General features: G+C 67.3%; 107 protein-coding genes and 4 pseudogenes (2 of these 111 running past the window's edge). 63 read left to right on the top strand and 48 right to left on the bottom strand.

The window, feature by feature from the left end:
- The 7 genes from G6N46_RS26335 to G6N46_RS26365 form a co-directional block, all read right to left on the bottom strand.
- Positions 1–749, bottom strand: partial view of an MMPL/RND family transporter gene (locus G6N46_RS26335; protein WP_138250149.1) — the 5' portion only. 2206 nt of this gene lie to the left of the window's left edge; the window shows 749 of its 2955 coding nt (coding positions 1–749); the start codon lies at positions 747–749; its stop codon lies beyond the left edge, outside the window.
- Positions 746–1174 (bottom strand): MmpS family transport accessory protein, encoded by a 429-nt coding sequence (locus G6N46_RS26340; RefSeq protein ID WP_138250199.1) that lies wholly within the window; start codon positions 1172–1174, stop codon positions 746–748. The genes G6N46_RS26335 and G6N46_RS26340 overlap by 4 nt, the downstream gene beginning before the upstream one ends.
- A 214-nt stretch (positions 1175–1388) precedes the next feature.
- Positions 1389–2228, bottom strand: coding sequence for an alpha/beta fold hydrolase (locus G6N46_RS26345; protein WP_138250148.1), 840 nt, complete (start codon positions 2226–2228; stop codon positions 1389–1391).
- A gap of 45 nt (positions 2229–2273) precedes the next feature.
- The gene (satS, locus tag G6N46_RS26350) at positions 2274–3557 is read right to left on the bottom strand and encodes a protein export chaperone SatS (RefSeq protein ID WP_061001965.1); all 1284 of its coding nucleotides are present in this window, start codon (positions 3555–3557) and stop codon (positions 2274–2276) included.
- A gap of 10 nt (positions 3558–3567) precedes the next feature.
- Positions 3568–3777, bottom strand: coding sequence for a hypothetical protein (locus G6N46_RS26355; RefSeq protein ID WP_138250147.1), 210 nt, complete (start codon positions 3775–3777; stop codon positions 3568–3570).
- Positions 3774–4883: a C40 family peptidase gene (locus tag G6N46_RS26360; RefSeq protein ID WP_138250146.1), complete on the bottom strand. Its 1110-nt coding sequence runs from the start codon at positions 4881–4883 to the stop codon at positions 3774–3776. The genes G6N46_RS26355 and G6N46_RS26360 overlap by 4 nt, the downstream gene beginning before the upstream one ends.
- Positions 4877–5182, bottom strand: a complete 306-nt coding sequence (locus G6N46_RS26365; protein WP_138250145.1) for a type VII secretion target — start codon at positions 5180–5182, stop codon at positions 4877–4879. The genes G6N46_RS26360 and G6N46_RS26365 overlap by 7 nt, the downstream gene beginning before the upstream one ends.
- A 50-nt stretch (positions 5183–5232) precedes the next feature.
- Here G6N46_RS26365 and upp point away from each other — a divergent pair, with 50 nt between their 5' ends.
- Positions 5233–5856 carry a uracil phosphoribosyltransferase gene (upp, locus tag G6N46_RS26370; RefSeq protein ID WP_061002031.1) on the top strand — a complete coding sequence of 208 codons (624 nt, stop codon included), beginning with the start codon at positions 5233–5235 and terminating at the stop codon, positions 5854–5856.
- Between the two features lie 170 nt (positions 5857–6026).
- Here upp and G6N46_RS26375 read toward each other — a convergent pair.
- Both G6N46_RS26375 and G6N46_RS26380 read right to left on the bottom strand, forming a co-directional pair.
- A pseudogene (locus G6N46_RS26375) lies at positions 6027–7523 on the bottom strand (phospho-sugar mutase); the annotation flags it as partial.
- A gap of 8 nt (positions 7524–7531) precedes the next feature.
- Positions 7532–8392 (bottom strand): purine-nucleoside phosphorylase, encoded by an 861-nt coding sequence (locus G6N46_RS26380; RefSeq protein WP_407665153.1) that lies wholly within the window; start codon positions 8390–8392, stop codon positions 7532–7534.
- A gap of 1 nt (position 8393) precedes the next feature.
- Between G6N46_RS26380 and G6N46_RS26385 the strand changes: the two genes are divergently transcribed.
- From G6N46_RS26385 to G6N46_RS26395, 3 genes and pseudogenes are all read left to right on the top strand, one after another.
- Positions 8394–9605, top strand: a complete 1212-nt coding sequence (locus G6N46_RS26385; RefSeq protein WP_138250198.1) for a M20 family metallopeptidase — start codon at positions 8394–8396, stop codon at positions 9603–9605.
- Entirely contained in the window at positions 9602–10771 is a 1170-nt protein-coding gene (locus G6N46_RS26390; RefSeq protein ID WP_138250142.1) for a M20 family metallopeptidase, read from the top strand. The genes G6N46_RS26385 and G6N46_RS26390 overlap by 4 nt, the downstream gene beginning before the upstream one ends.
- A gap of 187 nt (positions 10772–10958) precedes the next feature.
- A pseudogene (locus tag G6N46_RS26395) lies at positions 10959–11816 on the top strand (hypothetical protein); the annotation flags it as partial.
- Positions 11817–11953: 137 nt separating this feature from the next.
- Here the strand turns inward: G6N46_RS26395 and G6N46_RS26400 are convergent.
- A pseudogene (locus G6N46_RS26400) lies at positions 11954–13308 on the bottom strand (IS1380 family transposase).
- 265 nt (positions 13309–13573) lie between these two features.
- Positions 13574–14041: a gamma-glutamylcyclotransferase family protein gene (locus tag G6N46_RS26405; protein WP_138250121.1), complete on the bottom strand. Its 468-nt coding sequence runs from the start codon at positions 14039–14041 to the stop codon at positions 13574–13576.
- 60 nt (positions 14042–14101) lie between these two features.
- Between G6N46_RS26405 and G6N46_RS26410 the strand changes: the two genes are divergently transcribed.
- The 4 genes from G6N46_RS26410 to G6N46_RS26425 all read left to right on the top strand — a co-directional run bounded on the left by G6N46_RS26410 (position 14102) and on the right by G6N46_RS26425 (position 19162).
- Complete coding sequence (locus tag G6N46_RS26410; protein ID WP_138250120.1) at positions 14102–15517, top strand: NAD(P)H-quinone dehydrogenase; 1416 nt, start codon at positions 14102–14104, stop codon at positions 15515–15517.
- A gap of 73 nt (positions 15518–15590) precedes the next feature.
- Positions 15591–17336, top strand: coding sequence for a glycerol-3-phosphate dehydrogenase/oxidase (locus G6N46_RS26415; protein ID WP_138250119.1), 1746 nt, complete (start codon positions 15591–15593; stop codon positions 17334–17336).
- Complete coding sequence (locus tag G6N46_RS26420; RefSeq protein WP_138250118.1) at positions 17333–18187, top strand: pseudouridine synthase; 855 nt, start codon at positions 17333–17335, stop codon at positions 18185–18187. The genes G6N46_RS26415 and G6N46_RS26420 overlap by 4 nt, the downstream gene beginning before the upstream one ends.
- A gap of 204 nt (positions 18188–18391) precedes the next feature.
- A complete protein-coding gene (locus tag G6N46_RS26425; RefSeq protein ID WP_138250117.1) occupies positions 18392–19162 on the top strand; it encodes an SDR family NAD(P)-dependent oxidoreductase in 771 nt (256 codons plus the stop codon).
- Positions 19163–19168: 6 nt separating this feature from the next.
- Here the strand turns inward: G6N46_RS26425 and G6N46_RS26430 are convergent, their stop codons facing one another.
- The gene (locus tag G6N46_RS26430; RefSeq protein WP_138250116.1) at positions 19169–20350 is read right to left on the bottom strand and encodes a geranylgeranyl reductase family protein; all 1182 of its coding nucleotides are present in this window, start codon (positions 20348–20350) and stop codon (positions 19169–19171) included.
- 511 nt (positions 20351–20861) lie between these two features.
- On the opposite strand from G6N46_RS26430, the gene G6N46_RS26435 reads away from it, so the two are divergent.
- From G6N46_RS26435 to G6N46_RS26475, 8 genes and pseudogenes are all read left to right on the top strand, one after another.
- Positions 20862–23585, top strand: a complete 2724-nt coding sequence (locus G6N46_RS26435; RefSeq protein ID WP_174814094.1) for a type I restriction endonuclease subunit R — start codon at positions 20862–20864, stop codon at positions 23583–23585.
- On the top strand, positions 23582–24805 hold the full coding sequence (locus tag G6N46_RS26445; RefSeq protein WP_133427782.1) for a restriction endonuclease subunit S: 1224 nt from the start codon (positions 23582–23584) through the stop codon (positions 24803–24805). Before G6N46_RS26435 ends, G6N46_RS26445 begins: the two co-directional genes overlap by 4 nt.
- Before the next feature lie 16 nt (positions 24806–24821).
- Positions 24822–25721 (top strand): GIY-YIG nuclease family protein, encoded by a 900-nt coding sequence (locus tag G6N46_RS26450; RefSeq protein WP_133427783.1) that lies wholly within the window; start codon positions 24822–24824, stop codon positions 25719–25721.
- 890 nt (positions 25722–26611) lie between these two features.
- Positions 26612–26701: pseudogene (locus G6N46_RS29150) on the top strand (hypothetical protein); the annotation flags it as partial.
- Positions 26702–26721: 20 nt separating this feature from the next.
- The gene (locus G6N46_RS26460; RefSeq protein ID WP_234880727.1) at positions 26722–27120 is read left to right on the top strand and encodes a PIN domain-containing protein; all 399 of its coding nucleotides are present in this window, start codon (positions 26722–26724) and stop codon (positions 27118–27120) included.
- Between the two features lie 14 nt (positions 27121–27134).
- Positions 27135–28622 carry a class I SAM-dependent DNA methyltransferase gene (locus G6N46_RS26465; protein ID WP_133427786.1) on the top strand — a complete coding sequence of 496 codons (1488 nt, stop codon included), beginning with the start codon at positions 27135–27137 and terminating at the stop codon, positions 28620–28622.
- A 452-nt stretch (positions 28623–29074) separates the two neighbouring features.
- Positions 29075–29341 carry a UBP-type zinc finger domain-containing protein gene (locus tag G6N46_RS26470; protein ID WP_061007099.1) on the top strand — a complete coding sequence of 89 codons (267 nt, stop codon included), beginning with the start codon at positions 29075–29077 and terminating at the stop codon, positions 29339–29341.
- 107 nt (positions 29342–29448) lie between these two features.
- On the top strand, positions 29449–30087 hold the full coding sequence (locus G6N46_RS26475) for an HD domain-containing protein (protein ID WP_138250114.1): 639 nt from the start codon (positions 29449–29451) through the stop codon (positions 30085–30087).
- 76 nt (positions 30088–30163) lie between these two features.
- Here the strand turns inward: G6N46_RS26475 and G6N46_RS26480 are convergent, their stop codons facing one another.
- Positions 30164–30709, bottom strand: coding sequence for a YceI family protein (locus tag G6N46_RS26480; protein ID WP_138250113.1), 546 nt, complete (start codon positions 30707–30709; stop codon positions 30164–30166).
- 128 nt (positions 30710–30837) lie between these two features.
- On the opposite strand from G6N46_RS26480, the gene G6N46_RS26485 reads away from it, so the two are divergent.
- The 3 genes from G6N46_RS26485 (at position 30838) to G6N46_RS26495 (ending at position 34682) form a co-directional block, all read left to right on the top strand.
- Positions 30838–31983: a GTP-binding protein gene (locus G6N46_RS26485; protein WP_138250112.1), complete on the top strand. Its 1146-nt coding sequence runs from the start codon at positions 30838–30840 to the stop codon at positions 31981–31983.
- A gap of 208 nt (positions 31984–32191) precedes the next feature.
- On the top strand, positions 32192–32476 hold the full coding sequence (locus G6N46_RS26490; protein WP_061007103.1) for a DUF1490 family protein: 285 nt from the start codon (positions 32192–32194) through the stop codon (positions 32474–32476).
- Entirely contained in the window at positions 32466–34682 is a 2217-nt protein-coding gene (locus tag G6N46_RS26495) for a heavy metal translocating P-type ATPase (RefSeq protein ID WP_138250111.1), read from the top strand. The genes G6N46_RS26490 and G6N46_RS26495 overlap by 11 nt, the downstream gene beginning before the upstream one ends.
- On the opposite strand, the gene G6N46_RS26500 is transcribed toward G6N46_RS26495, so the two are convergent.
- Complete coding sequence (locus G6N46_RS26500) at positions 34652–35257, bottom strand: TetR/AcrR family transcriptional regulator (RefSeq protein ID WP_064858511.1); 606 nt, start codon at positions 35255–35257, stop codon at positions 34652–34654. The genes G6N46_RS26495 and G6N46_RS26500 overlap by 31 nt on opposite strands.
- Before the next feature lie 134 nt (positions 35258–35391).
- On the opposite strand from G6N46_RS26500, the gene G6N46_RS26505 reads away from it, so the two are divergent.
- Genes G6N46_RS26505 through G6N46_RS26515 form a run of 3 tightly spaced genes read left to right on the top strand, consistent with a single transcriptional unit; the run spans position 35392 to position 39187 of the window.
- Entirely contained in the window at positions 35392–35838 is a 447-nt protein-coding gene (locus G6N46_RS26505) for an MmpS family transport accessory protein (RefSeq protein WP_138250110.1), read from the top strand.
- On the top strand, positions 35835–38744 hold the full coding sequence (locus tag G6N46_RS26510) for an MMPL/RND family transporter (RefSeq protein WP_138250109.1): 2910 nt from the start codon (positions 35835–35837) through the stop codon (positions 38742–38744). Before G6N46_RS26505 ends, G6N46_RS26510 begins: the two co-directional genes overlap by 4 nt.
- Positions 38741–39187: a hypothetical protein gene (locus G6N46_RS26515; RefSeq protein WP_138250108.1), complete on the top strand. Its 447-nt coding sequence runs from the start codon at positions 38741–38743 to the stop codon at positions 39185–39187. The genes G6N46_RS26510 and G6N46_RS26515 overlap by 4 nt, the downstream gene beginning before the upstream one ends.
- Positions 39188–39191: 4 nt before the next feature.
- On the opposite strand, the gene G6N46_RS26520 is transcribed toward G6N46_RS26515, so the two are convergent.
- Together G6N46_RS26520 and G6N46_RS26525 are read right to left on the bottom strand one after the other, a co-directional pair.
- Positions 39192–39965 carry an enoyl-CoA hydratase/isomerase family protein gene (locus G6N46_RS26520; RefSeq protein ID WP_138250107.1) on the bottom strand — a complete coding sequence of 258 codons (774 nt, stop codon included), beginning with the start codon at positions 39963–39965 and terminating at the stop codon, positions 39192–39194.
- A gap of 10 nt (positions 39966–39975) precedes the next feature.
- A complete protein-coding gene (locus G6N46_RS26525) occupies positions 39976–40656 on the bottom strand; it encodes a TetR family transcriptional regulator (RefSeq protein ID WP_020102835.1) in 681 nt (226 codons plus the stop codon).
- 145 nt (positions 40657–40801) lie between these two features.
- Here G6N46_RS26525 and G6N46_RS26530 point away from each other — a divergent pair, with 145 nt between their 5' ends.
- Positions 40802–41854 carry a ferredoxin reductase gene (locus G6N46_RS26530; RefSeq protein ID WP_061007111.1) on the top strand — a complete coding sequence of 351 codons (1053 nt, stop codon included), beginning with the start codon at positions 40802–40804 and terminating at the stop codon, positions 41852–41854.
- A 38-nt stretch (positions 41855–41892) separates the two neighbouring features.
- Positions 41893–43038: a fatty acid desaturase family protein gene (locus G6N46_RS26535; protein WP_138250106.1), complete on the top strand. Its 1146-nt coding sequence runs from the start codon at positions 41893–41895 to the stop codon at positions 43036–43038.
- Here G6N46_RS26535 and nei2 read toward each other — a convergent pair.
- Positions 42940–43740, bottom strand: coding sequence for an endonuclease VIII Nei2 (nei2, locus tag G6N46_RS26540; RefSeq protein ID WP_138250105.1), 801 nt, complete (start codon positions 43738–43740; stop codon positions 42940–42942). The genes G6N46_RS26535 and nei2 overlap by 99 nt on opposite strands.
- On the bottom strand, positions 43740–44711 hold the full coding sequence (locus tag G6N46_RS26545; RefSeq protein ID WP_138250104.1) for an NAD(P)H-dependent flavin oxidoreductase: 972 nt from the start codon (positions 44709–44711) through the stop codon (positions 43740–43742). The genes nei2 and G6N46_RS26545 overlap by 1 nt, the downstream gene beginning before the upstream one ends.
- A 221-nt stretch (positions 44712–44932) precedes the next feature.
- Here G6N46_RS26545 and G6N46_RS26550 point away from each other — a divergent pair, with 221 nt between their 5' ends.
- The 3 genes from G6N46_RS26550 (at position 44933) to G6N46_RS26560 (ending at position 48505) form a co-directional block, all read left to right on the top strand.
- Positions 44933–45877: a MerR family transcriptional regulator gene (locus G6N46_RS26550; protein ID WP_138250103.1), complete on the top strand. Its 945-nt coding sequence runs from the start codon at positions 44933–44935 to the stop codon at positions 45875–45877.
- 74 nt (positions 45878–45951) lie between these two features.
- Complete coding sequence (locus G6N46_RS26555) at positions 45952–47190, top strand: thiolase family protein (protein ID WP_061010189.1); 1239 nt, start codon at positions 45952–45954, stop codon at positions 47188–47190.
- 58 nt (positions 47191–47248) lie between these two features.
- Entirely contained in the window at positions 47249–48505 is a 1257-nt protein-coding gene (locus G6N46_RS26560; protein ID WP_138250102.1) for an HNH endonuclease signature motif containing protein, read from the top strand.
- Here the strand turns inward: G6N46_RS26560 and G6N46_RS26565 are convergent.
- From G6N46_RS26565 to hglS, 7 genes are all read right to left on the bottom strand, one after another.
- Positions 48502–49014, bottom strand: coding sequence for a hypothetical protein (locus G6N46_RS26565; RefSeq protein WP_064858520.1), 513 nt, complete (start codon positions 49012–49014; stop codon positions 48502–48504). The genes G6N46_RS26560 and G6N46_RS26565 overlap by 4 nt on opposite strands.
- A 61-nt stretch (positions 49015–49075) precedes the next feature.
- Entirely contained in the window at positions 49076–50050 is a 975-nt protein-coding gene (locus G6N46_RS26570; RefSeq protein WP_138250141.1) for an NAD(P)H-dependent flavin oxidoreductase, read from the bottom strand.
- Between the two features lie 2 nt (positions 50051–50052).
- Positions 50053–50445 (bottom strand): tautomerase family protein, encoded by a 393-nt coding sequence (locus G6N46_RS26575; protein ID WP_138250101.1) that lies wholly within the window; start codon positions 50443–50445, stop codon positions 50053–50055.
- Between the two features lie 150 nt (positions 50446–50595).
- Positions 50596–55080, bottom strand: coding sequence for an ATP-dependent helicase (locus G6N46_RS26580; protein ID WP_138250140.1), 4485 nt, complete (start codon positions 55078–55080; stop codon positions 50596–50598).
- Between the two features lie 102 nt (positions 55081–55182).
- A complete protein-coding gene (locus G6N46_RS26585) occupies positions 55183–55977 on the bottom strand; it encodes an SDR family oxidoreductase (protein WP_135355372.1) in 795 nt (264 codons plus the stop codon).
- Between the two features lie 15 nt (positions 55978–55992).
- Positions 55993–57534, bottom strand: a complete 1542-nt coding sequence (amaB, locus tag G6N46_RS26590; RefSeq protein ID WP_138250100.1) for an L-piperidine-6-carboxylate dehydrogenase — start codon at positions 57532–57534, stop codon at positions 55993–55995.
- Positions 57531–58730: a 2-oxoadipate dioxygenase/decarboxylase gene (gene hglS, locus G6N46_RS26595; RefSeq protein ID WP_138250099.1), complete on the bottom strand. Its 1200-nt coding sequence runs from the start codon at positions 58728–58730 to the stop codon at positions 57531–57533. Before hglS ends, amaB begins: the two co-directional genes overlap by 4 nt.
- 27 nt (positions 58731–58757) lie before the next feature.
- On the opposite strand from hglS, the gene G6N46_RS26600 reads away from it, so the two are divergent.
- Together G6N46_RS26600 and lat are read left to right on the top strand one after the other, a co-directional pair.
- Positions 58758–59219: an Lrp/AsnC family transcriptional regulator gene (locus G6N46_RS26600; protein WP_133426946.1), complete on the top strand. Its 462-nt coding sequence runs from the start codon at positions 58758–58760 to the stop codon at positions 59217–59219.
- Between the two features lie 49 nt (positions 59220–59268).
- Positions 59269–60600: an L-lysine 6-transaminase gene (gene lat, locus G6N46_RS26605; RefSeq protein ID WP_138250098.1), complete on the top strand. Its 1332-nt coding sequence runs from the start codon at positions 59269–59271 to the stop codon at positions 60598–60600.
- Here the strand turns inward: lat and G6N46_RS26610 are convergent.
- Positions 60586–61116 carry a restriction endonuclease gene (locus G6N46_RS26610; RefSeq protein WP_138250139.1) on the bottom strand — a complete coding sequence of 177 codons (531 nt, stop codon included), beginning with the start codon at positions 61114–61116 and terminating at the stop codon, positions 60586–60588. The two genes, lat and G6N46_RS26610, sit on opposite strands and share 15 nt — an antisense overlap.
- 88 nt (positions 61117–61204) lie before the next feature.
- Between G6N46_RS26610 and G6N46_RS26615 the strand changes: the two genes are divergently transcribed.
- The 4 genes from G6N46_RS26615 to G6N46_RS26630 all read left to right on the top strand — a co-directional run bounded on the left by G6N46_RS26615 (position 61205) and on the right by G6N46_RS26630 (position 62846).
- The gene (locus G6N46_RS26615) at positions 61205–61636 is read left to right on the top strand and encodes a hypothetical protein (RefSeq protein WP_234880726.1); all 432 of its coding nucleotides are present in this window, start codon (positions 61205–61207) and stop codon (positions 61634–61636) included.
- Between the two features lie 66 nt (positions 61637–61702).
- On the top strand, positions 61703–62134 hold the full coding sequence (locus G6N46_RS26620) for an SRPBCC family protein (RefSeq protein ID WP_138250097.1): 432 nt from the start codon (positions 61703–61705) through the stop codon (positions 62132–62134).
- A gap of 11 nt (positions 62135–62145) precedes the next feature.
- Positions 62146–62457, top strand: a complete 312-nt coding sequence (locus G6N46_RS26625) for an ArsR/SmtB family transcription factor (RefSeq protein ID WP_138250137.1) — start codon at positions 62146–62148, stop codon at positions 62455–62457.
- A 38-nt stretch (positions 62458–62495) separates the two neighbouring features.
- Positions 62496–62846: a hypothetical protein gene (locus G6N46_RS26630; RefSeq protein WP_133426942.1), complete on the top strand. Its 351-nt coding sequence runs from the start codon at positions 62496–62498 to the stop codon at positions 62844–62846.
- A gap of 76 nt (positions 62847–62922) precedes the next feature.
- Here the strand turns inward: G6N46_RS26630 and G6N46_RS26635 are convergent, their stop codons facing one another.
- Together G6N46_RS26635 and G6N46_RS26640 are read right to left on the bottom strand one after the other, a co-directional pair.
- The gene (locus G6N46_RS26635) at positions 62923–63240 is read right to left on the bottom strand and encodes a hypothetical protein (RefSeq protein ID WP_138250096.1); all 318 of its coding nucleotides are present in this window, start codon (positions 63238–63240) and stop codon (positions 62923–62925) included.
- A gap of 81 nt (positions 63241–63321) precedes the next feature.
- Complete coding sequence (locus G6N46_RS26640; RefSeq protein ID WP_138250095.1) at positions 63322–65121, bottom strand: acetyl/propionyl/methylcrotonyl-CoA carboxylase subunit alpha; 1800 nt, start codon at positions 65119–65121, stop codon at positions 63322–63324.
- A gap of 180 nt (positions 65122–65301) precedes the next feature.
- On the opposite strand from G6N46_RS26640, the gene G6N46_RS26645 reads away from it, so the two are divergent.
- On the top strand, positions 65302–66033 hold the full coding sequence (locus G6N46_RS26645) for an acyltransferase (RefSeq protein ID WP_226519215.1): 732 nt from the start codon (positions 65302–65304) through the stop codon (positions 66031–66033).
- Between the two features lie 12 nt (positions 66034–66045).
- Here the strand turns inward: G6N46_RS26645 and G6N46_RS26650 are convergent, their stop codons facing one another.
- Positions 66046–66456, bottom strand: a complete 411-nt coding sequence (locus G6N46_RS26650) for a SufE family protein (RefSeq protein WP_138250094.1) — start codon at positions 66454–66456, stop codon at positions 66046–66048.
- Positions 66457–66470: 14 nt separating this feature from the next.
- A complete protein-coding gene (locus tag G6N46_RS26655) occupies positions 66471–67367 on the bottom strand; it encodes a sulfurtransferase (RefSeq protein WP_138250093.1) in 897 nt (298 codons plus the stop codon).
- A gap of 123 nt (positions 67368–67490) precedes the next feature.
- Between G6N46_RS26655 and G6N46_RS26660 the strand changes: the two genes are divergently transcribed.
- From G6N46_RS26660 to G6N46_RS26680, 5 genes are all read left to right on the top strand, one after another.
- Positions 67491–68834 carry a nucleotide sugar dehydrogenase gene (locus tag G6N46_RS26660; RefSeq protein ID WP_061004685.1) on the top strand — a complete coding sequence of 448 codons (1344 nt, stop codon included), beginning with the start codon at positions 67491–67493 and terminating at the stop codon, positions 68832–68834.
- The gene (locus tag G6N46_RS26665; protein WP_167526439.1) at positions 68827–69807 is read left to right on the top strand and encodes an NAD-dependent epimerase/dehydratase family protein; all 981 of its coding nucleotides are present in this window, start codon (positions 68827–68829) and stop codon (positions 69805–69807) included. Before G6N46_RS26660 ends, G6N46_RS26665 begins: the two co-directional genes overlap by 8 nt.
- An 18-nt stretch (positions 69808–69825) precedes the next feature.
- The gene (locus tag G6N46_RS26670) at positions 69826–70584 is read left to right on the top strand and encodes a DUF4333 domain-containing protein (protein WP_138250092.1); all 759 of its coding nucleotides are present in this window, start codon (positions 69826–69828) and stop codon (positions 70582–70584) included.
- A 64-nt stretch (positions 70585–70648) separates the two neighbouring features.
- A complete protein-coding gene (locus G6N46_RS26675) occupies positions 70649–72007 on the top strand; it encodes a TIGR01777 family oxidoreductase (protein WP_138250091.1) in 1359 nt (452 codons plus the stop codon).
- On the top strand, positions 72004–72435 hold the full coding sequence (locus G6N46_RS26680) for an SRPBCC family protein (protein ID WP_138250090.1): 432 nt from the start codon (positions 72004–72006) through the stop codon (positions 72433–72435). The genes G6N46_RS26675 and G6N46_RS26680 overlap by 4 nt, the downstream gene beginning before the upstream one ends.
- A 15-nt stretch (positions 72436–72450) precedes the next feature.
- Here G6N46_RS26680 and G6N46_RS26685 read toward each other — a convergent pair whose 3' ends face one another.
- The 10 genes from G6N46_RS26685 to G6N46_RS26730 all read right to left on the bottom strand — a co-directional run bounded on the left by G6N46_RS26685 (position 72451) and on the right by G6N46_RS26730 (position 81467).
- Complete coding sequence (locus tag G6N46_RS26685; protein ID WP_138250089.1) at positions 72451–73395, bottom strand: SDR family NAD(P)-dependent oxidoreductase; 945 nt, start codon at positions 73393–73395, stop codon at positions 72451–72453.
- A 2-nt stretch (positions 73396–73397) separates the two neighbouring features.
- On the bottom strand, positions 73398–74144 hold the full coding sequence (locus tag G6N46_RS26690; protein WP_138250088.1) for an anti-sigma factor: 747 nt from the start codon (positions 74142–74144) through the stop codon (positions 73398–73400).
- On the bottom strand, positions 74137–74775 hold the full coding sequence (gene sigK / locus G6N46_RS26695) for an ECF RNA polymerase sigma factor SigK (RefSeq protein ID WP_138250087.1): 639 nt from the start codon (positions 74773–74775) through the stop codon (positions 74137–74139). Before sigK ends, G6N46_RS26690 begins: the two co-directional genes overlap by 8 nt.
- Positions 74772–76061, bottom strand: coding sequence for an SAM-dependent methyltransferase (locus tag G6N46_RS26700; RefSeq protein WP_138250086.1), 1290 nt, complete (start codon positions 76059–76061; stop codon positions 74772–74774). Before G6N46_RS26700 ends, sigK begins: the two co-directional genes overlap by 4 nt.
- A complete protein-coding gene (locus G6N46_RS26705; protein WP_061005198.1) occupies positions 76058–76780 on the bottom strand; it encodes a DUF1365 domain-containing protein in 723 nt (240 codons plus the stop codon). Before G6N46_RS26705 ends, G6N46_RS26700 begins: the two co-directional genes overlap by 4 nt.
- The gene (locus G6N46_RS26710) at positions 76777–78090 is read right to left on the bottom strand and encodes an NAD(P)/FAD-dependent oxidoreductase (RefSeq protein WP_456093947.1); all 1314 of its coding nucleotides are present in this window, start codon (positions 78088–78090) and stop codon (positions 76777–76779) included. The genes G6N46_RS26705 and G6N46_RS26710 overlap by 4 nt, the downstream gene beginning before the upstream one ends.
- Positions 78091–78164: 74 nt before the next feature.
- Positions 78165–78800, bottom strand: a complete 636-nt coding sequence (locus G6N46_RS26715; RefSeq protein WP_064858483.1) for a Maf family protein — start codon at positions 78798–78800, stop codon at positions 78165–78167.
- Positions 78797–79054, bottom strand: a complete 258-nt coding sequence (locus G6N46_RS26720; RefSeq protein ID WP_133426930.1) for an acyl-CoA carboxylase subunit epsilon — start codon at positions 79052–79054, stop codon at positions 78797–78799. The genes G6N46_RS26715 and G6N46_RS26720 overlap by 4 nt, the downstream gene beginning before the upstream one ends.
- On the bottom strand, positions 79051–80679 hold the full coding sequence (locus G6N46_RS26725) for an acyl-CoA carboxylase subunit beta (RefSeq protein ID WP_061005204.1): 1629 nt from the start codon (positions 80677–80679) through the stop codon (positions 79051–79053). The genes G6N46_RS26720 and G6N46_RS26725 overlap by 4 nt, the downstream gene beginning before the upstream one ends.
- A gap of 59 nt (positions 80680–80738) precedes the next feature.
- A complete protein-coding gene (locus tag G6N46_RS26730) occupies positions 80739–81467 on the bottom strand; it encodes a class I SAM-dependent methyltransferase (protein ID WP_234880725.1) in 729 nt (242 codons plus the stop codon).
- 443 nt (positions 81468–81910) lie between these two features.
- Here G6N46_RS26730 and G6N46_RS26735 point away from each other — a divergent pair, with 443 nt between their 5' ends.
- Genes G6N46_RS26735 through G6N46_RS26760 form a run of 6 tightly spaced genes read left to right on the top strand, consistent with a single transcriptional unit; the run spans position 81911 to position 88370 of the window.
- Positions 81911–83059 carry a glycosyltransferase gene (locus tag G6N46_RS26735; RefSeq protein WP_234880724.1) on the top strand — a complete coding sequence of 383 codons (1149 nt, stop codon included), beginning with the start codon at positions 81911–81913 and terminating at the stop codon, positions 83057–83059.
- Between the two features lie 5 nt (positions 83060–83064).
- Positions 83065–84204, top strand: a complete 1140-nt coding sequence (locus G6N46_RS26740; RefSeq protein ID WP_138250084.1) for a glycosyltransferase — start codon at positions 83065–83067, stop codon at positions 84202–84204.
- Between the two features lie 54 nt (positions 84205–84258).
- Positions 84259–84936: an acyltransferase gene (locus tag G6N46_RS26745; protein ID WP_226519205.1), complete on the top strand. Its 678-nt coding sequence runs from the start codon at positions 84259–84261 to the stop codon at positions 84934–84936.
- The gene (locus G6N46_RS26750; protein WP_138250083.1) at positions 84936–86063 is read left to right on the top strand and encodes a glycosyltransferase family 4 protein; all 1128 of its coding nucleotides are present in this window, start codon (positions 84936–84938) and stop codon (positions 86061–86063) included. The genes G6N46_RS26745 and G6N46_RS26750 overlap by 1 nt, the downstream gene beginning before the upstream one ends.
- Positions 86064–86094: 31 nt before the next feature.
- Complete coding sequence (locus G6N46_RS26755; RefSeq protein ID WP_138250082.1) at positions 86095–87231, top strand: polysaccharide biosynthesis protein; 1137 nt, start codon at positions 86095–86097, stop codon at positions 87229–87231.
- Entirely contained in the window at positions 87228–88370 is a 1143-nt protein-coding gene (locus G6N46_RS26760; RefSeq protein WP_138250081.1) for a glycosyltransferase, read from the top strand. Before G6N46_RS26755 ends, G6N46_RS26760 begins: the two co-directional genes overlap by 4 nt.
- On the opposite strand, the gene G6N46_RS26765 is transcribed toward G6N46_RS26760, so the two are convergent.
- Together G6N46_RS26765 and G6N46_RS26770 are read right to left on the bottom strand one after the other, a co-directional pair.
- Complete coding sequence (locus G6N46_RS26765) at positions 88361–89569, bottom strand: LGFP repeat-containing protein (protein WP_234785334.1); 1209 nt, start codon at positions 89567–89569, stop codon at positions 88361–88363. The two genes, G6N46_RS26760 and G6N46_RS26765, sit on opposite strands and share 10 nt — an antisense overlap.
- A 385-nt stretch (positions 89570–89954) precedes the next feature.
- A complete protein-coding gene (locus tag G6N46_RS26770) occupies positions 89955–91373 on the bottom strand; it encodes an O-antigen ligase family protein (RefSeq protein WP_061000789.1) in 1419 nt (472 codons plus the stop codon).
- 132 nt (positions 91374–91505) lie between these two features.
- Between G6N46_RS26770 and G6N46_RS26775 the strand changes: the two genes are divergently transcribed.
- The 12 genes from G6N46_RS26775 (at position 91506) to G6N46_RS26830 (ending at position 104328) form a co-directional block, all read left to right on the top strand.
- Positions 91506–92981: a tyrosine-protein kinase domain-containing protein gene (locus G6N46_RS26775; protein ID WP_061000788.1), complete on the top strand. Its 1476-nt coding sequence runs from the start codon at positions 91506–91508 to the stop codon at positions 92979–92981.
- On the top strand, positions 92981–94264 hold the full coding sequence (locus G6N46_RS26780; RefSeq protein WP_131808698.1) for a lipase family protein: 1284 nt from the start codon (positions 92981–92983) through the stop codon (positions 94262–94264). Before G6N46_RS26775 ends, G6N46_RS26780 begins: the two co-directional genes overlap by 1 nt.
- Positions 94261–94929 carry a YveK family protein gene (locus G6N46_RS26785; RefSeq protein ID WP_061000786.1) on the top strand — a complete coding sequence of 223 codons (669 nt, stop codon included), beginning with the start codon at positions 94261–94263 and terminating at the stop codon, positions 94927–94929. The genes G6N46_RS26780 and G6N46_RS26785 overlap by 4 nt, the downstream gene beginning before the upstream one ends.
- Positions 94926–96179, top strand: coding sequence for an alpha/beta fold hydrolase (locus G6N46_RS26790; protein ID WP_061009598.1), 1254 nt, complete (start codon positions 94926–94928; stop codon positions 96177–96179). The genes G6N46_RS26785 and G6N46_RS26790 overlap by 4 nt, the downstream gene beginning before the upstream one ends.
- The gene (locus tag G6N46_RS26795) at positions 96176–97405 is read left to right on the top strand and encodes an acyltransferase family protein (protein ID WP_061000781.1); all 1230 of its coding nucleotides are present in this window, start codon (positions 96176–96178) and stop codon (positions 97403–97405) included. The genes G6N46_RS26790 and G6N46_RS26795 overlap by 4 nt, the downstream gene beginning before the upstream one ends.
- Positions 97406–98662: a lipase family protein gene (locus G6N46_RS26800; protein ID WP_061000779.1), complete on the top strand. Its 1257-nt coding sequence runs from the start codon at positions 97406–97408 to the stop codon at positions 98660–98662.
- Positions 98634–99530, top strand: coding sequence for a sialate O-acetylesterase (locus tag G6N46_RS26805; protein WP_061000776.1), 897 nt, complete (start codon positions 98634–98636; stop codon positions 99528–99530). The genes G6N46_RS26800 and G6N46_RS26805 overlap by 29 nt, the downstream gene beginning before the upstream one ends.
- On the top strand, positions 99517–100092 hold the full coding sequence (locus G6N46_RS26810) for a YdcF family protein (protein WP_061000774.1): 576 nt from the start codon (positions 99517–99519) through the stop codon (positions 100090–100092). Before G6N46_RS26805 ends, G6N46_RS26810 begins: the two co-directional genes overlap by 14 nt.
- A gap of 242 nt (positions 100093–100334) precedes the next feature.
- Positions 100335–101729: a sugar transferase gene (locus G6N46_RS26815; protein ID WP_110783718.1), complete on the top strand. Its 1395-nt coding sequence runs from the start codon at positions 100335–100337 to the stop codon at positions 101727–101729.
- A gap of 37 nt (positions 101730–101766) precedes the next feature.
- On the top strand, positions 101767–102996 hold the full coding sequence (locus tag G6N46_RS26820; protein ID WP_061000770.1) for a lipase family protein: 1230 nt from the start codon (positions 101767–101769) through the stop codon (positions 102994–102996).
- Positions 102986–103789, top strand: a complete 804-nt coding sequence (locus G6N46_RS26825) for a biotin--[acetyl-CoA-carboxylase] ligase (protein ID WP_061000768.1) — start codon at positions 102986–102988, stop codon at positions 103787–103789. The genes G6N46_RS26820 and G6N46_RS26825 overlap by 11 nt, the downstream gene beginning before the upstream one ends.
- Positions 103790–103809: 20 nt before the next feature.
- Positions 103810–104328 carry a PH domain-containing protein gene (locus tag G6N46_RS26830; RefSeq protein ID WP_061000766.1) on the top strand — a complete coding sequence of 173 codons (519 nt, stop codon included), beginning with the start codon at positions 103810–103812 and terminating at the stop codon, positions 104326–104328.
- On the opposite strand, the gene G6N46_RS26835 is transcribed toward G6N46_RS26830, so the two are convergent.
- Positions 104283–104897, bottom strand: coding sequence for a GtrA family protein (locus G6N46_RS26835; RefSeq protein ID WP_061000763.1), 615 nt, complete (start codon positions 104895–104897; stop codon positions 104283–104285). The two genes, G6N46_RS26830 and G6N46_RS26835, sit on opposite strands and share 46 nt — an antisense overlap.
- Positions 104898–104980: 83 nt before the next feature.
- Between G6N46_RS26835 and G6N46_RS26840 the strand changes: the two genes are divergently transcribed.
- From G6N46_RS26840 to G6N46_RS26855, 4 genes are read left to right on the top strand one after another with little or no spacing between them, the layout of a single operon-like run.
- Positions 104981–106198: a 5-(carboxyamino)imidazole ribonucleotide synthase gene (locus G6N46_RS26840; protein ID WP_268815738.1), complete on the top strand. Its 1218-nt coding sequence runs from the start codon at positions 104981–104983 to the stop codon at positions 106196–106198.
- Positions 106191–106703 carry a 5-(carboxyamino)imidazole ribonucleotide mutase gene (gene purE / locus G6N46_RS26845; protein WP_138250080.1) on the top strand — a complete coding sequence of 171 codons (513 nt, stop codon included), beginning with the start codon at positions 106191–106193 and terminating at the stop codon, positions 106701–106703. The genes G6N46_RS26840 and purE overlap by 8 nt, the downstream gene beginning before the upstream one ends.
- Positions 106704–106714: 11 nt before the next feature.
- Positions 106715–107539, top strand: coding sequence for a class I SAM-dependent methyltransferase (locus G6N46_RS26850; protein WP_061000759.1), 825 nt, complete (start codon positions 106715–106717; stop codon positions 107537–107539).
- Positions 107540–107595: 56 nt separating this feature from the next.
- Positions 107596–108756 carry an acyl-CoA dehydrogenase gene (locus G6N46_RS26855; protein WP_073696554.1) on the top strand — a complete coding sequence of 387 codons (1161 nt, stop codon included), beginning with the start codon at positions 107596–107598 and terminating at the stop codon, positions 108754–108756.
- Positions 108757–108765: 9 nt separating this feature from the next.
- On the opposite strand, the gene G6N46_RS26860 is transcribed toward G6N46_RS26855, so the two are convergent.
- Together G6N46_RS26860 and G6N46_RS26865 are read right to left on the bottom strand one after the other, a co-directional pair.
- Complete coding sequence (locus tag G6N46_RS26860; protein ID WP_135355358.1) at positions 108766–109494, bottom strand: TIGR03089 family protein; 729 nt, start codon at positions 109492–109494, stop codon at positions 108766–108768.
- Positions 109495–109496: 2 nt separating this feature from the next.
- Positions 109497–110933, bottom strand: a complete 1437-nt coding sequence (locus G6N46_RS26865) for an LCP family protein (RefSeq protein WP_135355468.1) — start codon at positions 110931–110933, stop codon at positions 109497–109499.
- A 135-nt stretch (positions 110934–111068) separates the two neighbouring features.
- Here G6N46_RS26865 and G6N46_RS26870 point away from each other — a divergent pair, with 135 nt between their 5' ends.
- Both G6N46_RS26870 and manB read left to right on the top strand, forming a co-directional pair.
- On the top strand, positions 111069–111986 hold the full coding sequence (locus tag G6N46_RS26870; protein ID WP_133426913.1) for a glycosyltransferase family 2 protein: 918 nt from the start codon (positions 111069–111071) through the stop codon (positions 111984–111986).
- Between the two features lie 50 nt (positions 111987–112036).
- Positions 112037–113113, top strand: coding sequence for a mannose-1-phosphate guanylyltransferase ManB (manB, locus tag G6N46_RS26875; RefSeq protein WP_020102906.1), 1077 nt, complete (start codon positions 112037–112039; stop codon positions 113111–113113).
- Here the strand turns inward: manB and G6N46_RS26880 are convergent.
- The 3 genes in view from G6N46_RS26880 to cofD are tightly spaced (each overlapping or abutting the next) and all read right to left on the bottom strand, a layout consistent with a single transcriptional unit that may run on beyond the window.
- A complete protein-coding gene (locus tag G6N46_RS26880) occupies positions 113095–113640 on the bottom strand; it encodes an NUDIX hydrolase (protein WP_073696550.1) in 546 nt (181 codons plus the stop codon). The two genes, manB and G6N46_RS26880, sit on opposite strands and share 19 nt — an antisense overlap.
- Positions 113637–114986, bottom strand: coding sequence for a coenzyme F420-0:L-glutamate ligase (locus G6N46_RS26885; protein ID WP_061000744.1), 1350 nt, complete (start codon positions 114984–114986; stop codon positions 113637–113639). The genes G6N46_RS26880 and G6N46_RS26885 overlap by 4 nt, the downstream gene beginning before the upstream one ends.
- A protein-coding gene (gene cofD / locus G6N46_RS26890) for a 2-phospho-L-lactate transferase (protein WP_061009600.1) crosses the window boundary here: on the bottom strand, positions 114983–115035 show its 3' end. Its footprint extends 940 nt past the window's final position; only the last 53 of its 993 coding nucleotides appear in the window; its start codon lies beyond the right edge, outside the window; it ends in the stop codon at positions 114983–114985. Before cofD ends, G6N46_RS26885 begins: the two co-directional genes overlap by 4 nt.

Raw genomic sequence — 115035 nt, forward strand, 5'->3', positions numbered from 1 at the left:
AAGACGTCATGGGTGGCGAGCACCGACACCACGCCGCGGGCGGTCAGCAGCGCCAGGAAGGTCAGGAACAACTGGACCAGGGTGGTCCTGATCGAGCGGTAGACCACCAGCAACATGCCGGCGATGGCGACCAGGGTGATCAGCGTGATCATGGCCAGGCTCGCGTTGCCGATGACGTGCAGGTCGTCGGTCAGGGCGGCGGGGCCCGCGACATAGGCCTGCACGCCCGGCGGTGCCGTCGTCTCCTCGATGGCCTTGCGGACGGCCTCCACGCCTTCGTTGGCGAGCGTCATGCCCTGCTCGCCGGCGAGGTTGATCATCACGTACGACGCCTTGCCGTCGGCGCTCTGTGCGCCGGCCGCGGTCAGCGTGTCGCCCCAGAAGTCCTGGATGTGCTGGATGTGCTCGGGATCGCGCTGCAGCTTGCGGATGATCTCGTCGTAGTACTTGTGGGCGTCCGGGCCGAGCGCTTCCTTGCCTTCGACGACGACCATGATCGTGCTGTTGGAGTTGAACTCCTTGAAGTTGGCGCCCATCAACTTCATGGCCTTCATCGAAGGCGCGTCCTCGGGGGCCATCGGTGCGGCGTGCAGCTCGCCGACGACCTCGAGCTGCGGTGCCGCGACGTTCACCAGGACCGCGATTGCGACCCAGAACAGGATGATCGGCACCGACAGGATGCGCAGCGCATGGGCGAACTTCGGCCGCTTGTCTGCCGTCTTGTGTTGTGTCTCAAGTGTTTCGGTCATGCGGACTTCACCAGGCAGTAGGTCTGGGCGTTGACGCCATTGGCGGATTGCTCCTCGCGGACGGTGCCGTTCACCGTGACACGGCAGCCGATGTGGTCGCTGCTCTGCTCACTGTCGCTGCGCGCCATCAGGTTCGCGCTGACGGTCGGCAACGTGGTGGACAGGGTGATGGACCAGGGGAGCGCGGCGCTCACCGAGTGCACGTTGGCATCAGGGTCGAAATAACTGATCTCGGCCGAGCTTCCGGGCGGGCCGTAGACCTCGTACACGAGGACCTTGGGATTGAACTGGACGATCTCGATGCCCGCGCCGGCATGGGCGTTGAGGTTCTCCGACCCGAACTTTTCGTGCAGGCGGGACACCACGAGGCCCGACACCGCCAGCACGGCCACCAGGACAAGCGGTATCCAGACCTTTTTCAGCAGGCCTTTCGACTCCGACCGCACCCGACCACCTTCCGCTCAACGCGCGCTGATCGAATCCCCGACGATCAAGCTGCTGCCTCGCCTGCCCGGGGCAGGCGGCTCCGCTCACTCAGCGGATTCTTGGGAAATTCTTACGCCTTGCTAACTAATTTTGCAACGCGGCGTAGTTGTGTGTCGGCTGTGAGCGCGGGCGGTGGCCGGGTGACGTGGGGGTTCAGTCGGACAGAACGGTCCGCAGCGCGTCGGCGAATTCGCCGGGCGCGCTCATGAACCCGCCGTGATCACCGGGGAAGATGACGGGCTCGACGCCCAGTAGGCGGCACAGTGCCATCGAGGTGCCATGGGTGATGAGGGGATCGGACTCGGCGCCGATGCCCACGATCACCCGGCTTGCCCGCAGCGCGTCGAGGTCGGGCACATACGTTGTGGTGCAGAGCAATTCATGATTGAAGAACCGGGACAGGTCGGCGAGTTGCTTACGCATCTCGTCCGATGAGGGCGCCGGTCCCGGCGGCACCGGCGCCCCGTTCTCGGAGTCATCGAAGCCCGCGGTGGCCATGAACTTCGCCATCGTCGCGCCGGGGCCGTCGCTGTGGAAGGTCGCGATGATGTCCTGTGTCGCGGCGCGCTGCTTGGCGGCCTCCGATGCGGGCAGCAACTCCAGCAGCGGCGGCTCGTGCGCGACCAGCGTCCGGACCCAGCCGGGGTACCTGGCGGCCAGCGCCAGGCCGGTGACGGCGCCGCCACTCGAACCGAACACGTGGGCCGGGCCGGCGCCCAGGTCGTCGAGGATCGCGGCGACGTCGTCGGCCCGCAGTTCGGGGGTGGAGTCCTGCGCGGGATCGTCGATGGGACTGGCGCCGAGCCCGCGCGGGTCGTACGTCACGACGGTGTGGTCGACGGCCAGGGCGTCGGCCACCGCGGCGAACTCGGACGCCGTCATGGGGGAACCGATGACGGCCAGCACCGGCCCGTCGCCACGCACCTCGTACTGCAGCGTGGCGCCGGGGACGGCGAGGTTTCGGACGATGGGCTGGGCGCTGGTCTGGGTCATGTCAGTGCAGACCCGACCGGCGGCCCTAACTCATCGCGGCGCGCGTCATTCCTGACGCAGGCGCGACTCGACGAAGCGCTCCAGCGTCTCCCACTGGGCGACAGCTTCGGCATACGGCTTCGACGGGGCGCCCACGGTCTCGGGCTCCAGCACGTGACCGACGAACTTGCCCAGCGGCTGGCTGGTCGTCAGGTACTTGTCGGCGGTGCCGTCCTCGGCGTAGTCGCAGACATCGCGGACGAACTCCACTGCCAGGTCCAGCTGCTCGCGGTCGACGGCCTCGGGGCCGTCGGCGATGTCGTCGGACAGACCGCTCAGCACGTAGACGTTGTCCTCGGTGACGCGGATCTGCAGCGAGCCGTCGGTGGCCGCGGTGCGGATGTCGCTGTACGCCTCGAAGCTGGACAGGTCGCTCTCGTGCTCGTCGGCCAGGTAGCGGGCCAGGGTGCGCTCCGAGCCGAACACACTGATGCGGCCGTTGCGGCCGAGGAACCGCGGCTGGTCGTTGTAGTAGCAGCGCAGCGTGTAGAGGGTGCCGCCCTTGGTCATGATGCGGATCGGGTCGATGCCGACGCGCTCCCAGAAGTCCTCGTCGCTGCCGAGCAGCTGCCGCTCGGCCTGCGCGGTGAGCGCTGCCTCTTCGGAGTCGGTGTCGACCTCGTCCTCGATGACGACATCGTCGACGTCGGTCTCCTCGACCTCGTCGAGTTCGTCTTCCTCCGGCTCGGGTGCGGGCGCGTCGAGCTCGGCCTGGGCCTTCTCGGCAGCCTTGGCGTCGACGTCGGGGGTGGTCACCAGGGCGTCGATGGCGTCGAGCACGTGGTCCCAGCTGCGGCCGACGGCGGCCTCGATGTCGGCCCAGCGCTTGCGGCCGGCCCGGCCCGAGTAGGCCTCGGCGCCGCCGCCGAGCGTCGACAACACGGGGTTGCCGTTGAAGAACTTCGCGACGGCGATCAGGTCGCAGACCGAGCCGAGGGCGCCGACCACCTGGAGCGTGCGTCGCAGCGCGGTGACGGACTCCTCGGTGGGCTTCTCGGCGACCAGCTCGGGCACGCCGACGAGGTCGTGCAGGTGGCTCTCGTCAGGGTTCAGGCGGTGGGCGTTGGCTTCGCCGAGCGCCTTCCACTTCGGGTGGTCGGCGAGGTCGTTGTCGGTGTTGGTCCGCACGAAAGCGGCCAGGTCCGCGACGGATTCGAAGGCGTAGAGGTCGTCCTCGTGGCCGAGGAACGCCTCCCACTCGTCGTCGGAGTCGCGCCACAGCGGCGCCCACAGGGTGTACAGATCGCCATTGGTCAACCCGAGCCGAACCGGCACGATGTCAGCAGCCATGCGGCACAGCCTATCGACGTGTGGGTTGGGGCACGCTGGGGGCATCTTGTCGTCGGGTGGCGGGCGGGCCGTGTTGAAGGAGATCGTCGCGCAGGTTGTGCAGGGCGGCGGTGACGTCGGCGGCGGCGTCGGCTCTCGACAGTTCGGCAGCCGTACGCCTGAACACCGCGAGTGCCGCACGCGCCCGGGCCATCGCGTCGTCGTATTCGGCGGTGATCATGCCGTCGGGCGGAAGAAGCCGTGGAAACCCTGATTCAGGTTGGTCGTTCGGATCGGGGACAGCTGAACGGGATCGCCCGCCTCCACCATGAGGCCATTCCCCACGATCATCGCGACGTGGCCATCCCAAACCGCCAGATCGCCAGGACGCAGCGAGCCACGGTCGACGGCGGCGCCGACGTCCTGCTCCTGCGCCAGCCGCGGCAGGTCGAGCCCGGCTTCGCGATAGGCCCACTGCGTCAGCCCGCTGCAGTCCAGTCCGACGCCGGGCGTCGTGCCACCCCACACGTACGGCACGCCGAGTTGAGTGAGCGCGTGCCGAACCGCATCGGCCGCAACTTTGTTCGGCGCCGTGGCGGTGCTGCCGTCGGGCAGTGTCACCGCCTCGCCGGCCCCGAATTTCTCTGGATCGGGCGGCCGGCGGTGGTTTCGTGCGCCGAGGGCGGCCTGGGCGGCATGCGCCGCCGGTGCGGCGAGTGCGCCGAGACCGCCGAATCCGCCGGCCCAGTTCGCACCCTGACCCCCGGACGTGTCGAGGCTGGGGCTCATGCCCGCGCCTGATCCTGATCCGTCTGTCTCCCAAGGTGATCCGTGGCTCTGGGGCGCAGGGGCACGCACGGTTGCGGTGATCTGCTCGGCCTGTGCCGCGAGTTCGGTGTGCAGCTCGTCGACGACGGTGATGGCCTCATCGAGAGCGTGGCTGGCTTCGTCGATGAGTGCTGCGGCGTCAGTGGGGGATTCGAGAGTGGCTTCGAGCTCGGCGGCTCGGGTCTCGAAATTTCGCAGAATGGCGTCGAGTCGTTCGCGTGCCCGTGCCACGGCGGCAGCGGCTTGCTCGGTGTGCGTGCTCAGCTGACCGGCGGTCATCGCCATTGCCACGATCGCGGTGACGGCGGCGTTCGCGAACTGACCGGCGCCGCCCGCCGCGGCGCCGGTCCACTCGCCCTGGGCCCGCTGCCACGCGCCGTCGGCAGCGGCGGCGACACCGTCGAGCCCGGACTGCACCGCACGCAGGGCTTCGGCTGGATCGGGGCCGGTCGGACCGACCAGCGCACGCACCTCCCGGATCGGTGCGGCCAGCGCTGCGGTCAGTGCACCCGTCACCACCAGGCTCCGATCCGGCCGCCGGCGTTGTGGTCGGTGTCGATGAAGGTGTCCGCGGTGGCGACGGCGGTGGTGGCGCCGGCATCGAGATGCGCGCTGAGGTGGTGGGCCAGCTGGGCCTGGTGGCAGGTCGCCGCTGTCAGTGCGGCCGCGAAGGCGGCGCCGACTGGTCCGAACACGCCGACCTGGCCGCCGATTGCGGCCAGATCCGCGGCGTGCGCGGCGAGTTCGGTGCTGTGGCCGCGGTAGTCCGCGGCCAGGGTGTGCAGGGCCGACGGGGCCACGGTCAGGTTTCGCGTCATGTGGATAAGACGGCCGTCGGGCTCGTTCGGTTCCACTAATGTTTGCGCGCATGGACGTCCGGATCGTCGATCATCCGCTTGCCGCCGCGCGGCTCACCACCCTGCGCGACGAGCGCACCGACAATGCCGGGTTCCGGGCTGCGCTACGCGACCTGACGCTGATGCTGGTCTACGAGGCCACTCGCTCGTTGGCCTGCGAGGAACTGCCGGTGCAGACGCCGGTGGCCTCGACGACCGGGTCGTGCCTGGCGAACCCACCGCTGTTGGTCCCGGTGCTGCGGGCCGGTCTGGGCATGGTCGATCAGGCGCACGCGCTGATTCCGGAGGCGCAGGTCGGCTTCGTCGGCATGGCGCGTGACGAGTCGACGCACCAACCGACGCCGTACCTGGAGTCGCTGCCGGCGAACCTCAGTGGCCGGCCGGTGATGGTGCTCGACCCCATGCTGGCCACCGGCGGGTCGATGGCGTACACCCTGCAACTCCTGGTCGACCGCGGGGCCGACGACATCACCGCGGTGTGCGTGGTGTGTGCGCCCGAGGGAATTGCGTTGGTGGAGAAGGCAGTTCCGTCGCTGAAGTTGTTCACCGCCACCATCGACGCCGAGCTGAACGACGATGCCTACATCGTGCCGGGCCTGGGCGATGCGGGGGATCGGCAGTTCGGTCCGCGCTAGTGGACGACCGGGCCGGTCGGGGTCGATTCCGCCGATCATGACTGTCGCCGCGCTACCGCAGCGTCGAACGAGTGCGTTGTCCAACATGCCGACACCTCTTTCCTCCGATGAGTCGAGGCTAGGTCGCAGCGGAGCCCGCGGGATATAAGGGATTTCCCTATGGTTCGTTGTCAGACTGGGGCCAGCAGGCCGGTGACGGCGGCCTCGATGTCGCGTAGTTCGGACTCGGCGATAGTGCCGCTCGCTGCGCCATCGGCGGTCGGCGGCTTGCTGACCTCGATGTAGCACTTGACCTTTGGCTCGGTGCCCGACGGGCGCACGGCGACGCGTAAGCCCTCGCCGGTGAAGATCAGGGCGTCGGTGCGACGTTGACCGCGAAGCTGGTCCAGGTCTTCGACACTGACGGAGATACCGGCAATCTGAGCCGGCGGTTCGGCACGAAGCCGGGCCATCACCGCGTCGGCGTCGGTGTGGACCGAGACCGCGCCGGTGAGGTGGACGCCGTACTTCGCAGCCAGGGCGTCCAACCTGTCCTGCACCGTCTGGCCTTGATTCCGCAGTGCCACAACCAGATCACAGAACACCACAGCCGCGCTGATGCCGTCCTTGTCGCGCACGGCATCGGGGTCGACGCAGTGCCCGATGGCCTCTTCGTAGGCATACCGCAACGTGGCACCGGGGATGTCCTGGTCGGCGCGCGCCAGCCATTTGAAACCGGTCAGGGTTTCGACGTGGTGGGCGCCGTGGTCGGCGGCGATCGCGGCGAGCAACTGCGACGAGACGAGTGAGCTGGCGACGACGGTCTGCCGGGCTTCTTCGGGGGTCAGGTTCGACAGCAGGTATTCGCCCAGAAGCCAACCGGTTTCGTTGCCCGACAGCAGGCGCCAGCCTTGTGCCGTCGGGATGCCCACGGCGCAGCGGTCGGCGTCTGGGTCCAGGGCGATGGCGACTTCGGCGCCGGTCTCGGCCGCGAGGGCGAGCAGGAGGTCGGTGGCGCCGGGTTCCTCGGGGTTGGGGAACGCCACGGTGGGAAAGTCTGGGTCTGGGTTGAATTGTGTTGCGACCGTGTGGATGTCTGCGATGCCGGCACGATTCAGGGCGTCGACCGCCAGTGCGCCCCCGACGCCGTGCATGGGCGTCAGCGCCACCCGGACATCGCCTCGGGTCCGGCGTAGCGAGCCGGCCTGCCGGGCGTACTGCTCGATGAGCGTCTCGTCGGTAGGGGTGACGGGCTGCCGGGCGATGTCGGTCGGCGCCTGCCGCATGGCTGTCTCGATATCCCGGTCGGTGGGCGGGACGATCTGGATGCCGCCGTCGAAATACACCTTGTACCCATTGTCGGCCGGTGGATTGTGCGACGCGGTGATCTGCACGCCGGCGACGGCGTTGAGCCGGCGTACCGCATACGCCACGACCGGGGTCGGTGCCGGGTACGGGAGGAGGATGACGGAAAAGCCTTCGGCGGCAAAGATTTCGGCTGTCGCCGTGGCGAATTCGTCGGAGTGGTGCCGCGCGTCGCGGCCGACCACGACCGTCGAGCCGCCCAGGCAACGATCCTTGAGCACCTTCGCCACCGCCCAGGTCGCACGACTGACGGTGGTGACATTCATGGCGTCGAGGCCCGCACGCATGGGGCCGCGCAGGCCGGCGGTACCAAAGGTCAGGGGTGTGCCGGTCACAACCGCGCCAACACCTCGGCCAGCAGCGTCCCCATCCGCGTCGCGGACTGGCGTCCGGCTTCCAGCACCTCGGCGTGGCTGAGCGGCTCGCCCGTCATACCGGCGGCCAGGTTGGTCACCATCGAGATGCCCAGCACTTCCGCGCCGCCGGCGCGGGCCGCGATGGTCTCGTGCACCGTCGACATCCCGACCAGATCGGCGCCCAGGGTGCGCAGCATCCGGATTTCGGCGGGCGTCTCGTAGTGCGGACCCGGCAGACCGGCATACACGCCTTCGGTCAGCGTCGGGTCGACCGCGCGGGACAGTGCCCGCAGCCGCGGCGAATAGGCGTCGACGAGGTCGACGAACTGTGCCCCCACCAGGGGTGAGCGCGCCGTCAGGTTCAGGTGATCACTGATCAGCACCGGCTGGCCCACCGAATACTCCTCGCGCAGGCCGCCGGCGGCGTTGGTCAGCACCACGGTGCTCACGCCGACGGCGATGGCGGTGCGCACGGGGTGGACGACGTGCCGCAGGTCATGGCCCTCATAGGCGTGGATACGGCCCAGCAGGACCAGCACATTGCGGCCGCCGATCTGCAACGCCAGCGCCTGCCCGCCATGTCCCGACGCCGTCGGGGGAGTGAATCCGGGCAGGTCACCCATGGCGATGGTGGCTGTGGGCTCGCCGAGTACAGCCGCGGCCGGCGCCCAGCCGGAACCGAGCACGACAGCGACATCGAAGCCGGCGATTCCGGTGCGGTCACGGATGGCGGCGGCGGCCGCAGCGGCGGCGAAGTCAGGGGTGGCCTGCGGATCGGTCACGGCGTCCACCTTAGTTGCCGACCGCCGCCGAACGGGCCGGTGCGATACTTCCATGATGCCCACGGGAGACGCCCTGCAGACGGTCACCGATGCCGTCGCGCGTCACCGTGCCGATTTGATCTCGCTATCGCACTCGATCCACGCCGAGCCGGAACTGGCTTTCGCGGAGCACCGCAGCTGCGCCAAGACCCAGGCGCTCGTGGCCGAACGCGGCTTCCACGTCACCCCGGCCGCCGGAGGTCTGGACACCGCGTTCCGTGCCGACTACGGCAGCGGCGAGCTGGTGATCGGCATCTGTGCCGAGTACGACGCGTTGCCCGGCATTGGACATGCGTGCGGGCACAACATCATTGCCGCGTCGGCGGTCGGCACGGCGCTGGCGCTGGCCGAGGTCGCCGACGAGATCGGCATCACCGTGGCACTCATCGGCACGCCCGCCGAGGAGGCCGGGGGCGGAAAAGCGTTGCTGCTGAACGCCGGCGTGTTCGACGACGTCGCGGCATCGGTGATGCTGCACCCCGGTCCGGTGGACATCGCGGGAGCGCGGTCCCTGGCGCTGTCCGAGGTGTCGGTGGCCTACCGCGGGCGCGAGTCACACGCCGCCGTCGCTCCCTACCTGGGCATCAACGCCGCTGATGCGGTGACGGTCGCGCAGGTGGCGATCGGGTTGTTGCGTCAGCAGTTGACGCCCGGTCAGATGATGCACGGCATCGTCACCGACGGCGGTCAGGCGCCGAATGTCATTCCGGCGCATGCGGAATTGCTCTACACGATGCGGGCCACGGACTCGGCGTCGCTGGACGAGCTGGAAGATCGGATGTTCTCGTGCTTCGCGGCCGGCGCGCTGGCGGCCGGCTGCACGCACGAGGTGACCGAGGTGTCGCCGCGGTACGACGCGCTGACGCCCGATCCGTGGTTGACGACGGTGTTCCGCGCCGAGATGGAGCGGCTCGGCCGTGCGCCGCTGCCGATGGACCTGGAAGTGTCTGTGCCCCTTGGCAGTACCGACATGGGTAACGTCACGCGGGTGATGCCGGGGATTCACCCGGTGGTCGGGATCGAGGCCAACGGGGCATCGATCCACCAACCCGAGTTCACCGCGGCCGCAGCCGGACCGAGTGCGGACAAGGCCGTCGCCGAAGGTTCGATCATGTTGGCGCGCACCGTGGTTGCGCTGGCGCTGGCGCCTGACGAGCGGGCCCGGGTTTTGCAGAAGATGGCGGACCGGGCAGCGGTTCAGCAACAAGTGAAGGCAGGGCGCGGATGACCCTCTCGGACCACGCCGAGCACTGGCTGGCCACGAACTACGGTGACCTGGTCGGGTGGCGGCGGCATCTGCACGCCAACCCCGAGTTGGGCCGGCAGGAGTTCGAGACCACCAAGTTCGTCGCGACGCGACTGGCCGAAGCCGGGTTGAACCCGAAGATTCTGCCCGGCGGTACCGGCCTGACGTGTGATTTCGGCCCCGAGGACCGACCGCGGATCGCCCTGCGCGCCGACATGGACGCGTTGCCGATGGACGAGCGCACCGGCCTGCCGTTCGCCTCGACAGTCCCCAACGTGGCACACGCCTGTGGGCACGACGCCCACACCGCGGTGCTGCTCGGCACCGGGCTGGCGCTCGCGTCGGCGCCGACGCTGCCGGTCGGCGTGCGCCTGGTGTTCCAGGCGGCCGAAGAGCTGATGCCCGGCGGCGCGCTGGACGCGATATCTGCGGGCGCACTGGCCGGTGTGTCGAGAATCTTTGCGCTGCACTGTGATCCGCGACTCGAGGTCGGCAAGGTCGCCACCATTCCGGGGCCCATCACCTCGGCGGCCGATCAGATGGAGATCACCCTGCACTCACCGGGTGGGCATACGTCCCGCCCGCATCTGACGGGTGATCTTGTCTACGCGCTCGGTGCGCTGATCACGGGGGTGCCCGGCATCCTGTCGCGTCGCGTCGACCCGCGGCACAGCACCGTGATGGTGTGGGGCGCGGTCAACGCCGGTTTCGCCTCGAACGCCATTCCACAGACCGGAACCCTGGCCGGCACCATCCGCACCGCCAGTCGGGACGCCTGGGTGGAGATGGAATCGATTGTGCGCGAGATCGTTTCGTCGCTGCTCGCGCCGCTCAACGTCGATCACACGGTGCTGTACCGCCGTGGCGTTCCGCCGGTGGTCAACGAAGAATTGTCGACGCGGATCATGACGCACGCCATCGAGGCGCTGGGCCCGGACGCCCTGGCCGACACCAAGCAATCCGGTGGCGGCGAAGACTTCTCGTGGTACCTGGAAGAGGTGCCGGGAGCCATGGCGCGCCTGGGCGTGTGGCCCGGCGTCGGCCCGCAGCTGGACCTTCATCAGCCGACCTTCGACCTCGACGAACGTGCCCTCGGCGTCGGCGTCCGGGTCCTGGTCAACATCATCGAGCAGGCCGCTGCTTTTTAACCGCGAGCGGCCGTGTTTGTACCGCGACACGCCGCATTTCGCGTGCATTTCGGGGTCGCTCGCGGCCGACGAGCGCGACGAAAGTGCGCGTTGATCCGTCGGTCATGAAATTCCACAGTTCGTGATTGATCCACAGATCGCCTGAAGCGCCTTTCGGCCCGGCCCATTGACGCCGACCATCGGTGTCGTGAACGTCGACCTCGAAGCACTGCTCGACCGCCAGGAGGGCGTCGCAACCAGCGCGCAGATTCTGCAGACGCTGTCGCGCCGGGCCTTTGACGCGCACCTGAGAACAGGTGCGCTGGAACGTATTTGGCAAGGCATCTACTCGCGGGGTGCGCCCGACGATTGGACTCGTCTGCGTGGACTCGATCTCACAGCGGGCAAACCGGTGCCCGTGTGTCTCGGTACGGCGGCGGCGCTCTACGGATTCGACACCGAGGAGCCGAAGGACCTGCATGTGCTGAACCCGGTGGGTTCACATCTACGGCATGCAGACGGACTGGTGATCCACCGGCGCGACGGTGCCCCGATGGCAATCGCTCAGGGGCGGCCGGCTACTGCGCCGGCGTGGACAGCGATCGAAGTCGCGCGCTCGCTGCGCAGGCCACGTGTGCTGGCGACACTGGACGCCGCGTTACGTTCGGGAACCTGCGATCGGGTCGAGTTGTCGCGGACGGTGATCAAGCAGTCAGGGCGGCGCGGCATCGTCGTGGTCAGGGAGCTACTGCCTCTCGCTGATCCGGGCGCGGAGTCCCCGATGGAGAGTGAGGCACGTTTGGTGATGATCGACGGTGGCCTGCCGATGCCCGAACTGCAGTACGAAGTCGTCGACGGCCGGGGAAAACTGCGCCGGCTGGATTTCGCGTGGCCGCAGTACAAAGTCGCTGCCGAGTACGACGGTTTGGATTGGCACAGCGGAGCAGACGCGATGTTGGCCGACCGCGAGCGGACCTCGGCACTGATGGATGTCGGCTGGACCGCGATCTCGATGGTGTTCGAGGACGTCCGTTACCGCCCGGATGATCTCGTCGCGCGCATTAACCTCGATCTTTCATGTGGGTGGTGTCGGGGCCGAGGGCTGCTCGTTGGTTGGTGGATAAGTCGTTGGGCGGCAGGGGGTTCCGGCGTTGCTTATCGCCGGCGCTCCTGGTCCTTGGTTGTCGGGATGTGGGCGGGTGGTCAGGTGGTCTGTAGTGCGTGCCAGCCAGTTTCGATGAGGTCACTCCATGGCCATCCGTGGGGTAGGCGTAGGTAGCGGCGTCGGCCTGAGGTGATGATGCGTCCGGCCACGGCCAGCAGGCGCAGGCGTAGTCGTTTAGGTTCCCAACGTCTGGCGGGTTGCCCGGCGAATGCCAACACTTGAGTCCAGACCAACAGGTCAGCGGCCAGCAGGGTGATCTCCAGCCAGATCTGATTCTGAGCGAACCCGTGAAAGGGCAGATTGGTCAGCCCGGTGTCTTTGAGGTTGCGGATGCGATCCTCTGCCCGGGCGCGTTGGCGGTGGCGCACCTCCAGATCCGCGATCGACCAACCGACGGTGTTGGTGGCAAAGCAGGTGATGCGCCACCCGTTGTCGTCAGTGAGGCGCAGCTGGGCACCGGGGTGGGGACGTTCACGGCGAGCGATGACCCGCATCCCGGGCGGCCAGCCCCGCAGCGTGGTCGGTAGGTAGCGGGTCAGCTCGGCGACCTGGGCGCCCTCGCGCGGTGCGCCATCGCCATCGAGGGCTGCGCGCCATGCCTGCCGTGGCACCTTCGAGAGGGCTTCCACGATCGGGGCATGCCGTAGAACCCGATGCTGTACTGCAATCCCAACGCCGTGATGTGGTGCAGGAAATCTTTGACCCCGCCACCGGTATCGGTGCGCACCACCACGTTCGGTCGTTCGTGTTCGGGCAACTGGGCCAGCGCGGCATCGAGCACGGTGATGTGGTCAGCTGCGCTGTTGGAGCCGGCGCAGCCCGGCGCAGCAGCCCGGCGAGGGCTTCTCCAGATCCGGCGTCGCCGTGATCGACGAACGCGAGCATCGGGTGAAATCCATACCCGTACTTGAACGTCGGGTGGCCCCTGTTTGTCGCTGTGGGCGGTAACCAAAGTGGCATCCAGATCGATGATCACCTGATCGCCCACCGCGCCACCAACAGGCCGTCGACGGGCCCAGACCCGAGCACGGGCGGCGGCCCGCGCGGTGCCGATCGCTGCGATCACCGCATCGACGTCGCCACCGAGGGTGGTGATCAATCGGGACACGGTGGCATCGGAGGCCACGTGACCGAACACCTGCGGCTGGGCCCGCGCCACGGCGATGTCGGCGGCGCAGTCACCGCCCAACGCGACCGCGGTCGCCAGATCAATCAGAACCTTGGCCGGATCGTGGGTCGACCGCGGCGCCCGCCACGGCGCCAACGCCGCTGACATGGCCTTATCCAGTCCCGAACAGCGCACCGTCTGCCGCAGCAGAACACCACCGGCTGAGGAGACCAACTGTTCGCGAGTGGCATCAACCACCACAGCACCACCTGGGCTACGCTTCACCTACGGAGTGCCTTTCCGCTCGGAGTTACTTTGGACGTCGCAATCCCAAGTTTCCCAAGCAGGACAGGCACTTCCGTGCATTAACAGCCCGTGTCACCGACCAAATCGTGAAACATCGAGGTTAATGGGCAGTTTGGTCGCGCTCGCGCCGCGTGAGGGGCCCCGAATAGCACACGAAACACGGTGTGTCGCTGTACAAACACGGCCGCTCGCGGGAAAAGGGTTGCGCGGTCTGCGCGGGTTGCGCGGGCTGCGCGGGAAGTGACTACGGCCCGATGTTGCGGGAGGGGCGGGTGCGGAGGTGGTGGACGTAGTCGGCGGGGGCGCCGGCGATCTCGGCGGCCTCGGCCATGACGCCGAGGTAGCGCGCTGAGGGCAGGCCGCCCTCCCACGCGTCGACGACGTACATCCAGGCCAGCACCGGGTCGGTCGTGGTGTCCGACGACACCCGGTGCACCCGGCAGCGGATCTTCTTGTGGATCCCCAGCTCGGAGCCTTCCCAGCGGTCCAGGCGTTCCTCGTCCTCGCGGGTCATGTCGTAGAGCACGACGAAGACCTTCGAGAGCGGATCCTCGACCAGCGTCGCCAGCGCGCCCTCCCAGCCGATGTCCGCGCCGGCGAACGTCAGTCGCCAGCCGTGCAGCCACCCCGTGGCCGCCATCGGAGAATGAGGGGCCCGCTGAAGCATCTGCTCCGGATGCATGTTCGATCCGTAAGCGGCGTAGAGCGGCACCCGGCAAGCCTACGGCTTGTTGTCCGGCGACCAACACCCAACTCAGGGTTAGATGTAGCCGTGGCTACCCGCATCGTGATCATCGGCGGCGGTCCCGCCGGATATGAGGCAGCCCTGGTGGCCGCCGGTTATGGCCGTGAGGCGACCGAGGTCACCGTCGTCGACCGTGACGGCATCGGTGGTGCCTGCGTGCTCTGGGACTGTGTGCCGTCGAAAACCTTCATCGCGTCCACCGGGGTGCGCACCGAGCTGCGCCGCGCCGACGGGTTGGGCTTCGACATCAAGATCGAGGACGCCAAGATCTCGTTGCCGCAGATCAACAACCGCGTCAAGACGCTGGCGCGGAGCCAGTCGGTCGACATCGGCGGGCAGCTGCTGCGCGCCGGCGTCAACGTGGTGGCCGGCTGCGGCGAGCTCGTCGACAGCATCCCGGGCATGGCGCACCACCGGGTCAAGGTCACGACGCCCGACGGGCGGTCCGGCGTGCTGAAGGCCGATGTGGTGCTGATCGCCACCGGCGCGAGCCCCCGGGTGCTGCCCAACGCGGTGCCCGACGGCGAACGCATCCTGAACTGGCGTCAGCTGTACGACCTGACCGAACTGCCGGAGCACCTGGTGATCGTCGGCTCCGGTGTCACCGGCGCCGAGTTCTGCAACGCCTACACCGAACTGGGCGTCAAGGTCACGGTCGTGGCCAGCCGCGACCAGATCCTGCCGCACGAAGACTCTGACGCCGCCGCGGTACTGGAGGAGGTGTTCTCCGAGCGCGGTGTGACGTTGGTCAAGAACGCCCGCGCCGATTCGGTCGTCCGTACCGAAACCGGCGTCAAGGTCAGCCTCGCCGACGGCCGTGTCGTCGAGGGCAGCCACGCGCTGATGAGCATCGGTTCGGTCCCGAACACCTCGGGCCTGGGCCTGGAGAAGGTCGGCATCGAGCTCGGACCGGGCAACTACCTGACGGTCGACCGGGTGTCGCGCACCAAGGCGTCGGGCATCTACGCCGCCGGTGACTGCACGGGGCTGTTGCCGCTGGCCTCGGTCGCTGCCATGCAGGGCCGCATCGCGATGTATCACGCACTGGGTGAAGGGGTTTCGCCGATCAAGCTGCGGACGGTGGCCGCGGCGGTGTTCACCCGCCCGGAGATCGCCGCGGTCGGCGTGCCGCAATCGGCGATCGACGCCGGCACGGTTCCGGCCCGCACCCTCATGCTGCCGCTGAACACCAACGCGCGGGCCAAGATGTCGCTGCTCGAGCACGGCTTCGTCAAGATCTTCTGCCGCCCGGCCACCGGCGTGGTGATCGGCGGCGTCGTGGTCGCGCCGATCGCGTCCGAGCTGATCCTGCCGATCGCGCTGGCGGTGCAGAACCGGATCTCGGTGACCGATCTGGCGCAGACGCTGTCGGTCTACCCGTCGCTGTCGGGCTCGATCATCGAGACCGCCCGCCGGCTCATGGCTCACGATGATCTGGACTGACACACGAACCGGGCCGACCACGTAGGCTCGGTCACGCAAGGCCTACCGACGAGTAACCACGAGGAGTTCCGCCGTGAGTGACCCGATTCCCGGTCCGGGCAACGGTCAGACCCTGCTGAGCCCCGGGCAACGCGACACCGCGTGGAAGCGGTTGGGCTCCGAGCAGTTCGACGTCATCGTGATCGGTGGCGGTGTCGTCGGCGCCGGTGCGGCGCTCGACGCGGCGACGCGCGGGCTCAAGGTCGCCCTGGTCGAGGCACGCGACTTCGCCTCCGGCACCTCCAGCCGCAGCAGCAAGATGTTCCACGGCGGCCTGCGCTACCTCGAGCAGCTCGAGTTCGGCCTGGTTCGTGAGGCGCTGTACGAACGCGAACTGTCCCTGACCACGCTGGCACCGCACCTCGTCAAGCCGCTGCCGTTCCTGTTCCCGCTGACCAAGCGGGTCTGGGAGCGCCCCTACATCGCCGCCGGCATCTTCCTGTACGACCAGCTCGGCGGGGCGAAGTCGGTGCCCGCGCAGAAGCACCTGCTCAAGGCCGGCGCGCTGCGGCTGGCTCCGGGCCTCAAGCGCAGTTCGCTGATCGGCGCGATTCGCTACTACGACACCGTCGTCGACGACGCGCGGCACACCATGACCGTCGCCCGCACTGCGGCGCACTACGGCGCCGTCGTCCGCACCTCGACGCAGGTCGTGGCATTGCTCCGCGAAGGCGATCGCGTCACCGGTGTGCGGGTCCGCGACTCGGAGACCGGTGCGGTGACCGAGGTCTGCGGACATGTGGTGGTCAACGCCACCGGCGTGTGGACCGACGAGATTCAGGCCCTGTCGAAGCAGCGCGGCCGGTTCCGGGTCCGCGCCTCGAAGGGCGTGCACATCGTCGTCCCGCGGGACCGCATCGTCAGCGAAGTGGCGATCATCCTGCGCACCGAGAAGTCGGTGCTGTTCGTCATCCCGTGGGGCACGCACTGGATCATCGGCACCACCGACACCGACTGGAACCTCGACCTCGCGCACCCGGCGGCCACCAAGGCCGACATCGACTACATCCTCGGGCACGTCAACAAGGTGCTGGCCACGCCGCTCAACCATGACGACATCGACGGCGTCTACGCGGGCCTGCGCCCGCTGCTGGCCGGGGAGAGCGAGGAGACCTCCAAGCTGTCCCGCGAGCACGCCGTCGCGGTGCCGGCCCCGGGTCTGGTGGCCATCGCCGGCGGCAAGTACACCACCTACCGGGTCATGGGCGAGGACGCCATCGACGCGGCCAGCGAGTTCGTGCCGACGCGCGTGGCGCCGTCGATCACGGAGAAGGTGCCGCTGCTCGGGGCCGACGGCTACTTCGCGCTGATCAACCAGACCGAACACGTGGGCCAGCACTATGGTCTGCATCCCTACCGGGTGCGGCACCTGCTGGACCGCTACGGCTCGCTGATCGGCGAGGTGCTGGACATGGCGGCCGACAGGCCCGAGCTGCTGGAACCCATCACCGAGGCGCCGGTGTACCTGAAGGTGGAAGCCTGGTACGCGGCCGCGGCCGAGGGCGCGCTGCACCTCGAGGACATCCTGGCCCGCCGCATGCGGATTTCCATCGAGTACCAGCACCGCGGCGTCGACTGCGCCCGCGAGGTCGCGGAAGTCGTTGCGCCCGTGCTGGGTTGGAGTGCCGAGGACATCGACCGCGAGGTCGCGACGTACCTGGCCCGCGTCGAAGCCGAGGTGCTGTCACAGACGCAGCCCGACGACGAATCGGCAGATGCGTTGCGCGCGGCGGCTCCCGAGGCCCGTTCGGAGATCCTTGAGCCGGTTCCGCTCGATTGAGCCTGCCCGTCCGTCCCGGATACGAGGGGATCGGGCCTGCTCGGCTGCGGGTGCACGGCGGGCCGGTGCAGGCTGAGCTGCGGGCGCGGTTCGGCGACGACGCGGCCGCGAAAGTCCTTGCCGGCGAGGTGGTTTGCGCTGACGGGTCAGTGGTCGACGAGGCGACCGAGCTGCCGGCCGGTGCGTTCATCTACTGGTATCGGGACCTGCCCGACGAGGTCGTCGTGCCGTTCGACGTGCCGGTGCTGTACCGCGACGAGAACATCGTCGTGGTCGACAAGCCGCACTTCCTGGCCACCATGCCGCGCGGTGGGCACGTGGTGCAGACGGCCCTGGTGCGGCTGCGCCGGGCCTTGGGATTGTGGGAACTGTCCCCGGCGCACCGTTTGGACCGGCTGACCGCCGGCGTCCTGGTGTTCACCGCGCGACGCGAGGTCCGCGGGGCGTATCAGACGATGTTCGCTTCTGGCGGGGCGTCCAAGACGTATCTGGCGCGGTCGTCGGCCGGGACACTGACCGAGCCCGTCGAGCTGCGCAATCGAATCGTGAAGCGGCGCGGGTCTTTACAGGCCGTCATCGAGCCCGGTGAGGTGAATGCGGTGACGCTGATCGAGCCCTTGGGTTCCGGGTTGTTCCAGCTGACGCCCGCGACCGGCCGCACCCATCAACTGCGGGTGCACATGAACTCACTGGGGCTGCCCATTGACGGGGATCCGTTGTACCCCACGGTGCTCGACGTCGCCGCCGGTGACTTCTCGACGCCGCTGCAGTTGTTGGCGCACCGGCTGGCGTTCGTCGATCCGGTGACCGGTGTGGAGCGGGAGTTTGTCAGCGGGCGCGAATTTCAGTAGTCCGTCGCCTCTCCCTTGGCATGTTCGATCTGAAGCCGTCAACTTTCCCTGACGCGTCAAGGAAAGTCGACCGCTCCAAATCGCAAGTGCCGCAGGAGAGCCGACACGCCGCCGGGTGACACGCCGAGATTCGCTTGGCGCATTGTGCCCGCTCAATGGTGCGACCCGGTCGGCACCGCAAAACCCTGTGATCTACTGCTAGCCATGGACCGCACCACATTTGACCGCCTGTTCGACATGACCGACCGCACCGTCATCGTGACCGGCGGGACGCGCGGTATCGGCCTCGCCATGGCCGAGGGGTTCGCGCTGGCCGGCGCCAATCTGGTGGTCGCCAGCCGTAAGCCCGACGCGTGCGAGGCCGCGGCTGAGCACCTGCGCGGTCTGGGTGGCAAGGCGATCGGCGTGCCCGTGAACATGGGCAACCTCGACGATCTCGATCGGCTGGTCGAGGCCACCGTCGCGGAGTTCGGCGGCCTCGATGTACTGGTCAACAACGCGGCCAACGCACTGGCTCAGCCGCTGGGGGAGATGACGCCCGAGGCGTGGGCCAAGTCGTACGACGCCAACCTGCGTGGACCGGTGTTCCTGGTGCAGAAAGCGTTGCCGCACTTGAAGGTAAGCCCGGCCGCCGCGGTCCTGAACATGGCATCGATCGGTGCCTTCCAGTTCGCGCCTTTCGTGTCGATGTACGCCGCGGGCAAGGCGGCGCTGCTGTCGTTCACCCGCTCGATGGCAGCCGCCTACGCGGCCGACGGCATCCGGGTCAACGCCATCGCGCCCGGCCCTGTCGACACCGACATGGTGCGCAACAACCCGCAGGCGGCCATCGATGCGATGGCCGCCAACACGCTGCTGAAGCGCCTGGCCAGCCCCGACGAAATGGTGGGCACGGCGCTGCTGTTGTGTTCGGGTGCAGGCAGTTACATCACCGGGCAGGTCGTCATCGTCGACGGCGGCGGGACGCCGCGGTAGGCGCCGTCAGTACGTGTGCAGGGGGCCGTACGACTTCCCGTACATCACCCGGAGGGCGCCGTCGCGGACGAATCCTTTGTCGAGGAGCTTGATGCCCGTGTTCGGAATGGCCGGGATACCGGCGAGCTTGTGGCCGAAGCGGCCCATCCGGTACTCCCGGCCCCAAGCAGCCTCCAGACGCCGGGTGTAGTTGGTGAAGTCGTCGGGGCCACCGTTCTGCAGGGCCGCGGTGACGCATTCGCCGGCGACCAGGCCGGCCTCGAGCGCCTTCGAAATGCCCGCTCCGGAAACCGGTTTGGCGGCACCGAGTGCGTCGCCGGTGAAGACGACGCCCGGACGCCACGGCGGCCACGCGGTGAAACCCATCGGCAGCCGCCACGCCCGCACGCTCTTGCTCTTCTTCAATTCCGCGATCGATGGCAGCTCCCACTCATACCGCAGCGACCGCAGGAATTCGCCGAGTAGCTGCGTGGCGTTGATGGCTTGCCAGTTCCGGTAGCAGTTGACATAGCCCACGCCGATGTTGAGCACACCATTGCCCATCGGGAACACCCAGCCGTAGCCGGGCAACTGATCGCCCTGGAACTGCAGCTTGAGGTAGATGTCGAGCGAATCGGTGTCGGGCCGGTTGGTGTGCATCTCCGCGCGGATCGCGATGGCCGAGTAGCCGTTGTACTCCGAATCGATGTTCAGCGCGCGCTTGACGGGCGAGTACGCGCCGTCGGCGGCGACGACGGCGTCTGCGGAGATCTTCTCCCCGCTCTTGAGGACCACGCCGACCACCCGGCCGTCGGCATCGAGTTCAGGTCCCGCCACTTCGGCACCTTCGCGTACCTCTGCGCCGGCCTTTTCGGCGTGCCTGAGCAATACCGTGTCCAAATGCGTACGGCTGGCCGTATGTCCGTGATCGGGCATGCCGGGGCGCCGCGGGAAGGACATCTCCCATCGGCTCGGGCTGAACACCGTGACGCGGTCGACCCGGTGGAAGGTGGCGACTTCGTCGGCCAGGCCCATCTTCTGCAGGTAACTGACGGCGCGGGCGGTCAGTCCGTCGCCGCAGGGTTTGTCGCGGGGAAACTCGGCCTTGTCGACGACCAGCACCTTGGCGCCCACCCGCGCGGCCTGCCAGGCGGCGGCGGAGCCCGACGGACCACCACCGGCGACGACGACGTCATACCGCTGTGCCATCGTTTCCCGCCCCGTCCGTCCCGAAGTGGCTCCAGTTCATCAGCTTTCGTGCGGAGCCGCCAGGTGACCAACTTACCGATGCGGGTCGTCGACTTTCAGGCTGTCCCCGCTGTTCGAGATGTTCCCGGCCGACGTGTCGCGCGCGTCCCGGTAATCCGGGCGTACCGGGGCTACCGTGGATGGCGTGGCATCCATCTTCGGCGACTCGCATCTGAAGAACGTCCGCCTGGTCACCCCGCAGACCACGAAGGGCTGCCAGGACTGCATCGCGGCCGGCACCCGCTGGGTGCACCTGCGGCTGTGCCTGACATGCGGTCCGTCGGGTGCTGCGATTCGTCGCCGATGCGCCGTGCCAGTGCCCATGCGAAGACGCCGGGCCGCGAGATCCAGCACTCCATAAGGCTTAGTACTGTCGGTTGGATGCCTCGGAGGGCACCACTTTGTGCTCCGTTGTGGGTATGACTCGTTTGATACTGGCTTTCCATACGATCGAAGTCGATAAGCTGTGCTAATGAGCGACGTGGGGGACGATTCTCGGCTGCCGGCCGAGGCGCGTGCGCGACGGCTGATCGATGAGCAGCTCACCCAGGCGGGCTGGGTAGTCCAATATAAGAAGGACTTGAACCTCTTCGTGGGTTCGGGCATTGCTGTTCGCGAAGTGGTGATGAAGCCAAGCCACGGACGGGTCGATTATTTGCTTTACGTCGATAAGGCAGTGGTCGGCGTCATTGAGGCGAAACCAGTCGGTACGCCGTTGTCTGGGGTCGAGTGGCAGTCAGCAATGTATGCCGAGGGTCTGCCAGCCGATGTGCGGATCGCCGCGAAGACGCGTGAAGGACGCTTGCCATTCGTGTTCGAGGCTTCGGGCGTCGAAACTCATTTCACGAACGGTTTCGATCCGGAACCACGCGCGCGGCTGATCTTCAATGTGCCTAGGCCCGAGGCGTTGGCCCGCATTCTGCGTGACGCCGAAGCGGACCCACGGCGACCGACATGGCGGGCTAAGGTGCAGAACCTGCCTCCGCTCGATACTGCTCCGCTTCGCCCGGCCCAGATCGAGGCTATCAATGGCGTCGAAAAGAGTTTGGCTGCACAGCAGTTCGATCGTTCGCTGATCCAGATGGCCACTGGCGCCGGCAAGACATACACCGCGGTGACGCAGTCGTACCGCTTGCTCAAACACGGTGGTTTCAATCGGATTCTGTTCGTGGTCGACCGAAACAACCTGGCCGAACAGACACTTGCTGAATTCCAGAACTATCGCACGCCTGACGACGGTCGGCGTTTCACGGAGCTGTACAACGTCGCCAAGCTGTCCAAGGCGGGATTGTTGGGGTCGACGAAGGTCTCGATTTCGACGATTCAGCGGGTTTTCAAGGCCATCAAGGTTGGCGAAGTCAGCGACACCGACGACCCGGACATCGACGATTACATCCCGGACGTGCCGGTGACTGTTTCGTACAGCTGTGAAATCCCACCGGAAACATTCGATCTCATCGTTGTCGATGAAGCTCATCGGAGCATCTACGGGGTTTGGCGGGGTGTCCTCGAGTATTTCGACGCCCACGTGGTCGGGCTGACGGCCACTCCCGGTAAACAGACGTTCGCGTTCTTCCGGCAGAACCTGGTGGCGGACTACACCTATCCCGAATCCGTAGCTGACGGCGTCAACGTCGACTTCGACGTGTACCGGATCCGCACGAAGATCAGCGATGCGGGATCGCGGATTGAGGCAGGCACCATCGTGCCGAAGGTTGACCGGCGTACTCGTGAACAGCGGCTTGAGGCGCTCGACGATGATCTGGATTACGGTGCAGCACAGCTCGATCGGGCAGTGACCGCGACCGATCAGATCCGGACGGTGCTCGAAATATTCCGGGACCGGCTCTTCACCGAGATTTTCCCGGGACGTAGCACGGTGCCGAAAACGCTGATTTTCGCCAAGGATGACAACCATGCGGAGGAGATCGTCAAGCAAGTACGTGAAGTGTTCGGTAAGGGCAACGATTTCGCTGCGAAGATCACCTACAACGCGCGAAATGCCAAGGAGCAGTTACAAGCCCTGCGGACCAGCCCGAACCTGCGCATCGCCGTCACTGTCGACATGATCGCCACCGGTACCGACGTTAAACCACTGGAATGTGTGTTCTTTATGCGCGACGTGCGCTCAGCACAGTACTTCGAGCAGATGAAAGGTCGTGGCGCACGTACTATTGCGGATGCTGACTTCCAATCTGTCACGCCGGATGCGCAGACGAAGACGCGGTTTGTGATCGTAGATGCCGTCGGCGTCACCGAGCACGATTTCGTGGAGCCGCCGCTGAACCGGCAGCGGTCGGTGCCGCTCAAGAAGCTGCTGGAGAAAGCGGCCAATCTAACGATCACCGAGGATGAAGCAGCCACGCTTGCTTCGCGTTTAGCAAAACTGGAGCTCGACCTCACCGATGCGGAGCGGGTCGAACTCGATGAGGTCGCGTCCGGTCGGGTTCGTGACATCATCCGGAACCTCGTTGATGCGGTCGAACCAGCGACCACAACGCGAGAAGCCATTGATCGTGCGATTGAACCGCTGGCCTCGAACCCTGAGCTGCGCAACCGTATTTTGGAGCTCCGGGCTGCGCATGATCGAGTGATCGACGAGGTCAGTCGCGACGAACTGATCGAAGCTGGGGGTGTGGTCGACACGGACAAGGCTCGCTCGGTGGTGGAGTCGTGGTCCGCTTATCTGGCTGAACATCGCGACGAGATCACCGCACTGCAAGTGGGTTATGAGGCGGGCGAACGGCGTATCGACTTCGCGGTCATCGAGGGGCTGGCGGCGAGAATCTCACGGCCACCGCACAATTGGACAACCGACGTGATCTGGAACGCCTATGCCGCGGTGGACGGGGTGAAGGTGCGCAAGAGCGCCACCCACACGCTCACAGATCTGGTGTCGTTGATCCGCTACGCCACTGGTGTTGATGACGAGCTGGTGCCCTACGGTGAGCGGGTGCGTGAACGATATGCCGCCTGGCTGACGCAACAGGATCAGTCGGGTGCAGTTTTCACCGAGATCGAGCGGTGGTGGCTGGACCGGATGGTGTCGGTGATCGCGAGTTCCGCGGGTATCCGGGTCGAAGACCTGGACGACGCACCGTTCACTGAGCGTGGCGGAACTGACGGGGCGATAAGGGATTTGGGTGAGCGAGCAGCGGAGTTGATCGACGAATTGAACGCGGAGTTGACGGCGTGAGTTGGCCGTGGCAGTTACCTGACGGTTGGCGGTGGACTGAATGGGAGGCAGTTGCGCGCGTCGCCAGTAACCTCGTAGAGCCGGAGGATTACCGTGCGATGCCGCATATTGCGCCAAACCATATAGAGGCACATACAGGTCGCCTTCTGCCGTACCGGACAGTCGGTGACGACGAGGTCGTCAGTGCTAAGCATCGTTTTAGACCTGGGCAGATCCTGTACAGCAAGATTCGTCCGTATTTGGGCAAGGTCGTCCTTGTCGATTTCGATGGGCTTTGCAGTGCCGACATGTATCCGGTCGACACAGAACTTGAGCCGCGGTACCTGAAATGGTGGATGCTCACCCCCGAGTTCACCCGTCGTGCGTCTGGACAGCAGGCCCGTACCGTTCTGCCCAAGATAAACAAACGGGCGCTGGGACGATTGCCTGTGCCGGTCGCACAGCCCGGCGATCAGGAACGCATCGTAGAGATTCTCGATGATCACCTATCGCGCCTCGACGCCGCGGCGGATTACCTTCGCGCAGCAGAACGCCGGCTGGACACGTTTGTGACTGCCACTCTCATGAACCTGATCCCTGATGTTGACGACTACCCAGCGAAGTGGGAGAGAAGCTGCGTCGGCGATGCCGGTGTCGTAGAACTGGGGCGTCAGCGTCACCCTGATTGGCATTCAGGACCGAATATGAAGCCCTATTTGCGTGTGGCAAATGTATTCGAGGACAGGATCGATACTCGCGATGTGATGGAGATGCATTGGCCTGCCGAGACATTCGATCGGTTCAAACTACATGTGGGTGATGTTCTCCTTAACGAAGGGCAGACACCCGAACTGCTCGGACGCCCGGCGTTATATCGGGGTGAGCCGGCGGAGGTTGCTTTCACGAACAGCCTTCTCCGTTTCGTTGCATCTGATCGAGTCCTACCTGAGTTCGCACTCCTCGTTTTCAGACGCCACATGCGAGCTGGTAGGTTCAAGCGGGAGTCACGGATTACGACGAACATTGCGCATTTGTCCGCCTCTCGGCTCAAACCTATTGAATTCCCGATTCCCGATCTCGCCGAACAAGCGGCTATCGTCGCGTCCGCCCAGCGGTCCTTTGAGGCGGTCGAGCGTCAGCGCGCGCAGCTTGCTATCGCTAAGTTGCGTCGGGAGCAGCTACGGAAGTCAATGTTGTCCGCAGCTTTCTCCGGCCACCTCACGGGTTCTCGACTGAGTTGAAAGAACTCGAAACTGTATGAGCGGCAAGCAGATCAAGCTCTTTCTTGTCGACGGTAGTGCCGGTGGACTCACCACCGCTGAGATCACCAATTGGACTGGGCATGTGCTGTCGGCGCCACGGTCAGAACTGGCCGATCTCCTCAAACGCGAAGAGTCTCAACGCACCGGCGCCTACCTGTTGATGGGCGAAGACGAAGCTGTTGTTGGAAACACTCGTTGCTACATCGGTGAGGCCGACGTCGTCGCTGAGCGCTTGCGGTATCACCAACGGGAGAAAGACTTTTGGGATCGCGTCGTCGTGATCACGTCGAAGGACGCGAATCTGACGAAGGCCCATGGTCGCTATCTTGAGTCACGCCTCATCGATCTGGCGACAAGAGCTGGGCGCGTCAAGGTTGAGAACGGTACGGCTCCGTCGCCGCCGGCGTTGCCCGAAGCGGATGCCTCCGACATGGACTACTTCGTTTCGCAACTTGAGATCGTGCTGCCGGTTCTTGGCGTCAACGCCATCCGCATCCCGCTCCCGAAGCCCGGAATCCGAGACGCCGTGGACTCGGATTCGCCTGTATTTCACCTGCGCAACGCCAAGCAAGGCGTCGACGCTAAGGCCCAGCAGATCGACGGCGAGTTCACCATGCTCGCCGGGTCAATTGTCGTGGCGGTCTGGCAGGGCATCGGCAAGGCTCAGAGCACGATTAAATCGTATGCGTCGTACCGTGCGCACCATGAGCAGTTGATCGCCGACGGGGCGATCGTCATCGAAGCTGGGAAGGGCGTGGTCACCCGGAGCATCCCGTTCAGCTCACCTTCCACGGCGGGCGCTGTTGCATGGGGGCACTCCTGCAATGGGCGCCGAGAGTGGATCGCCTCGGACGGTTCAACCTTTGGCGACTGGGAGAGTCGCGGCGTCGAGTAGTGGCGCGAGCAGCTCGTCGGTGGGCACTGCAATTATTCTGTGAGCGAGAGCGGCTTCGCGCGGCACAATGGTCCGGAGGCGACTGACCGACCTCATGGAATCGCAGATGGGAGGCGATGGTCATGATCAAGCAGATCGAACTGCGCCTCGTCGGCGGCTCTGCGCCCAGCGGCGAGATCACACTGAAAGACCTGAGCGCCATATCGGCTGCGCTGCAGGAGTTGGTCACCAGACTCAGCCGTGATGCAGCAGATGCGGCTGGCCCTGGGCGATCTAAGCAGTACGTGGAGGAGTTCGCCGAACTGCGGTTGGGCGCCATTCAGCAGGGGAGCACGGTGCTCCAGTTCAGCAAGGGACCGACCGACAAGCTCGACGTCGAGGTTCCCGGGCTGGCCGATGCCGACGACAGGTTCTGGGAGGTACTGACGGCGATCAGCACCGACCATCGGCCGGACTGGGTCAGTGAATTGATCGCCGAGTCGGCAGGCAAGCTGACTCTCGCGATGAGGGCTGCCGCAGACACCGTCGTCGTAGCCTCGCCGTCCCGCGGGGACATTCGTATCGAGGCCTCAAACGCCCATCCCGAGACTTGGGCAACGACCCGACAGACTGCTGGTGGCGCCGGCACTGCGGCTGGGCGGCTCGAGAAGGTGGACCTGCATTCCCACAAGTTCCGACTCCGCGACGACGTCGGCAACACAGTCGAATTGCGCCGCGTCGCCGATGACGCAGCTGCTGCGCGGCTCGTCGGACAATGGGTTTATGCCGAGGGCCTGGCAATGCTCAGTCCGTCTGGACGGGTAGTGGTCTTGGATGACGCACGGGTACACGAAACAGTCGATCCGGTCGCCGAGTTTCGGCGGCGCGACGTCGTTTCTCCGGACGAAATTCTTGCGAGTGCTCCCGGGCCGGATCCGAACGGCGGTGTTGACCCCACAGACGAGGAATGGGCCGCTTTCCTTCAGGCAATTCGCTCATGAGCCGGCCGGGAGCGACGGTCGTGGATACCGATGTGTTTAGTCGTGTCTACGTCAATCCAGTAGCTGCCGATTCGCGCGCGCAGGAATGGCGTGACGTCTTGGCGGGGCGGCCCACGGTCATTTCCTTTCAGACTCAAGGCGAGGTCCTCAGCGGTGCCCGCCAAGCGAATTGGGGCGCTGCCCGGATGGTGCGTCTGCTCGAAGTGCTTCAACGCACGCCGACGATCTATGCAGATGTCGACGTAGTCGGGGCGTATGCCGCGCTCTCAGCAGATTGCCGCGCCGAGGGTCATCCGCTCCACGACAAGATTCACACTGCTGATCGCTGGATCGCAGCTTGCGCCATCGCCAAGCACTTCGAGCTGTTATCTGGAGACGCAATTTTTCAGGGTGCTCCAAACCTCAATGTTCTCAACTGATTTCGAAGGAACGCATGTCTGAATCGCGTCGCCTCGTCGACAAGCTGTGGTCGTACTGCAATGTGCTGCGCGACGACGGCGTTGGTGTCATCGAGTACACCGAGCAGCTCACGTACCTGCTGTTCCTGAAAATGGCGCACGAGCGGGCGACGCGGAGACTAAACCCGCAGAAGATCGTTCCCAACGAGTTCTCCTGGCAGAAGCTCCTTGATGCCGAGGGAACCGATCTCGAAGTCGAGTACACCAAGATTCTCGTCGGGCTCGGTCAGCAGCCAGGAACATTGGGCACCATCTACCGCAAGGCCCAGAACCGGATTCAGGATCCAGCCAAGCTCAAGCGACTGATTGTTGACCTCATCGACAAAGAGAACTGGTCCGCATCGGGTACGGACCTCAAAGGCGACGCATATGAGGAGTTGCTTGCCAAGGGTGCCTCAGACAAGGGTTCTGGCGCCGGACAGTACTTCACGCCACGTGATCTCATCCGCGCTATCGTCGACGTCATCGATCCTTCAGTGGCAGACACCGTCGTCGATCCTGCATGCGGCACAGGCGGATTCCTCCTTGTCGCGCACGAACACGTAGCCGAAGCGGCGGGTAAGCTCACGCCGACGCAGCGGGCTCATCTTCGCGATAGCTTAGTCGCCGGCTACGAACTCGTTGATGGTACTGCCCGGTTGGCTGCGATGAATCTGCTGTTGCACGGTATCGGCGCTGCGGATGGCGCGTCGCTGATTGAGGTGCGTGACGCATTGATTGCTGACCCCGGCCGTCGGTGGTCGGTCGTGCTGTCCAACCCTCCGTTCGGGCGCAAGTCATCGCTGTCGATGATTGGCGCGGACGGACGCGAGGTCCGCGACGATATCGAAATCGAGCGTCAAGACTTCGTCGTCACTACGAGCAACAAGCAGCTCAACTTCCTGCAACACATCATGACAATCCTGGATATCAATGGCCGCGCGGCGGTTGTGCTGCCCGATAATGTGTTGTTCGAAGGTGGTGCAGGAGAGACACTGCGCCGGAAACTTCTGGCTGACTTCGAACTACACACCATGCTGCGGCTGCCGACAGGCATTTTCTACGCACAGGGTGTGAAGGCCAACGTGCTGTTCTTCGACAAGAAGCCGGCGTCGGAGCACCCGTGGACCAGTAGGCTCTGGGTGTACGACTTGCGTACCAACCAGCACTTCACGCTCAAGCAAAACCCGTTGCGGCGCATCCACCTTGATGACTTCGTCGAGTCATATCTGTCGGGCAAACCCCGTGACGAACGGGTCGAATCCACTCGCTGGCACGCGTACTCATATGACGATCTCCTCGCCCGCGACAAGGTCAACCTCGATATCACTTGGTTGCGCGACGAGTCACTTGAGGACGCGAACAACCTTCCGGCACCTGAGGTGATTGCCAGGGAAATCGTCGAAGACTTGACGGCGGCGCTCGCAGAGTTCGAGGCAGTAGTCGCGGCCCTCGAAGCTTCGGCCGGCGGCGAGGATCTGTAAGCACGGTGCGTGTGCTTGTTCCTTCTCGATGAGTTGTCAGGCACGCAGCTGCTAGATCGTGATCAGTGGTATTTGCGTCGCTTGTAGAGGGATTGTCGGGCGCGGTATTGGTGTTGTCGGCGTTATCGTGACCAGGCCAGCAGGGTGGTGACGGTGTTGCTGGAAGGGAAGGCCGCTGCCCAAAGACAAGGAAGTCTGCCAACCCGACCGGAATGGGGTGGCGGAGAGGCTCGTAGTAAAGCTGGCGACGACCCTGATCCAGGCAAACGGAACGGCGCGTGCAGTCCACGCGGAGATGGCGTGAAGCTCAACCAAGGTATTCGCGCGCAGTCGCTGCAGCCCTGGCAGCGTCCTGAGCGTGTCTCGGCGAAGCGGATGGACTTTCGCGCGCTACGGTGGATTGATCGCGGGTGCGCTACCGTAAGCGTCGACAGTCGGAGGAGGGCACGGCCGTGGCATCCATCTTCGGCGACTCGCACTTGAAGAACGTCCGCCTGGTCACCCCGCAGACCACCAAGGGCTGCCAGGATTGCATTGCGGCCGGCACCCGCTGGGTGCACCTGCGGTTGTGTCTGACGTGCGGGCATGTCGGCTGTTGCGATTCGTCGCCGATGAAACATGCGAGTGCGCACGCGCAGACGCCGGGGCACGAGATCGTGCAGTCCTTCGAGCCGGGTGAGAACTGGCGGTGGTGCTACGTGCACGAGAAGTACGTCTGATCATGTCCTGATCTGTGGGATGCGTGGCATTGTGCGCCCTGTGAGTCTGGCCGATCCGCGGACAAAATGGATTGTATCCAATTTAGTCCGATGGAAGGTTGACGATCATGCCCGAAGTCATTGCAGGAGTGACAATTCCGGATACTGAGCTGGTCCGGGAGGCCACCTCGATCGTCCGGAAGGCGACCGACGACACCTTGTTCAACCACTCCCGCCGGGTGTTCCTGTGGGGATCGTTGAAGGCCGCTGCACGGGGCCTCGATGTCGACCCGGAACTTGCCTACGTGGGCGGCATGTTCCACGACCTGGGCCTCACGACGGAGTACGGCACCAAGCACCAGCGGTTCGAGATCGACGGTGCCGACATGGCTCGAAAACTGTTGCTGGACTTCGGTCGTAGCGAGCAGGAAGCGACGAACGTGTGGTTGGCAATCGCGCTGCACACCACGCCGGAGGTCCCGCATCACCTGGCGCCCGAGGTCGCGGTGGTGATCATGGGCGTCGAAACCGACGTCATCGGTCTGGGGCTCGACGAGATCAGCGACCGGCAGCGCGCCGAGGTGGTTGCCGCCCATCCGCGTCCCGATTTCAAGAACCGCATCCTGCGGGCGTTCAACGCCGGCATGGCCGACCGTCCGCTCACCACGTTCGGGACGATGAACGACGACGTGCTGGCGCACTTCGACCCGTCGTTCGAACGGATCAACATGGTTGACCTCATCCAGGGCAACGCCTGGCCGGAATGAACGCAGATGATGGCGATGGACAACGCCGGGCCGGGCGACAGGCAGGGGAAAACCCGGCCCGGCGTTGTCTCTTCGATCAGGCCTGCTTGACGGCCTCGATGTCGAGGGTGATGGTCACCTTGTCGCCGACGACGGCGCCACCGGTCTCCATCGGCAGGTCGAGGTCGACGCCGAAGTCCTTGCGGTTGATGACAACTGACGCTTCGTAGCCGGAGACCTCGCCGTTGCCCATGCCGGGGCTCACGCCGTTGAATTCCAGGTTCAGGGTGACCGGGCGGGTGTTGCCCTTGATGGTCAGGTTGCCGTCGAGAAGGTACGACGACCCGTTGGGCCGCACGGCGGTCGAGACGAATGTCGCGATGGGGTGGTTCTCGGCGTCGAAGAAGTCTGCCGACTTCACGTGGCCGTCGCGCTGTTCGTTGCCGGTGTTGAGCGATGTCACGTCGATCTCGGCGGTGACCGACGGCGTGCCGTCCGCGTCGACGGTGATGGTGCCACTGAAGTTCTCGAACTTCCCGCGGACCTTGCTGACCATCAGGTGGCGTACCGAGAACTCGACTGTCGAGTGGGCGGTGTCGATCGCCCAGGTGCCGACGCTGAGGGGAGCGGTTGCGGTGGTCATGTGCCTGTCCTTTGTCTCGTGTGTGAGCACCGGCTCGTCCGGACTCTGCACTGCCCAACCGGACCGCAGTCCGGATTATTCCGACCGTCGACTCGCATTCCTTAATGAAAATGATTATCGTTAAGGTCATGTCCTCGACCTCAGCTGACCTCATCCCGGTGACCGTGCTTTCGGGCTTCCTGGGAGCAGGCAAGACGACGCTGCTCAACCACATCCTCGCCAACCGGGAGGGGCGCCGGGTGGCGGTGATCGTCAATGACATGAGCGAGGTGAACATCGACGCGGCGCTCATCGCGGGGCAGGGGCATCTCGACCGGACCGAAGAGAAGCTCGTCGAGCTCACCAATGGATGCATCTGCTGCACCCTGCGTGAAGACCTCATCACCGCGGTCGCGGATCTGGCCCGACAGAACCGATTCGACCAGATCATGATCGAATCGACGGGCATCTCCGAGCCGATGCCGGTGGCGGCGACCTTCAGTTGGGAGTTCGAGGACGGTTTCGTCCTGTCCGAGCTGGCCCGACTCGACACCATGGTCACCGTCATCGACGCGTGCACCTTCCTGCCGGAGTTGGCGCGCGGGGAGGCGCTCGCCGACCGGAACCTGGCGGTGGCCGACGGCGACGGCCGCAACATCGCCGATCTGCTGGTCGATCAGATCGAGTTCGCCGACGTCATCCTCGTCAACAAGACCGACCTGGTGAGCGCCAAGACGATCGCGACCGTCGAGGCCGTCGTACGGCGCCTCAACCCCACCGCGCGGATCGAGCACACCGAGCACGGGATCGTCCCGCTGACAACCGTTTTGGACACCGGTTTGTTCGATCCGGAACTGGCCGCGGAAGCGCCCGGGTGGGATGAGGAGATCGCCAATGGGCACACCCCCGAAACCGAGGAATACGGCATCAGCAGCATGACGTTCCGCGCTGCCCGCCCGTTCCATCCGCAACGTCTCGCCGACGCCCTCGACCAGGTGCGAGGCCTGTTGCGCAGCAAGGGTTTCTGCTGGATCGCGACCCGGCCGAACATCGCCGCCATCTGGTCGCAGGCCGGCCCCAACCTCACGATCGAGCCCGCGCAGTACTGGACGAGCACCGACATCGAGCCGGGTCAGGAGATCGTCTTCATCGGTATCCGCCTCGAAACAAGTTCGGTACGAGCGCTTCTCGACTCCGCGCTCCTCACCGACGACGAAATGGCGGCCGGCACGAGTGCTTGGCTGCGCTACGCGGATCCCCTGCCGGCGTGGACCGCGGCGCACAGCCACGTCTGAGCGTGTCGCGGCGGCGCTGCGGTGTGCTCACCGGCGCGTCAACTGGTGCAAGCCCACCACTGCACCGATGTCAGGCACTACGTTGGTCGGTATGACACGTGTGCGCCGGCCTGATCCGCCGAACGCGACCGCGACTCCTGCCGCACCGTTGCGGAACGCCTGAAAACGAGAACTGAACAACACATCACACGATGAGAGGGACCGCCCGATGTCGATTCACCCAGCACTGATCAAGGCCACCCGGACCGTGGCCACCGGCGTCATCGGCGTGGCGGCATACGATGTGCTGCGGAAGGCGCTGCGCGCGGCGCCGGTCCACGAAGCGAGCGTCACCACCGCAGCGTGGGCGCTGCGCGGCACGCGCAAAGCCGAGGAAGCCGCAGAGAACGCCCGGCTGAAGGTCGCCGACGTGATGGCCGAGGCGCGCGAGCGGATCGGCGAAGAAGTGCCCCCGCCGTCGGTGGCCGACGCCGAACATTCCCATGACCACTGATGTGCTGACCGACGTGGCCGATGCGCCCAGCATCGATGCCGACGCCGATCTGGTGGTGATATCCGTTGCAGCGGGGCGGATTCGGGTTCACGCGCCGTGGCTGCGGGGTGACGCCGTCCGTGCGGTGGCGATCGAAGACGCCGTCGACAAGGTCGGTGGCGTCAGAACCGTCCACGCGTACCCGCGCACGGCGTCGGTGGTGATCTGGTACTCGCCGCAGCGCTGCGACACCGCGGCGCTGCTGACCGCGATCAGGGCCGCGCACGCCACCCCGGCCCAGCTGGTGCCCGCCCGTTCGCCGCGTTCGGCCGACATTCACAATGCCGATGTACTGCGGATGGCGCTCGGCGCGTTGGCTCTGGCGCTCTTGGGCGTCCGTCGCTACGGGCTGTCCCGGCCGCGGCTGCTCGGGCCCGCCGCGCGGACATTCGCGACCGGCGCGACCATCGTCACCGGATACCCGTTCCTGCGCGGGGCGCTGCGCGCACTGCGTGGCGGCAAGTCGCCTGGCACTGATCTGCTGGTGTCCGCGGCGACCATAGCGAGTCTGGTCCTGCGCGAGAACGTCGTCGCACTCACGGTGCTGTGGCTGCTGAACATCGGTGAATACCTTCAGGATCTGACGCTGCGGCGTACGCGCCGAGCCATCGCGGACCTGCTGCGCGGCGTTCAGGACACCGCGTGGGTGCAGTTGGACGACGGCACCGAAGTGCAGGTCAACGCCGAGGCGCTACGGATCGGCGATCTGGTCGTCGTTCACGAGCAGGTCGCGATTCCCGTCGACGGCGACGTCGTCGAGGGCGAGGCGATCGTCGACCAGTCGGCCATCACCGGCGAGACCCTGCCCGTGACCATGGCGCCGGGTGCGGCCGTCCACGCGGGATCAGTGGTCGTGCGGGGCCGTGTGGTGGTGCGGGCCCGGGCGGTGGGCAGTCACACCGTGCTGGGCCGCATCGTGGCGAGAGTCGAAGAGGCGCAACGTGATCGGGCGCCGATCCAGACGGTGGGCGAGAACTTCTCCCGTCGCTTCGTGCCCGCCTCGTTCGTCCTGGCAACGGCGACGTTCCTCGTCACCGGCGATGTACGCCGGGCGATGACCATGCTGCTGGTGGCATGCCCGTGCGCGGTGGGGCTGGCCACGCCGACCGCGATCAGCGCGGCGATCGGCAACGGCGCCCGGCGCGGCATTCTGATCAAGGGCGGTTCGCACCTGGAAGCGGCCGGCCGGGCCGACGCCGTGGTCTTCGACAAGACCGGCACCCTGACTCTCGGCCGGCACATTGTCACGAACATCGTCTCTTTCCAGGAGAGTTGGACTCCCGAGGAAATTCTCGCGTACGCGGCGAGTTCGGAGATTCACTCACGGCATCCGTTGGCCGAGGCGGTGATCCGCTCGACCGAGGACAAACACATCGTGATTCCGCCGCACGAGGAGTGCGAGGTGCTCGTCGGTCTGGGCATGCGGACCCGCGCCGATGGCCGCACGTTGCTGCTCGGCAGCCCGTCGCTCCTGGATCGGGAGAACGTCACCGTGTGCGGCGAAGCCGATGAGTGGGTGCAGCGCCTGCGCCGTCAGGCCGAGACGCCGCTACTGCTCGCCGTCGACGGCGAACTGGTGGGTTTGATCAGCCTTCGCGACGAGGTGCGCCCCGAAGCGGCGGAAGTGCTTGCGCGCCTGCGGTCCTCGGGGGTGCGCCGGATCGTCATGCTCACCGGTGATCACGCCGAGACCGCGCAGGCAGTCGCCGCCGAACTCGGCATCACAGAGTGGAAGGCCAACGCGCTGCCCGAGGACAAGCTGGCACTGGTGCGCACGCTGCATGACGAGGGTTACACCGTTGCGGTGGTGGGGGACGGGGTCAACGACGCACCCGCACTGGCCGCGGCGGACATCGGTATCGCAATGGGATTGGCCGGCACCGACGTCGCCGTCGAGACCGCAGACGTAGCACTGTCGACAGACGACCTGCGACGGTTGCTCGACGTCCGAGGGCTCAGCGACCATGCGGTCGGAGTGATCCGGCAGAACTACGCCATGTCGATCGCGGTGAACGCCGTCGGGCTGCTACTCGGAGCGGTCGGCGGGCTGTCCCCGGTCCTGGCCGCGATCCTGCACAACGCGTCGTCCGTCGCCGTTGTCACCAACAGCTCGCGCCTCATCCGCCATGAGCTGGCTCAGTCCGGCGCGAGCTCACCGAGCAGATAACGCTGGAGCGTCACGCCGAGGTCGGCGGCGAGTTGCTGGTTCGAGCGGTTGACCAGCGGTTCGAGCCCGAAGACATAGCGCGCCAGCGCGAAACCGTTGACCTGCGACATCACCAGGGCGGCGCGGTACTCGGCGTCCGCTGACCCCAGGCCTTCGGCAATCGGCGCAATGATGTTACGCGCCAAGAAATCTCGCACCAACTTTGCCGCCTCCGGCTCGGAGGTGGCGGCGCGCACCATGCCGATCATGGGCCGTCTGCTGACTTCATCCTCCAGGGCGTTGAGAATGAACGTCGCCAGTCGCAGGCCGGCCTCGTCCTTGTCGCCGTCGAGTACCCGGCCGATGACCACGGCGGGTTCGACCGGTAATTCGACCACCGCGAGGAACAGATCCCACTTTTTGCCGTAGAAGTGGCTGACCAGCGCGGGGTCGACGCCGGCCTGCAACGCGACCTGCCGCAGGGACGTCTTCTCGTATCCGAGTTCCGCGAACAGCTTTCGTGCGGTCTGCTCGATCGCCTCGCGGGTCTCGTTGGGTCCCGGGCGACGTCCGCCGCGGGTAGGTCGCTGCGTCATTCGACTCCCCACTCACAGAATTCTTTACGTGTTGAATTATAGCCCCGGCGGGGTTAATGTCATACCGTCAACCCCGTTGATGAACCAGGAAGTAGAGACGTTCCGCGCAGTTCACCCGTGCGAAAGGTTCACGGATGCAGCGACTTTCGATCAGACGCCGGCTCGGTCAGCACTGGATGTACGTGGTGGCCGTGATGGTGGTCGTGGTCGCCGGGTTCGCGGTGTACCGGCTGCAGGGCATCTTCGCCTCGCATGACGTCACCTCGACGCCGAGTGGCGCGGTGAACGACATCGTGCCCTTCAACCCCAAGCACGTGGTGATGGAGGTGTACGGGCCGCCGGGAACGGTCGCCACCGTCACCTACCTGGACGTCAATGCCCAACCGCAGCGCGCCGACGTCGTCACGTTGCCGTGGACCTACGACACGACCACCACGCAGCCTGCGGTGTTCGTCAATCTCCAGGCCCAGGGCGACAGCGACTCGATCGGCTGCCGCATCACCATCGATGACGCCGTCAAGGACGAGAGAACGGTCAACACCGTGCACGCCTTCACCTACTGTCTGGACAAATCAGGATGAGCGCGGGCCGCGTACCCGACTTCATCCGCCGATATGCGGTGCTGATCGCCTTCTTCTGGCTGGGCCTGGCGGTCGTCACGAACGTCTTTGTGCCGCAGCTGGAGACCGTGGCCGAGTCGCACAACGTGTCACTGAGCCCGACGGACGCACCGTCGCTGCAGGCGGCGAAGCAGATCGGCAAGGTGTTCCACGAATTCGATTCCGACAGTTCGGCCATGATCGTCCTGGAAGGCGATCAGCCATTGGGCGCCGCTGCGCACCACTACTACGACGGCTTGATCGACAAGCTCACCGCCGACACCAAACACGTCCAGCACGTGCAGAACTTCTGGGGTGACCCGCTGACCGCGGCCGGTTCGCAGAGCGCCGACGGCAAGGCCGCGCTGGTGCAGGTGTATCTCGCCGGCAATCAGGGTGAATCCTTGGCCAACGAATCCGTCGACTCCGTCCGCAGGATCATCGAAACCACGCCGCCGCCAACGGGTTTGAAGGTGTATCTCACCGGCGCCGCACCGCTGATCACCGACCAGTTCGAGGTGGGTCGGCACGGGACGCTGAAGACCACGCTGATCACCATCGGGGTCATCATGGTGATGCTGTTCTCGCTCTACCGCCGTGTCACGACGGTGATCATGGTGATCTTCACGGTGATGATCGAGCTGACCGCATCCCGCGGTGTCGTCGCAGTGCTCGCCAACGCCGGCATCATCGAGCTGTCGACGTACTCGACGAACCTCTTGACACTCTTGGTCATTGCCGCCGGCACCGATTACGCGATCTTCCTCCTCGGCCGCTTCCACGAGGCCCGCTATGCGGGAGAAGACCGGATCTCCGCCTACCACACCATGTACCGCGGTACCTCTCACATCATCCTGGGGTCGGGCCTGACCATTGCCGGGGCGGTGTTCTGCCTGACGTTCACCCGGTTGCCCTACTTCGAGAGCCTCGGAATTCCGGCCGGCACAGGTGTTCTCGTCGCCGTGGTGGCCGCGTTGACGCTCGCGCCCGCGCTGCTGTGCATCGGCCGGCACTTCGGCCTATTCGAACCCGTGCGTCAGCTGCAGACGCAGGGCTGGCGGCGCATCGGTACCGCCATCGTGCGCTGGCCCGGCCCCATCCTGGTCGCGACCGTCGCGGTGGCCCTCATCGGCCTGATCGCCCTACCCGGCTACAAGACGAGTTACGACACCCGCCCGTACATGCCCGCCGATGCGCCCGCCAACATCGGCTACGCCGCGGCCGAACGGCACTTCTCGCAGGCCCGGCTCAATCCCGAATTGCTGATGATCGAAGCCGACCACGACCTGCGCAACTCCACCGACATGATCCTGCTCGAGCGCGTCGCTAAAGCGGTGTTCCACACCGACGGCATCGCTCAGGTGCAGTCGATCACCCGGCCATTGGGGACGCCGCTGGACCACTCGTCGATACCGTTCCTGATCAGTGCCGGAAACGCCGGGCAGATCAACAACCTGCCCTTCCAGCAGGCGCGCAGCGCCGACCTGCTCAAGCAGGTCGAGGTGATCAACAATTCGATCGACATTCTGCGACAGCAGTATTCGCTGCAACAGCAGTCGAGCGGCATCACGCACGAGCAGGCCACGGCATTTCAGCAGACGGTCGCGACCGCCCAGGACCTGCGTGACAAGATCGCCAACTTCGACGACTTCTTCCGCCCGCTGCGCAACTACTTCTACTGGGAGCCGCACTGCTACGACATCCCCGTCTGTGCTGCCTTGCGGTCCATATTCGACGCGCTCGACGGCATCGACGACCTGACCGACCAACTGAATGACGTCGCGGGGAGCATCGCCAAACTCGATGCGCTGCAGCCGAAGTTGCTCGCGCTGATCCCACCGCAGATCGCCAGCCAGCAGACCAACCGCGAACTGACGATGACGAACTACGCCACGAACAAGGGTCTCAACGACCAGGCTGCCGCGTCGCTGCAGAACGCCACCGCGCTGGGCCAGGCATACGACGCGTCGAAAACCGACGACTCCTTCTATCTCCCGCCGGAGGCGTTCACCAATCCCGAGTTCCAGCGCGGGATGAAGCTGTTCATGTCGCCGGACGGCAAGGCCGCCCGGATGATCATCACGCACGACGGCGATCCCGCGACGCCCGAGGGCATTTCGCACATCGCCGAGATCAGGCATGCCGCGCAACAGGCTGTCAAGGGCACACCGCTGGGCGGGTCGAAGATCTATCTCGCGGGAACTGCGGCCACCTACAAGGACATTCAGGACGGCGCCAAATACGACCTCATGATCGCCGGCATCGCCGCGCTGAGCCTGATCCTGCTGGTGATGATGTTCATCACCCGAAGCATCGTTGCGGCCGTCATCATCGTCGGTACCGTGGCGCTGTCGTTGGGCGCCTCGTTCGGACTCTCCGTGTTGATCTGGCAGGACATCTTCGGCATCGAGCTGTACTGGATCGTGTTGGCACTGGCCGTCATTCTGCTGTTGGCGGTGGGCTCGGACTACAACCTGCTGCTGGTGTCGCGGTTCAAGGAAGAGATCCACGCCGGCATCAACACCGGCATCATCCGGGCGATGGCAGGGTCCGGCGCGGTGGTGACCTCGGCCGGGCTGGTGTTCGCCGCCACCATGGCGTCCTTCGTGTTCGCCGACCTTCGGGTCCTCGGCCAGATCGGCACGACCATCGCCCTCGGTCTGCTGTTCGACACGTTGATCGTGCGGTCGTTCATGACACCGGCCATCGCGGCGCTGCTCGGACGGTGGTTCTGGTGGCCGCTGAAGGTGCGGCCGCGCCCCGCCAGCCAGATGCTGCAGCCCTACGGATCCCGCTCGGCCGTGCGCCAACTGCTGTTGTGGGAAGACGGCGATCCTGCGGTCACGGGATCGGGTGCAGGTGCGCGACGGCATGGAGGAGACGCATGACGGGCATCGAACTGTGGGGCGGCCTGACCATCCTCGCCGGGCTGATGGCACTGATCTGTCTCGCATGCGTCTTCGTGTACATCCGCGGGCTGGAGCGGCGGCCACCCGCCGCACTGGGTGAACAGGTGGGCGCCCACAAAGCCGTACTGGTCAAAGTGCGCGAGGGCCAACCGATGTCGCAGGACGAGATCGACTACGCGAAGGAGCTGGTGTCCGACGCCGGCTCGCCGCTCGCCTATGCGATCCCCGCGCTGCTGTTCACCATGGGCTTCTTCTACGTGGTCGGCTGTATGTATGAACTCCAGGTCCACGGCGGCCATCCGTCGTTCCGCACTTTCATCGGCGGCATCCCGATGCTCACCTCGTTCAACATCTTCGGTCAGCTGCACCGGGTGGCACGTCTGAAGAAGCGGGTGCCGACAAGTCCGACCCTGGTGGCGTAGTCATTTACCGATTGCCGAAAGCCTTTGCCGCCAAATCGATTTGGGTGGAGGCGGCGAGAATCTGGCTGCGGTTCTCGACGTGGAGAGCGGCCTGCAGGCTGGGGGCCTCGAGGTTGGCCCACAGGACCTGCTTGGTCGACTCGACACCGAATTTCCCGTAGCTGCACAGGGTTTCGGCGATAGCCAGGGCGTCGGCGACGACGTCGTCCGCCGACAGGCGCGAGACCAGCCCCAGGCGCAGCGCCTCGTCGGCCTCGACCGTCCGGGCCGTGAGAATCAGATCGAACGCCTGCCCCGCGCCGACGATCCGGGGGAGCGTGTAGCTCACCCCGATGTCGCAGCCGCCGATGCCCAGCTTGATGAACTGGGTGCAGAACCGTGCGCCGGGTCCCGCGAGGCGGATGTCGGCGGCCAGCGCGACGGCGAAGCCGCCGCCGTATGCGGGCCCGTTGACCGCGGCGATCACCGGCTGGCGCAGGTTCTGGATGCGGGTCGTCAGCTCGGCGATACGTTCCTGCCAGCGCATGCCCGACCGCGGAAATTCCAGTCCGCCACCGGCTTCCGGCGGGTTGGGGTCGGAAAGGTCCAGGCCGGAACAGAATCCGCGGCCGGCGCCGGTGAGTACGACGACGCGGCACTCGTTGTTGCGGTGGATGTCCTCGAGGGTGCTGTGCAGTGCTTCGACGAGGTCGAAGTTCAGGGCGTTGAGTTTTTCCGGCCGGTTCAGGGTGAGGACCGCGATCTCGGGGCGGGGATAGGCGAGCGACAGCGTTGTCATGCGCCTGACGTTAGCCGCTGTGCCACCCGGCCACGCCGACGGCGATCATGCGCAACTGCTTGCGTGCGGTCCGTTTGACGTCGTCCAGTGCTTTGGCGTCATTGGCGTCGTCGATGGATTCGGCGGTGGTCATCATCGTGTTGACGAACAGTCCGGCCACGATGTTGAGGTCCTCGGCGCTCCAGGTGGTGAGCCCGGGCAGCCGGCCCAGGTCGATCGCGAGCTCCGAGGTGATCAACCGGATTTCCGTGCGGATCGCATAGCGCAGCGCGGTGACACCGCTGTTGCGTTCACGGCTGATGAAGCGCCAGTGCTCGGGGCGTTCGGCGACGCTGTTGAACAGGATGTCGACCGAGGACTCGATGATGCGCTTGGGGTCGAGTTGGCCGGCGCGGCCGCCGCGGAGCATTTCCCGCAGGGCGCGGAACGACTCGTCGATCAGGACCAGGCCGAGAGCGTCCATGGTCTCGAAGTGCCGGTAGAAGGCCGCAGGCACGATGCCGGCCTCGCGGGTGACCTCACGCAGGCTGAGTGCGCTGAAACTGTCCTCGTCGAGCAGCTTGAGGGCGGCCGCGATGATGGCGCGGCGGGTGGCTTCCTTGCGCTCTTCGCGAGAGAGGTTGTCCTGGACGCGGGAGCTTGATGAGCGGCTGGACCTCCGGTCGCGTGAACCAGGGGTACGACTGTTCACCGAACAAAGTTTACACAGCGCGGCGAAACCGCAGATCGATACAGATGTGTATGAGTTAACAGTACGTATGTTCACCGTGTGATCCGGGCAACAACCTGCGATTTAACCCTTGACGCGAACGGTTGGAGTCGGTCACTGTGTACACATGTTCACCGAAACTTTGAGCCGCCGAGTACGGCGCTCCGCCCTGGTTGGCATCCTCACCGGCCCGCATGGCGTGGACCGGTACACCGAGGTTTTCGACCGCACCTGGACTGTCAACGATGCCCGCGCCAAGGTGGTCGCGGTCCGCCGGCAGACGCCGCGCAGCGTCACCCTGACCCTGCAGCCCAACGACGCCTGGCAGGGCTTCAAAGCCGGCCAGCACATCAACCTGACCGTCGAGATCGACGGCCGTCGCCGCACCCGGTGCTACTCGCCGGCCAACTCCGAGGGCAGCCCCGTCATCGAGCTGACCGTCGGTCTGCACGACGGCGGCCTGGTCTCCAGCCACCTGTTCGAGCACGCCGAGCCCGGCATGGTCGTTCACCTCGACTCCGTCGGTGGTGACTTCGTCCTGCCCGCGCAGCGTCCCCGCCGCATCCTGCTGGTCTCCGGCGGCAGCGGCATCACCCCGGTGCTCTCCATGCTGCGCACACTGCGCGAGGAGAACTTCGACGGCGAGGTGGCGTTCATCCACTACGCCCGCAACCCCGAAGAGGCCGCGTACGCCACCGAGCTGGCGGCCACGCCCGGGGTCAAGGTGCTGCACAGCTACACCCGATCCAACCGCGGTGACCTCAGCGGCCACTTCGGCCCAGACCACCTGGCCGCCGCCATGCCCAACCCCGACGCGGTGTTCGTCTGCGGCCCGCCGGCACTGGTCGACGCGGTAAAGGACCTCCTGCCGGGCGCGCAGTCCGAGAGCTTCGTGCCCCCGGTCATCGCGGTCCCGACCGAGGCCTCCGGCGGCAGCGTCGCCTTCACCGAGAGCAAGGTCGACGTCGTCGACGACGGCCGCTCGATCCTCGAGCAGGCCGAGGCCGCGGGCCTGAACCCGACCAACGGCTGCCGCATGGGCATCTGCCACACCTGCACCCGCAAGAAGATCAGCGGCCCCGTGAAGAACCTGATCACCGGCGCCGTCTCGACCGCCCCCGACGAAAACATCGAAATCTGCGTGACCGCCCCGTGCGGCGACGTCCAGATCGACCTCTAGACCACCCCACCAGCCCACACACCCAAAGGAGACGAACCATGGCTCAACGTCCCGCCCCCATGACCCCCGAGCAGTTCGACGAGTTCGGCCGCGCGCTCGACGCCATCCGCGAGCGCCATCTCGCCGACCTCGGCGACCGCGACTCCGACTACATCCGCAACATCATCGCCATGCAGCGCAAGCTGGAGGTCGGTGGCCGCGCCCTGCTGTTCCTGCCGCCGGCCTGGCCCGTCGGCACCGTGATGCTCGGTCTGTCGAAAATCCTCGACAACATGGAGATCGGCCACAACGTCATGCACGGCCAGTACGACTGGATGGGTGACCCGGCGCTGCGCGGCCAGAACTTCGAATGGGATTCGGCCTGCCCGTCCAACCAGTGGCGGCACTCGCACAACTACATGCACCACACCTACACCAACATCGTCGACATGGACCGCGACATCGGCTACGGCATCCTGCGGATGAGTGAGGACCAGAAGTGGAGCCCGTACTTCCTGGGCAACCCGGTCTACGCCTTCCTGCTGATGGTGTTCTTCCAGTACGGCGTTGCGCTGCACGAGCTGGAGGCCGAGCGCATCCGCACCGGTGAAATCCGCCTGCGGGACAAGAAGGACATGCTGCGCGAGATGTGGGCCAAGGTCCGCAGGCAGACCATCAAGGACTACGTGGCGTTCCCGCTGCTGGCCGGACCGTTCCTGCCGTTCGTCTTCGCCGGCAACATGACCGCTAACCTGATGCGCAACGTCTGGTCGTACGTCATCATCTTCTGCGGCCACTTCCCCGAGGGCACGCACGAGTTCACCATCGAGGAGACCAAGAGCGAGACCCGCGGCCAGTGGTACTACCGCCAGCTGCTGGGTTCGGCGAACCTGTCCGGCGGCAAGTGGTTCCACATCTTCAGCGGCAACCTGTCGTTCCAGATCGAGCACCACCTGTTCCCCGACATCCCGGCGCACCGCTACGCGGAAATCTCCCCGGAGGTCAAGGCACTGTGCGAGAAGTACGACCTGCCCTACAACACCGGGCCGATCCACAACCAGTTCTTCTCGGTGGTCAAGAAGATCTGCCGCCTGGCCCTGCCGGACTCATGGCTGACAAAGCGGGCACCAGAAGGTGATCCGGTCCGTGAGGTTGTTGAGGTCGCCGACCACGTCGAGGTTCTCGTGCCGGTGTCGGCCGGCTGATTCGATCAGCGTCCCGCATCTGCGACACGCTTGCCCGGCCCGGCCGTACACCCAGAGTTGACGGCCGGGTCGGGTATCGCCCGTTGTGGTCCTGCTCCATCTGTTTCTGTTCAGCCACAACATGTCCCGGGCCCGCTGCGCCAGCCGCAGCGGGTCTTTCACTGTGCCGACCGGGGCCGTCGGGCGGCGGCCGACAATGAAGCACAGCTCATTGGCGTAGACGTTGCCGACGCCCGCGAGGTTGCGTTGGTCGAGTAGTGCTTCGTGCAGCGGCCGGTCGGGGAGCTGGGTGAGGTTCTGCGCTGCTCGGTGCGGATCCCAGTCCGGGCCAAGGAGATCGGGGCCGAGGTGTTTGACGGGTTCGTCGTCGTGGTCCCGGTGGAGGACTTCCAGGGTGCCCAGTTCGGAGCCCACCGCCTGAATATCCTTGGTTTCCAGGATGATCCGGGTCTTGTGATCGGGGCGGCGGGGCCTGGTGTTGACCTGCCACTTGCCCTCCATCTTGAGGTGCGAGTGGATGCTGGCCTCGGCCGTGCGGATGAACAGGTGCTTACCCCGGCTGATGACTTCGTCGACCGTCTGGCCGGTGAGGTCGACGGTGGCGAACTTCGGGACGCGAATGTCGCAGCGCGTCAGCATCTTTCCCTGCAGCGCCGCGCGGAGGATGGCCGCGGTGTGCCAGACGGTGTCACCTTCGGGCATCAGCGGATGTAGGCGTTGGCCCGGGCCAGCGCGCGTTCGGCATCGTGCGCGATCTTCTGAACCAGGTCGCTTGCGAGTTCCAGCTCATCGATGAGGTCGAGGGCCTCGCCGGCCCAGATGGGGACGTAATCCATGTCCATCTTGGCTGCCCGGTCGCGGAACTCCTGTTTCGCTTTGGGATCTGCGTCGAGCTCGGCGTCGCGGTCCTGCCACTCGTCGGTGAAGACGCTGCGCAAGGTGCGCGCCGGATACTCGGCCGGCCAACGCGTTTCGACGGGCCGGGCCGCGATGTCGATGGCCCGGCCGCTGGTGGTGTCCGCCGCCCTGGCCTTGAGCATGACCTTCGACTCGGCGGCGCTGAGCAGGGACTCGTGGGTGGCTTCGAATCGGGTGCCGATCATGGCGCCCGCGGCGCCGAGGGTCAGTGCCGCGGCCAGACCGCGGCCGTCGGCGATGCCACCGGCCGCCAGGACCGGAACGTCGTGGGCCAGGTCGACGACGGCGGGGACGAACGGCAGCGTCGACCGGCCGCCGTGGTGCCCCCCGGCCTCCCGGCCCTGCGCGACCAGAACCTGGACTCCGGCGTCGAGCGCCTGCTTGGCCTCATCGAGGGTGTGGACCTGGGACAGCAGCGGGATTCCGGCGTCGTGGATGGCTTTGGCGAACGGGGCCGGGTCGCCGAACGACAAGATGATGGCGGCGGGCTGCTGCGCGATGACCCAGCCGATGATCTCCGGAGTCACCGCCCACGTGAGTAGACCCACGCCCCAGGGCTTTTCGGTGCCCTGCTTGGCCAGTTGGCATTCGGTGGCGAGCATGGTCAGGTCACCGCGGCCGCCACCGATCAGACCCAGTCCGCCGCCCTCGGACACCGCGGCGGCCAGCCGGCCACCGGATACGTCGCCCATCGGGGCCAGGACGATCGGGTGGTCGATGCCGAACAGTTCGGTGAGCGGGGTGTGCAGGGCCATGACTTCACTCTATGACTCGGTCGGGGGCGCTCTCTGTCGTCATGTGCTGCGGCGGTCCCTACGGCGAGTGTGCAGCTTCGGAGCGATCTGGCCACGTGAACGCGGACAACAACTGCACACTCGCCATAGGGCCGGGGATCGGTGTCAATGGATCCAGCGGGTCGGAAATTTGACCTTGCCCCTGGCGGCAATGTTTACCCTCTGGGCTGAGGACATTGACCATGCAGATTTCTGAGCTGGCCCGGCTGACGGGCGCGTCGACCAAGGCCGTGCGGTACTACGAGGACCTCGGCCTCCTGGAGCCGTCGCGCCTGGCCAACGGCTATCGGGACTATTCCGAAGAGGACGTCCAGATCGTCAGCGAGGTGCGTGCGCTGGCCGCGGTGGGCATCGCCCCGTCGAAGGCCGGGCCGTTCATCGACTGCCTGCGCCACGGCCACGAACACAGCGACGAGTGCCCCGAGTCGCTGGCGGCGTATCGCGACAGCATCGCGGTTCTCGACGAGACCATCGCGGCGTTGACGCAGCGACGACAGGTCCTCACGGCGCGGCTCAACGCTGCCGCGTGCCGCGAATTCGACAAGGAGTACGAGCAGGTGACGGACTACACGACGCTTCCCGCGGGCCTCCCGGTTCCCGAAAATGACGGCGCGGCCGACCATCTGGTGGGACTGCGGGTACCCGATATCACGCTGAAGTCCAGCGGTGGTGGCCCCGTCCACCTTCGGAGCCTGCCGATGGGACGGACGATTCTGTATCTGTACCCGCTCACCGGTCGTCCCGGCACCGACCTCCCCGAAGGGTGGGACGCGATACCAGGAGCGCGTGGCTGTTCGACGGAGGCATGCGATTTCCGCGACCACTTCGCCGAGCTGAAAGACGCCGGTGCAGAAGAGGTCTGGGGCCTTTCCAGCCAGGACGTCGACTATCAGGCGGAAGTGGTGCGGCGGCTGCGGCTGCCGTTCCACATGCTGTCCGATGAGACGTTCGCGCTGGCCGAGGCGCTACGGCTCCCGACGTTCGCCGCCGACGGACATCCCCGGCTTTACACCCGGCTCACCATGGTGATCCGCGACGGCCGCATCGAGCACGTCTTCTACCCGATCTTCCCGCCGAACACACATGCGCAGCAGGTGCTGGACTGGTTGCGCGCACATCCGGTGTAGAGAGCTGACGGATCGCCTGCTGCCGGAGCGGCGCCGGCGGTACGCTCGCCTCGACATCGAGCGGGAGACGGCTGATGACAGAAGCATTTGTGCTTGGTGGTGTCCGCACTCCATTTGCGCGGTACGGCAGTTCGCTGTCGCACATCCGCACCGACGACCTCCTCGGCATGACCATGAAGGGCGCGTGCGAACGTGTCGGCGTCGAGCTCGGCGCCATCGAGGACGTCGTCGCCGGCTGCGTCAATCCCGCGCACGAGGGGATGGGCGACGTCGCGCGCTGGGCCGCGCTCGCCGCCGGATTCCCCGACACCGTGGCCGGGACGACCATCAACCGGTTCTGCGGTTCGTCGCTGAGCGCCACGATCAACGTCGCGCACGCGATCAGGGCCGGCGACCTCGGTGTCGGTATGGCCTGCGGCGTCGAATCGATGTCGCGATCGGGCTGGGCCTACATGAAAGGCGACGCGCCGTTCGCGCCGCGCGGGCCGGTGATCCTGCTCGACACCATGTGGGCCGGCGCCGGCGGCCCGCCCAACCCCGCGCTGCTGGCGCGTAACGCCTACATCAGCATGATCGAGACCGCGCAGAAGGTGGCCGATCGTTACGGCCTGACGCGCGAGGAGATCGACGCCTTCGCGCTGCGAACGCAGCGAAATGCCAAGGCGGCCCGCGATTCCGGGCGACTGGCCAAGGAGATCATGCCGGTCGAGATCGCGGCGACGAAGAAGGCACCGGCGCGGCTTTTCGAACACGACGAATTCATCCGCGACGAGACCACGGCCGAGCAGCTGGCGGCACTACGACCGCAGCCGGGTACGACCCAGATGACCGCGGCAAATTCGACGCCCCTCACCGATGGCGCCAGCGCCCTGGTGCTGGCGTCGGGGGAGCGCGCGGCGGAACTCGGTGTCGAGCCGTTGGCGCGGGTCGTGTCCTCGGCGGTGTACGGGATCGATCCGCTGTTCATGGGTCTCGCCCCGGCGTGGGCCCTGCCTCTGGCCATCAAACGTGCCGGGCTGACGCCTGAGCAGATCGATGTCTGGGAGGTCCACGAAGCGTTCAGCGCGCAGGCCCTCGGTGTGCTGCGGGAACTGCCCAATCAGCTCGGCGGGTTCGTCGTTCCCGATGAGAAGCTCACACCCAACGGCGGCGCCGTGGCGATCGGCCACCCGTTCGGCGCCACCGGTGCCCGGTATGTCCTGACCCTGGCCACCGAACTGCGCGAGCGCAATGTCCGCTACGGGGCCATCGGGGTCTGCGTCGGATCGGGTCAAGGCGTTGCCATTGTGCTCGAAAATCCCTCTGCTGCTTGAGGAGTACGCGAGCGGCTGGGTGCGATTTTTTGTCGTACCCTTCTGCTTTGATGGTGTCATGTCCAGCACCGCAACGGCTTTCGATGTTGAGTCGTCGCCGTGCGAGCGCATGGATGCGTACTTCGCGGAGATCGGTGAGCTGACCGGTCAGCGCAACGCGATCGACGCACGGCTGGTGCAGATTGCGGCCGAGATCGACCGTGACGGGCTCTGGGGTGCCACCGGTGCCCGGTCGATGGCGTCGATGATGGCATGGAAAACCGGTGTGTCACCGCGCAATGCGGAAGTGATGATGGCGGTGGCGCACCGCCTGGAGGAGTTCCCGCGCTGCGCCGAAGCGATGCGCGCGGGCCGGTTGTCGCTGGACCAGGTCGGGGTGGTCGCCGAACACGCAGCCGAGGGTTCTGACGAGCATTACGCCCAGTTCGCCGAAAGCGCCACCGTCACCCAGCTGCGCACGGCCGTGAAACTCGAGCCCCGCCCGGAGCCCGATCCCAAGCCCGAGGCGCCGCGGTCGATCGCCAAGACCAGCCACGACGACGGCTCGGTCACGTACAAGATCCGGCTGCCGAAGCTGGAAGCCGCCAAGGTTGATGCGGCGATGGCGTCGCATCAGGATGCATTGGTGGCCGACTGGAAACGCGACCACGAAGACACCGAAGGGGCAGTGTCGGAGCAGGCACCGCCGTTCCCGAACCAGGTCGATGGGTTCATGAGCCTGATCGAGGCCGGCTGGGACAGCGATGTGGAACGTCGTCCGCATGGGCAGCACACCACCGTGGTGGTGCACTTTGACCTCGAAAAGCGCACGGCTGCGTTGCATTTAGGGTCAGTGCTCACCGATGAGGAACGCCGGCTGCTGTTGTGCGACGCCACGTGCGAGGTGTGGCTCGAGAAACATGGTCAGCCGATCGGGGCCGGGCGCAGCACCCGCACCATCAGCCGCCGGCTGCGCCGCGCTCTGGAACACCGCGACCGCTGCTGCCGGGTCCCCGGGTGCGGGGCGACCCGCGGCTTGCACGCACATCACATCATTCATTGGGAGAACGGCGGGGAAACCGAACTGCACAACCTGGTGCTGGTGTGCCCCTACCATCACCGGTTGCACCACCAGCGGGTCATCACCATCACCGGTCCGGCCGATCGGCTGGTCGTCACCGACGCCGCGGGCCGACAACTCGACGGCGGATCCCTTGCGCGGCCACCCACTACGGCCCGCCCTGATGTGCCGCCCTGCCCCGGGCCGACCGGTGAACGCGCCCAATGGTGGTGGTACCAACCCTTCGAACCACCACCCACACCGTCGACCAACTAGGGCAGCAGCGGCAGCCGCCACAGCGGCGCACCGGGTTCGAGGAACCACAGCCGCGTCGCGGTCAGGCGCAGTATCCGGATGGCGCCGGTCATCATGAGCACCGCCAGTGGCAGCTCGATCAACACCGCGGTGATCAACGGGATGGTCGAATCGTGGCCGAAATCCGAAGTCATGACGTCGAACCAGGCGTCGCACACCAACAGCACGCCGGTCGTGAACGCGGTGAGCAGCACGAGCTGCCTGCGCAACCAACCGAGCACGGCCGTCGTGGCCATGAAGGCGACCAGCAGGCCGTCGAACCCGATCCAGGTGGCCGGCCAGTTGTGCGCGGTGTAGTTTTCCGGAAGCGTGAATCCGAGGTAGACGACCCACGGGATCAGCACGATGCAGCTGCCGGTCATCACCGTCAGCCGGATGCGTCGCATCCTCCTGGCCATCGCAGGCGGAAACACTTCGTCCAGCGGACGCTGCAACCGCATGATCAGGTCGTGCCGCTGCGCCGGCGTCATCGCGGCGATGGCGGCGTCTGACAACGCCTGGTCTGCGTGCTCGGTCACGCCCTTTATTGTCCTACTTCGCGGCCTCGGACAGTCTTCCGAAAATGGTGGCGGACTCTCGCGCCATGCGTGCCAGCACCTCAGCTGCAGTCGGATTGTCATGGATCATGCCGACACCTTCGCCGATATGAACCTCAGCGGTGTCGAAGTCTGACGCTTCGACCGCGGCGCGGTAATCACGCTGGAGCTCAGCGAGATTGGCGCGTAGCGCGTCCTCGGTCCCATACCAGCGGCTGACGAAATCATTGCGCAAAGCGCGACCACCGTAGCCCTGCGGCCACGGATAGCCGCGCACGATGTCGAACACGGTTGAGCGAATGGTGTCGTCGGAGCCTGCGGCGATGGCGCGCTCCCGGGCCACTGGGTTAACCGGCGACTCCTGCACCGCCCACAGCCTGGAGCCGGCGAGGGCTCCGTCAGCACCGAGCGAGAGTGCCGCCGCAAGGCCACGACCGTCGGCGATGCCTCCGGCGGCGAGGACAAGGGTATCCGGTGCCCGGTCGGCGACCAGGTCGGCGACCTCCGGGACCAGGGTGAAGGTGGAACGAATCCCCTTACCGTGACCACCCGCTTCGCCGCCTTGCGCAATCAGTACGTCAGCTCCGATGTCGACGCCGCGTCGTGCCTCTTCCAGATCGTTGACCTGATTGAACAGAGGAACATTCGCATTGCGAATCTTCGACGCGAACGGCGTGGGATCGCCGAATGAGAGCGCTACAGCAGCGGGGTTGTGTGCGAGTACTGCATCCAATAGCTCCGGGCGTTGAGCGAGCTTCCAGGCGATGAAGCCGACGCCGATGCGGGTATCTCCAGCCGTGGCGAACTGTGCATTGAGCCAGGCGGCATCGTCATAGCCGGCGCCCAACAGTCCGAGACCGCCTGCCTTTGTGACTGCGGCGGCCAAGCGGCCATCGGCGAACTTGGCCATCGGGGCCAGCACGACGGGCACTGACAGGCCGAACCTCGAAGTGAGTCTCGTCGTGATCATGTTCACGCGAGTTCGCCGGTGACAAACTGTGCCCGGCCCGCGCCGAACGACCAATCGGCGTCGCCGTTTTCGGTGATCGACACGATCAGGTCTTTGGCGTCCAAACCGCAGTCCCTATGCAGGTGCTCGGCCAGCAGCTCGTAGAACCGCTGCTTCATCTCTGCGGTGCGGCGGCGGCTGACCACCTGGATGATCACTAGCTGGTCTGATCGTTCGAATCCCAGTCCAGTGTCTTGCGCGACAACGTCATCGGGCTCGCGGACGTCGACGACCTGGTAGCGGTCCCGTTCGGGGATGCCGAACGCCTCCACAACAGCCCGGTGGGCGCTGTCCAGCAGCTGACGGAGTTCTTCGGGGGTGCGGCCCCGGATCACGGTGATGTTGAGCAATGGCATTGTCCCCAACCTTTCTTGTGCCCTGAAGACTCCAACGTCGTTGAACTACAACGTATTGCGAGTGCAGTGCCACAAGTTGCGACCGGGATCCTCTCAGCTGGGAGCGTCAGCCTCTCATCGTGCCCGCGGCACTGATCCATGGCGGAGGGCCTAGCGCAGCCGTAGCCCCCGCGGTGTCCGGGAGAAGCCGGCGTCGGCCAGCGCAGCATGGACCTGGGCCTGCTCGGCGTCAGGGGTGGGTGCCAATACCGGCTGCCCGTTGACCTTCTCGATCAACAGCGACTGCAGCCGCCCCGCGCTCACCAGGTCGGCCAGCGCACCGGCCGCCGCGCGTTGTTGTTCCGGCGTGGCGTCGAACGACAGCAACGACTTTCCGCCCCGTTCCAGGAACCACACCAACTCGCCGTCGACCAACGCCACCAGTGCGCCTGCCTTGCGGCCCGGCCGGTGGCCCGCGACCTCGGGCCAGGGGAGCGCGACGCCGTAGGGATTTCCGGGGTCGGTGGCGGCGAGCACGATGGCGGTGTAGTCGGGGCTGCTCTGGTCGACATTGTCGAGGTAGTTGCGCAGCCGGTCCACCGTTGACGCCACTGCGAACTGTGCACCACCAAGCGATTCGATGAAATACCCGCGCTGGCAGCGGCCGGCTTCCTCGAAAGCCGTCAACACCTTGTACAGCGTGGCGAACCCGCCGGGCAGGCCGTCGGCCGCGCCGCGGGTGACGACGCCGTAGCGGTTCAGCAGCAGCTCGGCCTGAAAGTGCGCCCGCGTCGTGGATTCCGGCTCGGCGGGTGGCAGGGCCGACCACCGGCCGGCGACCGTCGGGTCGACGGTGCGGGTCTGCGGCCGGGCGACGCTGTAGCGGCTGAGCCGGGGCGGGCGCTGCTGCCGTTGCCGGTGCGCACCTCCTGGTTTGCGTCCCGCGTTGCCGAGCAGCGCCCGCACCGGGGCGAAGGTGTCGCCGGTGACCCAGCCGGCCCAGATCAGTTCCCACAGAGCCTGTTTCGTGTCGGTGCCGTCTTCGGCCGCCAGCTGCCGGAAGAAGTACGCCCCACCGCTGCCGAGTGTGTCGAGCAGCTCGCGATGCGTGTCGGTGAACTCGATCTCGGTGCCCGGCGCCAGCGAAAGCGGCGCGGTGTCGGCACGGTGGAACACGACCCAGCCGTCGTTGCTACCGATCTGACCGGCGCCAGACCACATGACCTCACCGGAGGCCAGGAGTTCGTCAAGCATCGCCGGCTGGTAGTCCGAGACCCGCTGGCCGAACACGAGCGGCTCGACCGCCGACGCCGGAATCGGCACGCCGGCAAGCTGTTCGATGACCGAGGCCAGGCCGTCGATGCCGCGGGCGTCGCCGAATTGCTGCCAGGCCGGCAGGAACCGGGCGTATGCGGCGGTGCTCACCGGTTCGATCTGGGCCCGCAGCGCGGCCAGCGAACGGCGCCGCAGAATCTTCAGAACCGTGGCGTCACACCACTGTTGGTCGACGCTGTCCGGAAGATCAGTGAATTCACCGCGGATGAGCTTGCCGTCCAACACCATCCGGCTGAGGGCATCTGCAGTCACGCGGTGGCCCAGGCCGAACCGGCTAGCGGCCTGGGTCGTCGTGAACGGCCCGTTGGTCCTGGCGTAGCGGCCGAGCAATTCACCCAGCGGGTCGGACACCGCGGCGGTGAAACTGGCCGGCACGCCGACCGGCACCGCAACGCCGAGCCCGTCGCGCAGCAGACCCATGTCTTCGACCGCGGCCCACCAGCTCTGGCCGGCGAAGGTCACCGAGACGGCGCGCTTGGCGGCCTGTAGCGTGGCGCACCAGGCCTCGACATCGCTTGCGGTGCAACGCTGCCGGAGTTCCTCGGTACTGAGCGGACCGAGCAGTCGCAGGAGGTCGGCGATGCCCTCGGCGTCGCGGGCGGCCCGGTCTTCGGTCAGATGCTGCAACTGACGGATGGTCGACGCCACGACATCGGGATCGAGCAGTTCGCGCAGTTCGACGCGGCCCAGGAGCTCGGCCAGCAGGGTGGCGTCCAATGACAGTGCGGCAGCCCGCCGTTCGGCGAGTGGACTGTCGCCCTCGTACATGAATGCACCGACGTAGCCGAACAGCAGCGAGGCGGCGAACGGTGATGGCGTGGCGGTCTGCACGTCGAGCACCCGGATCCGTCGTTGCGCGACGCGGCGCATCAACTCGATGAGCATCGGGACGTCGTAGACGTCCTGCAGGCACTCGCGCACCGTCTCCAGCACGATCGGGAAATCCGGGTACTTGCGGGCGATGTCCAGCAATTGGGCGGCGCGCTGCCGCTGATGCCACAGCGGCGACCGCTTGCCGGGATGGCGCCGCGGTAGCAGCAGCGCCCGCGCCGCACACTCGCGGAAGCGGGAGGCGAAGAGTGCGGACCCGCCGACCTCGGCGGTGACGATGGGCTCGATCTCATCGGCTTCGAAGACGAAAATGTCCGCGCCGGGCGGATTTTCCCCGGTGTCGGGCAGCCGGAGCACGATGCCGTCGTCGGATGCGGTGGGCTTCTCGTCGATGCCGTACCGCTCCATGATCCTCCGACCGACGGCCAGTGCCAGCGGACCGTGGACCCGCAGCCCGTAGGGGGAGTGCAGGACGATCCGCCAGTCACCGAGCTCGTCGCGGAACCGTTCCACCACGAAGGTGGTGTCGGTGGGCACGGTGCCGGTGGCCTGCCGCTGCTCGTCGAGCAGCTGCCACAGGTTGTCGGTGGCGTAGTCGTTGAACCCCATTGTGCTGCAGTACTCGTCGAATTCGGCGCGCGGCAGTCCAGCGAGCTTTCCGGTGAAGGCGCCGATCGCGGCGCCCAGCTCGGCGGGCCGGCCGACGGCGTCACCGCGCCAGAACGGCAACCGCGCGGGCTGGCCGGGCGCGGGCAGCACCAGCACCCGGTCGTGGGTGATCTCGGTGATGCGCCAGCTGGTAGCGCCGAGGGAGATGACGTCACCGGGCCGCGACTCGTAGACCATCTCCTCATCGAGTTCGCCCACCCGCGAGGGCTTTTCATCGCCGGTGGCCAGGTAGACGGTGAACATGCCGCGGTCCGGGATCGCGCCGCCGGAGGTGACGGCCAGCCGCTGCGCGCCGGGCCGGGCGGTCAGGGTGCCGTTGTCGCGGTCGTAGACCAGACGCGGCCGCAGCTCGGCGAACTCGGTCGACGGGTACTTGCCGGCCAGCAGGTCGAGCGTCGCTTCGAATGCGCTGCGCGGCAAGGCGGCGAACGGTGCGCTGCGGCGGACCGCGTCGAACCAGCGGTCGGCGTCGAGCGGTTCGAGAGCCGCCGCCGCGACCGTGTGCTGGGCCAGCACGTCGAGTGGATTGGTGGGTACCTGCAGCGTCTCGATCTCGCCGGCGCGCATCCGCTGCACGGTGACGGCGCAGTCGATCAGGTCGGTGCGGTGCTTGGGCAGCAGCACGCCCTCGGAGATCTCACCGACCTGGTGGCCGGCGCGGCCGATGCGCTGCAGACCACTGGCCACCGAGGGCGGCGCCTCCACCTGGATGACCAGATCGACGGCGCCCATGTCGATACCGAGCTCCAAGCTCGAGGTGGCGACGACGGCTTTGAGCCGGCCGCTCTTGAGATCCTCTTCGACCTGCGCCCGGGCCTCCTTGCTGACCGAACCATGGTGGGCCTTGGCCAGCAGGCTCGGCGCGCCGAACGTCTGCCCGCTGCCCATGAGGTTGGCCGGCGCGCCCCCGCCGACCTGCGAGTTGCGTTCATTGGGCAACTCGATGCCCGAGCGGGCGGCGTGAATCTCGTTGAGCCGTGCGGTGAGCCGTTCGGCCAGCCGCCGGGAGTTGGCGAAAACCAGCGACGAATTGTGCGACTCGATCAGGTCGACGATGCGTTCCTCGACATCGGGCCAGATGGTGCCGCCGTCGAGGTTGGCCATGTCCGGCACCGGCACCTCGACGCTCAGGTCGAAGGTCTTGGCGGCCGGTGGTTTGACGATGCTGGTGGGCGCGGCCCCCGATAGGAAACGGGCGACTTCCTCGGGCGGCTTGACGGTCGCGGACAGGCCGATCCGCTGGGCCGGCTTGTCGAGCAGCTCGTCGAGACGTTCCAGCGAGAGGGCCAGGTGTGCGCCACGTTTGGTGGCCGCGACGGCGTGCACCTCGTCGACGATGACGGTGCGTACCGTCGCCAGTGTCTCGCGGGCCGCCGACGTCAGCATGAGGAACAGCGACTCGGGAGTGGTGATCAGGATGTCCGGCGGTGTCGCGATCAGTTGGCGGCGCTGCGCCGGGGACGTGTCACCCGACCGCACGCCGACGGTGATCTCGGGTGCCGGTGCCCCGACGCGCTCCGCCACCCGCGTGATGCCGGTGAGTGGCGTCGACAGGTTGCGCTCGACGTCGACCGCGAGGGCCTTCAGCGGCGAGACGTAGAGGACTTTTGTGCCCTTGGCGCCGTTGGTGTTGGCGGGCTCCTGAGCCAGCTGATCGATGGCCCAGAGGAACGCCGCGAGTGTCTTGCCCGACCCGGTGGGCGCGATGACCAGCGTGTTGTGCCCGTCGGCGATGGCCTGCCAGGCCTGCGCCTGGGCCGGGGTGGGCGTGCTGAAGGCAGCCGCGAACCACTCCCGGGTCAGGTCACTGAACCGGGCCATCGGACTGTCCGGGGCCACGTGTCCATACTGCCTGGCGGGTCCGACAACCCCGGGCGTCCTGTGCACGATTTTCCGCGGTTGGCGCGGAAAATCGTGCACAAATCACTGGTTCAGCGTGCGCTGATACCGCCGCATGCCGGCGAGCCAGCGGTCGTAGTCGGCGCCCTTGTGCCGGTACATCTCCAGTACTTCGGGATGCGGCAGCACCAGGAACGTGCCGTCCTCGATGGCCTTGACCACGAGGGTGGCGACGTGATCAGGCCCGACGACGTTCCCCGCGTGGGTCACGGCATTGCCGGCCACCCGGATCGCGGCATCGGGAGAGTCGGTCATGCCGCGCAGCAGGGGCGTGTCGACGCCCATCGGGCAGACGCAGCTGACACCGATGCCCTGGTCGCCATAGGTGATGGTCAGCCACTCGGCGAAGCCGACGGCGGCGTGCTTGGTGACGCTGTATCCGGCGGCGCCGAGTTGGGTGAGCAGTCCGGCCGCCGACGCCACGGCGACGAAATGTCCGGCACCCCGCTCAACCCATTCGGGCACAACAGCTTTGGCGGCCCGGATGTGTGCACGCAGGTTGATGTCGATGATGCGGTCCCAGGCAGCTTCGTCGTCGCCGAGTCCCGGTTCGCCGGTGATGCCGGCGTTGGCGACGTAGATGTCGACGGGTCCGTACGCCTCGCGGGCGGCATCGAGCAGCGTCGCGATGCCGTCGACCGACGACGCGTCGGCGCCGATACCGACACCGCCGTAGCCCGCGGCCGTCTCGGCGGCGGCTGCGGCATCGATGTCGCCGGCCACGACCGACGCACCCGCGGCGGCCAGCGCCGTCGCGATGGACCTGCCGATGCCCGAGCCCGCTCCGGTGACGACAGCCACCGCACCTTCGATCTTCACGGGTTCATGTCTACCTCAGCCGAACTGCACTCCTTGAGCCAACGGCAGTTCCGAGGAGTAGTTGACGGTGTTGGTGGCCCGGCGCATGTAGGCCTTCCATGAATCGGAGCCGGATTCGCGGCCGCCGCCGGTCTGCTTCTCGCCGCCGAACGCGCCGCCGATTTCCGCGCCGGAGGTGCCGATGTTGACGTTGGCGATGCCGCAGTCCGACCCGTCGGCGGCCATGAAGCGTTCGGCCTCCCGGATGTCGGTGGTGAAGATGGCCGACGAAAGACCTTGCGGTACGGCGTTGTTGAGGGCGATGGCCTCGTCGAGGGTGTCGTAGGTCAGGACGTAGAGGATCGGCGCGAACGTCTCCTGGTGCACGATGGCCGTCTGCCCCGGCATCCGGACCACCGCCGGCGTCACGTAGTACGAGCTGGGGTGCAGCTGCACCCGCTCACCGCCGGTCACCTCGCCGCCCTCGGCGCGCGCCTGTTCCAGCGCGCCCACCATGTCGCGGTAGGACCGCTCGTGGATCAGCGGCCCGATCAGGGTGCCCTCCGCGGACGGATCACCGACCGGCAGGCTCTGGTACGCGGTGACGATCCGCTGCACCAGCGTGTCCGCCACACTGTGGTGCGCGATGACGCGGCGCAGCGTCGTGCACCGCTGGCCTGCGGTCCCGGCGGCGGCGAACACGATGCCGCGCACCGCGAGATCGAGATCGGCCGACGGCGTGACGATGGTCGCGTTGTTGCCGCCGAGCTCCAGCAGCACCTTGCCGAACCGCTGGGCCACCCGCGGGCCGATCTCCTGCCCCATCCGCACCGATCCCGTCGCGCTCAGCAGCGCGACGCGGGGGTCGTCGACCAGCTGCTCGCCGACTTCGCGGCCGCCCAGTACCAACCGGCCGACATGCGTCGGGGCGCCGACGTCGGCCGCGGCGCGCTCCAACAGCGCCTGGCAGGCGACGGCGGTCAGCGGAGTGAGTTCGGAGGGCTTCCACACCACGGTGTCGCCGCACACCAGCGCGATGGCGGCGTTCCAGGCCCAGACGGCGACGGGAAAATTGAACGCGGTGATGACACCGACGACCCCGAGCGGGTGCCAGTTCTCCATGAGCCGGTGTCCGGGCCGCTCGGAGGCGATGGTGCGCCCGTAGAGCTGGCGCGAGAGACCGACCGCGAACTGGCAGACGTCGATCATCTCCTGCACCTCGCCGAGTGCCTCCGAGGTGATCTTGCCGGCCTCGACGGTGACCAGCGTGCCCAGATCGGCCTTGTGCTCGACGAGCAGTTCGCCCAGACGGGCCACGAGTGCGCCCCGGACCGGTGCCGGTGTGGTGCGCCAGGTGGAAAACGCCTGTGCCGCCTCGGCGATCGCGGTGTCGGTTTCCTCGGCGGTGCTCTCCGGGAGCGTGAACAGCACCTCGCCGGTGATGGGCGTGCTGGCATGCAGGCCATGGGCACTGGGCTCACCCAGTGTGACGTGAGCACCGACGGCCTGTAGCGCGGTCCGCACGCGGTCGCGGAGCTGATCGGCGGTGGGCAAGAGTTGATTCTGCACAGAGGTCATGATGCCGCTTTCTCGTAGAGGTCGTAAGGGTCATGGATGTGCCGGCCGATGGCGCCCGCCATCCAGTCGAGGCTGTAGTCGCCAGTGTCGTCGGCGGCTGTCGGTTGCGCGTCCTGGTCCAGGTTCGACCGGAAGATGCCGGCCGCCGAGGCCGGCAGGAAGTCTTCGTAGACAACGGGTTTCGTGGGGTCGCCGCCGCGGTAATAGGCCAGGCCCTGCGCCGCCATCTCGGTGTCGGTGGCGGGGAAGTACCGGTCCCAGTGCTCCTGATCGGTCATCGCGACGTCGTAGCGCTCCCGGCCGGCGCGGGTCAGCGCCACCCCGCGGGCCTCGACCTCGCCGAAGCGCACCCGCAGACTGCCGTCGAACACCGTGCCGTCGGGGCCGCGAAACGTGCGTGGCTCGGCCAGAGCTCGAAACGACGTCTGCCGCAACAGCACCGGCGGCCCGTCAGTCCGGGGCGGACCCTGGATCGCGTCGATCATGGTGATGCCGCGGGTCGTCATCCGCCGGTACAGCTCGTCGATGTCGAGAACGCGCGGCGTCAGGTGGTTGATGTGGGTCGTGCTGACGCCGGCGATGTCCGCGGCGACGGCGGAGACCGCACTGAGTTCGGCGTACCAGGCCTTGTCGATCGGCATGCGGGACAACGCAAAGGCCGCGGTGCACCGGCGGACGAAATCGTCGGCATCGGCGGCCGGGCAGCCGTCGGCGGCGATCCGGCGGGCCTGGACGATCAGCGCCGGGTCGAACAGTTGGCGCTGCCCGAGGAACCGCTGCACCCGGGCCCGCAGGTCGGGGGAGAAGAAGCGGGCGTCCTCGGTCGCCAGCATCGAGGTGAACACCCGAAACGGGTTGCGGTCCAACTCTTCTGTCTCGACGGGTCGGAAGGCGGTGGAGACCACCGGCACCGGTGAGGCGGCCTCGCGCAGATCGTAGAACCCGACGGGGTACATGCCGAAAGCGGCGAAAAGAGCTGCGACGTCGGCGAGTTCGGCGGGGCTGCCGACTCTGATGGCGCCGTGCCGTTCCGCGGTGACCCGGTCGATGGAACCGAGCCGGCCGTCGGTCGCGCAGTCCCGGTTCACTGCGGTGCTGACGTCGACGAGCGTCGTGTAGGCCGGGACCTCGGTGCCGTACATGCGGGACAGCGCGGCGGCGAACGCGGCCCGCAGCTCCCACGTCTGAACCGTCATGGCAACGCCTGCGGGTAGTCTCCGGCCATGGCCGAAGCCGAGCAGCTTGACGATGTCGACCGAATCCTGGTGCGGGAGCTGATGGCCGACGGCCGCGCGACGCTGGCGCACCTCGCAACGGCGGCGGGACTGTCGGTGTCGGCGGTGCAGTCGCGGGTGCGCAGGCTCGAATCCCGCGGTGTGATCACGGGATACACGGCGCGGATCAACCCCGAGGCCGTCGGCCACATGCTGTCGGCGTTCGTCGCGATCACCCCACTCGATCCTTCCCAACCTGATGATGCCCCGGCGCGACTGCAACCCTTCCCGGAGATCGAGTCCTGCCATTCGGTGGCCGGCGAGGAGAGCTACGTCCTGCTGGTGCGGGTCGCCTCGGCGCGGGCGCTGGAGGGCCTGCTGCAGCGGATCCGCACGGTCGCCAACGTTCGCACGCGAAGCACCATCATCTTACAGACTTTTTACGATGATCAGGTGTCGCTACCGGAATAGTTCCTGTTTCGAGTCGTTCAGACTGTAAATATTGCGTTAGGATGGCGGCATGACCGCTGTTCTGACTTCTGGTGACGGGTTGTCGGCGGGCCGTGCCCGCGACGTCCGCGACGTGCTGGGGCGCAGCATCCTGACCGACGGTCTGGACCTCGTGCTCGATCTGGACCGGTCGGGTGGTTCATATCTCGTCGACGCGCGTGACGGCACCCGGTACCTCGACATGTTCACGTTCTTCGCGTCGTCGGCGCTGGGGATGAACCATCCAGCTTTGACCGACGCGGCCTTCCGCGCCGAACTGGCGCAGGCTGCGGTGAACAAGCCGAGCAACTCCGACGTCTACAGCGTGCCGATGGCGCGCTTCGTGCAGACGTTCGCGCGGGTGCTGGGTGACCCGGCGCTGCCGCATCTGTTCTTTGTCGACGGCGGGGCGCTCGCGGTGGAGAACGCGTTGAAGGTCGCCTTCGATTGGAAGAGCCGACTCAATGAATCACGCGGTATCGACGCGGCGCTGGGCACCCGGGTGCTGCACCTGCGCGGCGCCTTCCACGGCCGCAGTGGCTACACGATGTCGCTGACCAACACCGACCCCAACAAGGTGGCCCGATTCCCCAAGTTCGACTGGCCGCGCATCGACGCCCCGGTGGTGACGCCGGGCGTGGACATCGTTGCGCTGGAACAGGAATCGCTGCGTCAGGCCAGGGCGGCCTTCGAGGCGTACCCGCACGACATCGCGTGCTTCATCGCCGAGCCGATCCAGGGCGAGGGCGGTGACCGGCACATGCGCCCGGAGTTCTTCGCCGCGATGCGGGATTTGTGCCTCGAGTTCGACGCGCTGCTGATCTTCGACGAAGTGCAGACGGGCGTCGGCATGACCGGAACCGCTTGGGCCTACCAGCAACTGGGTGTCACGCCCGACGTGGTGGCCTTCGGCAAGAAGGCCCAGGTGTGTGGCGTGATGGCCGGTGGCCGCGTCGACGACGTCGCCGACAACGTCTTCCGCGTCAGCTCGCGAATCAACTCCACCTGGGGTGGCAACCTCACCGACATGGTGCGGGCCCGGCGCATCCTCGAGGTCATCGAAGCCGACGGCCTCATCGACAATGCCGTACGGATGGGCTGGTACCTGGTGGGCCAGCTGCGTTGCCTGGCAAACGAATTCCCGTCGCTGGTACTCAACCCGCGCGGGCGTGGGTTGATGTGTGCGTTCAGCATGCCGTCGGCCGCGCAGCGTGACGAGGTGATCGGGCGGCTGTGGCAGCACCACGTCATCTTGCTGGCCAGCGGCACCGACTCCGTGCGGTTCCGGCCGGCGCTGACCGTATCGCGGACCGAGATCGACGAAGCCGTCCAGGCGGTGCGGGACGTCCTAGCGGCGCTCTAGGACCTGCTGGCGGATCAAGCCGCGCAGCCGTGTCAGCTCGGTGCCGCTGACCAGGGTGCAGTCGTGCAACTCGGCCAATTTCCGTGCGGCGGGCGTGAAGTCGTTGTTGGTGACCACCATGGTGTGCGCGCAGTCCTGCATTGGCGCGCCGGCGACCACCTCTTGGACGGCGCCGGGGCCGACGGGCCGCGACAGCCTTTTGCATTGGATGGCAAGGCGATTGGGCCGCGTACCGACGATCAGGTCGACGCCCCAGTCGCCGGACAGCTCGGTCATGATGACGGGGACGCCACAGGACCGGGCGATCCGGGCGACGTAATCCTCGAACTCGGTGCCCGACATGTCGTGCACGGGATCCTCGTGGCGGCTCGGAGTGCGCATTCCGGTGACGACGTGCGGAATGGCGGCGAGCAGCAGTGGCACGCCGACGGCTGTGGCCAGCGCCGGTTCCCACGTCCAGCCGTGCAGATACGCTGCGCCGCCCGATATCAGGCCGGCCGCGCCCAAGAGTTTCATCCGCACGCCAGGCATCGTAGGGCCAACCCCTGACAGGTCTTTACAGGATGCCGTCGGTTTACTACCGTGCGTAGTAGAGGTGATCCGTATGACTGGTGACTCCAGGAATTGGCAACGTAACTTCGATTGGGCCGCAGGCTTTTTGGCGGTCGCGCTGCTGCTGCACGGCGCCGACCACATGCGGCGGGGGATGAACGTCATCCCGCCGGCGGTGATGGTGGGCGGCACGCTGCAGCTGATCTTCGCGGCGGTCACGATCGCGATGGTGTTCAGGCGGAACCGGTGGGCACCGCTGGCGGCCGTCGGGATCGGCTACGCCGGCGCGGTGGGATTCACTGCGGCGCACCTGCTTCCGAAATGGGGATTCTTCAGCGACAGCTTCTTGGGTGCGCCGCCGTGGGCGCGCGTGACGGCGTTCTCGTGGGTGACCGCGATTCTGGAGATCGCGGCGAACCTGATCTTCGGGACGATCGGGCTCGTGTTGCTGAAGGCGCGTACCGCGGCCCCAAGTGCAATCTGAGGGTTGCACCAAGTGACGCAGGTGTGCAACTGTGGAGTTGCACTTACCGTCGCTCGAAGGGGAATCATGGACACTCTCGACATCACCCGCACCATCGACATCGCCGCGCCGATCCAGCGGGTCTGGGACGCCCTGACGAAAGCCGAGCTCATCGCGCAATGGTTCGGTGACGCGGCCGAACTCGAGGCGATCCCGGGTGGCACCGGCTTCTTCGGCTGGAATGCCCACGGCAAGTTCCGGGTCGTGGTCGAAAGCGCGGAGGCTCCGCACACGCTGGTCTATCGGTGGGCGCACCGTGAAACGGATGCCGACCCGACTCCGCAGAACTCGACTGTCGTGCGCTTCGACCTCACCGAGATCGACGGCGGCACCCGGCTCGACCTGCGCGAGACGGGCTTCGAGAACCTGGCCGATCCGCAGACCGCGCACGCCGAGAACAGTGGCGGCTGGACCGCGGAACTCGACGACCTGGTGGCGTACCTGCAGGCGGCGGTGTGACCGACACCCGCATGCCGGCGGTGCTGGCGGTGCTCGCCGACGAGACCCGGTGGCGCATCCTGACCGAGTTGGGGGCCGACGACCTCTCGGCGAGCGCCCTGGCCGGCCGGCTGCCGGTGAGTCGGCAGGCCATCGCGAAGCACCTGTCGGTGCTGGCCGATGCGGGGCTGGTCGAGCCCGTCAAAGTGGGCCGGGAGATTCGCTACCGCGCGCTGGGGGCCAAGCTCAGTGCGCTCGGCAACGAGCTGGAAACCCTTGGCAGGCAATGGGATCGGCGTCTCGCCGCGATCAAACGGATCGCCGAGGGCCCACTGGCGCCCTAGCGTCCACCAGGCGCATACTGGGGTTGGCGGTGATATTGATGCTCAGCCCGACAACCGATCGATTCCGCGACGACGATCCCAGCGTGCATCAGGCCGCGCGGTTCGGTCTGGTGATGGGGAGCGTCGGCGTCGGCTTCATGGTGCTGGCGGCCGTCTGGGTCCGGCATTGCAGTGGTTACGACACGGCGGCGTGCAGCATGCCGTACCGCACCGTGCTCGCGCTGGCCGGCCCGCTGTTCCTCTTCGGCAGCGGGGTGTGGGCCTTCGTCCGGACCTACCGGGCCTGGCGGGGCGACAAGGTCTGGTGGGCCTGGCAGGGCGCCGGGTGGTTCCTGCTCTTGCTCATGTCCATCGTGCTGACCATGAGCCTGCCGGTGCTGCTTTTCTAGCCGAGACCGCCGAACGTGAAGAAGATGGCGAAAAATCCGTGAAAATTCGCCATCAAGTTCACGTTCGGCATTCTCGCTAGCCGAGCATCGCGGCCGCGAAGCGGCGCACCGACTCGACGCCCGTCGCGGCGGCCTCGTCGAATCCGGCCCGTGTGCGCACAGAAATCTCGCGCGTGGCCGGATCCAAGGTGATCTCGGCCAGCAGTTCGCCGGTCGTCGGCTCGCAGACCGCCCACGAATAGAGGGTGTCGGATTCCCATTGTGCCGCACGGGTTTCCACGTGGTCGGGGGAGTGTTCACCCAAGTCCGCCAGGGACGGCCGGTCATCCATCCGGTCGTCGGCCCGCAGCGCGCGCAGATACCAGGCGCCGGCATTGATCTCGATGGGTTCCACGGCACTCCTCCTCAAATGCAACTCAGGGCTGCGATCCGTGACGGATCGCAGCCCTGAGTCAGAAAACCAGCGGACTGGAAACTAGTCCTTCAGCTCGGCGATGACGGTGCCCTGCGTGATGGCGGCGCCGGCCTCGACCGACAGGCCGGTCACGGTGCCGTCCTTGTGCGCGGTCACCGGGTTCTCCATCTTCATGGCCTCGAGCACGACGATCAGATCACCCGCGGAGACCTGCTGGCCCTCCTCGACGGCGACCTTCACGACGGTGCCCTGCATCGGCGCGGTGACCGAGTCGCCCGAGGCGGCCTTGCCGCCGGCGGCGCCACGCTTACGCGGCTTCGGCTTCTTCTTGATGACACCGGTGGCTGCGCCACCACCGCCACCACCGATGGCCAGATCGCCGGGCAGCGACACCTCGACGCGACGGCCACCGACCTCGACGACGACCTTCTGACGCGGGGCGGCGTCTTCGTCGTCCAGGGCCTCGCCACCGGTGAACGGCTCGACCGTGTTGTTCCACTCGGTCTCGATCCAGCGGGTGTGCACGTCGAACTTGTCGCCGTCACCGATGAAGGCCGGGTCGGAGACCACGGCGCGGTGGAACGGGATGACCGTGGCCAGACCCTCGACGTTGAACTCGGCCAGCGCACGACGCGAGCGGGCCAGGGCCTCGTCGCGGGTGGCGCCGGTGACGATCAGCTTGGCCAGCATCGAGTCGAACTGACCGCCGATGACCGAACCGGTCTCGACACCCGAGTCCATCCGGACACCGGGGCCGGTCGGCGCCTCGAACTTGGAGACGGGGCCGGGGGCGGGCAGGAAGCCGCGACCGGCGTCCTCGCCGTTGATCCGGAACTCGAACGAGTGGCCACGCGGGGTGGGGTCCTCGGTGATGTCCAGGGCGTCGCCGTTGGCGATCTTGAACTGCTGCAGCACCAGGTCGATGCCCGAGGTCTCCTCGGTGACCGGGTGTTCCACCTGCAGACGGGTGTTGACCTCGAGGAAGCTGATCAGGCCGTCCTGGCCGACCAGGTACTCGACGGTGCCCGCACCGTAGTAGCCGGCTTCCTTGCAGATGCGCTTGGCCGACTCGTGGATCTCCTTGCGCTGCGCGTCGGACAGGAACGGCGCGGGGGCCTCCTCGACGAGCTTCTGGAAGCGGCGCTGCAGGGAGCAGTCGCGGGTACCGGCGACGACGACGTTGCCGTGCGTGTCGGCGATGACCTGAGCCTCGACGTGGCGCGGCTTGTCCAGGTAGCGCTCGACGAAGCACTCGCCACGGCCGAAGGCGGCGACGGCTTCACGGGTGGCCGAGTCGAACAGCTCGGGGATCTCCTCGAGGGTGCGGGCGACCTTCATGCCGCGGCCGCCACCACCGAAGGCGGCCTTGATGGCGATCGGCAGGCCGTGCTCCTTGGCGAACGCCAGGATCTCGTCGGCATCCTTGACCGGGTCCGGGGTACCCGGCACCAGCGGCGCGTTGGCCTTGGCGGCGATGTGGCGCGCGGTGACCTTGTCGCCCAGATCGCGGATGGACTGCGGGCTCGGCCCGATCCAGATCAGCCCGGCGTCGAGGACGGCCTGCGCGAAGTCGGCGTTCTCGGACAGGAAGCCGTAGCCCGGGTGGATGGCGTTGGCGCCCGACTTGGCGGCGGCGTCCAGGATCTTGTCGAAGACGAGGTAGGACTCGGCCGAGGTCTGGCCGCCCAGGGCGAAGGCCTCGTCGGCAAGCCGCACGTGCGGCGCATCGGCGTCCGGCTCGGCGTAAACGGCGACGCTGGCCAGTCCGGCGTCCTTGGCAGCCCGGATGACCCGGACGGCAATCTCTCCACGGTTGGCGACTAGCACCTTGGAGATCTTGGAACTGGCGTGGTTGGCCACAGTGCCTCCTGACGGCGGTTCTCTAAGAAATGTCTTTAAGAATGTATCGCGTGCAGTGTAAGGCCTAACCGGCGGATCCCCACTTCGGGAAACGAAGGCGCCGGGACGTTTTCTTAGAGATTGCCCAATCGACCCGCTTGACCCGCGCTTTCTCACCGAACATCTGCTTGGGTGATACTGGTGCCGCACCGGACCCGCCGGGGAGCCACGAGTAAGGGGACACCGTTGTTCGTCGAGCCGCAGGCCTCAGACCCCGAATTGATCGCGCGCAAGCGGGCGGTCAACCCGAACGTCCGCATCCCACCGAAGATGCAGTGGGTGACCGACGACGACGGCAACATCCTCAAGCACGAATTGCCGGGGGAGACCCTGTGGCACCGAATCCGCGACACCTACGCCGCGCTGTTCTACAGCTCGGTCGTCACCCACATCCCGTTCCACTTCATCCGGCTGGGCTACCTGCGGCTGTTCGGGGCGAAGATCGGCAAGGGCTCCGCGATCAACCGCGGCACGAGCGTCTGGTCGATTCCCTACCTGGTGATCGGTGACCGCGTGTCCATCGGCTTCCGGTGTGTCCTCGACGCGCGCGCGGGCATCGCGATCGGCAACGACGTCGTCATCGCCAGCGACACGCACATCATCGCCGGCGGGCACGACATCAATCACCCGAACTTCGTGCCGGCACCGAATCCACCGGACCCCATCGTCATCGACGACCACGTGTGGATCGCGACGCGCGCCATCGTCCTGCCGTCGTTGCTCGGCCGGGGTGCCGTGGTGGCCGCACACACCGTCGTGAACAAAGAGGTGCCGCCGTTCGGCATCGTCGGCGGCGTGCCCGGCAAGATCATCGGCCAGCGCAACCCGGACGCGCTGCACTACAGCGGCAAGTTCAAGCTGCCGTTCTTCTGAGCCTGATCCGCATCAAGCGTCGCGTAGGCGGCGCTTGATGCGCGTCAGCATCGCCGACATGCCCCGCAGGCGCAGCGGGCTGATCAGCTTGGCCAGCCCCAGGTCGGCGTAGAAGTCGTCGGGCACCGCGAGGATGTCGGACGCCGGCAGGCCGTCCAGGCCGGCCGCGAGGATGGCCGCGAAACCCCGTGTCGTCGGGGCTTCGGCCGGCGCACTGAAGTACAACCGCACATGCTCGGGATCTGCGGCGTCGACGTGCAGGAACAACGGCGACTGGCATTCCGGCACCGGCTCCATCGCGGCTTCTTCGAGCGACGACGGCAGCGGCGGGAGTTCGTTCGCGAACTCCAGCAGCAGTGCCAGCTTGTCCTGTCCCTGGACGTCGGCGAAATCCGACACCACCTCGGCCAGGGCTTCAGGCATGGGGCCGGGGACGGTCATGCCGAGCCCGGCGCCGGCCCCGGTTCCTCGCCAACGGCGACGGGCACCCGCACCGCGTTGCCCCACTCGGTCCACGAACCGTCGTAATTGCGGACGGCGGGCAGGCCGATCAGATGCGTCAGCACGAACCAGGTGTGGCTGGAGCGCTCGCCGATGCGGCAGTACGCGACGGCCTTGTCGTCGGGAGAGATGAAGCCGTACAGCTCGTCGAGTTCGGCGCGACTGCGGAACCGGCCGCTGTCGTCGACGGCCTTTGCCCACGGGATGGACCGCGCGGTGGGGATGTGGCCGCCGCGCAGCGCACCCTCCTCCGGGTAGTCGGGCATGTGGGTGCGCTCGCCGGTGTACTCCTGCGGCGAGCGGACGTCGATCAGCGGCTCTTTGCCGAGGATCGCGAGGACGTCGTCCTTGAAGGCGCGGATCGGGGCGTCGTTGCGCTCGACCACCGGGTACCCCGTGGTCTGCTTGCTCGGGACGTCCAGCGTGGTGTCCCGGCCGTTGGTGATCCACAGATCGCGGCCACCGTCGAGCAGGCGGACATCAGGGTGCCCGAAGAGCGTGAAAACCCACAGCGCGTAGGCCGCCCACCAGTTGCTCTTGTCGCCGTAGATCACCACGGTGTCGTCCCGGCTGATGCCCTTGCGATCCATCAGTGCGGCGAACTGCGCGCCGTCGATGTAATCGCGGACATGCGGGTCGTTGAGTTCGGTATGCCAGTCGATCTTCACCGCGCCGGGGATGTGGCCGGTGTCGTACAACAGGACGTCCTCGTCGGATTCGACGATGGCCAGACCCGGGCGTCCGATGTTGCCGGACAGCCAGTCGGCGGTCACCAGCCGATCGGGATGCGCGTAGGTGGCGAAAGCGGGATGTGGGTCTGCAGGCAGCGGCACACTGGAAGCGTACCTAGGCCCGAAATGCGCCGCAGACCCGTAAGGTCGAAACTTGTTTGCGCGACAGCTGCTGCGGTATGAAAACAGCCGTCTCCCACAGGGCTGACTGGAGGGATTGAGGATTTGCCAGAGAAATACGACGTCGGGATCATCGGCCTGGGATATGTGGGGCTGACGCTGGCCACCGTGCTGGCCGAGGCCGGCAACTCCGTCATCGGAATCGAGACCCGTCAGGAATTGGTCGATATGACCAATCAGGGTTTGCCGCATTTCACCGAGACCGGCCTGCCCGATGCCCTCGAGGGCGTCACCCGATTCGGGAAACTGAAGGCCGTCACCGCCTTTGACGACAGCTTCTCGTGCGACACGTACATCATCACCGTCGGCACGCCGTTGTCGGCGGACGGTGTCGCGCGCGTCGACATGATCGAGGCCGCGGCCCGCGACATCGCCGGAAACATGCAGGACGGCGCGCTGGTCATCCTGCGGTCGACGGTCAAGGTCGGCACCACCCGCGACGTGGTGGCACCGATGCTGGCCGCCAGCGGCAAGAGCTTCGACATCGCCATGTGCCCCGAGCGCACCCTGGAAGGCAAGGCGCTGCAGGAACTGCGCGAGCTGCCGCAGATCGTCGGCGCCGACGATCCGGCCGTCGCCGACCGGGCGGCCGCGGTATTCCGAAAACTCACCAGCTCGATCGTGCTGGTCTCCGATATCGAGACCGCCGAGATCATCAAATTGGTGAGCAATACGTTCCGCGATGTTCAGTTCGCGTTTGCCAACGAGGTCGCCCGGATTTGCGACGCATTCGGCGTCAGCGCCTATGAGGTGATCTCGGCGGGCAAACTCGGATACAACCGCACCAATATCCCGTTGCCGGGTCTGGTCGGCGGGCCGTGCCTGGAGAAGGACCCGCACATCCTGATGGAGAGCGTCCGCGAGCGCGGCGTCACCCTCGACATCACCGCCGCCGGCCGCCTGGTCAACGAGCGGCAGCCCGCCGAGACGGTGCGGTTCATCAGCAGCGAGATCGCGCGCCGGAAGCTGGGCGCCGACGGGCCGCTGAAGATCAACCTGCTGGGCATGGCGTTCAAGGGCCAGCCCGAGACCAGTGACCTGCGCGGGTCGATGTCCATCAAGGTTTTCAACGAGCTGAAGGCCGCGCACCCGGATGCCGAGATCGGTGTCTACGACCCGGTCACGCCGAATGACGTTCTGGCCGAGGCCTTTCCGGGGCACAAGGTGTACAACCGGTTCGGTGACGCGGTGAGCGGCGCGGATGTCGTCGTCCTCGGCAACAACCACCCGTCGCTCGGCACCATCTCGCCGCGCACCATCAGCGAGTTCATCAGCCCCGACGGTTTCGTCTTCGACTACTGGAACCACTACAGCCACCTGCCGGCCACCGAACTGGGCGACAGCTACTTCGCGGTGGGCCGCAGCGGAAAGGTCGTCGAGCGTGTCTAAGCGGGTCGTGGTCACCGGTGGTGGCGGATTCATCGGCGCCTACCTGGTCAAGCGGCTGGTGCGGGACGGCTGGCAGGTCGCGGTGGTGGACTCCATGGTCCGCGGCGATGCCAGCAGATTCGCCGAAGTCGCCTCGGACGTAGAGCTTTTCACGTGCGACGTCCGCGATCAGGACGCCCTCGAGAAGGCATTCGCCGGCGCCGAGGTGGTCATGCACCTGGCCGCCATCAACGGCACCCAGAACTTCTACACCCAACCGGAACTGGTGCTCGAGGTCGGCATGCTGGGCGCGCTGGCGGTCGTCAACGCGGGCCGCAACGCCGGTGTGCCGGATCTGGTGGTGGCGTCCACGGCCGAGGTCTATCAGACACCGTCGATCATCCCGACGCCCGAGACCATCCCGCTGATGCTGCCCGACAGCCTCAACCCCCGGTACTCCTACGGCGGCGGCAAGATCGCCAGTGAACTGATCGCCTTCAACTACGGTCAGGAGCACTACCGCCAGGTGCAGATCTTCCGGCCGCACAACATCTACGGGCCGAACATGGGCTGGAAGCACGTCGAGCCGCAATTCATCCTGCGGGCGCTGGGCTGCCAGGAGCGCGGTGATGCGGTGTTCCCGATCCAGGGTGACGGCACGGAGACCCGGTCCTTCTGCTACGTCGACGACTGTGTCGACGGCATCATGACGATGTACGAAAAAGGCGGGCACCGCGAGATTTACCACATCGGCAGTGACGTGGAGATGTCGATCCGTGAGCTGGCCGACCGCATCGGCGCCATCGTCGGCGTCGCGTTGGACGTCCAGCCCGGCGAGTCGCCCGCCGGGCAGACGAAGCGGCGCTGCCCCGACATCACGAAGATGGGCAAGCTGGGCTGGACGCCGCAGATCGCCCTGGACGACGGGCTGGCGCGCACCGTGGCCTGGTACCGCGAGCACCGAAATGACGTGCCCGCAAACGACCTGATGTAGCCGGGCACAATAGCGGGTATGAGGGCGCGCATCCTGGCACTGGTCGTCATCGCTGGGCTGCTGCTGACGGGCCTCGCGGCGCTGGTCTACAGCCTCACCCGTCCGGAACCGGAAGCGGTCCAGGCCAAGCCGTCGGCGCAGTTGCCGATGGTGGACAAGGCGTCGCTGGAGCGGGCGATCCACGATGCCTTCACGAGCCAGCCGCCGCAGGCGGTGATCTGTGAGCGCGGCCTCATCGCCCGGGTCGGGCAGAGCACGCGGTGTGACGTCACCATGTCACCGGCCTACGGGATTCAGCCGACCATCACGGTGTCCGGCGTCGACAACGGCAAGGTCAGCTATTCGATGACCCCCGCGGTTTCCAAGACCCAGTTGGAGGCGGCGGTGGCGGACATGGTGACCCGTGCGCGCAAGGCCGCCCCGGATTCCGTCGTGTGCCAGTCGGGGCTCGAGGGCAAGCAGGGTGCGGTGGCGTTGTGCGACATCACCGATGACGGATTCACCAGCCGACGTACCGCACTGGTGAGCGAAGTGTCCGGCCTCGCAATGAATTACGGCCTGACACCGGTGCTGGAGAAGTCGGTGGCGGAGAGTTCGCTTGCGACGCAACTGGGTCAGAGCCCCAGCACGGTCAAGTGCGACGGAGACGTCGACAGCAAGGTCGGCGCGACACAGCGGTGCACCGCGCTCGTCGGCGGCCAGAACCGCGCCTACACGCTGACGGTCACCGACGTCGCCGACGGCAAGGTGTCGTTCAGCTACAAGCCCACCGGCTGAGCAGACCCATCCGCCGGCCGGTTGGCTCCGAATCCCACTGAGAACGATTCGACTCGGAGGTTTGATGGGGATCGAGTACAGCAGTGTGTTCGACGCGCCGCGCGACGACGTGTTCGCCTGGCATGCGCGGCCGGGCGCCATCCACCGGTTGCTGCCGCCGTGGCAGCCAATGAGCGTGGTCGCGGAAGCCGCGTCGCTGGCCGACGGGCGCGCCGTGCTCGGCCTGCCCGGCGGACTGCGCTGGAGCGCGCAACACAATCCGGCCGACTACGCGCCGCCCGCGCGTTTCGTGGACGAATTGAGCCGGGACGGATTACGTTCGCTGCCAACGGCTTTGGTTGGGCATTGGCGACACGAACACTGCTTCGACGCCGTCGGTGACGGGCGCACCCGGGTCACCGACCGTGTCGACACACCGGTACCCGGGCCCCTGCTCGAGCAGACGTTCCGGTACCGGCACCGCCAGCTGAGCGACGACCTCGCCGCCCATCGATGGGCGCGCGAACACGGCGGGGGTCCCGGCTCGGTGGCGGTGACCGGGGCATCGGGACTGGTCGGCAGCGCCCTGACCGCCTTCCTGTCCACCGGCGGTCACCGGGTGATCCGGTTGGTGCGCCGCGAACCACGCGACGACACCGAACGCCGCTGGGATCCCGAATCACCCGCCGACGATCTGCTCGACGGGATCGACGCCGTGGTGCACCTCGCGGGCGCGTCGATTGCCGGCCGGTTCACCGACGCGCACAAGAAAGCGGTGCGCGACAGCCGGATCGAGCCGACCCGTCGGCTGGCCGAGTGCGCCGCCCGCGCGACGGACGGGCCGTCGGTCTTCGTCGGTGCGTCGGCGATCGGCTGGTACGGAGACGACAGGGCCGACGAGCGCCTCGACGAATCGGCGCAACCGGGCGACGGGTTCCTGGCTGCCGTCGTGGCCGACTGGGAAGCGGCGACGGCGCCGGCCACCGCTGCCGGACTGCGGGTCGTCAACGTCCGCACCGGGATCGTGCAGACGCCGCGCGGCGGCACCCTGCAGCTGATGCGGCCGCTGTTCGCCGCCGGTCTCGGCGGTCCGCTCGGCGACGGGCGGCAATGGCTGTCCTGGATCGACATCGACGACCTGATTGACGTGTACCACCGCGCGCTGGTCGACACCGCGCTGTCGGGCCCCGTGAATGCCGTTGCGCCACAACCCGTCCGCAACGCCGACTACACCCGGACGCTGGCCGGGGTGTTGCACCGACCCGCCGTGTTGCCCGTACCCGCGCTGGGGCCGGCACTGCTGCTCGGCCGGCAGGGGGCCCGCGAGCTGGCCATGGCCAGTCAGCGCGTGGTGCCAGGCCGGCTCATCGAGGCCGGCCACCGCTTCCGGCGCCCGGACCTCGAACAGTGCCTGCGCCACCAGTTGGGGAAGGCGGTCCGATGATCGACGCGCAGCGACAGGTGGTGGTGGCCGCGCCGGCCGACGCCGTCTTCGCGTACCTGGCGGACTTCACCACGACAACACAGTGGGACCCCGGCACCGTCCGCACCGAACGCATCGCGGGCGACGGCGGTGTGGGTACCCGGTACGCGAACACGTCCCGCTTCGCCGGCCGCACCTCGGAGATCACGTACGAAGTCACCAGCCTGACGCCGGGGCAGTCGATCGAACTGCGCGGCGTCAATCGGTACCTGGTCGCGCGCGACACCATCACCGTGGTGCCGCATGTCGACGGCACTGCGGTCACCTACCGGATCAGGTTCGCGTTCCAGGGATGGCTGCGGTGGATCGAGCCCCTGCTCCAGCTCGCGGTGGCGCGCCTCCTCGACGACGGCGCGCGCGGGCTGCGGCGCGAACTCGCTCGAATCTGATTGCGCGACAAGCTCTCACAAACCGACGGCGGCCGCGCAGTATTGCCACACCTGCCGCACCTGGGCGTCGTCGTCGTGCGCGGTGGGCAGGTAATGCGTGGGACGGATCCGGCGGTCGTGCCAGAACCGTCCCGACTCCGGCGGCGGGTCCGTCGCCGTCAGCCACACGGCGGTGTCGGCGGCCTGTTCGGGCGTCCGCAGGATCGGACGCGTCACGCGACGGAACCCGGGCAGTGACTGCGCGACGCCCGGGGTGTCGGCCCAGCCGGGATGCATGGCCGCCACCACCAGTTCGGGCCAGCGCCGCGCCAGTAGCGGCGTCAACGCGACCTGGACGCGCTTACTGCGCGCGTACGCCGTGGCACCGCGGTAATGCCCGCGCCGGTACTCGATGTCATCGACCGGAAGTGCCTGGGTGTACATGCCTCCGGAGGACATCAGGACCACCCGCGCCGCCGTGGTCAGCCCCGGCCGCAGGAGTTCGGTCAGCAACACCGGCCCCAGAACGTGGGTGGCCAGCGAGAGCTCATGTCCTTCAGCACTTTCCGTGCGCTCTTCGGGCATGACACCGGCGTTGTGGATCACGGCGTCGAGCCGTGCGTGCCGCGACAGCAGGTCCGCGGCGAACAATCGGACCGCGGCCAGGTGCGACACGTCGCACACCTCCACTGCCACGTCGGCGGCCGGCGCGACGGTGAGCACATGGTGTCGCGCGGCCTCGCCGCGGGCCCGGTCCCGCACCGTCATCAACACCGTCGCCCCGAGCATCGCGAGTTCGGTGGCGATGGCCTTGCCGATACCCGAGTTCGCGCCGGTGACCAGCACGGTGCGGCCGGCGAGGGCGCCGGCCGGCAGCTCGGGGGTACGCCAGAGCTGTTGCCGCACAGCCAGACCCAGCCGGGAGTAACCGAGTACGACGGAGCGATCGAGCAGATCGTCGAAGAAGGCGCCGACCGTCATCGTCAGATCAGGGAGACGACGACGACCGGGCTGCTCGTCGGCTGGCTCGATCCGGACCCGGGCTCGACCGTCACCGCCACCTTGGCGGCCGAGTCCAGCGCGGGTATCACCTCGCCGCCGGGCGGCGGCATGGTGTCGGCGCTCATGGTGCCGGCGGACCGCGGCGCTCCCGACGCCGGGATGAACCACATCTGGTAGACGTGGCCTGCCGGTGGCGCAGGCACATTCGCCATGGCCACCACCACGGCATTGGCCTGTTGGGACGCGCTGAGGGTGATGGTGCCCCCGGCGACCGGCGCCGAGTACGTGCGGATATCGGGGTTGGCCAGCACCTGCGACACCGTCGGCTGTGCCGGGTGCTCGGCGAAGCGATCGGCGATCACCGTCGTGCCGATGGCGATCGCGCAGATCACCGCGGCGGCCGCCGCGAGCCGGACGAGCAGCCGGCGTCGCCGGGTTCGCTTGAGCGCCAACTCATCCGAACTGCGCTCGGCGGCCTGGATGCCGATGGCCTGCAGGATGCGCATGCGCAGTTCGGCGGGCGGCGTCAGGGTGTCACCCGCGGTGAGCACTGCCATGGTCTCCTGGGTGTCGCCGACGATGCGGGCGAACGCCTGCGCGGTGTGCGGCGCCGCGACGCCGAGGCGGCCGGCGATGTCCGAGCGTTCGGCCTCGGACACCGCGTCGAGTGCATATACGTACGCGAGATCGAGCAATTGCTGTTCGTCGTCGGTGTAGCTGTCAGGCATCGGTGCCCACCCCCAAGCAGTTCTTCAGGCGGATCAGGCCGTCCCGGATTCGGGCCTTGATGGTGGGGAGCGTGACGGCGAGGTGCTCGGCGACCTCCCGATAGGTGTGGCCGCTGTAGTACGCCAGGCCGATGGCTTCCCGCTGGACGGCGGTCAGTCCGTCGAGGCAGTCGGTGACCTCCTGCTCGTCGAGTCGCTGTCCCACTTCATCGGCGACGCTGTCGTGCTCGCGGCCCAGGCTCGAGGCGCCGTAGACGTGGTTGCGATCGGCGGCCGACTGTTCGGAGCGGACCCGATCGATACTGCGGCGGTGGGTCAACGTCATCAGCCAGCCGATCGGGCTGGCCAGCGCGGGGTCGTATTGCCGTGCCGCCGACGACCACACCTGCAGGAACACCTCCTGCACGACGTCCTCGGCCAGGGTCCGGTCCCGCACGACGCGATAGGCGAGGCCGAACACCCGTGGCGAGGTCAGGTCGTAGAACTCGGCGAAAGCCGCACTGTCGCCGTCGGCGATCGCGGTGAGCAGAGCTACGCGGTCCGGCTCACCCACCATCGGTGAATCGTCGCACGGCTGCGCGGGAACCGCGTCGATCTGACGCAACCCGTCGGATCCGGACGGCGTGCTCACGATCGCGCCTTCGGCTGCAGGACCAGCTGGTGCAGGTCCAGGTAGCCCGAGGCGAAGCCCGCCTCGGAGTAGGCGAGGTAGAAACGCCACATCCGCCGGAAGATGCGGTCGAATCCCAGTGCGTCGGCGCCGGCGCTGTTCGCGGTGAATCGCTGCAGCCACAGCCGGAGGGTGTGGGCGTAGTGCGGTCCGAACGAATACCGGTCGGTGATGCGCAGTGCGGTGTGCGCGCTGATCGACCGTTCCATGAGGTTGACCGATGGCAGGAACCCACCGGGGAAGATGTACTTGTGCACCCAGGTGTAGGTGTCACGGGAAGCCAGCATGCGCTTGTGCGGCATGGTGATCAGCTGCAGGCCGACCCGGCCGTCGGCCGCGAGGAGGCGCTCGAGCGTGCGCAGGTAGGCCGGTAGGTAGCGGTACCCGACGGCCTCGATCATCTCGATGGAGACGATCGCGTCGTACGTCCCGGTGATGTCGCGGTAGTCGCACAGCTCGACGGTGATGCGGTCCGACAGCCCGGCGGCGGCGATGCGCTCACGGGCCAGCAGCTGCTGCTCGCGAGACAGGGTGACGGTGTGGACGTGCGCGCCACGCTGCGCGGCCCGGATCGCCAATTCGCCCCAGCCGGTGCCGATTTCGAGCAGCCGCGTGCCGGTCCCGACGCCGGTGACGTCCAGCAGCCGGTCGATCTTGCGGTGTTGCGCGGCCGCCAGGTCGCGCCAGGCCGGTGGCGGGTCGAGCGTGTCGAACAGCGCGCACGAGTAGGTCAGCGTCGGATCGAGGAACATGCTGAACAACTCGTTGGACAGGTCGTAGTGATGGGCGATGTTCGCGCGCGTATCCGCCTGCGCTCCACGATGGTTGCGCGGTGTCTGCGGTAGCAGGACCGAGCGCAGTCCCTGGAACATGGCCGGCACCACGGTGTCGATGCGGGACGCCAGCGCGGTGAGTACGGCGGTGAGCTCGGGCGCGGACCAGTCACCGACCATGTACGCCTCACCGAAGCCGATCAGGCCACTGTTCGCGATGCGACCGAAGAAATCGTCGGGGCGGTGCAACAACATTCGCGGTGCGGCCGGATCAGCGGCACCGGCCGCACCCTGGACGGTGCCGTCCGGATACTCCACCCGCACCGGCAGGTCCCGTACCGCGGCCCGGAACAACGCCCGGGTGACGGGCGTACCCAGCCGGGTGCGCAGACCGCTCGGCACCTGCGCGATGTCGGTCCATCTGGCCGGCAGGAACGGATCGTACGCGGCACCGTCGTGGAGTTGATTCGTCATAGGGCGGCCTCCTGGGGGCGGGGGTGCAGTGGCAGTCCGCGCGCCCACAGGCGCACGCCTTGCCAACGGATGCGGGCGAGGACCAGCAGCGGCGCCAGTGGCGCTGCCAGTGCGGTGGTCAGAACGGTTGCGGGGCGCGCGGGGTGGACCGACCCGGTCCAGGTCGCGGTCAGCACGACTGCGCCGGACGCGTCGAGCAGGGTGACCGCCACGCCGAGCCGGCCCCGGTTGGGTTCGGGGACGCGCAGCACGTACCGGCCGCTGACGGGGTTGAACGGCGAGACGTAGAACGCCTTCGGCACGACGACCTCGCCGCGATGATCGGCGCGCAACAGGTAGCGGTGCCGGCCGCCGTAGGTGTTGTGCACCTCGGCGACGGCGCACACCAGCGCGCCGCCGGCGTCGTGGCACCAGTAGACGGTCAGCGGATTGAACACGAAACCGAAGACCCTGGCATTGGCCAGCATTCGGATGTGGCCGCCGCCGAGGTCGATTCCGTGTTCGCCGAGATAGGCGTCGACGTTCTCCCGCAGGGTGCGGCGCGGATCGCCGGCATGGTCGGCGGCGTGGAACCCGGCCAACCGCCGCAACAGGCGGGGCAGCTCGGGCACGGCGTCGAGGTCGACCAGCCAGCTGTAGCTGCGGTAGGTGAACGCGTGCCGCACCGGCACGGTGCGCGCGTGGTGGATCCTGGTCCGCACGATCTGTGGTGGGCTCATGCCACATTCCCCGCCGGCCGCAGCAGAGGTGGCACCGCACCGCTCCAGCTGCCGCCGAGTCGTTCCGCCGCGACGACGCCGGACACCGCGCCGTCTTCGTGGAAGCCCCAGCCGTGATACGCGCCGGCGAACGCCACGCGGTGATCACCGAGCGTGTGCAGGCGCTGTTGTGCGGCGCGGAACTCGGGGGAGTACTGCGGGTGGTCGTAGAGCATGGTGGCGATGACCTGACCCGGATCGACCCGGGTGCCGCCGCCCAGCGTCACCACGAACCGCCGGTCGGTGCTCCCGTCGAGTCGCTGCAGCCGGTTGAGGTCGTAACTGACCAGGACCTCGTCGGACTGGACGGTGCACGACGGCATCCGGTAGTTCCACGACGCACGAGCGCCACGGCGTCGCGGCAGCAGTGACGTATCCGTGTGCAGCACAGTGTGATTGATCGAGTACCGCAGGGCGCCGAGAATCTCGATCTCATCCGCCGTCGGCTGGTCCAGGATCGACAGGGCCTGATTCGGATGCGTCGCGATGACGGCCGCGTCGAACTGTTCGACGCGGTCCGCGTCGTCACGCACCAGCACGCCGTCGGAGTTGCGGGTGATGGCGCGTACGGGTACGCCGAGGCGTACCGACGGCAGCCGCGCGGTGACCGCCTCGACGTACCGCGCGGAGCCTCCCGTCACCGTCCGCCAGGTCGGTGACCCGAACACCGTCAGCATCCCGTGATGGTCGAGGAACGCCAGCAGGTAGCCGACCGGATAGTCGAGCGCGACGTCCGGGGGACACGACCACACCGCGGCGACCAGCGGCACCATGAAATGCGCGACGAAGTAGCGGGAAAACCCTGCGGCCCCGAGGAATTCGCCGAGGGTCTGCCCGTCCGCCACGCCGCGCGCCAGCTCGGCGCGGGCGAGCCGGTGGAAGCGCGTCACCTCGGCGAGCAGACGCAGATAGCGCGGCGAGACCAGCGCGCCCGGCGTGGCGAACAGGCCCTTCAGCCCCTTCGCGCCGGCGTACTCCAGGCCGCAGCCTTCGCAGCACACCGACATCGACATGTCGGATTCCTGTGTCCGGACACCGAGTTCGGCGAACAGTCGCAGCAGAGTGGGATAGGTGCGGTCGTTGTGCACGATGAAGCCGGAGTCGACGCCGACGACGTCGGTGCCGCCGCGGCGTGCCGCCAGCTCATGCGTGTGGGCGTGACCACCGCATCGCGGTTGTGCCTCGAACAGGGTGACTTCCGCGTCGCGGGCGAGCACCCAGGCCGCGGTGAGCCCCGATATGCCGCTCCCGATCACTGCAATCCGCCGCACCGTGCCGTCCTTCCTGGTTTGTCACCAGGAGTTCGGTGCGGGATGCGGTGCGGATAGGTGGATTCGGGAAAAAACTACGCGGGCCGGTTCGCGGCCCACAGCTCCGCGACGGACACGCCGAGCCGGGCCAGCATGCGGCGCAGCAGCGGCAGGCTCAGGCCGATGACGTTGGAGGGGTCGCCGTCGATGCCGTCGATGAACCAGCTGCCCAGGCCGTCGAGCGTGAAAGCGCCTGCCACCCAGAGGGGTTCGCCGGTGCCGACGTAGGCGTCCAGGTCCGCGGCACTCGGCTCGCCGAAATGCACCGTGGTGGAACCGAGTTCGGTGACCTGATCGGTGACGGCGCCGGCGGTCAGGCGCAGCACACAGTGGCCGGTGTGCAGGACGGCGCTGTGGCCGGCCATCGAGTGCCATTGCCGGCGAGCCACATCGGGGTAGCCGGGCTTGCCGGTGAGCCGGCCGTCGAACTCGAGCATCGAATCACAGCCGATCACAACGCAATCCGACGACAGACTCGCGTCGAGGGAGTCGGCGACCCGCTGCGCCTTGGCTGTTGCCAGGGCGCGTACGACATCGCCGGGGCTCGCGTCTGCGAGAGACGCGATGATCGCGTCCTCGTCGACGTCGGACACCAGCACGACCGGTTCGACACCGGCCTTGCGCAAGACACTGAGCCGGCCCGAGGAGGCCGAGCCCAGAACGAGCCTCATCGACGGATGAAGGTGCGCTCCACCAACGTCACCAGCTGCCAGCTGGTGTAGGCGTACCGCAGCTTGGAGACCGGGTGGCCCCAGTCGTTGCGGTCGCCGGCCTCGGCGGCACCGCCACCGGAGGCGCTGGCCAGCACCGTCACCAGAGCGGCGAGTTCCTCGTCGGACGGGTTGCCCTTGACGACCTGGAACAGCGGCGCGACGGGCGCTTCCACGGAGGCCTCGGCTTCAGAGGTCTGCACGTCGCCGCTCACAGCGGAATGTTTCCGTGCTTCTTCGGCGGCGTCTGCACGACCTTGCGCTCCAGCAGACGCAGCGAGTTGGCGATGTAGCCGCGGGTGTGCGACGGCGGGATGACCGCGTCGACGTAACCACGCTCGGCCGCGACGTACGGGTTCACCAGGGTGTCCTCGTACTCCTGCTGCAGCTGCAGGCGCAGGGCATCGACGTCGACGCCGTCCTTCTCCGCCTGCTTGAGCTCCTGGCGGTAGACGAAGCCGACCGCGCCGGAGGCACCCATGACGGCGATCTGGGCCGTCGGCCAGGCCAGGTTGACGTCGCAACCCATGTCCTTGGAACCCATGACGCAGTACGCGCCGCCATAGGCCTTACGGGTGATGACGGTGATCTTGGCGACGGTGGCCTCACCGTAGGCGTACAGCAGCTTGGCGCCGCGGCGGATTATGCCGTTGTACTCCTGCTCGGTGCCCGGCAGGAAGCCCGGGACGTCCACCAGCATGATGATCGGGATGTTGAAGGCGTCGCAGGTGCGGATGAACCGCGCGGCCTTCTCCGAGGCGTTGATGTCCAGGCAGCCGGCGAACTGGGTCGGCTGGTTGGCCACGATGCCGACCGGGCGGCCGTCGATGCGGCCGAAGCCGATGACGATGTTCTGCGCGTAGCCGGGCTGGATCTCGAGGAACTCGTCGTCGTCGAGGATGCGCGAGATGACCTCGTGCATGTCGTACGGCTGGTTCGGCGAATCCGGGATCAGGGTGTCGAGCTCGAGGTCCTCTTCGGTGAGGTTGTCCTCGACGGCGCCCGGGTGCGGCGGCGCGGGCAGGCGCGGCGGCTCGGCGTAGTTGTTCGGGGGCAGGTAGCTCAGCAGGTCGCGGACGTAGTCCAGGGCATCCTGCTCGCCCGAGGCGACGTAGTGCACGGTGCCGGACTTTGCCTCGTGGGTGTGGGCGCCGCCCAGCTCCTCCATGGTGACCTCTTCACCGGTGACGGTCTTGATGACGTCCGGTCCGGTGATGAACATCTGGCTGGTCTGGTCGACCATGATGATGAAGTCGGTGAGCGCGGGCGAGTACACGTGGCCGCCGGCCGCGGCACCCATGATGAGCGAAATCTGGGGGATGACGCCCGACGCCAGGATGTTGTTGCGGAAGATACGGCTGTACAGACCGAGCGAGACCACACCCTCCTGGATGCGGGCGCCGGCGCCGTCGTTGATGCCGATCAGCGGGCGGCCGGTCTTGATGGCCAGCTCCTGGACCTTGACGATCTTCTCGCCGTAGACCTCACCGAGGCTGCCGCCGAAGACGGTGGCGTCCTGGCTGAAGATGCAGACCTCGCGGCCGTCGATGGTGCCGTAGCCGGTCACCACACCGTCGCCGAGCGGGTGCTTGTCGGCCAGGCCGAAGTTGGTGCTGCGGTGCTTGGCCAGCGCGTCGAGTTCGACGAACGAACCCTCGTCCAGCAGCGCCAGGATGCGCTCGCGGGCGGTGAGCTTGCCCTTCTGGTGGACCTTCTCCACCGCGGCCTCGCCGACGGGGTGCAGGGTCTCTTCGGTACGCCTACGCAGGTCTTCCAGCTTGCCTGCGGTGGTGTGGATGTCGATCGCCTTGTCCACCGGTGGCTCGGTCACGCTCGTCATGGCGACGATGTTAACGGTTCTCTAAGAAAGTTGTGAAGGTGGGGTGCTCTCTCGGCGGGTCACGCCGGTTTGCGCAGGACCACAGCCGCGAAACTCGTGAGCGCGGGCACCGGGTGCTTAAGCAGGAAACGGCTCTTGGCGCGCTCGAGGGCGTCGAGCGGGGGAAGCACACGGTAGTAGCCGTGGCCGTAGGCGCCGGACCAGGATTCGACCTGGAAACCGACGCTCTCGTACCGCTTGATGGCCTTCTGGGTGGGGCCGGTGGTCCAGCGGTAGTAGGCCGGGAACTTCTCGTGGTGCGGGTTCTGCAACCGCCCGGGCTGCAGCTTGCTGATGACGGTGCGCGCCGCCTGCTCGGGGATGAGCAGGTTCACCACGAACGGGAACGCGAAGAGCGTCGGGAAGAAATGCACCGAAAGTCCGCCTGGGCGAAGGAGTTTGAAGCAGTTCTCGTGGAATGTGCGGGCGTCGGGCAGGTGCTCGCACAGCATCTTGGAGAACACCAGGTCGTACGCGGCCAGCTCGTTGTCGATCGGTTTGCACAGATCGGCGACGCGGGTGTGCACGCGGCTGTTGGCCTTGGCGAGTTCGGTGGCGGAGATGTCGATGACGACGCGCTCGTCGGCGAAGCTCCAGTCGTCGCCGCCGATGATGGGGTTGGCGCCGCCACCGAGTTCGGCGACGGCCTTGACGCCTTCGCGCTCGGCCAGGGTGCGGACGGACTCGTCGTAGCCCTGCCAGAGGGTGTCCAAATCCTTGTAATGGACATCCACGTGTGTACCGCTCATTTGCACACCGTTCATAGATTTTCCGCCCCCGCGGCTTGCGCGACCTGCGTCAGTAGTTTGCTGGTAAGTCAATATACACTTCGCGCGCTGGTCCCGCCCGTAACTCGGGTTGAACAGCGTTCAGGCCGTGGCATTTGCTGAGCGGGCCCTGAGCGTGGTCGCGATCGGGTGCCGCGCGGGCAGCGGGTAATGCCTGGTCGAAGCCGCGAGACCGGGTTGCCATCGGGGGAGTGTGGCGCCGGGAAAGGCCGACCGATGGTATCGAATCGCGCTTAGCTGTGCGGGCGCGCGCACACTGTCGGCAGGGTGTCCTGCGCAGGCTCGATGCATTTAGCTTGTCATTTGCGTTAGTTTGCGGTTCGATATGCGTGCCCGCTCTTTTCGGGTAGCTGACTCTACGACCGCGAAACGATCAGCAGATCGGCGCAAGGGGATATTCAACAGTGCATTCGACGCGCAAGTACGACGGAGTGGACGGGCCGAAGGTCGCCATCGCCCACGACTATCTGACCCAGTTCGGCGGCGCGGAAAAAGTTGTCCTCTCGATGACGAAGGCGTTCCCGGACGCCCCGCTCTACACGATGCTGTACGACCCCGAGCTGACCTACCCGGAGTTTGCCGACCTGGACATCCGGGTGTCGGCGCTCAACAAGGTGGGTCTGGCCCGCAAGTACCACCGGGCCGCGCTGCCGATCTATCCGCGCGTCGCCGAGTCCATGTATGTCGACGCCGACATCGTGCTGGCGAGTTGCAGCGGCTGGTCGCACGGTTTCCGCACCAACGGCAAGAAGCTCATCTACTGCTACAATCCGGCGCGCTGGCTGTACCAGACCGAGGCCTACCTCGGGGACCACGCGAACCCGATCAAGCGCCTGGGTCTCAAGCTCACCAAGAAGCGCCTGCTGGACTGGGACCGCCGGCAGGCGCTCGCGGCCGACAAGTACCTCGCGATCTCGACCATGATCAGCGGCTACGTCAAGAAGGCCTACGACATCGACGCCGAGGTGATGTTCGCGCCGGTGGCGATGTCGCGGTCGTACGCCGTCGAACCCGTCGAGGAGCTCGAGGACAAGGTCGATCTGAGCGATCCGAACGGCAGCTTCTACCTCGTCGTGTGCCGGCTGCTGCCGTACAAGAACGTCGACGTCATCGTGCGGGCGTTCGCGGGTAGCGACCGGCAGCTCGTCGTGGTCGGCAACGGGCCGGAGGCCGAGCGGCTGCGGTCGATGAAGACCGACAACGTGACCATGCTGCACAACCTCACCGACGGGCAGATGGCCTGGCTCTACAAGAACTGCCGGGCACTGATGTCATCGAGTTTCGAGGACTACGGCCTGACCCCGATCGAGGCGGGCGTGTGGGGCCGGCCGAGCGTCGCGCTGCGCTTCGGTGGCTTCCTCGACACCATCGACGAAGGCACCACCGGCCTGTATTTCGATGAGCCGCAACCCGATTCGGTGCGCGAGGCGCTGGGCCGTTTCGAGTCGACGACGTGGGACCAAGAGAAGATCAAGCACCACGTCTCGCAGTTCACCGAGGACGCGTTCAGCGCGCGGCTGCATGAAGCGGTCGACAAGCTGGCCGGGTACTGATCGGGATGGGAGCAAACACAGTGGCTTCGCTCAAGGACTACCGCCTGGTATATGTCGGACCGGCGAACCATGAGACCGCGGTGGGCGACTACGCAGAAAACCTGATTCGGGCACTGCGGCCACATGTCGGCGAACTCGTCGAGCACCGCACGCTCGGGCCGGGTTCCGACAGCGCGCGGGAAATCCTGGGACACCGGCGTGCAGTGGCGAAGCTGGTCGCCGGTGGGAAACCCGGCCGGGTGCTGGTGCACGCGGAGCTGGCGGCCGGTGCGGTGTCGGCGTTCTGGTCCATCGCGGGGTTGCGTGGGGTGCCGGTGACGGCGACGGTGCACGATCCGCCACAAGGCATCTGGTGGCCGGGGCGCACGAAGTTCGTGGCCCGGCACAAGCTGGTGATGCACGGCCTGCACTACCCGCTGCGTCCGGTGTCCCGGATGCTCGAGGGCGCGGTCAACGGGGAGCGGACGCTGTTCGCGCTGAGCCAGATCGGTGCCCAGTCGATTCGCGACACCTATCCGAACACCGACGTGGCGTACACCCCGTACCTCGTCTGCGAGCGGCCCCGGGTCCGCCCGGTGACCGAGCGCCCGAAGGCCGTCGGCTTCTTCGGGCATGTGTACCGCGGCAAGGGTTTCGAGCAGATCGCGCGCATCCGCCGGGAGTTGCCCGACGACATCGTGATCCGGGTGGCGGGCCGGGGGACCGAGGCGCTGCCCGGTGGCCCGGGGGTGGAGATCGTGGGTGCCGTCGACGGTGCCGCCGAGGACGCGTTCTTCGATTCGGTGCGCGCCGTGGTGATTCCGTACGGCAAGCGCCATTTCTACGCCGAGACCTACCCCGCGTCGTCGGTCGCCGCGCACGCCATGGCGTACCGCACCCCGGTGGTGTGCACCGACTACGGCTCTCTGGCCGAGTTCGGCACCGAGACCGGCGCGGTCGTCGTGCCGATGGACTCTGACGACCCGAAGGCGCTGCCGGCCGGGTTCTCGGCGGCCATCGAGGCCCTGCTCAACGACGAGGCGCGGCTCAAGGAATTGGAGACGAATGCCGACCGGACGCGCCAGGAGCGGTCGCCGGAGAACGTCGCCGCCGCCTACGCCGCAAAGTGGTCGGAGATGCTGACGCGCCAGGGCCGGCTGCACTGACGGGGCCGAAACACTGTGGTTAACTCGGAATCCGGGACGACGGGAGCGAAGAACGTGATTGGCGAGCCGGCAACGGCAGACCCGGCAGATGTGGCACGCAAGAAAGCGGCCGCGCCGACCTTGAAATTGCCGCCGGATCCCGAGTGGGAACTCGGTGAGGACGGCCGCGTCACCTACTACAAGATGCAGAAGATGAGCGTTCGCCGTAAGGCGCGCAACCGAATCGGCGAACTGCTGTTCAACATGTTCATCACGCACATCCCGTCGCACACCATCCGCCAGGGATTCCTGCGGCTGTTCGGCGCCACCATCGGTGAGTGGTCGACCATCATGCGCGGCACCACGATCCTGGACATCGAATTCCTGACGATCGGCAACGGCACCACAATCGGATTCCGCTGCCTGCTCGACGCGCGGGCCGGCCTGTGGATCGGCGACAACGTGACCATCGCCAGCGATGTCCACCTGCTCGGCGGCGGGCACGACATCAACCACCCGGACTTCCTGCCGATCCCGATCCCGACGGTTATCGAGGACTACGTATGGATCGCGAGCCGGGCCATGGTGCTGCCCGCCCTGATCGGCCGCGGCGCCGTCGTCGCCGCGCAGGCGCTCGTGGTCAAGGACGTGGCCCCACTCGACGTGGTCGGCGGCAACCCCGCCAAGGTGTTCGCCAAGCGAAATCCGGATGCATTGGGCTACAGCGCAAAGTACCGGCCGTTGTTCTGCTGATGCCGGTCGATCTACGCGAGTACCGGCTGGTCTACATCGGTCCGGCCGAAGGCCAGACCGCGGTGGGCGACTACGCCGAGAACTTCGTCAACGCGGTACAGCCGCTGTTCGGTGAGGTCATGCAACGTCGCACCCTGGGTCCGGGCGCCGAGACGGTCGCCCAGGTACGGGGCCACCGGCGTGCGGTCGCCGAACTGGTGGCCGGTGCGCCGCCGGGACGGGTGCTGGTGCATGCGGAGCTGGCGGCCGGTGCGGTGTCGGCGTTCTGGTCGATCGCCGGATTACGTGGGGTGCCGGTGGCGGCGACGATTCACGATCCGCCGCAAGGCATCTGGTGGCCGGCGCGAACCCGGTTCGTGGCGCAGCACCGGCTCGTCATGCACGGCCTGCATTACCCTTTGCGCCCGCTGTCGCGGCGGATCGAGGGCGTCGTCAACGGGGACCGGACGATGGTCGCGCTGAGTCAGATCGGCGCGGACTCCATCAAGGCCATCTACCCCGACAGCACCGTCGCCGCCGTGCCGCACATCATCTCCGAACGGCCGCGGCTGCGCCCGCTCACCGAGCGGCCCAAGGCCGTGGGCTTCTTCGGGCATGTGTACCGGGGCAAGGGTTTCGAGCAGATCGCCCGCATCCGCCGGGAGCTGCCCGACGACATCGTGATCCGGGTGGCGGGCCGGGGGACCGAGGCACTGACGGGGGGCCCGGGGGTGGAGATCGTCGGCCCGGTCGACGGTCCGGCTGAGGACACGTTCTTCGATTCGGTACGGGCCGTGGTGATTCCGTACGGCAAGCGCCACTTCTACGCCGAGACGTACCCGGCATCCGGTTCGGTCGCCCACTCGATGGCCTACCGCACACCCGTGGTCTGCACCGACTACGGCGCCCTGGCCGAACTGGACGAGCGCACCGGCGCCCTCGTCGTCCGCATCGGCGACCAGAACGCCGAACAGGTCGCGTCGTCGCTGGCCAAGGCCATCGTGTCCCTCGTCGACGACGATCAGCGACTGGCCGAGTTCGGCCGGCACGTCGAGGCCTACCGCGAGGCCTGCTCCGGGCCGCGGACGGCCGAGGCGTTCGGCCGCGTGTGGACCGACATGTTGGCCCGAGCAGCTGTGAGCGTGTGACCTGACTGCCCCCGAAGCGCCCACCCGCAATGTGGCGAAGACGCTCATCTCGCTGATCTGGATCTACGGCGGTCGCGGGGTCGGCCTGCTGTGGACGCTGATCCTCGTCCAGCGCCTCGGTGTCTCCGAATACGGCCTGTACGCCATGGCGACGGTGCTCAACGGCATCGTCGGCAACACCGTCGACAACTCCTTCGCGGTCCGGGCCATCCGGGAATCCGAGGAGCACTTCCTGCGTGAGCGCACCATGCGCTACCTCGTCGCGGTGGGTCTGGTCGCCGCCGGCGCGGTCACGTTCGACGTCAACTACGTCATCGGCTTCGGTCTGATGGTGGCCGGCGGCGAGATCGCCCTCAACGTCGTCAAGAGCCAGTCCGCGCGCGATGGCCACCCGGACAAGGTGTATCGGCTCGACACCGCGCGACAGTTCTCCAGTGCCGGCATCGGCGCGGTGTACCTGTACACCGCGGCGCACCCGACGCTCACCCACGCCTCGCTGCTGTACTGCACGCCCTACGTGCTGATTCTGCTGGTCGGGGCCAAGCTGGCCATCGGTCACCGGCCCGCACCACCCGGGCCGCCGCGGTTGATCGCGGCGCTGACCGGCGAAATGCTCGGCACCACGCTGTATCTCGGCGGTGACGTGCTGCTGCTCGGCACCCTGGTGGACACCACGGCAGCGGGCTATTACCAGCTCGCGTGGGTCGTCGCGGCCGCAGTGGCGGCTGCCGGCCAGTCCTTCGGCATGACCTATCACGAGCCGCTGCGGGAGAGCGGCGGAGACCTGTCGGCCGCCCCACCGCTGCGCAACATCCTGCGGATGGCGGCACTCGGCGGCTCGCTGCTGCTGATCATCGGTGGCTGCCTGTTCGCCTTCGGGGCACCGACCCAGCTCGCCACGACCATGATGATCATGGGCGGCTTCGCCGCGCTGCGCATCTGCATCTTCGTGCTGCAGGTGATCCTCTACACCCAGCGGCACGATGTCTTCCGGCTCACCATCGCCGTCGGCCTGGTGCCGGTGAAACTGGGCATGGTCGCCGCCCTCGCGACGCTGACGCCGCTCGGTGCGGTGGGCGCGGCCATCGCGGCCACCGTCGCCGACGCGATCATGCTCGCCGGGTTCACGTGGGCGGTCTACCGGCCGCGCGAGGTGGTGGAGTCATGACCACGCCGAAGACCGCGTTCATCCTGTCGAAAGACCCGGTGCTCGAACACACCGGTGACGTCGCGCTGGCCCGGATGCTCATGCAGCTGGCCGCCGACTCGTCCGAGGTGTCGGCCATCGCGCTGTCACCCCGACCGGGCACCGTCACTGCCGACCTGATTCCCGGTGGCCTGCCGCTCGAGCGGGTCCACAAGCCGGCCGTGCGTCCGCACCGGCTGCTCATCGACTCCCTGCGGCGCCGGCGCAGCCTGGTGCATGTCCGATTCGACACCGACGAACTGGTCCGGGCGATCGATCGCAGCGACGCCGACGTGTTCGTCGCCGAACACAGCTACATGGCCGAATCGTTCTTCCGCAGCACGCATTTCGGGAAGAAGCGATTCGTCGTCAACACCAACGTGAGCGAGTCGCTGGTCTGGCGGGCGTCGCGCGGCGCGCTCGGCCGCGTCGAGGAACCGCGCCTGGTCCGCGACGAGCTGCGCGTCGCGCGCGCGGCCGACGCCGTCAGCACCTACGACGCCGAGGAAGCCGAGTACTACCGCGACAACGGCGTCGCCTATGCCCGGTTCATGGACATCACGATGCCGCCCGGTACGCAGGTCGACGTCGCGACCTCCCCGCCGCGGCTGGTGTTCATGGGCACCCGCGACTGGCCGCCCAACCAGGAGGGGTTCCTGCGGGCTCTCGAACTGTGGCCGCGGATCTCCGCCGGGATCCCCGGCGCCGAACTGTGCATCATCGGGGCCAAGAAACCTGGTGCGGCCGACCCGGTCTATCCCGACGGGGTCCGCGACCTCGGATTCGTCGACGACCTCGGGGCGTTCCTGGGCACGTGCCGTGCCCTGATCGCGCCGATCCGCACCGGCGGGGGAGTCCGGGTCAAGCTGCTCGACACCATCCGGATCGGGCTGCCTGCCGTCGCCACCACGGCGGCCATCGGATCACTCGGGCCGATCTTCGGGTTGCGACCCCTGGACGACGATGCGGCGTTCATCGCCGAGTGCCGGCGGCTGCTCACCGACGTGCCGGCCGCCGTCGACCTGGGAAACCAGCTGTTCGAGATCAACCGGCAGCGGTGGCAGGACCGGTTGCCGCACCGGGCGGTGGCCGACCTGCTGCGCGGCGACGGTCAGGTGTAGTAGACCTTCACGCCGACCCACGGTGCCCAGACCATGTAACCGTGCTGGAAGTCGACGCGGTTGGAGCCGTTGACGTAGCGCTCGTCGCTGGTGGCCAACCCCAGCTGCGGTTTCCAGGCCTGCGCGAAAGCGCTCGAGGCCCAGTGGGCACCGGTCTCGGGCGACCACCACACGCGGAACACCTGGCCGCCGGAGAAGTCCTGGTAGCCATCGGCAAAGACGCTCGAAGGCACCGAGTTCCGCTGCATCGCGATGTCGGCCACCGGGCGCGGTGACGACACGTAGCCGCTCGGCAGCTCGTAGATGGTGTTGACCGTGCGGACCTGCGCCCACACCGTCTTGGTTGCCTTGAACACCGGGCTCAGGACCGAGCCGTGCGCCGGGTCGGTGATCTGCGAAAAGCGCAGGAACTCCGGCGATTTGGGTACGCCGGCGGCGATGGTCGCCGCCAGGTCGGCGGCCGCGGGCTTCGGGGTCCAGTCGCTGCGGTAGAGCCCGACGGTGGCGTCGGCCTGGTTGCTCCCGGTCTTGCGGTCACGTGTGGTGTAGACCATCAGCGGGCCGGTGTACGGCATCTCCTGCCACTTGGTGTAGATGTCCTTGAGATACGCGGCCTGCGTGGTCTCGTTGACCACCGAGGTGGGCTCGCCGTATTCGGTGGCCCAGATCTTCTTCTCGTCGTCGCCGTTGTCGATCATCACCTGGCGCATCTGAAGCAATTGCAGGACAGGCGAATTCGCGATCAGCATGCCGTCGGAGAATTTCAGGTTGTAGTTGTACGGGTGGAACGACAGCGCGTCGAAGTTGCCCTTGGCGCCGGCGGCGTACATCCCGGCGATGAAGCGCACCGGGTTGATCGACCACGAGCCGAAGTCCACGACGGCGCCGACGACCCCACCGATCACCGTCGCGTCCGGGTCGACGGCCTTGATGCGCGGATAGGCCGACTTCAGCAGATCGGTGTAGCCCGCGGGATCGGGCGCGGGGCTGTAGAAGAACACCGCGTTCGGCTCGTTCCAGATCTCGTAGGCGGAGATCTTGCCCTTGTAACGCGTGGCCACCTTGGCCGTGAAGGCGCCGTAGGCGTCGGGGTCCGACGGCCGGCTGCTGAGCGGGAGGCCGCCCTGCGACATGGCCCAGGGCGGGGTCGCGTTGATGAACGCGATGATCGACATGTTCATGGCGGCGGCGGCATTCACCGTCTTGTCGACCAGGCTCCAGTCGAGCTGGCCGAGGATCGGCTCGACCCCGGCCCACTGGGATCATCAACCGGATGGTGTTCACGCGGTTGTTGGCCATCAATGCCAATGTCCGGTTCACGTCATCCTGCGACAGGCCGTAGATGTCGGAGTCGGCGAAGCCGATGGTGGTCGGCAGGTTGACGACTTTGGCCCGCTCGGCGATCCTGACCCGCTCAGGGGTGTCCCCTGGGATGCCGGTCAAGACGATGAGGGCGCAGACCATGCTGCCGGCGATCGCCGATGCCATGCTCGAGAAACGGCGGGCGGATCGTCGGGGGCGCTTCCCGGGCATCGTGCAACCGCCCTTCACCTATGAAGTGCGTCGCGAGGCGCAAACGCGCACTCAGTGTGCAGCAGCCAAGGGCGTTTGCTGTGAATCTGCTTGGGCGTGTCGCAGTCTTACCTGTTCCTGCCGTTCTCGGTCTATATGCACCAGGAACGCCAGCAAAATGGAGAACTTGAGGGTGGCCGGGGGGATGCCGACCACGGGGTGATCGAGTTGGAGCGCGACAACACAGAATCCGATGTAGATGCCGCCATATCCGGCCCAGGCAAATGAATTCGAGCGAATCGCGCGGTAGCTCATGACGCAACCGATCACCATGATCGCAAAGAACGCCAGACCGGGGAAAATGCCGCCGCGGTAAATCGTCAGCAATGGCGCGTTCGACACATGGTTCAGCACGAACGCATAGTTTCCGTCCCGGAATTCGAGCCGGTTCCAGCCTTTTCCGAACAACCAGTAACCGGCCATGGTGTCGGGGAATTCACGGATGGCATCAATTCGGGAAGTGGAGCCGACATCGTCACTGCTGAACGAGTGCGCGAATCTGGTCCGCACTTCCGGTATCGCCGCCGCGGCTCCGATCGCGGCCACCATCGCGGCGATGGCCAAACCGCGGTCCCGGGACCGCATGGTGTGGAAGGCCAGCACCAGCACCGCCCCGCCGACGATGGTGAACATGCCGGCCCGGCTCAAGGTGAGCAGCAGCGCGACGAGGAAGATGCCGGTCACGACGATGCGCTGCCAGCCCGCCAGGACAACCAGGCCGACGGCGATCGACACCACCAGCGCGATGCCCTCGGCGTTGGGGTCCACCGACGTGCCGCCGAGTCGCATGGACCTTTCGGCACCGCCTTCGGCGAACGCGAAGCGCGTCGCGGTGTATTCCGCCGCGTAACCGAAGACCCGCAGATACCTGAACGAGGTCTGGTTGGGGTCGAATGCCACGATGTACAGGCCGAAGACCGCATTGGCCAGCGTCGCGTAGACGAATATGCGGCCGAACTTCTCCAGATGTTGCCCCGACAGACTGCTCAGTGCGATCGCGACCAAGGTGACCACCGACCACCGGACGATCTGGATGACGTCGCCCACGCCCACGCCGGTTACCGCGACCGACGCGATCGACGTGATCACGAGCGCGATGATCGCCCATTCCAGCGGATGAATCGGACGGGCCAGTCGCGGATGCACAAACAACGCGACCACCGCACCGAATGCGAACGGCAGATATAAGGGCACGTGAACGCCCGGGAAATATCCGAAAGGCAGTGCGCCGGTGACGACCGCCAATCCGTACAAGAACCACAGCGGATGCCGTAATCCGACATAGATGCCGACAACCAGTGCGGCAATAGCGACAATGCCCAACAGGGTGACCTGGCCAAAAGACGTCGCCAACCAGACCAGGCCCAAGATCACGGCCAGAATCCCGACCGATGATTTAAGATTGCCGAGTTGACCCAAACGGGCGTTCATGCCGACTATGTTCTCAGCTCGACCAGCTAAGCTCAAGCAGGTTGCCCGGACCCGTGGCGCGCCTGAATGGTCGGTCCGGTTCCCAGCCGCTAATCTGTGAGCCGTCGCATTGCTGAAATAAGGGGCACGACCTTGGAGATCAAAGAGTACCTGCGGATATTCGGCCGGTACTGGTGGGCGATCGTGGCGCTGACGGTTGTCGGAGGTGTCGCGGGCTGGTCGTGGTGGGAATTCGGTGATCGCGAATACCAGTCCAGCGCGACGCTTTTCGTGGCGACCCAGAACGGCACGTCGGTCACCGAGGCCTACCAGAACAACCTGTTCTCCCAGGACCGCGTGAACTCCTACGCCACCCTCGCCATGAGCGAGCAGGTGGCTGCCCGCGCGGTGGACCAGCTGAAGGCGACCATCTCGGCGGGCGAACTGCGGGCCAAGGTCACCGCCGTCCCGCTGCCGAAGACCGTGTTGCTGCAGGTGTCGGTCACCGACAAGGACCCGGGCCAGGCGCAGACCTACGCCAGCGCGGTGGCCGATCAGCTCGCCGGCCTGGTGGGGGAGCTGGAGACGTCCCGCCGTGGCGGCAGCCCCGCCGCGGGCGCCATCGTCGTGGACGAGGCCGGCTATCCGACCAAGCCCCTGGGCTATTCGATGGTCACCCGCATCGGGATGGGGCTGGCCGGTGGCCTCGTCCTCGGCCTGCTGGCGGCCATCGTGCTCGGCATCATCGACCGCCGCGTGCGCGGCCGCGACCGCGTGGCCGACGCCAGTGGTTCGCTGCTCATGGGCGCGCTGCCCGCGGACTCGGCCCGCAGCCATGCGCCGGTGGTCGACCTGACCGCCGAGGGTGCCTATCCGGAGGCGCTGCGCGAGCTCCGCAACAATTTGCGGTTCACCGTGCCGGCAAATCGTGATGAAGCCGCTCGGGTGATCGCGGTAGCCAGTCCGTCGCCGTCCGACGGGCGGACGACGGTGGCGATCGATCTGGCCGCCGTGCTGGCCGAGACCGGCAGAAGCGTGGTGCTGGTGGACGGTGACCTGCGCAACCCGGCGGTGGCGCAGCGCCTGGACCTGACCCCGGCGGCCCGTCAAGGCGCGGCCGACCGCGGCCTGAGCACCGTGCTGGTCGGCGAGAACACCGTCGCCGAGAGCCTGATCCCCGAGGTCTCCGTCGGTCAGCACCGGATCGCGGTGTTGCCCGCGGGCCCCGCGACCACGCGTCCGGGCGAGTTGTGGGCCGGCGACCATACCGAGAGCCTGTTCGCCGACCTGTCCGGCCAGTTCGACTACGTCGTCGTGGATACGCCGCCGCTGGGCAAGTACAACGACGGTGCCGTCGCCGCCGCACTGTCGGACGGGGCTCTGCTGGTCGGCCGCATCCGGCACACGACGAGCAATGCGCTCACGCGTGCCGTGCAGACCCTGAAGTCCGCCAACGCGGTACTGATCGGTTCGGTCGCCACCGACGAACCGGTCGAGTTCAAGCTTCACATCGGCGGGTCCGACGGCCCCAAGTCCGGTGGCGGCAAGAGCAAGAAGGCGGCGCCCAAGGCCGCCGCCAAGGCTGCATCGCAGCCCGAGGCCAAGACGGCGGCGCACCAGAAGCCGTGATGCGTCAGGTTGAGTTGCGGCGCACGGTACTGGCACTGGCTGCAGTGCTGGTCACCGTCGCTGCGTGCGGCCAGTCGGGTCCGGTGCCGCCACGGCCGGGTGACGACGTGCGTCCCACCCGGGACCTCACCCCGATGTTTCCGGGGGCCGAGGCACTCCCGCCGCCCGACCTCACCGACGACGGCCCGGGTTCCCTGGTCGAGCTGAAGCCCGTCAAAGGTGACCCCAGCTTCGACGAGGCCGGCGCCACCGCGGCACGCATCGTGTACCGGTCCACGAGCGGCGTGGACGGCCGTCCCATCCAGGTCAGCGGCCTGATCGCGGTGCCCCCGGGCCCGGCGCCCAAGGGCGGCTGGCCCATCATCTCGTTCGGGCACGACACCACCGGGCTGCTGCCCAAGTGCGCGCCGACCCTCGCGCCGCAATTCTGGGGCTACTCGACCGGGATGACGGTGTATCTGCGGCGCGGCTTCGCCATCGTCCTGTCCGACTACCAGGGGCTGGGCATCGACCCGGGCTCCAGTGCCCGGCAGCACTCCATCCTGGATGCGAACAGCCTGGGGAACAGCATCATCGACGCCGCCCGCGCGATCCATCGCGCCGCTCCGTCCACCAGCACCAACTGGGGTGCGCTGGGCGCCGGCGAAGGCGGCCTGGCCGCGTGGGCCGCGGCCGAACGCAACGGGACCTACGGCGCCGGCATGAACATGGTCGGCGCGGTGGCGGTCAACCCGATCGCGGATCTGGCGCCGCTCGCCGACCCGGACCGCACCGCCGCGCTGGCGACCGCCGATCAGTACCGGCTGCAGATCCGGGCGCTGCAGAGCCTGGAAACCATGCAGCCCGACTTCGACCTCGACGCGCACCGCTCGGCGAAACTCAAGGACCAGTGGGACCTGTTGGTCGACTGCGCACCGCGCGACGTCGCGGCCGCCCAACTGGCGCTGAATCAGTTGACTCCCAACGACTTCCAGGCCAAGGATGCGGCCGCTGCGGCAGACCTCAAGCGTCGCCTCGGTGCCGTCGCGTTGCCCAGTCCCGGTGCGGGCCCGAACGATCCGCCGGTGCTGGTGGCGTTCGGCACGGCCGACACCGTCAACCCGGCGGCCGGCGTGCTGACGGCCACCGCGGCCGCGTGTGCCCGCGGCCAGCAGATCGTCGTGATGCGCGGCGTCGGCGACACGGGCCAGATCAACGACCAGACGATGCAGAACGCGCTGGCGTGGCTGCAGGCGCGGTTCGACGGCGAGCGCGTGGCCGATGTCTGTGTGGGGGCGACGTGATCACGCCGGCCGGAGTGCCGCGGGTGCGCGACTACGCGCTGTTCGTCAAGAACAGTTGGGTGCTGGTGTTGGTCACCACCATCGCGAGTGCACTGGTGGGCTGGGCGGGCTGGGAGCACGCCAAGCCCGAATACCGATCCACGGCATCGGTGTTCGTCCGGACCGAGGGCAGCGCATCGCCCCTGGACGCCTACTACGGCGACGCCGGCATGCTCGGCCTGATGGAGACCTACCGAAACCTGGCCACCAGCTCGCAGATCACCGCGCCCATCATCCAGAAGCTTGGCCTGATCGAGTCCGACAAGGAACTCGCCGCCCGGATCGTCATATTGCCCAGTGCCACAGCGATGTTGAACGTCACGGTCACCGGCGGTGATGCCGACCAGACCACACAGATCGCGCACGAGGTCGTCAACGACCTGGTCGCGGTGGGCAACCGGCTGGCCCTGGTCGCCGGTACCAGCGCGACGCTCGTCGTCATCGACGACGCCAGCCCCGCCGAGCGGGTGGGCAGCGTGGCGTCGTATGTGATGACCGGGACGGTCCTGGGTTTCGCGCTGTGTGTCATCGCGGTCATCGCGCGGGCGCTGATCTTCGACCGGGTACAGAGTCGCCGGCACCTCGAGCGGGTTATCGGTGACGCGACCGCCGGAGCGTCGGGATGAACTCGCGGCAGCTGCGGCGTCTGGTCGCCGCGGGCCTGCTCGCCGCGGTGTGTCTGACCGCGCCGGCCTGCCAGAGTGATCCGGCACCGAAAAAGGCCGGGCCCCCTACGGCTGGGGGTATCGACCTCAAACCTGACACCACGGGCGCCGGTCACGTGCCCGGTGCGCTGGTGTCGGCGTCGACGTTCCCCACGCTGGACCTGCGGCTGAAATCGGCCGTGTCGCTGGCCGCCCGCATCGGGTACACGTCGACGTCGGGGATCACCGGTGAGCACACCGAGGTGTCGGGCTCGGTCTTCGTGCCGAACGGGACACCGCCGCCGGGCGGCTGGCCGATCATCGTCTTCGGCCACGCGACGTCCGGCGTGCAACGCGACTGCGGACCGTCGGGGTCGTCGACGCTGCAGGGGCTGTCCGCGCCGATCACCACGCTGGTCAAGGCCGGCTACCTGGTGAGCCTGCCGGACTATCAGGGCCTCGGCCCGGGCACCGCCGGCCATCCGTACGCCGATGCCACCACGGTGGGCTACAACGTCATCGACTCCGTGCGCGCGGCGCACAAGCTGGTACCGCAGTCGTCGGACCGCTGGCTGGCCGTCGGGGTGTCCCAGGGCGGCCAAGCCGCCTGGGCCGCAAACGAACTCGCCGCCCGCTACGGCAGCGGGCTGAACCTCGTCGGCACCGTCAGCCTGTCGCCGGCCACCGATCTCACCGGCCTGGCCGCCGGGGCCGCGGCCGGCAGCCTGTCGAAAGAGCAGGGCGCCATCCTGCAGCTCATCCTGGCCGCCCTGGCGACGGAGAACCCGTCCCTGAACCTCGCGGACTATCGCCACGGCGAGATCGTCGAGCACTGGGACGTCCTCGCCTCGTGCCGCACCGAGGACGCGGCGGCGCGGACCGCGGCGATCGACAAGATCACGCCCGACGATCTGCGGCCCGCGACCCCGCAGGCGGAAGCGACGCTGCAGGGCCTGCTGGCCAAGCGCAGCCTGCCCAAGGAGCCGACGTCCGCGCCGATGCTCGTGCTGTACGGCGGCCAGGACACGCTGCTGCCGCCGGACTGGACGAACAAGGCGCTCGCCGCCGCGTGCCGCCTCGGCGACGTCATCGACATCATGTTCCAGCCGACCAAGGGGCACGCCGACATCGACGTGGCGATGTCCTACGACTGGATCAAGGACCGGTTCGGCGGCGTCCCCGCCCAGAACAGTTGTCCGTCATTCAATTCCATGCAGGGAGCAGGACAGTGAACGCGCCGACCTCGGCACCGGTCCGGACCCGGGCCCGCATCATCGGGCTGGACGGCGCCCGCGGGCTGTCGTGCCTGGGCGTCGCCGTCATGCACGTCACGGGGCACTACTCACCGCAGACGGCCTACCACTGGAAGACGAACCTCGTCGGGCTGTCGCTGATCTTCTTCTACGCGCTCAGCGGGTTCCTGCTGTTCCTGCCCTACGTACGCAACCTGATCGAGCAGCGCGAACTGCCCAGCACCGCGAACTTCGCCGTGCACCGCATCGCCCGGATTCTGCCCGGCTACCTGGTGATATTCCTGCTGTGCAACTACCTGCTGCAGATCGTCTACATCGAGAACGCGTCGCTGCAGCCGACCCGCACCGAAGACGGCACCGGCATGATCACCGACCCGTGGCAGTTGATCGCCAACCTGACGCTGATGCAGTCGTACATCCCGAAGTACTTCCAGACCGGCCTGAACCCGTCGTGGTCGCTGACGCTGGAATACGCCTTCTACCTTTCGATCCCGCTGCTGGGCATGCTGCTGTTCGCCCTCGGGCGGCGGTCGAACCTGCGGCCGTGGCTCGTCGTGTCGCTCGGGCCGGCGCTGCTGATCGCGCTGGGCTTCATCGGCCGGGCCTTCGTGCCGTGGATGATCTCGGCGTTGCACCTGACCGATCCGACGGAGATCAACTGGGGCGCCAACTGGGTCGCGGTCTACACCAAGACCTTCCTGACAAACTCGGACACCTTCGCGTTCGGCATGGCCGCCGCGGTGCTCGTCGTGGCCATGGAGCACAACGCGATTCGCGAGAAGCTCAGCCGCCGCGTCCGGCTGTACAGCTTCCTGGCGATGTTCCCGGCGGGTGTGGTCATGCTCGGCCTGATCGCCCTGGCCAACCCGTACGCCACGTCGGCCCTGGCCGTGCTGTGCGCGCTGGGCATCCTGGTGATCGTCGCGCCGCTGTTCCGCGGCGAGCGGTCCGGGCTGGCCGAGCTGCTCGACACCGCGCCCTTCCGGTTCGTCGGCAAGGTCTCGTTGTCGGCGTATCTTTGGCATTTCCCCCTCATGCTGCTGCTGGGCCGCTGGGGCCTGATGGCCGGCGACACCGTGCCCGGCATGCTGCGCAACGTGGCGCTCGTCCTGGCGGTGACACTGGTGGTCTCGGCCGTCACGTACTACGCAGTGGAAGAGCCCGTCATGAAATTCGCCAAGCGGTACCGCACCAGGTGGTCCTGAATGCGCCGTGCGATCCAGTGGGGCGCCGCGCTCGCGGCAGTGCTCCTGATCGCGGCGTCGTTGCCGGTGATGTGGCAGGTCGGCAGCTGGGCCCTGGACAAGTTGCGGCACGGCGGTGCCGGTGACCCGGTGCCGATCCGCACGGCCGATCTGACGGGCTCGGGCCCGGGCAGCCTGATCAGCGCGATGACGATGCCGGCGCTGACCAACTCGGTGGAGGGCAAGGATTTACAGGCCGCCCGCGTGGTCTACCGATCCACCTCCGGTGACACCGACGCGCCGACGGTGGTGTCGGGATCGGTGTTCACGCCCCGGGGCCAGGCGCCCGACGGCGGCTGGCCGGTGATCGCGCTGGCCCACGGCACGACCGGCATCGACTACCCGTGCGCGCCGTCGCTGTCGGCGAATCTCCTCGGCAACGTGGTGTTCGTGCAGGGCTTCGTCAACCTCGGTTTCGCCGTCGCCCTCGCCGACTACCAGGGCCTGGGCGCACCCGGTGTCCACCCCTACACCGACAACCGTACGGCGGGCCGCAACGTCATCGACTCGGTGCGCGCCCTGCGCCACACGTTCCGCGACATTTCCAACCGCTGGGCGGTGTTCGGCGGTTCGCAGGGCGGCGGCGCGGCCTGGGCCGCCGACGAACAGGCGCGCACCTACGCGCCCGAACTCGACCTGATCGGCGCGGCCGCCAGCGTGCCGTCGGCCGACGTGGCGGGCATCGTCGACAAGGCCGGCCTCTTCGATCAGGGCAAGGCCGGCACCATGACCAAGGACCAGGAGGCGGCGTTCCAGGCGATCGTCGAGTCACTGGCCCGGCTGCATCCCGACCTGAACCGCGACGACTACCGCCGGGGCGCGGCGGCCAGGTACTGGAAGGTGCTGTCAGCGTGCTCGGGGCCCGACGTCGCGTACCGCGCCACCGCCATCGATGCGATCGGACCGACCGACCTGGCACCGGTCGATGCGGCGGCCGCCGACCGGCTGCGTCGGTACCTGCAGGACTGGGCCCTGCCGCAGCAGCCGCTGTCTGCCCCCATGTCGGTGGTCTACGGCGGCAAGGACACGTTCCTCGACCCGGAATGGACCAAGGCCGCCATCGCCCGCGCATGTTCGCTGGGCGGTACGGTGGTCTGGAATTTCCAGCCGGACGGTGGGCACGGCGACATCGACGGGCCGGGTCAATTGCGATGGCTGGCAGAACGATTCAGGGGAGGCGAGGCGGTCAATGACTGTCCTGCGCAGGGGACCACGTAATCCCGACGGCGACAGCCCGATTCATCAGCAGTTGCTGATCGAGGCGAAATGCATCGTGAAGCGACTCATCGCGCCCCGCGGCACCGCGGTCGGCGAACCCGAGCGGCCGTATCTGATCCTGCCGATCCTTGGGCAGTCCAACGCGTTCGGCATGGGACTGCCGGTCGATCCCGACGGGTTGGACCGTCCCCACCCGCTGGTGCACCAGTGGGCCATGTGCGGGCCGTCCAAAGGCACGGCGGTGCTGGCGACGCAGCCCCTGCTGCACGAAATACCTTGCAAATACGTCGGTTTCGGCCCGACCTTCGCGAAGCAACTCGCCGACGACACCGGACGCCCGGTGCTGCTGATCCCCGGTGCCCGTGGTGACACCTCGTTCACCCCGAAGAACGGGCACACCTGGGATCCGGCCGACCGCAAGACCCGGGTGAACCTGTACCGCCGGGCCGTGGCGGCCATCGACGCGGCGCTCGCGCGGTTTCCCGGCAGTGAGATCGCCGCGGTGCTCTGGCACCAGGGGGAGACCGACGTGCCGCTGATCTCCGGCGCGCAGTACCAGGCCAAGCTCGACTCGCTGATCGGGGATCTGCGCGCGCGGTACGGCGAGAGCCTGCCGTTCGTCCTGGGGCAGATGGTGCCCGAGGAGATGGAGCTGAGCGGCAAGCCCTACGCCGCGATCGACGCCGTGCACGCCGACACCCCGAACCGGTGGCCGCTCTGCACCTTCGTGGCGGGCCCGCGCGATTCGTACAACAGTCCCGACGATCGCCACTACAGCGCTGCCGGGCAGCGCGAGTTGGGTCGCCGGATGTGGCAGCAGTACCGGGAGATGTGCGCCGAACAACTGGCGGACTATGGCGCGCGGTGAACTCGGCCGGGTCATCCGTCGTGTCATCGGTGTGGTCACGATCGTCGTGCTCGTCGATGTCGGGCTGGCCGGGCTGGTGCTGTTCGCGGGCGCCAAGTCCGATCAGCTCCAGCGGGCCGACGCGATCATCGTGCTGGCCGGTGAACACGACGGCCGCGAACAGTACGGGCTGAGCCTGGCCCGGCAGGGCTGGGCCCGCACCGTGGTGCTGTCCAACCCGTACGTGCCGGGCGACCCCCAGATGAAGAGCGCCTGCGCGCCGGCCGCCGACATCGAGGTGATCTGCCGGAAGCCGGAGATCCTGACGACCCGCGGCGAGGCCATGATGATGCGCCAACTCTCCGAGGGCCGATCCTGGCACCGGATCATCGTGGTCAGCTGGCGGTACCACCTGCCGCGCGCCCGCCTGATCTTCCGGCAGTGCTATTCCCCGGACCACGGTTCGGTGGTTGCGGTGGCTTTGCCCAGGGACTATGACTTCTCGCCCGTCGGATGGGAGCTGACGTTCTTCTATCAGTTTGCCGGGTTCGCTAAGGCCGCGCTGCAGGGCCGCTGCGGTTGACCTGCCTATTTTTCTGATCGGTGGTATTTTCGAGCAAACGATGCGATAGTAGTCGCAGTTCGCTGAGCGGGGGCTATAGCGAACAGCCAGCAAATGGGAGGGAGTACGCGTCAGTGTCAGTGGCAGAAGAACTCTACGTTCCCGAGGCTTCTCCCGCGCGTCCCGTAAGGGCCGTCGCGCCTTTAGCTGACCGGGCCTGGCAGACGCGTTACCGCTGGTGCCTCATCGCATTCGATCTGGTCGTGGTCGTGTTGGCCCTGGCGAGTGCCCAGTTCGTCAAGCTCGGTACACCGGACGCCTCCCTGGAATTCACCTCGACGTATCTGCACGTCTTCTCGTACTACTCGGTCTTGTCGCTGTTCGTCGCCGTGATCTGGCTGGCCATGCTGGCCGCGTACCGCACCCGCTCGCCGCGCATCGTCGGCGCCGGTGTCGAGGAGTACCGCCGGGTGTTCTCCGCGACGCTGGCCACCGTCGGCATCATCGCCGTCGCACTGATGATCTTCCGCCCTGAATACGCTCGCGGCTACTTGGCCGTCGCGCTGCCGCTCGGCCTCGTCGGCCTCGTGGTGGGCCGGACCATCTGCCGCCGGGTGCTCGCGCGGCTGCGCCGGCGCAACAAGTGCGTCGCCAACGTGCTGGCGGTCGGTGACCCGCGCGCCGTGAGCAACCTGGTGCAGTCCCTGCACCGCGAGTGGTGGTACGGCTACTCGGTCCGCGGCGTCTGCCTCACCGGGCGGCCCGCCGGCGGCACCTTCGAGGTGGCGGGGGTCGGCGAGTTGCCGGTGCTCGGCAACGAGACCCAGGTGTCCGACGCCATCACCCAGGCGGCCTTCGACGCCGTCGCCCTGACCACCACCGATCACCTCGGGCCCGAAGGCATGCGCGAACTGTCCTGGGAGCTCGACAAGGTGGGCATCGACATGGTCGTGTCCCCGAGCGTCATCGACGTCGCCGGCCCCCGGCTCACCATGCGCCCCGTCGCCGGTCTGCCGCTGATCCACGTCGAGCGTCCGCAGTACAGCGGGACCAAGAAACTGCAGAAGCGCGCGTTCGACGTCTTCGTCGCTCTGTTCGCGCTCACCGTGACCTCGCCGCTGATGGTGTTGTCGGCCATCGCGATCAAGCTCACCAGCCGTGGTCCGGTCTTCTACCGCTCCGAGCGAATCGGCTTGGACGGCAAGCCGTTCCAGATGACGAAGTTCCGCACCATGGTGCAGGGCGCCGACCGCATGGTCGACGACCTGATCAGCCTGGACCTCAACGAGAGCGGCAGCGGGGTGCTGTTCAAGATTCACGAGGACCCGCGCGTCACGCTGGTCGGAAAGTACCTGCGGCGCTACAGCATCGACGAACTGCCGCAGTTCTTCAACGTGCTGCGCCGCGATATGAGCGTCGTCGGGCCGCGCCCGCCGCTGCGCCGTGAATTCGACACGTACAACGAGCAGGTGCGCCGCCGGCTCCTGGTGCTCCCCGGCATCACGGGGCTGTGGCAGGTGAGCGGCCGGGCCGACCTGTCGTGGGAGGACTCGGTACGGCTCGACCTGTCGTACGTCGAGAACTGGTCCATCACCAACGATCTGCTGATCGCGGCCAAGACCTTCCGCACCATCATCGGCGGTTCTGGCGCCTACTGACTCCGGACGGGCGACCGTCGGTGAATAATCCCCTTTGATGCGTAAAGCCCTGCCGTGGATAGTGGTGGCCGTCCTGGTCGTCGGTGCTCTGACCGCCGCGACCTACCTGCGACCGCTGGCGCTGATCGGGACCTCGAAGGTCCTCGACATGTTCATTCCGCTCTCGGGCGCGCCGGAGCCGATCGGTTCGGCCGATCTCTCCGGCTCCGGCCCGGGCGCCCTGCTGTCGGCGACGACCATGCCGGGGGTCACCAGCACCTTCACGGGACAGGGGATTCGCGCCGCCCGCGTGGTGTATCACTCCACCTCGGGTGACAGCGGCGCGCCGACCGTCGTCTCGGGCGCGGTGCTCACGCCGCTGGGCCAGGCGCCCAAGGGTGGCTGGCCGGTGGTGGCCCTCGGGCACGGCACCCTGGGCATCGACAACAACTGCGGACCGTCGCTGTCGCCGACCCTGATGAACCTGCTGCCCATCGCGAAAGTGGTGATCAATCTCGGGTACGCCGTCGCACTGGCCGACTACCAGGGGCTGGGCGTCAAGGGTGTGCACCCGTACTCCGACGCCCGCACCGCGGGCCTCAACATGATCGACGCCGTCCGCGCGGCACGGCACGTGTTCGGTGACATCTCCACGACGTGGGCGGCGTTCGGCGACTCGCAGGGCGGCGCGGCGGCCTGGGCCGCCGACGAGCAGGCCGAGCCCTACGCCCCGGAACTCAATCTGGTGGGTGCGGTCGCCGTGGCGCCCGCCGCCGATATCAGCGGTCTGGTGGCGAAATCGCAGACCGGCACGTTGACCAGCGAGCAGCGGCCGGTGCTGCAGGCGCTGATCGAATCGCTGGCCCGGTTGCACCCCGACCTGAACCGTGATGAATACCGGCACGGCGGTGCGTCGCGCTACTGGAACGTGCTGACGGACTGCAGTGCCGGCGCGGCCTACAAGCGTGCCGTCGCCGCCGGACAACTCGGGCCGCGCGACTTCCTGCCGGTGTCGCCCGATGCGGCCCAGCGGTTGCAGAATCTCTTGCAGGCGTGGGCAATTCCGCAGCGACGGCTGACCGCGCCACTGTACGTCTGGTACGGCGGTCAGGATCCGTTCATCGATTCCGCCTGGACGAAGGCGGCCATCGGGCGGGCCTGTTCGCTCGGTGGCACGGTGACGACAGAGTTCGACCCGCAGGGCGGCCACAACCCGCCCGCGGCGCAGGAGATGCTCGACTGGATGGCGGATCGGTTCGCCGGGAAGAAGGTAACCAATGACTGCTGAGCTGCTGCCGCTGGACGCCGCGGCGATCCAGGCGTCCGTCGGTGACGGCTGGCGCGTCGAGGTGGTGGCCGAAACCGGTTCCACCAATGCCGATCTGGCGGCGCGGGCCCAGTCCGGCGAGAACGTGGCGGGTGTGGCGCTGTTCACCGAGGACCAGACCGCGGGCCGGGGACGCCAGGGCCGCAGCTGGACGGCGATGCCGCGGTCGCAGATTCTGATGTCGATCGGGGTGGACACCACCGACGTGCCGAGCGAGACCTGGGGCCTGCTGTCACTGGCGGCGGGGGTGGCTGTCGTCGAGGCCGTCGCCGAGGTGGCCGGCGTGCAGGCCGCACTCAAGTGGCCCAACGATGTGCTGGTGGGCACCGGCAAGCTGGCCGGGATTCTCGCCGAGGTCGCGGCCCCGGCCGGGGAGCCGCCCGTCATCGTCGTCGGTATCGGTCTGAACGTGTCGCTCGCCGCCGCCGAACTGCCCGACCCGGTGGCCGTGTCCCTGTTGAGTCTCGGTGTCGCGCAACCGGATCGGCAGCGGCTGGCGGTGGCGCTGCTGAACCGTCTGCACGCCCGCATCGCCGAGTGGCGCGTGGGCGGGAACGTCGAGCTGTTGGCCGTCTACCGCAAGCACAGCGCCACCCTCGGACAGTCGGTGCGGGCCGAGTTGCCCGGCGGGCGTGAGGTGGTCGGGCCGGCGACCGACATCGACGCGGGCGGTGCGCTGGTGATCGATTCGGCCGACGGCGACGTGGCCGTCTCGGCGGGCGACGTCGTCCATTTGCGTCCCGCCGCCGGCTGAGCACCGCCTAGAGTCTGGGTATGGGTTACCCGGACAACGTGCTGGCGGCCGACGAACATGTTGTGCTGCATCGGCACCCGCACTGGAAGCGCCTGATCGGGCCGGTGCTGGTGCTGCTGGTCGCGACGGCGCTGGCCGCTTTCCTCGCGGCGGTGGTCAATCACACCAACTGGGATTCGAACGCCAAGAACATCATCTTCGCGGTGGTCGGCGTGGTCTGGCTGGTGGTGATCGGCTGGCTCACCGTCTGGCCGTTCCTGACCTGGCGCTCAACGCATTTCGTGATCACCGACCGGCGGGTGATGTTCCGGCGCGGCGTGCTGACGCGGTCGGGTATCGACATTCCGCTGGCGCGCATCAACAGCGTGGAGTTCCGGCACCAGCTACTGGACCGGATACTGCGCACCGGCACGCTGATCATCGAGTCGGCATCGCAGGATCCCCTGGAATTCCATGACATTCCGCGGGTGGAGCAGGTCCACTCGCTGCTGTATCACGAAGTCTTCGACACCTTGGGTTCCGAGGAGTCGCCCAGCTGAGGGTCGTCGCCGAGTTCGTCGTAGGCCTCGGCGAAACCACCGGCGGTGATCGTCGCCTCGAGCGTCATGTCGGGTGCGTGCTTGGCCATCTCATCGGGGAACACCCAGCGCCGGAAGGCCCAGAACCGGAACGCCATCTGCAGCAGGTTGCCGATGATGTACGCCGACACGAAGTCGGCGATGTTCTCGACGGTCAGCGACACGTTGGGCTGGCGCAGCTGCAGCACGTAGCTGGACACCCACAGCGGGGCCATGCTCAGCAGCACGCCGACGCCACTGACCGCGAAGAACAGCAGCGCCTCGTGGTGGCGCAGGCGGCCACCGCGGTTCTGGAAGCTCCATTCGCGGTTCAGCACGTACGACGCGATGACCGCGACGATGCCGGCGATGATCTTGGCCGTCACCGGCTTGGGCTCGAGCACCGTGAGCTTGAGGGTGTAGAAGATGCCCGAGTCGATGACGAACGTCGTGGCGCCGACGATGGCGAACTTGATGAGCTCGTGATGCCGCTCGGCAAACGGCCGAATCACTCGGGGGAGCCGCGCGATCGTGGCCTCGGTGAACGACATAAGCGGCCAGTTTACGGAAAGTACCTGCATTTCACGTACCCGTGCAGGTAGGGACGCCCTCGGCGCGTGACAAACTAGGCGCCGTGACGCAACCCCCCGTCGTGGCAATGATCGGTGGCGGCCAGCTGGCCCGCATGACCCACCAGGCCGCCATCGCACTCGGTCAGACCCTGCGGGTCCTGGCGGTTTCCGCCGACGAGCCCGCCGCCCAGGTGAGCCCCGCGGTGGTGCTGGGCTCGCACACCGACCTCGAGGCGTTGCGCCAGGTGGCGGCCGGTGCGTCGGCCCTGACGTTCGATCACGAGCACGTGCCGACCGAGCTGCTGCAGACGCTCGTCGCGGACGGCGTCAACGTGGCCCCGCCGCCGTCGGCGCTGGTGCACGCGCAGGACAAGTTGGTCATGCGCCGCCGGCTGGCCGAACTCGGCGCGCCGGTGCCGCGCTACCGCGAGGTGGCGTCGACCGCCGAGCTGGATGCCATCGACGAGCTCGCCGCTGAGACCGGTGGTGCGCTGGTGGTGAAGGCCAGCCGCGGTGGTTACGACGGCAAGGGCGTCACGCTGACCGACGACGTCGCGCAGGCCCGCGCCGCCGCCGAGGGCTACCTGGCCGCCGGCGTGGCGGTGCTGGTGGAGGAGAAGGTCGCCATGCGCCGCGAGCTGGCCGCGCTGGTCGCCCGCTCGCCGTTCGGGCAGGGCGCGGCGTGGCCCGTCGTGCACACCGTGCAGGAGGACGGCATCTGCGTCGAGGTGATCGCGCCGGCGCCGCAGCTGGACGCCGCGTTGGCGACGGCGGCCGAACAGCTCGCGCTGCGGATCGCCGATGAGCTCGGTGTGGTCGGCGTGCTGGCGGTCGAGCTCTTCGAGACGGTCGACGGCGCGCTGGTGGTCAACGAGTTGGCCATGCGTCCGCACAACTCCGGGCACTGGAGCATGGACGGCGCGACGACGAGCCAGTTCGAGCAGCACCTACGCGCGGTCCTGGACTACCCGCTGGGGTCGACGGCACCGCTGGCGCCGGTGACGGTGATGGCGAACGTGCTCGGCGCGCCGACTCAGCCGGCGATGACGATGGACGAGCGCCTGCACCACCTGTTCGGCCGGCTGCCCGAGGCCCGGGTGCACCTGTACGGCAAGGGGGAGCGGCCTGGCCGCAAGATCGGTCACGTCAACATCGTCGGCGCGCCGGGCGGCTCGCTCGATGACGCGGACTACGTGGCCGACGTACGCGAGCGCGCTGTGCGGGCCGCGCATTGGTTGTCGCACGCTGAGTGGACCGACGGATGGAGTGGACATGAGTGACCGGGTGGGACCGCGCGTCGGCCTGATCATGGGCAGTGACAGCGACTGGTCGGTGATGGAGGACGCGGCCACCGCGCTCGCCGAGTTCGAGGTGCCGTTCGAGGTCGGCGTGGTGTCGGCGCACCGCACGCCGCAGCGCATGCTCGACTACGCCAAGTCCGCCGCGGACCGCGGCGTCGAGGTGATCATCGCCGGCGCCGGTGGCGCCGCGCACCTGCCCGGCATGGTGGCGTCGGCCACTCCGCTGCCGGTGATCGGGGTTCCGGTGCCGCTGGCCCGCCTCGACGGCATGGACTCGTTGCTGTCGATCGTGCAGATGCCCGCCGGCGTGCCGGTGGCCACGGTGTCGATCGGCGGCGCGCGCAACGCGGGCCTGCTGGCGGTACGCATCCTGGGGTCGGCCGATGCCGCGCTGCGGGCCCGGATGCAGCGCTTCCAGGCGGACCTGGAGCAGATGGTGCTCGACAAGGACGAGGCGCTACGGAATCGGTTGCTGGGCAAGTAAGCTCACGATCGATGAAATCTTCATTCGCGCGGTACCGCAGCGTCGGCCACAAACTCGTCACGGGATTCATGGAGCCGGAGGTGCTCCTGGTCGCCGGTGCGCTGGACGAGGCCCAGCGGGCCAGGTCCGTCGGCGGCGCGGTCGCCGAGATCGGCGTGCACCACGGCAAGCTGTTCATCGGCCTGAACCTGCTGCAGCGGGACGACGAAAAGTCCGTTGCCATCGACATTTTCGGCGACCAGGACCTCAACATCGACGGTTCCGGGGCCGGTGATCTGGCGAAGTTCACCAGCAACGTCGACGTCTGGTCGTCCATGGACAGCGTGGTGATCCACCAGGGTGACTCCACGAAGCTGACCCCCGAGGTGCTGCTGGAGGAGGCCGGCGGGCCCGTCCGGTTCTTCAGCGTCGACGGTGGCCACACCGAGGAGATCGTCTACAGCGACATGCAGCTGGCCGAGGCGACCCTGGCCGACGGCGGCATCGTCATCGCCGACGACGTCTTCAACGAGTTCTGGCCCGGCGTGGCGGTGGGCACGCTCAAGTATCTCGATGACGGCGCCGGCCTGGCCCCGTTCGCGATCGGCTTCAACAAGGTGTTCTTCACCCAGCCGGAGTTCTGCGACTACTACCAGGCCGAACTCGAATCGGCGGCACACCGCTCGGCCCGCATCCAGCACACCACCTCGGTTTTCGCCGGGCACCCGGTGCTGCTGCTGGGCCCCGTGACGGCCGTCGACGTGCTGCGCCGCAGCGAGACGTTGCGCACCGTCTATCACCGCACTTACCGCGAGCTGGTCCGTGGGCTGCAGAAGGTGTCGGGTCAGGGGCGGTAAAGTTACCGGCGAGTAGCACCCCGCATCTCGCCACATGGGCAGGCAAGGAGCCATCAATGTCTATCGGTAACCCGTCATTCGATCTGTTTCAGCTGCCGGAAGAGCATCAGGAGCTGCGTGCCGCCATCCGGGCCCTGGCCGAGAAGGAGATCGCCCCGTTTGCCGCCGAGGTCGACGAGCAGGCCCGGTTCCCGCAGGAGGCCAGTGACGCGCTGACCGCGTCCGGTTTCAACGCCGTGCACGTGCCCGAGGAGTTCGGCGGCCAGGGCGCGGACTCGGTGGCCGCCTGCATCGTCATCGAGGAAGTGGCCCGGGTCGACGTGTCGGCGTCGCTGATCCCCGCGGTCAACAAGCTCGGCACCATGGGCCTGATCCTGAACGGCTCCGACGATCTCAAGCGCAAGGTGCTGCCCGATTTGGTTGATGGCGCGCTTGCTTCTTATGCGCTGTCTGAGCGGGAGGCCGGCAGCGATGCCGCAGCGATGCGCACGCGCGCCAAGGCCGACGGTGACGACTGGATCCTCAACGGCGCCAAGGCGTGGATCACCAACGGTGGCAAGTCGAGCTGGTACACCGTGATGGCCGTGACCGACCCCGACAAGGGCGCCAACGGCATTTCGGCGTTCATGGTGCACATCGACGACGAGGGCTTCTCCATCGGCCCCAAGGAGCGCAAGCTCGGCATCAAGGGTTCGCCGACCACCGAGCTGTACTTCGAGAACTGCCGCATCCCGGGTGACCGCATCATCGGCGAGCCGGGCACGGGCTTCAAGACCGCGCTGGCGACGCTGGATCACACCCGTCCGACCATCGGTGCACAGGCCGTCGGTGTGGCGCAGGGTGCACTGGACGCCGCGATCGCCTACACCAAGGACCGCAAGCAGTTCGGCAAGGCGATCAGCCAGTTCCAGGGTGTCGAGTTCATGATCGCGGACATGGCGATGAAGACCGAGGCGGCCCGCCTGATGGTCTACAACGCCGCGGCCCGCGCCGAGCGTGGTGAGGGCAACCTGGGCTTCATCTCGGCGGCGTCGAAGTGTTTCGCCTCGGATGTGGCGATGGAGGTGACCACCAACGCCGTGCAGTTGTTCGGCGGTGCCGGTTACACCGTGGACTTCCCGGTGGAGCGCATGATGCGCGATGCCAAGATCACCCAGATCTACGAGGGCACCAACCAGATTCAGCGGGTCGTGATGTCCCGCGCCCTGCTGCGCTGACGTCAGGCGCTACAGGTCGGCAGTGACCTTCTCCGTCGCGCGGCGCCGCTCCAACGCGCCCGCGTCGGGGTTGGCCACCTGCACCAGGGAGGCGCCGCCGGCGAACACCGTCAGCAGATTGGCGACGAGTTCGTCTGGGCTGCCCCACGCGGCCGTCGACAGCAGCCGGGTGCCGGTGGTGAATCCCTTTGCCGCCGCACCGTTGCGGGCCGCGGCGAGGACATCGTCGACCGAGCGGTCGGCCAGGGCCGGACCAGGGTTCCGTTCGGGCACGATCTGATCGCCGTGCACCCGAACGGATGTCGCGTAGTCGGTGACGCCGATCGGTAGGTCGGGGACCGGCTTGCCGAACGGATCGAGCGACAGTACGACGACTTCGCCTGCACCGGTCTCGTCGGCCGCGTCGATGCGATCGGCCGTGCACAGCGCGATATCGCAGCCGGATGGGATCGATTCTCCGGCTGTGTCTTTCAGCAAGACTTCCGCGCCGATGTACCAGATGCCGAACAACACGCCGGCCGTCTGCCAGTGCGCGGGCAGCAGCACCGCGACCCGGCTGCCCGGACCTGCGCCGAGTTCGTCACGCAACAGGTTGGCGGTCTTGGCGGCCCAGTTGCTCAGTGTCACCGCCGACAGCTCGATGCGCTCGCCGGTGGCATCGTCGTAGTAGGTGATGCGCGGCCCGGCCGGGTCGTCACGCAGCAACGGGTCGAGGATCGCGCTGGACAGGTTGGTCACGGTCAGTCCACGCACTTGGGGTCGGCCGCGCCCGCGGTGATGATGGGTGACGGCGGGACCTGGGTGGTGGTGCCGGAATCGGTGGTGTCGGAGGCGGATTGCGTCACGGTGTGGCTACCGCCGTCCAGGCCGGAACCAGGGCCCGCGTAGTCGTGCGAAAGCACGACCCGCACCGCGCCGCTCGGCACGGAGGCGTTCTCCACCACCGGCAGATTGCCCAGCTGTTCGGCGATGGCCTTGGCTCCGAGGTCGTCGGACTTCGCGGCCTGGATCTGGCTCGACGTCACGTGGTCGGCCTCGTTGTTGCCGACTTTGCCTGCGACGAAGCCCTTTTCGGTGAGGACCTCCGACACCGCCGCGGCCAGTCCGTTGATGTCACTGTCGTTGACGACGTCGACGGTGGTGTTGCCGGGGGTGTACGCGAGCTTCTCGGTCTTGCCCTCGGCCTGGTCCTGCAGCAGACCGGCCACCCACTGCTGCACCTGTGCGGGGTCGACGCGCACGACGCTCTGGGTGCCGTCGTCGCTCCAGCCGTCCTCGGCGAGCACCGGGATGGTGGCGAACGCGACGTTGCCGCCCGCCAGCTTCTGCATCTGCTGGACGAAATCCATGATGTCCCAACCATCGGACAGCACCACCGACCGCTGCACGGCGCTGCGGAGCCGGCTCAGGGTGCTGGGGCTGGACAGCGTCTGCCCGGAGATGATGTCGTGCGCCAGCGACGCCATGAAGACCTGCTGGCGCGTCACCCGGTCCAGGTCGCCGCGGGGCAGATCGTGCCGCTGCCGCACGAAGCTCAGGGCCTGCGGGCCGTTGAGTTTCTGCCAGCCCGCCGGGAAGTTCGCGCCCGACAACGGTTCGTCGACGGCGTTCTTCAGACACACGTTGACGCCGCCGAGGGCATCGGTGATCAAGGCGAAGCCCAGCAACCCGACCTCGGCGTAGTGGTCGACGGTGACGCCTGTGAGCTTTGCCACGGTTTTGATTAGCGCCTCGCGGCCGGCCTCGACGGCTTTCGGCTCGGCGGTGGCGGCGTCCTCACCCTGCTCCTCGACGAGTTCCTTCATCTTCTCGAGCTTCACCTGACCGAAGACACCGTTGATCTTGGTCTTGCCCAGCCCCGGCGCCTGCACATAGGAGTCGCGCGGGATGGAGATGGCGGTGGCCGAGCGCCCGTTGTTGGGGATGCGCACCAGGATGATGGTGTCGGTGTTGGTGGACACGTCGTCGCCGGCGCGCAGCGTCGCGAGTTCGTCCTCTGACAAGGGATTTCCGTGCGCGTCGGTACGGCTGTCCATACCCACCAGGAGGATGTCGACGGCACCGTCGTCGCCCCCGCCGCCGAGGGCCGCGGTGCTGATGCGGTTGATGCCGGATTCCAGCGAACGCAGGCTGCTCCAGGCCACGCCGGTGCCCACCATCACGAGCACCGTCGTCATGACGGCGAGGATGCGGAACAGTCGACCTGGCACCAGGACAGGCTACTGGTGAGCGCTTGCCGTGGCCGGTAGCCCGGGGTTCGGCGGGTCACACCCTGGTGCGGGTACGGCCGTCGGCCCGCTAACCTCTAGGCCGTGATCGAGCAGCCATCCGTACCGCAATCGGATCGCCCGCTGCTCGTGGTGACGGTGACGTATTCACCCGGCGCGCATCTGGACCGTTTCCTGAAGACGCTGGCCCACGCGACGGAACGCCGCCTGCTGGTGGTGATGGCCGACAACGGCTCGACCGACGGTGCGCCCGAGTCGGCCCTGGAGCGCTACGCCGACGTCGAGTTGTTCCGCACGGGCGGCAACCTCGGCTACGGCACCGCGGTGAACCGCGCCGTCGCGGCCTACCTCGACACGCCCGACAGCGTCGTCGACCAGGAGTTCTTCGTCGTGGTCAACCCGGATGTGCAGTGGGGACCGCACAGCATCGACGAGTTGTTCGCCGGGGCGGCGCGGTGGCCCGCGGCCGGTGCGGTGGGTCCGCTGATCCGCGACCCCGACGGCTCGGTCTATCCGTCGGCGCGGCATCAGCCGAGCCTGATCCGCGGCGGCATGCACGCCGTGGTGGGCCCGTTCTGGAAATCCAACCCGTGGACGGCGGCCTACCGCCAGGACCGGCTGGAGCCCAGTGAACGCGCCGTCGGCTGGTTGTCGGGCTCGTGTCTGTTGTTGCGCACCAAGGCGTTCCGGCAGATCGGCGGATTCGACGAGAACTACTTCATGTACATGGAGGACGTCGACCTCGGTGACCGGCTCGCGCAGGGTGGCTGGCAGAACGTGTACGTGCCGGCCGCCGAAATCCTGCACGACAAGGGACATTCCACAGGACGGGACCCGGCCCGCAATCTGGCCGCGCACCACCGCAGTACCTATACATTCCTTGCCGACCGGCATCCGCACTGGTGGCAGGCCCCGCTGCGGTGGACCATCAAGTCGGCGCTGAACGCGCGCGAACGCGCGGTGGTGGGCAATTCCAGGCGTAAGCGCCGTCGGGCGAACTAGGCTACCGGCGATGACCTCGAGGCTTGAAAGGACGCGAGTTGAGTGACGCGGTGAATCCGGTTGACGTCGACGCGGTCATCCTGGTGGGTGGGCAGGGCACCCGGCTGCGCCCGCTGACCCTCTCGGCGCCCAAGCCGATGCTGCCGACGGCGGGAGTGCCGTTCCTGTCCCACCTGCTCGCCCGGATCGCGGCCGCGGGTATCCGCCATGTGGTGCTGGGTACCTCGTACAAGGCCGAGGTCTTCGAGGCGGAATTCGGCGACGGCTCCAAGCTGGGCCTGGAGATCGAGTACGTGGTCGAGGAGGAGGCCCGGGGCACCGGTGGCGGTATCGCCAACGTGGCGCCCAAGCTGCGCCACCCGACCGCCATGGTGTTCAACGGTGACGTGCTCTCCGGGCTGGATCTCGGTGCGATGGTCGCCAGCCACCGCGAGCGGCAGGCCGACGTCACGCTGCACCTCGTGCGGGTGAGCGACCCGCGCGCGTTCGGTTGTGTGCCAACCGATTCCGAGGGCGTGGTGACGGCGTTCCTGGAGAAGACGCAGGACCCGCCGACCGATCAGATCAACGCGGGCTGCTATCTGTTCCAGCGTGCGGTGATCGATGAGATCCCCACCGGCCGTGAGGTATCGGTCGAACGCGAGGTGTTCCCGAAGCTGTTGTCCGACGGTTTCAAGGTGTGCGGTTACGTCGACGCCAGCTACTGGCGTGACATGGGCACGCCCGACGACTTCGTCCGTGGCTCAGCGGATCTGGTGCGCGGTATCGCACCGTCGCCGGTACTCGACGGGCACCGCGGCGAGAGCCTGGTGCACGAGGGTGCCGCGGTGGCGCCCGGTGCGCTGCTGATCGGCGGGACAGTGGTGGGCCGCGGCGCGGAGATCGGCGCCGGCGCCCGGCTGGACGGTGCGGTGATCTTCGACGGCGTCAAGATCGAGGCCGGGTCGGTGATCGAGCGGTCCATCGTCGGGTTCGGCGCCCGGATCGGCCCGCGGGCGCTGATCCGTGACGGCGTCATCGGCGACGGCGCCAACATCGGCGCCCGCTGCGAGCTGCTGCGCGGTGCGCGGGTGTGGCCGGGGGTCACCATCCCCGACGGCGGTATTCGCTACTCCACGGACGTCTGAGCGGCCCGCGCGAGCCGCTGCAGACCCGGGTCCGGGTCCGGCAGCGCGTCCAGCGGCCACCACTGCAGATCCAGTGACTCATCGCTGCAGTGAATTTCGGCGTCCTGCGGCGCGACAGCCAGATATTGCACGTCGAGATGCCGCGTCGGGACGCCCAGCGAGCACGTCAGCGCGTGGACGTGCAACGCCGCGGGCAACTCGGCGATCTGCAGTCCGGTGATGCCGGATTCCTCGGTCGCCTCGCGTAGTGCCGCGGCGCGGATGTCGGTGTCGACGTCCTCGCAGTGCCCACCCAGCTGCACCCAGCGGCCCAACCGCGGGTGCAGGGTGAGCAACGCCTTGGTCCGGGTGTGGTCGAGTACGAGCGCCGACGCGGTGATGTGGCCGGGTACGCAGGCGCGCCGGCAGGCGTCGGGGCGGGCCGCGACGAACGCCGCGACGGCGTGCCGGAGGGTGTCCTGATCGGCGTCGGGCGCCGGCCAGTCGTGCAGCGCGGTCAACACCGAATCGTGCAGCGAGTCGCTCATCGCCGGATCAGCAGTTCGTCGGTCGGCACCGGCGGCCGTGGCCGACGGGGCTCATCGCTCTCCGGGAAGTGGCCGATGGCGATGGCGCCCAACGGTTCCCAGTCGGCCGGCAGCTCGAGCTCGGCGCGCACGATGTCGCCGGCGAAGATCGTCGACCCGATCCAGCAGCTGCCGACGTCGCGCGCCGCCAGGGCCACCAGGAGTCCCTGCACGGCCGCGCCAACCGCGACGGTGAACATGGTGTGCTCGGCTTCGGTACGGGCCGCGTCCGGATAGCTGTGTGCGCCATCGGGGACCAGGAACGGGATGACGAATTCCGGTGCGTCGTACAGAATCTGGCCGCGGCCCACACGCCGGTCGACGGAGTCGGCGGGCCGCCCATCGGCGGTCAGGTCGGTGCGCCACTTGTCTTTCATGCGGTCCAGCAAGCGGATTCGGGTGTCGTGGTCCTGCACCCAGACGAACCGGACCGGGCGGGTGTGGTGCGGTGCGGGCGCGGTGAGCGCCTCGGCCACGGAGTCCTCGATGAGTTCCGGTGCCACGGGCTCGGCGCTGAAGGTGCGCACCGAACGGCGCATCAACTGCGCCTGCCTGCGGCCCAGTGCCAGTGCTTCCTCGGTGCCCAGCCAGAACAGATCGTCCTGCCCGGCGCGCACCAGGGTCCGGCCGTTCGAGCCGTCGTCGCGCGGTGACAGGCCCCGCACCACGGCGACCGGGATGCCGGTCAGCTTGCCCTTGACCAGGTCGGCGGCGGCCGCGATCTCGTCGGCGACGGCCACCTCGGTCACCAGCAGCTCGTTGCCGTGGGTGTCCTGGACGCCGGAATACCCGTGCAGCACGGCCAGTCCGGCGGCGCCGATGGCGGCATCGATCTGCCCGTTGCGCCAGGCCCGGCCCATGGTGTCGGTGATGACGACGGCGACGGTCACGCCGAGCCGCTCGGCCAGGCCGGCCCGCAGCCGCGCCGCGCTGCCGTCGGGGTCGACCGGCAGGAGCGCCAATTCGGTTGTACTGACGTTGGATCCGTCGACGCCGGCCGCCGCCTGGACCAGCCCGATGGCGTTCTCGGTGATCAGGGTGCGGCCCTTGCGGGCCAACACGCGCACGGCCTCGTCGTCGATCAGCCTGCGCCGCAGGGCGTCCCGTTCGTCGGGGTCGGTCGGCGCGGCGACGATCCGGCCCTCGGACTTCGACAGCACCTTGCTGGTGACCACCAGCACGTCGTCGTCGCGCAACCAGGGGGCGGCGGCGGCGATGGCGGCGGCCACGTCGTCGCCGGGGCGGAATTCGGGAAGTCCGGGAACCGGAAGGATTTCGACGGCGGCCGCGGCGCCATGCTCGGTCACAGCTGAATTCCGGCCAGTTCGAGTCCGGCGCGGACCATCTCTGCCGTGG

Source organism: Mycolicibacterium phocaicum (genome assembly GCF_010731115.1).
Classification (GTDB): Bacteria; Actinomycetota; Actinomycetes; order Mycobacteriales; family Mycobacteriaceae; genus Mycobacterium; species Mycobacterium phocaicum.

Bases quoted from the DNA above. Each gene is read 5' to 3' on its own strand.
- G6N46_RS26345 (WP_138250148.1), bottom strand. From the start codon at position 2,228: ATGACCCAGACCAGCGCCCAGCCCATCGTCCGAAACCTCGCCGTCCCC.
- satS (WP_061001965.1), bottom strand. From the start codon at position 3,557: ATGGCTGCTGACATCGTGCCGGTTCGGCTCGGGTTGACCAATGGCGAT.
- G6N46_RS26355 (WP_138250147.1), bottom strand. From the start codon at position 3,777: ATGATCACCGCCGAATACGACGACGCGATGGCCCGGGCGCGTGCGGCA.
- G6N46_RS26365 (WP_138250145.1), bottom strand. From the start codon at position 5,182: ATGACGCGAAACCTGACCGTGGCCCCGTCGGCCCTGCACACCCTGGCC.
- upp (WP_061002031.1), top strand. From the start codon at position 5,233: ATGGACGTCCGGATCGTCGATCATCCGCTTGCCGCCGCGCGGCTCACC.
- G6N46_RS26380 (WP_407665153.1), bottom strand. From the start codon at position 8,392: ATGGAAGTATCGCACCGGCCCGTTCGGCGGCGGTCGGCAACTAAGGTG.
- G6N46_RS26385 (WP_138250198.1), top strand. From the start codon at position 8,394: ATGCCCACGGGAGACGCCCTGCAGACGGTCACCGATGCCGTCGCGCGT.
- G6N46_RS26390 (WP_138250142.1), top strand. From the start codon at position 9,602: ATGACCCTCTCGGACCACGCCGAGCACTGGCTGGCCACGAACTACGGT.
- G6N46_RS26425 (WP_138250117.1), top strand. From the start codon at position 18,392: ATGGACCGCACCACATTTGACCGCCTGTTCGACATGACCGACCGCACC.
- G6N46_RS26430 (WP_138250116.1), bottom strand. From the start codon at position 20,350: ATGGCACAGCGGTATGACGTCGTCGTCGCCGGTGGTGGTCCGTCGGGC.
- G6N46_RS26435 (WP_174814094.1), top strand. From the start codon at position 20,862: ATGAGCGACGTGGGGGACGATTCTCGGCTGCCGGCCGAGGCGCGTGCG.
- G6N46_RS26450 (WP_133427783.1), top strand. From the start codon at position 24,822: ATGAGCGGCAAGCAGATCAAGCTCTTTCTTGTCGACGGTAGTGCCGGT.
- G6N46_RS26465 (WP_133427786.1), top strand. From the start codon at position 27,135: ATGTCTGAATCGCGTCGCCTCGTCGACAAGCTGTGGTCGTACTGCAAT.
- G6N46_RS26475 (WP_138250114.1), top strand. From the start codon at position 29,449: ATGCCCGAAGTCATTGCAGGAGTGACAATTCCGGATACTGAGCTGGTC.
- G6N46_RS26480 (WP_138250113.1), bottom strand. From the start codon at position 30,709: ATGACCACCGCAACCGCTCCCCTCAGCGTCGGCACCTGGGCGATCGAC.
- G6N46_RS26485 (WP_138250112.1), top strand. From the start codon at position 30,838: ATGTCCTCGACCTCAGCTGACCTCATCCCGGTGACCGTGCTTTCGGGC.
- G6N46_RS26490 (WP_061007103.1), top strand. From the start codon at position 32,192: ATGTCGATTCACCCAGCACTGATCAAGGCCACCCGGACCGTGGCCACC.
- G6N46_RS26495 (WP_138250111.1), top strand. From the start codon at position 32,466: ATGACCACTGATGTGCTGACCGACGTGGCCGATGCGCCCAGCATCGAT.
- G6N46_RS26500 (WP_064858511.1), bottom strand. From the start codon at position 35,257: ATGACGCAGCGACCTACCCGCGGCGGACGTCGCCCGGGACCCAACGAG.
- G6N46_RS26505 (WP_138250110.1), top strand. From the start codon at position 35,392: ATGCAGCGACTTTCGATCAGACGCCGGCTCGGTCAGCACTGGATGTAC.
- G6N46_RS26510 (WP_138250109.1), top strand. From the start codon at position 35,835: ATGAGCGCGGGCCGCGTACCCGACTTCATCCGCCGATATGCGGTGCTG.
- G6N46_RS26515 (WP_138250108.1), top strand. From the start codon at position 38,741: ATGACGGGCATCGAACTGTGGGGCGGCCTGACCATCCTCGCCGGGCTG.
- G6N46_RS26520 (WP_138250107.1), bottom strand. From the start codon at position 39,965: ATGACAACGCTGTCGCTCGCCTATCCCCGCCCCGAGATCGCGGTCCTC.
- G6N46_RS26530 (WP_061007111.1), top strand. From the start codon at position 40,802: ATGTTCACCGAAACTTTGAGCCGCCGAGTACGGCGCTCCGCCCTGGTT.
- G6N46_RS26535 (WP_138250106.1), top strand. From the start codon at position 41,893: ATGGCTCAACGTCCCGCCCCCATGACCCCCGAGCAGTTCGACGAGTTC.
- nei2 (WP_138250105.1), bottom strand. From the start codon at position 43,740: ATGCCCGAAGGTGACACCGTCTGGCACACCGCGGCCATCCTCCGCGCG.
- G6N46_RS26545 (WP_138250104.1), bottom strand. From the start codon at position 44,711: ATGGCCCTGCACACCCCGCTCACCGAACTGTTCGGCATCGACCACCCG.
- G6N46_RS26550 (WP_138250103.1), top strand. From the start codon at position 44,933: ATGCAGATTTCTGAGCTGGCCCGGCTGACGGGCGCGTCGACCAAGGCC.
- G6N46_RS26555 (WP_061010189.1), top strand. From the start codon at position 45,952: ATGACAGAAGCATTTGTGCTTGGTGGTGTCCGCACTCCATTTGCGCGG.
- G6N46_RS26560 (WP_138250102.1), top strand. From the start codon at position 47,249: ATGTCCAGCACCGCAACGGCTTTCGATGTTGAGTCGTCGCCGTGCGAG.
- G6N46_RS26565 (WP_064858520.1), bottom strand. From the start codon at position 49,014: ATGACGCCGGCGCAGCGGCACGACCTGATCATGCGGTTGCAGCGTCCG.
- G6N46_RS26570 (WP_138250141.1), bottom strand. From the start codon at position 50,050: ATGATCACGACGAGACTCACTTCGAGGTTCGGCCTGTCAGTGCCCGTC.
- G6N46_RS26575 (WP_138250101.1), bottom strand. From the start codon at position 50,445: ATGCCATTGCTCAACATCACCGTGATCCGGGGCCGCACCCCCGAAGAA.
- G6N46_RS26580 (WP_138250140.1), bottom strand. From the start codon at position 55,080: ATGGCCCGGTTCAGTGACCTGACCCGGGAGTGGTTCGCGGCTGCCTTC.
- amaB (WP_138250100.1), bottom strand. From the start codon at position 57,534: ATGACCTCTGTGCAGAATCAACTCTTGCCCACCGCCGATCAGCTCCGC.
- hglS (WP_138250099.1), bottom strand. From the start codon at position 58,730: ATGACGGTTCAGACGTGGGAGCTGCGGGCCGCGTTCGCCGCCGCGCTG.
- G6N46_RS26600 (WP_133426946.1), top strand. From the start codon at position 58,758: ATGGCCGAAGCCGAGCAGCTTGACGATGTCGACCGAATCCTGGTGCGG.
- lat (WP_138250098.1), top strand. From the start codon at position 59,269: ATGACCGCTGTTCTGACTTCTGGTGACGGGTTGTCGGCGGGCCGTGCC.
- G6N46_RS26610 (WP_138250139.1), bottom strand. From the start codon at position 61,116: ATGAAACTCTTGGGCGCGGCCGGCCTGATATCGGGCGGCGCAGCGTAT.
- G6N46_RS26615 (WP_234880726.1), top strand. From the start codon at position 61,205: ATGACTGGTGACTCCAGGAATTGGCAACGTAACTTCGATTGGGCCGCA.
- G6N46_RS26620 (WP_138250097.1), top strand. From the start codon at position 61,703: ATGGACACTCTCGACATCACCCGCACCATCGACATCGCCGCGCCGATC.
- G6N46_RS26625 (WP_138250137.1), top strand. From the start codon at position 62,146: ATGCCGGCGGTGCTGGCGGTGCTCGCCGACGAGACCCGGTGGCGCATC.
- G6N46_RS26630 (WP_133426942.1), top strand. From the start codon at position 62,496: ATGCTCAGCCCGACAACCGATCGATTCCGCGACGACGATCCCAGCGTG.
- G6N46_RS26650 (WP_138250094.1), bottom strand. From the start codon at position 66,456: ATGCCTGAAGCCCTGGCCGAGGTGGTGTCGGATTTCGCCGACGTCCAG.
- G6N46_RS26670 (WP_138250092.1), top strand. From the start codon at position 69,826: ATGAGGGCGCGCATCCTGGCACTGGTCGTCATCGCTGGGCTGCTGCTG.
- G6N46_RS26675 (WP_138250091.1), top strand. From the start codon at position 70,649: ATGGGGATCGAGTACAGCAGTGTGTTCGACGCGCCGCGCGACGACGTG.
- G6N46_RS26680 (WP_138250090.1), top strand. From the start codon at position 72,004: ATGATCGACGCGCAGCGACAGGTGGTGGTGGCCGCGCCGGCCGACGCC.
- G6N46_RS26685 (WP_138250089.1), bottom strand. From the start codon at position 73,395: ATGACGGTCGGCGCCTTCTTCGACGATCTGCTCGATCGCTCCGTCGTA.
- G6N46_RS26690 (WP_138250088.1), bottom strand. From the start codon at position 74,144: ATGCCTGACAGCTACACCGACGACGAACAGCAATTGCTCGATCTCGCG.
- G6N46_RS26700 (WP_138250086.1), bottom strand. From the start codon at position 76,061: ATGACGAATCAACTCCACGACGGTGCCGCGTACGATCCGTTCCTGCCG.
- G6N46_RS26705 (WP_061005198.1), bottom strand. From the start codon at position 76,780: ATGAGCCCACCACAGATCGTGCGGACCAGGATCCACCACGCGCGCACC.
- G6N46_RS26715 (WP_064858483.1), bottom strand. From the start codon at position 78,800: ATGAGGCTCGTTCTGGGCTCGGCCTCCTCGGGCCGGCTCAGTGTCTTG.
- G6N46_RS26725 (WP_061005204.1), bottom strand. From the start codon at position 80,679: ATGACGAGCGTGACCGAGCCACCGGTGGACAAGGCGATCGACATCCAC.
- G6N46_RS26730 (WP_234880725.1), bottom strand. From the start codon at position 81,467: ATGAGCGGTACACACGTGGATGTCCATTACAAGGATTTGGACACCCTC.
- G6N46_RS26740 (WP_138250084.1), top strand. From the start codon at position 83,065: ATGGGAGCAAACACAGTGGCTTCGCTCAAGGACTACCGCCTGGTATAT.
- G6N46_RS26750 (WP_138250083.1), top strand. From the start codon at position 84,936: ATGCCGGTCGATCTACGCGAGTACCGGCTGGTCTACATCGGTCCGGCC.
- G6N46_RS26760 (WP_138250081.1), top strand. From the start codon at position 87,228: ATGACCACGCCGAAGACCGCGTTCATCCTGTCGAAAGACCCGGTGCTC.
- G6N46_RS26770 (WP_061000789.1), bottom strand. From the start codon at position 91,373: ATGAACGCCCGTTTGGGTCAACTCGGCAATCTTAAATCATCGGTCGGG.
- G6N46_RS26780 (WP_131808698.1), top strand. From the start codon at position 92,981: ATGCGTCAGGTTGAGTTGCGGCGCACGGTACTGGCACTGGCTGCAGTG.
- G6N46_RS26790 (WP_061009598.1), top strand. From the start codon at position 94,926: ATGAACTCGCGGCAGCTGCGGCGTCTGGTCGCCGCGGGCCTGCTCGCC.
- G6N46_RS26800 (WP_061000779.1), top strand. From the start codon at position 97,406: ATGCGCCGTGCGATCCAGTGGGGCGCCGCGCTCGCGGCAGTGCTCCTG.
- G6N46_RS26805 (WP_061000776.1), top strand. From the start codon at position 98,634: ATGACTGTCCTGCGCAGGGGACCACGTAATCCCGACGGCGACAGCCCG.
- G6N46_RS26810 (WP_061000774.1), top strand. From the start codon at position 99,517: ATGGCGCGCGGTGAACTCGGCCGGGTCATCCGTCGTGTCATCGGTGTG.
- G6N46_RS26820 (WP_061000770.1), top strand. From the start codon at position 101,767: ATGCGTAAAGCCCTGCCGTGGATAGTGGTGGCCGTCCTGGTCGTCGGT.
- G6N46_RS26825 (WP_061000768.1), top strand. From the start codon at position 102,986: ATGACTGCTGAGCTGCTGCCGCTGGACGCCGCGGCGATCCAGGCGTCC.
- G6N46_RS26830 (WP_061000766.1), top strand. From the start codon at position 103,810: ATGGGTTACCCGGACAACGTGCTGGCGGCCGACGAACATGTTGTGCTG.
- G6N46_RS26835 (WP_061000763.1), bottom strand. From the start codon at position 104,897: ATGTCGTTCACCGAGGCCACGATCGCGCGGCTCCCCCGAGTGATTCGG.
- purE (WP_138250080.1), top strand. From the start codon at position 106,191: ATGAGTGACCGGGTGGGACCGCGCGTCGGCCTGATCATGGGCAGTGAC.
- G6N46_RS26850 (WP_061000759.1), top strand. From the start codon at position 106,715: ATGAAATCTTCATTCGCGCGGTACCGCAGCGTCGGCCACAAACTCGTC.
- G6N46_RS26855 (WP_073696554.1), top strand. From the start codon at position 107,596: ATGTCTATCGGTAACCCGTCATTCGATCTGTTTCAGCTGCCGGAAGAG.
- G6N46_RS26865 (WP_135355468.1), bottom strand. From the start codon at position 110,933: ATGACGACGGTGCTCGTGATGGTGGGCACCGGCGTGGCCTGGAGCAGC.
- G6N46_RS26880 (WP_073696550.1), bottom strand. From the start codon at position 113,640: ATGAGCGACTCGCTGCACGATTCGGTGTTGACCGCGCTGCACGACTGG.